The 84,174-nt window shown below is 63.7% G+C and carries 70 protein-coding genes and 1 pseudogene (1 of these 71 cut by a window edge); 25 read left to right on the forward strand and 46 right to left on the reverse strand.

What is annotated here, in order from left to right; genetic code table 11:
- Positions 1-6 carry the beginning of a DUF1552 domain-containing protein gene (locus EBBID32_RS03750; protein ID WP_006950911.1) on the reverse strand. The gene continues 1,335 nt to the left of window position 1, outside the view, so only the first 6 of its 1,341 coding nucleotides appear in the window; it begins with the start codon at positions 4-6; its stop codon lies off the left edge, out of view.
- 10 nt (positions 7-16) lie between these two features.
- A complete protein-coding gene (locus EBBID32_RS03755) occupies positions 17-2,449 on the reverse strand; it encodes a DUF1592 domain-containing protein (protein WP_006950912.1) in 2,433 nt (810 codons plus the stop codon).
- A gap of 297 nt (positions 2,450-2,746) precedes the next feature.
- On the opposite strand from EBBID32_RS03755, the gene EBBID32_RS03760 reads away from it, so the two are divergent.
- The gene (locus EBBID32_RS03760; protein WP_006950914.1) at positions 2,747-4,261 is read left to right on the forward strand and encodes an adenosine deaminase family protein; all 1,515 of its coding nucleotides are present in this window, start codon (positions 2,747-2,749) and stop codon (positions 4,259-4,261) included.
- Here EBBID32_RS03760 and EBBID32_RS03765 read toward each other — a convergent pair.
- The 4 genes from EBBID32_RS03765 to EBBID32_RS03780 form a co-directional block, all read right to left on the reverse strand.
- Positions 4,248-5,588 carry a uracil-xanthine permease family protein gene (locus EBBID32_RS03765; RefSeq protein ID WP_006950916.1) on the reverse strand — a complete coding sequence of 447 codons (1,341 nt, stop codon included), beginning with the start codon at positions 5,586-5,588 and terminating at the stop codon, positions 4,248-4,250. The two genes, EBBID32_RS03760 and EBBID32_RS03765, sit on opposite strands and share 14 nt — an antisense overlap.
- A complete protein-coding gene (locus EBBID32_RS03770; protein ID WP_006950919.1) occupies positions 5,588-6,949 on the reverse strand; it encodes an 8-oxoguanine deaminase in 1,362 nt (453 codons plus the stop codon). The genes EBBID32_RS03765 and EBBID32_RS03770 overlap by 1 nt, the downstream gene beginning before the upstream one ends.
- 1 nt (position 6,950) lies before the next feature.
- The gene (locus EBBID32_RS03775) at positions 6,951-8,051 is read right to left on the reverse strand and encodes a purine nucleoside permease (RefSeq protein WP_006950920.1); all 1,101 of its coding nucleotides are present in this window, start codon (positions 8,049-8,051) and stop codon (positions 6,951-6,953) included.
- 63 nt (positions 8,052-8,114) lie between these two features.
- The gene (locus EBBID32_RS03780) at positions 8,115-10,595 is read right to left on the reverse strand and encodes a TonB-dependent siderophore receptor (protein ID WP_006950921.1); all 2,481 of its coding nucleotides are present in this window, start codon (positions 10,593-10,595) and stop codon (positions 8,115-8,117) included.
- Positions 10,596-10,909: 314 nt separating this feature from the next.
- On the opposite strand from EBBID32_RS03780, the gene EBBID32_RS03785 reads away from it, so the two are divergent.
- The 3 genes from EBBID32_RS03785 (at position 10,910) to EBBID32_RS03795 (ending at position 13,033) form a co-directional block, all read left to right on the forward strand.
- On the forward strand, positions 10,910-11,845 hold the full coding sequence (locus EBBID32_RS03785) for a LysR family transcriptional regulator (protein WP_037488592.1): 936 nt from the start codon (positions 10,910-10,912) through the stop codon (positions 11,843-11,845).
- Positions 11,846-11,924: 79 nt separating this feature from the next.
- A complete protein-coding gene (locus EBBID32_RS03790) occupies positions 11,925-12,455 on the forward strand; it encodes a phosphoribosyltransferase (RefSeq protein ID WP_006950923.1) in 531 nt (176 codons plus the stop codon).
- Entirely contained in the window at positions 12,455-13,033 is a 579-nt protein-coding gene (locus EBBID32_RS03795) for a TIGR00730 family Rossman fold protein (protein ID WP_006950925.1), read from the forward strand. Before EBBID32_RS03790 ends, EBBID32_RS03795 begins: the two co-directional genes overlap by 1 nt.
- Here the strand turns inward: EBBID32_RS03795 and EBBID32_RS03800 are convergent.
- The 21 genes from EBBID32_RS03800 to EBBID32_RS03900 form a co-directional block, all read right to left on the reverse strand.
- Positions 13,030-13,725, reverse strand: coding sequence for an HAD family hydrolase (locus EBBID32_RS03800; RefSeq protein WP_006950927.1), 696 nt, complete (start codon positions 13,723-13,725; stop codon positions 13,030-13,032). The two genes, EBBID32_RS03795 and EBBID32_RS03800, sit on opposite strands and share 4 nt — an antisense overlap.
- Before the next feature lie 39 nt (positions 13,726-13,764).
- Positions 13,765-14,862, reverse strand: coding sequence for a nucleoside hydrolase (locus tag EBBID32_RS03805; protein ID WP_006950930.1), 1,098 nt, complete (start codon positions 14,860-14,862; stop codon positions 13,765-13,767).
- Entirely contained in the window at positions 14,859-15,863 is a 1,005-nt protein-coding gene (locus EBBID32_RS03810; protein ID WP_006950934.1) for an adenosine deaminase, read from the reverse strand. The genes EBBID32_RS03805 and EBBID32_RS03810 overlap by 4 nt, the downstream gene beginning before the upstream one ends.
- A complete protein-coding gene (guaD, locus tag EBBID32_RS03815) occupies positions 15,860-17,170 on the reverse strand; it encodes a guanine deaminase (protein ID WP_006950936.1) in 1,311 nt (436 codons plus the stop codon). Before guaD ends, EBBID32_RS03810 begins: the two co-directional genes overlap by 4 nt.
- Positions 17,167-18,087 carry a xanthine dehydrogenase accessory protein XdhC gene (gene xdhC / locus EBBID32_RS03820; protein WP_006950938.1) on the reverse strand — a complete coding sequence of 307 codons (921 nt, stop codon included), beginning with the start codon at positions 18,085-18,087 and terminating at the stop codon, positions 17,167-17,169. Before xdhC ends, guaD begins: the two co-directional genes overlap by 4 nt.
- Positions 18,084-20,393 carry a xanthine dehydrogenase molybdopterin binding subunit gene (xdhB, locus tag EBBID32_RS03825; RefSeq protein WP_006950940.1) on the reverse strand — a complete coding sequence of 770 codons (2,310 nt, stop codon included), beginning with the start codon at positions 20,391-20,393 and terminating at the stop codon, positions 18,084-18,086. The genes xdhC and xdhB overlap by 4 nt, the downstream gene beginning before the upstream one ends.
- Positions 20,386-21,813, reverse strand: coding sequence for a xanthine dehydrogenase small subunit (gene xdhA, locus EBBID32_RS03830; protein WP_006950942.1), 1,428 nt, complete (start codon positions 21,811-21,813; stop codon positions 20,386-20,388). The genes xdhB and xdhA overlap by 8 nt, the downstream gene beginning before the upstream one ends.
- Before the next feature lies 1 nt (position 21,814).
- Positions 21,815-22,147: a hydroxyisourate hydrolase gene (gene uraH / locus EBBID32_RS03835; RefSeq protein WP_006950944.1), complete on the reverse strand. Its 333-nt coding sequence runs from the start codon at positions 22,145-22,147 to the stop codon at positions 21,815-21,817.
- A complete protein-coding gene (locus EBBID32_RS03840) occupies positions 22,144-23,571 on the reverse strand; it encodes an FAD/NAD(P)-binding protein (protein ID WP_006950948.1) in 1,428 nt (475 codons plus the stop codon). Before EBBID32_RS03840 ends, uraH begins: the two co-directional genes overlap by 4 nt.
- Entirely contained in the window at positions 23,568-24,008 is a 441-nt protein-coding gene (gene uraD / locus EBBID32_RS03845; protein WP_006950950.1) for a 2-oxo-4-hydroxy-4-carboxy-5-ureidoimidazoline decarboxylase, read from the reverse strand. Before uraD ends, EBBID32_RS03840 begins: the two co-directional genes overlap by 4 nt.
- A complete protein-coding gene (hpxZ, locus tag EBBID32_RS03850; RefSeq protein WP_006950951.1) occupies positions 24,005-24,385 on the reverse strand; it encodes an oxalurate catabolism protein HpxZ in 381 nt (126 codons plus the stop codon). The genes uraD and hpxZ overlap by 4 nt, the downstream gene beginning before the upstream one ends.
- The gene (puuE, locus tag EBBID32_RS03855; RefSeq protein WP_006950953.1) at positions 24,382-25,251 is read right to left on the reverse strand and encodes an allantoinase PuuE; all 870 of its coding nucleotides are present in this window, start codon (positions 25,249-25,251) and stop codon (positions 24,382-24,384) included. The genes hpxZ and puuE overlap by 4 nt, the downstream gene beginning before the upstream one ends.
- Positions 25,252-25,414: 163 nt before the next feature.
- On the reverse strand, positions 25,415-26,650 hold the full coding sequence (locus EBBID32_RS03860) for a pyridoxal-phosphate-dependent aminotransferase family protein (protein WP_006950955.1): 1,236 nt from the start codon (positions 26,648-26,650) through the stop codon (positions 25,415-25,417).
- Positions 26,637-27,872 carry an allantoate amidohydrolase gene (locus EBBID32_RS03865; RefSeq protein ID WP_037488596.1) on the reverse strand — a complete coding sequence of 412 codons (1,236 nt, stop codon included), beginning with the start codon at positions 27,870-27,872 and terminating at the stop codon, positions 26,637-26,639. The genes EBBID32_RS03860 and EBBID32_RS03865 overlap by 14 nt, the downstream gene beginning before the upstream one ends.
- Positions 27,866-29,449 carry a gamma-glutamyltransferase family protein gene (locus EBBID32_RS03870; RefSeq protein ID WP_037488632.1) on the reverse strand — a complete coding sequence of 528 codons (1,584 nt, stop codon included), beginning with the start codon at positions 29,447-29,449 and terminating at the stop codon, positions 27,866-27,868. Before EBBID32_RS03870 ends, EBBID32_RS03865 begins: the two co-directional genes overlap by 7 nt.
- A gap of 4 nt (positions 29,450-29,453) precedes the next feature.
- Complete coding sequence (locus tag EBBID32_RS03875) at positions 29,454-30,371, reverse strand: 5'-methylthioadenosine/S-adenosylhomocysteine nucleosidase (RefSeq protein WP_006950964.1); 918 nt, start codon at positions 30,369-30,371, stop codon at positions 29,454-29,456.
- Positions 30,368-31,717 carry an NCS2 family permease gene (locus tag EBBID32_RS03880; protein WP_006950970.1) on the reverse strand — a complete coding sequence of 450 codons (1,350 nt, stop codon included), beginning with the start codon at positions 31,715-31,717 and terminating at the stop codon, positions 30,368-30,370. The genes EBBID32_RS03875 and EBBID32_RS03880 overlap by 4 nt, the downstream gene beginning before the upstream one ends.
- Positions 31,717-33,051, reverse strand: coding sequence for an AtzE family amidohydrolase (locus EBBID32_RS03885; protein ID WP_006950971.1), 1,335 nt, complete (start codon positions 33,049-33,051; stop codon positions 31,717-31,719). Before EBBID32_RS03885 ends, EBBID32_RS03880 begins: the two co-directional genes overlap by 1 nt.
- Positions 33,048-34,184: a bile acid:sodium symporter family protein gene (locus EBBID32_RS03890; RefSeq protein WP_006950972.1), complete on the reverse strand. Its 1,137-nt coding sequence runs from the start codon at positions 34,182-34,184 to the stop codon at positions 33,048-33,050. The genes EBBID32_RS03885 and EBBID32_RS03890 overlap by 4 nt, the downstream gene beginning before the upstream one ends.
- A gap of 190 nt (positions 34,185-34,374) precedes the next feature.
- Entirely contained in the window at positions 34,375-35,622 is a 1,248-nt protein-coding gene (locus tag EBBID32_RS03895; RefSeq protein WP_231382095.1) for an MFS transporter, read from the reverse strand.
- Between the two features lie 115 nt (positions 35,623-35,737).
- Entirely contained in the window at positions 35,738-36,793 is a 1,056-nt protein-coding gene (locus EBBID32_RS03900; RefSeq protein WP_006950974.1) for an AraC family transcriptional regulator, read from the reverse strand.
- A 153-nt stretch (positions 36,794-36,946) separates the two neighbouring features.
- Here EBBID32_RS03900 and EBBID32_RS03905 point away from each other — a divergent pair, with 153 nt between their 5' ends.
- From EBBID32_RS03905 to EBBID32_RS03925, 5 genes are read left to right on the forward strand one after another with little or no spacing between them, the layout of a single operon-like run.
- Positions 36,947-37,924 carry an enoyl-CoA hydratase/isomerase family protein gene (locus tag EBBID32_RS03905; protein ID WP_006950980.1) on the forward strand — a complete coding sequence of 326 codons (978 nt, stop codon included), beginning with the start codon at positions 36,947-36,949 and terminating at the stop codon, positions 37,922-37,924.
- Positions 37,925-37,943: 19 nt separating this feature from the next.
- Entirely contained in the window at positions 37,944-38,960 is a 1,017-nt protein-coding gene (locus tag EBBID32_RS03910; protein ID WP_006950983.1) for an AraC family transcriptional regulator, read from the forward strand.
- A 13-nt stretch (positions 38,961-38,973) separates the two neighbouring features.
- Positions 38,974-40,299: an aromatic ring-hydroxylating oxygenase subunit alpha gene (locus EBBID32_RS03915; RefSeq protein WP_006950985.1), complete on the forward strand. Its 1,326-nt coding sequence runs from the start codon at positions 38,974-38,976 to the stop codon at positions 40,297-40,299.
- 10 nt (positions 40,300-40,309) lie between these two features.
- Positions 40,310-41,503, forward strand: coding sequence for an FAS1-like dehydratase domain-containing protein (locus EBBID32_RS03920; RefSeq protein ID WP_006950987.1), 1,194 nt, complete (start codon positions 40,310-40,312; stop codon positions 41,501-41,503).
- A complete protein-coding gene (locus EBBID32_RS03925) occupies positions 41,500-43,146 on the forward strand; it encodes a class I adenylate-forming enzyme family protein (RefSeq protein ID WP_006950990.1) in 1,647 nt (548 codons plus the stop codon). The genes EBBID32_RS03920 and EBBID32_RS03925 overlap by 4 nt, the downstream gene beginning before the upstream one ends.
- On the opposite strand, the gene EBBID32_RS03930 is transcribed toward EBBID32_RS03925, so the two are convergent.
- On the reverse strand, positions 43,143-43,457 hold the full coding sequence (locus tag EBBID32_RS03930) for a Rieske (2Fe-2S) protein (RefSeq protein ID WP_006950992.1): 315 nt from the start codon (positions 43,455-43,457) through the stop codon (positions 43,143-43,145). The genes EBBID32_RS03925 and EBBID32_RS03930 overlap by 4 nt on opposite strands.
- Positions 43,458-43,609: 152 nt before the next feature.
- Here EBBID32_RS03930 and EBBID32_RS03935 point away from each other — a divergent pair, with 152 nt between their 5' ends.
- The 3 genes from EBBID32_RS03935 to EBBID32_RS03945 are packed head-to-tail and all read left to right on the forward strand — an operon-like array spanning position 43,610 to position 46,550.
- Entirely contained in the window at positions 43,610-44,074 is a 465-nt protein-coding gene (locus tag EBBID32_RS03935) for a VOC family protein (RefSeq protein ID WP_006950994.1), read from the forward strand.
- A complete protein-coding gene (locus EBBID32_RS03940) occupies positions 44,074-45,786 on the forward strand; it encodes an FAD-dependent oxidoreductase (protein ID WP_006950996.1) in 1,713 nt (570 codons plus the stop codon). The genes EBBID32_RS03935 and EBBID32_RS03940 overlap by 1 nt, the downstream gene beginning before the upstream one ends.
- Positions 45,783-46,550: an SDR family NAD(P)-dependent oxidoreductase gene (locus EBBID32_RS03945; protein ID WP_006950998.1), complete on the forward strand. Its 768-nt coding sequence runs from the start codon at positions 45,783-45,785 to the stop codon at positions 46,548-46,550. Before EBBID32_RS03940 ends, EBBID32_RS03945 begins: the two co-directional genes overlap by 4 nt.
- Here the strand turns inward: EBBID32_RS03945 and EBBID32_RS03950 are convergent.
- From EBBID32_RS03950 to EBBID32_RS03975, 6 genes are read right to left on the reverse strand one after another with little or no spacing between them, the layout of a single operon-like run.
- The gene (locus EBBID32_RS03950) at positions 46,544-47,743 is read right to left on the reverse strand and encodes a CaiB/BaiF CoA transferase family protein (protein ID WP_006951000.1); all 1,200 of its coding nucleotides are present in this window, start codon (positions 47,741-47,743) and stop codon (positions 46,544-46,546) included. The genes EBBID32_RS03945 and EBBID32_RS03950 overlap by 7 nt on opposite strands.
- Entirely contained in the window at positions 47,740-48,852 is a 1,113-nt protein-coding gene (locus tag EBBID32_RS03955; RefSeq protein WP_006951001.1) for a CaiB/BaiF CoA transferase family protein, read from the reverse strand. Before EBBID32_RS03955 ends, EBBID32_RS03950 begins: the two co-directional genes overlap by 4 nt.
- Positions 48,849-50,924 (reverse strand): hydantoinase/oxoprolinase family protein, encoded by a 2,076-nt coding sequence (locus tag EBBID32_RS03960; RefSeq protein ID WP_006951002.1) that lies wholly within the window; start codon positions 50,922-50,924, stop codon positions 48,849-48,851. The genes EBBID32_RS03955 and EBBID32_RS03960 overlap by 4 nt, the downstream gene beginning before the upstream one ends.
- Complete coding sequence (locus EBBID32_RS03965; RefSeq protein ID WP_006951003.1) at positions 50,921-52,726, reverse strand: hydantoinase B/oxoprolinase family protein; 1,806 nt, start codon at positions 52,724-52,726, stop codon at positions 50,921-50,923. Before EBBID32_RS03965 ends, EBBID32_RS03960 begins: the two co-directional genes overlap by 4 nt.
- Before the next feature lie 8 nt (positions 52,727-52,734).
- Positions 52,735-54,144: an aromatic ring-hydroxylating oxygenase subunit alpha gene (locus EBBID32_RS03970; RefSeq protein WP_006951004.1), complete on the reverse strand. Its 1,410-nt coding sequence runs from the start codon at positions 54,142-54,144 to the stop codon at positions 52,735-52,737.
- Positions 54,141-55,424: a metal-dependent hydrolase family protein gene (locus EBBID32_RS03975; RefSeq protein ID WP_006951005.1), complete on the reverse strand. Its 1,284-nt coding sequence runs from the start codon at positions 55,422-55,424 to the stop codon at positions 54,141-54,143. Before EBBID32_RS03975 ends, EBBID32_RS03970 begins: the two co-directional genes overlap by 4 nt.
- Before the next feature lie 186 nt (positions 55,425-55,610).
- On the opposite strand from EBBID32_RS03975, the gene EBBID32_RS03980 reads away from it, so the two are divergent.
- From EBBID32_RS03980 to EBBID32_RS03995, 4 genes are all read left to right on the forward strand, one after another.
- Entirely contained in the window at positions 55,611-55,931 is a 321-nt protein-coding gene (locus EBBID32_RS03980; protein ID WP_006951007.1) for a 2Fe-2S iron-sulfur cluster-binding protein, read from the forward strand.
- A 14-nt stretch (positions 55,932-55,945) separates the two neighbouring features.
- Positions 55,946-57,214, forward strand: a complete 1,269-nt coding sequence (locus tag EBBID32_RS03985) for a cytochrome P450 (RefSeq protein WP_037488639.1) — start codon at positions 55,946-55,948, stop codon at positions 57,212-57,214.
- Positions 57,215-57,218: 4 nt separating this feature from the next.
- Positions 57,219-58,058, forward strand: a complete 840-nt coding sequence (locus tag EBBID32_RS03990; protein WP_006951010.1) for an SDR family NAD(P)-dependent oxidoreductase — start codon at positions 57,219-57,221, stop codon at positions 58,056-58,058.
- Positions 58,059-58,304: 246 nt separating this feature from the next.
- Complete coding sequence (locus tag EBBID32_RS03995; RefSeq protein WP_006951015.1) at positions 58,305-60,551, forward strand: TonB-dependent receptor; 2,247 nt, start codon at positions 58,305-58,307, stop codon at positions 60,549-60,551.
- A 118-nt stretch (positions 60,552-60,669) separates the two neighbouring features.
- Here EBBID32_RS03995 and EBBID32_RS04000 read toward each other — a convergent pair whose 3' ends face one another.
- The 7 genes from EBBID32_RS04000 to EBBID32_RS04025 are packed head-to-tail and all read right to left on the reverse strand — an operon-like array spanning position 60,670 to position 67,412.
- A complete protein-coding gene (locus EBBID32_RS04000) occupies positions 60,670-62,166 on the reverse strand; it encodes a DUF2029 domain-containing protein (RefSeq protein ID WP_037488600.1) in 1,497 nt (498 codons plus the stop codon).
- A gap of 15 nt (positions 62,167-62,181) precedes the next feature.
- Complete coding sequence (locus EBBID32_RS04005; protein ID WP_006951018.1) at positions 62,182-63,354, reverse strand: TonB-dependent receptor domain-containing protein; 1,173 nt, start codon at positions 63,352-63,354, stop codon at positions 62,182-62,184.
- Positions 63,354-63,503 carry a hypothetical protein gene (locus EBBID32_RS23960; protein ID WP_006951019.1) on the reverse strand — a complete coding sequence of 50 codons (150 nt, stop codon included), beginning with the start codon at positions 63,501-63,503 and terminating at the stop codon, positions 63,354-63,356. The genes EBBID32_RS04005 and EBBID32_RS23960 overlap by 1 nt, the downstream gene beginning before the upstream one ends.
- On the reverse strand, positions 63,500-64,675 hold the full coding sequence (locus EBBID32_RS04010) for a glycosyltransferase (RefSeq protein ID WP_006951021.1): 1,176 nt from the start codon (positions 64,673-64,675) through the stop codon (positions 63,500-63,502). The genes EBBID32_RS23960 and EBBID32_RS04010 overlap by 4 nt, the downstream gene beginning before the upstream one ends.
- Positions 64,676-64,678: 3 nt before the next feature.
- Complete coding sequence (locus tag EBBID32_RS04015; RefSeq protein ID WP_006951023.1) at positions 64,679-65,224, reverse strand: DUF2141 domain-containing protein; 546 nt, start codon at positions 65,222-65,224, stop codon at positions 64,679-64,681.
- A complete protein-coding gene (locus EBBID32_RS04020; RefSeq protein WP_006951026.1) occupies positions 65,221-66,159 on the reverse strand; it encodes a hypothetical protein in 939 nt (312 codons plus the stop codon). Before EBBID32_RS04020 ends, EBBID32_RS04015 begins: the two co-directional genes overlap by 4 nt.
- The gene (locus EBBID32_RS04025; RefSeq protein ID WP_231382096.1) at positions 66,156-67,412 is read right to left on the reverse strand and encodes a glycosyltransferase; all 1,257 of its coding nucleotides are present in this window, start codon (positions 67,410-67,412) and stop codon (positions 66,156-66,158) included. The genes EBBID32_RS04020 and EBBID32_RS04025 overlap by 4 nt, the downstream gene beginning before the upstream one ends.
- Before the next feature lie 131 nt (positions 67,413-67,543).
- On the opposite strand from EBBID32_RS04025, the gene EBBID32_RS04030 reads away from it, so the two are divergent.
- The 8 genes from EBBID32_RS04030 (at position 67,544) to EBBID32_RS04065 (ending at position 79,465) form a co-directional block, all read left to right on the forward strand.
- The gene (locus tag EBBID32_RS04030) at positions 67,544-68,359 is read left to right on the forward strand and encodes a hypothetical protein (protein WP_006951030.1); all 816 of its coding nucleotides are present in this window, start codon (positions 67,544-67,546) and stop codon (positions 68,357-68,359) included.
- Positions 68,360-68,650: 291 nt separating this feature from the next.
- Positions 68,651-70,153, forward strand: coding sequence for an acetyl-CoA acetyltransferase (locus tag EBBID32_RS04035; RefSeq protein ID WP_006951032.1), 1,503 nt, complete (start codon positions 68,651-68,653; stop codon positions 70,151-70,153).
- Positions 70,154-70,206: 53 nt separating this feature from the next.
- The gene (locus EBBID32_RS23160) at positions 70,207-71,115 is read left to right on the forward strand and encodes a LysR family transcriptional regulator (RefSeq protein WP_006951034.1); all 909 of its coding nucleotides are present in this window, start codon (positions 70,207-70,209) and stop codon (positions 71,113-71,115) included.
- Positions 71,116-71,417: 302 nt separating this feature from the next.
- The gene (locus EBBID32_RS04045; protein WP_006951036.1) at positions 71,418-72,203 is read left to right on the forward strand and encodes an enoyl-CoA hydratase-related protein; all 786 of its coding nucleotides are present in this window, start codon (positions 71,418-71,420) and stop codon (positions 72,201-72,203) included.
- A complete protein-coding gene (locus EBBID32_RS04050; protein ID WP_006951039.1) occupies positions 72,200-74,293 on the forward strand; it encodes an acetate--CoA ligase family protein in 2,094 nt (697 codons plus the stop codon). The genes EBBID32_RS04045 and EBBID32_RS04050 overlap by 4 nt, the downstream gene beginning before the upstream one ends.
- A 59-nt stretch (positions 74,294-74,352) precedes the next feature.
- Positions 74,353-76,821: a TonB-dependent receptor gene (locus EBBID32_RS04055; protein WP_006951043.1), complete on the forward strand. Its 2,469-nt coding sequence runs from the start codon at positions 74,353-74,355 to the stop codon at positions 76,819-76,821.
- 105 nt (positions 76,822-76,926) lie between these two features.
- Entirely contained in the window at positions 76,927-78,027 is a 1,101-nt protein-coding gene (locus EBBID32_RS04060; protein ID WP_006951045.1) for an NAD(P)-dependent alcohol dehydrogenase, read from the forward strand.
- A 13-nt stretch (positions 78,028-78,040) separates the two neighbouring features.
- Positions 78,041-79,465, forward strand: coding sequence for an aldehyde dehydrogenase family protein (locus EBBID32_RS04065; protein ID WP_037488607.1), 1,425 nt, complete (start codon positions 78,041-78,043; stop codon positions 79,463-79,465).
- 33 nt (positions 79,466-79,498) lie between these two features.
- Here EBBID32_RS04065 and rutA read toward each other — a convergent pair whose 3' ends face one another.
- From rutA to EBBID32_RS04090, 5 genes and pseudogenes are all read right to left on the reverse strand, one after another.
- The gene (gene rutA / locus EBBID32_RS04070; RefSeq protein WP_006951047.1) at positions 79,499-80,578 is read right to left on the reverse strand and encodes a pyrimidine utilization protein A; all 1,080 of its coding nucleotides are present in this window, start codon (positions 80,576-80,578) and stop codon (positions 79,499-79,501) included.
- 5 nt (positions 80,579-80,583) lie between these two features.
- Positions 80,584-81,366 (reverse strand): pyrimidine utilization protein D, encoded by a 783-nt coding sequence (gene rutD / locus EBBID32_RS04075; RefSeq protein WP_006951049.1) that lies wholly within the window; start codon positions 81,364-81,366, stop codon positions 80,584-80,586.
- The gene (gene rutC / locus EBBID32_RS04080) at positions 81,359-81,742 is read right to left on the reverse strand and encodes a pyrimidine utilization protein C (RefSeq protein WP_006951051.1); all 384 of its coding nucleotides are present in this window, start codon (positions 81,740-81,742) and stop codon (positions 81,359-81,361) included. The genes rutD and rutC overlap by 8 nt, the downstream gene beginning before the upstream one ends.
- Positions 81,742-82,500, reverse strand: a complete 759-nt coding sequence (gene rutB / locus EBBID32_RS04085) for a pyrimidine utilization protein B (RefSeq protein WP_006951053.1) — start codon at positions 82,498-82,500, stop codon at positions 81,742-81,744. Before rutB ends, rutC begins: the two co-directional genes overlap by 1 nt.
- 62 nt (positions 82,501-82,562) lie before the next feature.
- Positions 82,563-82,703 (reverse strand): annotated as a pseudogene (locus EBBID32_RS04090) (LysR family transcriptional regulator); the annotation flags it as partial.
- A gap of 165 nt (positions 82,704-82,868) precedes the next feature.
- Here EBBID32_RS04090 and EBBID32_RS04095 point away from each other — a divergent pair.
- Complete coding sequence (locus EBBID32_RS04095) at positions 82,869-83,894, forward strand: IS110 family transposase (protein WP_006951057.1); 1,026 nt, start codon at positions 82,869-82,871, stop codon at positions 83,892-83,894.
- The last annotated feature ends 280 nt before the right edge of the window (positions 83,895-84,174 follow it).

An 84,174-nucleotide genomic window follows, 5' to 3' on the forward strand; every position in this document is an offset into this window, starting at 1 on the left:
GATCATCTTGCTCCCCTCATTGACCGGTTGTCCTTCGCAGGGTGAAGGGCGCGCTATGCACGATCCCCTTGATGACTGTCTGGATGCGATAGCCATCGGCGGCGGCGCTGCGGCCGATGGTGCGGATGGCGGGCATGTCGCGCGCATCCACCCCGCGGGCCAGCGCATAGGTCAGCAGCCTTTCGGTAAAGGCGCTGGCAAACTCGTCCTTCTGCGTCAGCAATATCCGCTTCAGCCCCGAGAGCCCGGCAAATTGGGTGCCATCGGGCATCCGCGCCGACACGTCGATGGGCTGGCCCGCATCCTTTTGCCGGAAAGCGCCGATCGCGTCGAAATTTTCGAGGCTAAAGCCCAGCGGGTCCATCTTCACATGGCAGGCGGCACAGGCCGGGCTTTTGCGATGCAGCTCCAACTGCTCGCGCGCGGTCAGCAGGCGGCCGTCATGCTTGTCCTGCAAGGCGGGCACATCGGGCGGTGGCGGGGGTGGCGAGGCGGCGAGCAGATTGTCGAGAATCCACTTGCCCCGCTTCACGACGGACGTGTGATTGCCATAGGAGGTGACGGTGAGGATGCTCGCCTGCCCCAGCAACCCGCCACGATTGGACGCCGGGTCCAGGCTGACCCGGCGCATGGCGGTGCCGGTGACGCCGCCAATGCCATAATGCTCGGCCAGCCGCTGGTTGAGGAAGGTATAGTCCGCCGCGATGAAATCCAGCAGGCTGCGGTTGGTGCGCAGAACATAGCTGAAGAACATTTCCGTCTCACGCGCCATGGCGCTGCGCAAACGGGTGTCGAATTTGGGAAAAACGGTGATGTCGGGGCGCTGCTGGTCCAGATTGCGCAGATAGAGCCACTGGCCCGCGAAATTGCTGGTCAGCGCCTGCGCGCGCGGATCGGCCAGCATCCGCGTGACTTGCGCGTCCATGACACCCGGCTTCTGTAGCTGTCCGGTTTCGGCCAGGTGCAGCAGGGTTTCATCGGGGATGCTGCTCCACAGGAAGAAGGACAGGCGCGAGGCAAGTTCAAGGTCGGTCAGGCGACGGACGCCGCCCGCCTTGCTACCCGGCGGATCCCGTTCGACGAGGAACAGGAAGTGCGGCGACACAAGAATCGCCTCCACCGCCGCCTCCACCCCATGTTCAAAGTCCGACTGGGCGCGCTCGGTCGCATAGACCCGCATCAGCGGGGTGAGGTCGCTGTCGGTCACCGGACGGCGATAAGCGCGGCGGGCAAGCGACGCGACGATCTGCCGGGCACAGCTTGTTTCGGCGGTGGTGCGCGCGGGCTTGCACAGGTAGATGCGATCGCGGCTGGGCGTTCTGCCGACGCCCTTGGGTGAAAATGGCCCGGCCACGTCGATCTGGAGGACGTCGCGGGGAAAATTCTGCTGCGAATAGCGCGGCGACATGCGGTAGGATGGGACGTCGATCGACTTTACGCGCACGCCATCGACCGAAACGTCCATGGGCAACATCACCGGCGGGGCGGTCGGCACCGGCACCTTGTCGAGATCGTTGCGCAGCGTCTGGACGCTTTCGTCGGGCGCGATCTGGCGGCGGAAGGACAGGCCGATGACATGCGCCCCGGCTTTCAGCGGCACGCGGACGCTGACCTTGTCCTCCTTCTGCCGGTCGGTTTCATTATTGGTGTTGGCGTTCAGCCAGCCGCTAATCTCGTAGGTCGCATCGTAACGGGCATAATAAGTGAACGCCCCGCCGCCGCGCGAACCGAGCGGCAGGTCGTCGCTGGCACGTTCATTATAGGCGGGGCGACCGGCGTTCATGACCGATCCATCCTTGGGCACTTCATAGGATGTGACGAATTCCCGCCGGGACGTGAGGCCGGTCGCCATGCGCCCGACCTTTCCCGCGACCGCGATATAACGGTCCATCAAAGTCGGCGAGACGCTGAGGACATCGGCGATATTGTCGAAGCCATAGCCCGAATTATCCTGCGGCAATTCGCGGCTGACATCGACCTTGAGCGCCAGCAGGTCGCGAACGGCATTGGCATATTCGACGCGGTTCAGGCGGCGGATGGTGGCGCGGCCGGGATCGGGATGCTGGGCGGCATAGGCATCCAGCCCGTTTTCCAGCCACTGGACGAAGGCGGCCCTGGCAGCAGGCGTCGGCTGCGGCTTGTTAAGCGGCGGCATTTCGCCCTGACGGGTGCGGCGCAGCACCTTTTCCCAGATGTCCATATTCGTGCCGTGCAGCAGATCGCCATTGCGCACATCGTCGAGCGAGAGATTGGCGATCTTGTCGCTATCGTTGTGGCAGCGTGCGCAATAGTCGCCCAGGATCGCTGGTGTAGCGTCGGGCGCAGTGTGGGCGGCAGCGGTGGGCAGTGGCGGCACCTCGTCAGGCCGCGCCAGAACCGACGCTGCCGCCGCCAGCGCACTGAGCGCCAGGATGCAACTGGGCAAAGTCGGATGCCAGTTCAGGCCCATTCATTACGATCCTATATCCCGCGAGCAGTCGTGCGCCGCCCCCTTCACCCTGCCATGACGTTCGGCGGCTCATCGTCCGCCGTGCGTCCATGCAAATCGGGTATGATCCTGGGCCTATGGCGGATTCCGCCTTGCGTCCATTGCCGTTAACGGGACGGCGGAATCGCAAAATTAGGCCACCCCGGTGAGCCGCCCCGTGCGCCAGAGCGCTCTGATTTTCGCAACGGGACGTCCACAATATCGTCATTGAACATTGCGGGCGTCGTCGCCAGAAGGACCGCGAAACGGGGGATCTATATGACGCGGGTGGCTGCACTGTTGGTGGCGCTGATGCTAAGCGCCGGGCCGGTCATGGCGCGGACGCCCGCCGCCCCTGTGTCCAACGAAGCGCGCACCGCCGCCTATCTGGACCGGATTGCGGGCAGCAGTCCGCGGCTGCGCATCTTCCTGCAAGCAATGCCCAAAGGCGGCGACCTGCACAATCATGCGGGCGGGGCCAATTTCGCGGAGGATTATCTGCGCTGGGCGGCGGCCGATGGCCTGTGCATAACGACCGATACGCATCATATTGTCGATCCGCCCTGCACCGCGCCGGGGCGCGTTTCAGCGGCTGGGCTGGAGAAGGCATATCCTCATTATTCGCGCGCGATCGACGCCTTTTCCACGCGCGGGTTCGAGGCGGGCGTGGGTGATCCGACGGTGTCGGGTTATGACCGTTTCTTTGCGACCTTCGATGCGTTCGGCCCGGCCTATAGCCGCCATGTCGGCGAAGCCATGGCGCTGACCCGGCAGCAGGCGGCGGCGGACCATCTGTCCTATGTTGAACTGGGCAGCGGCGCGCGCGCGGGCTGGATGCTGGGCATGAAGATGGCCGATGCCGACGCCAGCGATTTGGCCGCGTTATACGCGAAGATTGTGCCACTATTGCCGGACGCCGTTGCGAGCGCAAAGGTCGACTATGACGGCTATGATGCGCAGGGCGCGGCGATCGACGGGTGCGGGACGGCCAATCCGAAACCCGCCTGCGGCGTGGAAATGCGCTATCTCTACACCGCGATCCGCACCAGCCCGCCTGCGCAGGTGTTCGCGCAACTGGCGTTTGGCTTTGCACTGGTCGAGGCCGATCCGCGCTTTGTCGGCGTCAATATCGCTGCACCGGAGCATGACCCCGTCGCGGTGCGCGATTATGCGCTGCATATGCAGATGATCGCTTTCCTCAAGGCGCGGCATTCCGAGGTGCAACTGTCGCTTCATGCAGGCGAACTGACGCTGGGCCTGGTTCCATCGCGCGACCTGAACTTTCATATTCGCGATGCGGTGCAGGTTGCCGGCGCGGGGCGGATCGGCCATGGCATCGACATCGCCTATGAGAGCGATGCACCCGCGCTGCTGGCACGGATGGCGCGCGATCAGGTGGCGGTGGAGATCAACCTGACCAGCAATGCCGTCATATTGGGGGTGAAGGGCAGCGATCATCCGCTGTCGCTGTATCGGGAAGCGGGCGTGCCGGTGGTGTTGTCGACCGACGATGAGGGCGTGTCGCGCAGTGACATGACCAACGAATATCTCCGCGCCGTCACCGAACAGGGGCTGCGCTACGCGGACCTCAAGCAGATCGTGCGCAACGGGTTGCATTACAGTTTCCTGCAAGGCGAGAGTCTGTGGCAGGACAAGCCGGGCGGTGCGCGGGTTGCGGCGTGCATCGTAATGGACGCGCCGGGGTGTAGCGCCTGGCTGGCGGCAAGTCCCAAGGCGGCGGCGCAAGCCAGGCTGGAGCGCGACCTTCAGGCCTTTGAAGCTATGCCGCGCTGACCCGGTCGGGCACGGCAAGGTTCAGGATCACCGCCACCAGTGCAGCAGGCAGGACGCCTGATGTCAGGATGATGCGCAGCGTTCCGGGCAGGTGCGATACGGCGTCCGGCTCCAGTTCAAGCCCGATGCCGATCGACAGGGCCACGCCGAAGATCAGCATGTTGCGCTGGGTCCATGCGACGCCCGACAGGATCGACAGCGCGGCAGACGCGACCATGCCGAACATCACGATCACCCCGCCGCCCAGTACCTCGATCGGGATGGTGGTGATGAGCGCGCCGATCTTGGGCGCAAAGCCGCACAGGATGAGGAACAGCGCGCCGATCGTCACGATATGGCGGCTCATGATACCGGTGATCGCGATCAGCCCGACATTCTGGCTGAAGGAGGTGTTGGGCATCGCGCCGAACATGCCCGCCAGCGCGGTGCCAAGGCCGTCCGCACTGGTCGCGCCGATGAGTTCGCGATCGGTGGCCGGGCGTCCAGCGCCGCCTTCGCAGATGGCCGACACCGCGCCGATCGATTCGATCGCGGAGATAAACCCCATCAGGCAGAAGCCCAGGATCGCCGGGAAGGATACCGCAAAGCCGAAATGGAAGGGCTGCGGCACCATCACCCATCCTGCTGCCGCGACCGGGGCAAGCGACACCCGCCCCATCGCTGCCGCAACGCCGTAACCCGCTAGCAGCCCCAGCAGCACCGAGGCGGTCGACCATAGCCCGCGTCCGTAGAAGCTGAGGCCCAGCGTCACGACGACGACGATGCCCGCCAGCATCCAGCTCGTCCCCGCGCCATAGGCGGGCGTGCCCTGCGCCGCGACGCCACCGGCAGCATATTGCACCCCGACGCGCATCAGCGACAGGCCGATCATCAGCACGACCAGCCCCGTGACCATCGGCGGCAGGGCGAAGCGGATGCGGCCGATGCAGCTGCTGACGCAGGCGTGGAACAGGCCGCCGATAACGGCAGCGGTGGTCAGCTGTGCCATGGCTGCCACCCCCTGCCCCGCGACGATCGGGATCATCACCGGCAGGAAAGCAAAGCTGGTACCCTGCACGATTGGCAGGCGCGCGCCGACCGGACCGAGGCCGATCGTCTGCATCAGCGTGGCGATGCCAGCGAACAGCATCGCCATCTGGATCATGTAGATCATGGGCGCTGGGTCTGGCGATCCGAAGCCGAAACCGGCCGCGCCCGCGACGATGATCGCCGGGGTCAGATTGCTGACGAACATCGCCAGAACGTGCTGGACGCCCAGGGGAATCGCGACGGCCAGGCCGGGGAAATGATCGGGATCGCGGGCTTGCTCCGCCGTCATGGGAGACATCAGGCGAGACTCATCAGACGGGTGAGCGAGCGCTCGGCGGCTTGCAGGATGGTCGTGCGATCGGCCTGCACCAGTTGCCCGTCGCGCACCACTGCGCGGCCTTCGACGAACACATTGCGCGCGCCCGTGGGCGGACTGAGGATCAGGCCCGCAACCTTGTCCCACGCGCCCATGGAGGCGAAGTTCATACCGTCCCACAGGACGATATCCGCGCGCTTTCCCGCCTCGATCGAGCCGCAGTCGTGGCGGCCCAGCATCTCTGCCCCGCCGCGCGTGGCGATGTACAGCGCGTCACGCGGATCGAAGGCGGCTGGGCCGCCGATCGCGCGCTGGAGCAGCACTGCCTGCCGCGCTTCCAGCAGCAGGTTGCCGCTGTCGCTGGAGGCCGAGCCATCGACGCCAAGGCCGAGCGATACGCCCTGTTCAAACATCGATTTGAGCGGGGCGATGCCGGAGCCAAGGCGGCAATTGGAGCAGGGGCAGTGAGCGATGCCGGTGCCGGTCCGAGCGAACAGGGCGATTTCGCGGACATCGAGCTGGACACAATGGGCATGCCAGACGTCGGGGCCGACCCAGCCCAGACTTTCGGCATAATCGCCGGGACGGCAGCCGAAGCGCTCGAGCGAGAAGGCGACGTCGTCAGCATCCTCGGCCAGATGGGTGTGCAGCATCACCCCCTTGTCGCGCGCGAGCAATGCGGCGTCGCGCATCAGCCCCTGGCTGACCGAAAAGGGCGAACAGGGGGCCACGCCGACGCGGACCATGGCCCCCTCCCCCGCGTCATGGAAACGGTCGATCACGCGGATCGTGTCATTCAGAATCGCGCGCTCATCCTCGACCAGATTGTCGGGCGGCAGGCCACCGTCGCTTTCCCCCACGCTCATCGCGCCGCGCGTGGGATGGAAGCGGATGCCGATGCCCTGCGCGGCGGCGATCGTGTCATCGAGCGTCACGCCATTGGGGAAGAGGTAGAGATGATCGGAGGTCAGGGTGCAGCCCGACAGCGCCAGTTCGGCAAGGCCAAGCTGGGTCGCGGCGAACACGTCATCGGGCCGATATTGCGCCCAGATCGGATAGAGGCGTTTGAGCCAGTCGAACAGCGAGGCGTTGATTGCGCCGGGCAATGATCGGGTCAGCGACTGGTAGAGATGTTGATGGGTGTTGACGAGGCCGGGCGTGACGACACAGCCGCGCGCGTCAACCACCTCGTCGGCCTCGGCCAGCGAAGAGGCCAGCTCCGCCGTTGTCCCGACCGCCAATATGACCCCATCCCGGAAGGCGACTGCCCCGTCGGCAATTTCCCGCCGGGGATCATCCATGCAGACAAGGATGTCGGCGTTGCGGATGACGGTAAGCGCCATGCTATTGGGGCACGGTCTTTTCGTAGCGATCCCAATGGCTGACCAGTTCGTCCACGACCTTCGATCCGACCAGATAGAGGCTTTCAAGCGCCGCATTCATGCCGGCATAGCCTTCATTTTCGGTCAGCAGATAATGGGCAGCTGTGTCGCCGGGCGGCGGCATGGTGAAGTTGCTGCCCGCGCGCAGCACCATGAAGCGATCCTTGTCCACCCGGCCGATCTTGTCGAGATAGACGATCGATTGATAGGTGCCGGTTTCCTCCATCGCGGAGGTGACGAATTCGCCCTTCCCCTGCGTCCAATAATTGACCCAGTCATTGGCCCAGTCGGTCATCCGCGCGCCATGCCAGAAGGTCATCGCCGCCAGTTGATCACCCTTCAGCACGAAGGGCGGGCGTTGCGCCATCGGATGGTTGGTGAAGCGGGCGCGTTCCTTGCGGATCGAAGGATCGTCGGGCAGGACCATGTCCTTGGTCAGGTCATAGGCCCAGTCGCGCAAGGCGGGGTTGATCTCGAATATCTCGCCCTGCCCGACCGGCGGGCTGGGATCGTTGGGGCCTTTGCTGTGCAGGGGAAAATAGCCGCTGTTCCAGTCGGCCGGGATTTCCCGCGCATCTATTTCATGCGCCAGGTCGCCATCGACCAGATAGCGCGCCCAGGCGGCCGATCCGATCGAGGCATCCTGCGGGTCTATGCCCGCAATGCCCGCCACAAGCCAATAGGCATGGGACAGGTCGAACCGTTGGTCGAGACCCAGCGCCATGGTCGCAGTCGCCGACTTGATATTGCCCATGCCGGTGACCACGCCCAAAATCTGGCTGTCGGGATTATAATAGAGATCGTGGTGGGACTGAGGAAAAGGGATGCGGGTGTCGAGATGCCGCCGCTCCTTCCACAACTGAAATTCGCCGGGCTTGTCGCCGCTATCCTCGCCAATTTCAAACAGCGACACGATGACGACACGAACCGGCAGGGGATGGGAACAGGCTTTGCCGGGCAAACAATCCTCAACACCCGATGGCGTCGCGGCGCTGGCCGTGACCGGTGCCATGAAAAACAGGGTCGCACTCGCCAGTGTCGCGACATAAGACAGGAGGCGCATGGAACGTCCCTTATAACCGATCAAGAAAGGAAGGCACCGGTTGCCCGGCGCCTTCCACAGACATCAGAATTTATACGATACGGTCGCCTGGAAGCTGCGCGGCCGTTCGGGCAGGACGATGGTGCTGCCGAACAATTCGGTGAAGTTGGCGCGGAAATATTTTTCGTTGGTCGCATTCTTGACGACAAGGCGGAACAGCCAATTGTCCAGCTGATAGGATGCGCCCAGATCGACCAGCGCATAGCCCGGCAGCTTCACCGCCTGCGACTGGCCAGAGAATACCGAGTCCACCTTCACGACGCTGGCGCTGAGCGCAAGGCCGCTGTCGAAGGAATAGGTGCCGGTCAGCGAGTAGAGATTTTCAGGGATACCAGCACGGCGCGCATCATTCTTGCTGCCAATCGGCAGCAATGCGCCCGGCTGGCCGCCAAAGATGAGCGACGGGTCGGTCAGGCTGGCTTTCAGATCCTCATAGCCCAGGAAGCTGAATGCAGTACCGCTGTCGAGGAAGGTCAGGTTGACGACCTTCGTCTTGGTGTAGGCGCCTGTAATCAGGAAATGGCGATCAACCGACCAGCGGAATTCCGCCTCCAGCCCCTTGGTCTGCACCGACTGGTTGACCGTGGAGGACTGGATATTGTGATCGGTACGTTCCTGCTGGTACACCGACAGCGCGGCATAGAGCTGGCCGCCAAGCCAGCTGCCCTTGACGCCGCCCTCAACCATTTTGGAGGCGGTGATGAAGCCGTTGGCGGCCACCGTGCCAGCATCGATTTCCGAACCCTGGCCAGCAATCACCGTCGACTGGCGCGAGGCGGTTGCATAGGGGATCAGGCCAAAGGGCATTTTGTAGGAAGCGCTCGCCGTCCAGGACCAGCCGCCCTTGCTGCCCTTGGCAGAGGTGACGGCGGGCAGGTTGTTCATCTTTGTAGGGATGAAGCTGGAATCGACGCTGATATCATCATAGCGGGCACCCAATATGATGCCGAGGCCGAAGTTGAAGTCGAGGTCCGCCAGACCCGCAAAGCCATAATCGGTATAATGGCCCTTCAAATAGTTGGAATAATCGCAGTCGCATTCGGTGGAAAGCAGGCGATCAGACAGCGCGTCATAACCCTTGGTCAGATCGACGCGATGGAAATATTCAAAGTTGAAATCATCGCCGTGCAGGAACTTGGTGTAGCGAACCGAGGGCGACACCTGGAAGGAGAATTTGCCTGCACTGCTATCAAAGCTTTTCGAGATGACAATCTTGTCCTCGATCACCCAGCTTTTATGGAACTGGGAAAAGCCATAGCTATTTTCGTTGTCATTATCGATGCCGTCATAGAAAAACTGGTTCTTGATCTCCAGTCCGCTATCGGCGTTGAAGATCATGTCGAAATAGGCGGTCTTGGCCTTGTTCACCAGCAGATCATTCTTGCCGGTCAGCACCTTCCTGCGGCTGAGCTTGGTCGTGCCGACATTGGTCAGACCGAGCCAGGGATAGTTGGTCGCATAACAGGCGTCATTGTTGGACGCATTGGCAAAAACGCTGCCGCCGCCGCAGCCGAAGGAACCAAATGGGTTGAAATCGCCGATCGCGCTGAATTCCTGCTGCGACAACTGACCATCGCCATTGGCATCGACCGGCTGGGCCGATCCGGTGATATAGGTGCCGTTGTCGACCAACGCCTGCGTCAGGCGGTTCCATCCGCCATTTTGCTGGCCGGAATATTTCTGGTACATGCCGCCAAATTCGATGCGGAAATTGTCAGTGATCTGGCTGTCGAATGCGGCCTGCAGGATCGTCTGGTTGGTCGACATATTGTCATAATAGCTACCGCTATCCTCGACCTCGGCATAGAGGCTGTAGCCAAATTCGGCCGTGCCGATCTTTGCAGGGCCGCGCAGTTCGGCCTTGAGCACATTGCGGTTCCAGCTGCCGATCGTGTAGCTCAACTCACCCTCCGGCCCGGTCAGCAGCGAGCCATCCTTCACGCGCGCGGATTTCGGCACGAAGTTCATATAGCCGCCGGTCTTGGACGGGCCGTAGATTGGCGAGGCCGGGCCACGGACAATGTCGATCCGATCCGATGCGCCGATGGGTGTGGGATAGTTGCCAGGATTGTCGAGGCGACGGACACCGCGGAAATAGACTTCGCCGGGCGTGCCGCGAATGTCGAGCGCGCCGCCGACGCCAAAGAAGCTGTTGGTGAAGGTGCCCGGTGCCTGGGCGACGAGATCGTAGATGTCGGTGATGCCGAAGCGCTCAATCTGCTCGCTGCTGACGGTCGAGGCCGAACGGGGCGTTTCCACCAGCGTCTTGGCAAAGCCGAAGATCGATCCGACATCCTTGTCCGGCAGCGCGTTGAGCGCGCCGGTCACAATGATTTCATCGCCCGGCGCGGGTGCGTCGACAGGCGCCCCATCCTGTGCCCAGACCGGTGTGGTCAGCGCAGTGCACGCCAGCAAGCCAGCAGCCATCATGCCGAAATGGCGGCCGCGACGACCTTGATGCGGCGCGATGTCGTGCGTGTCCTGCAAGCGGTCAATGTTTGCCATGAATAAGATACCCCCCATTTGAAACAGGGCGGCACATATTGATCGCCCTGCTGTTAAAGCTCCCTGTTCCTCTCCATTTTTGCTGGCGGCTGGATTTCATTGAGAAATTCCAGCCATGTCTCCGCGACAGGCGTATGCCGGGGCCGGACGGACCTAAGGCGTTGGCCCTTCTGGCAACGGTGCGCTGCAACACGCACAGCCCTGATTCCCCCCTGTCGCCGACAGGCGATGTGGTGTGCATTGCAACTAGGGGCTTGACGTGGTGCGATCAAATGCAATGAATTCGACGCAGTGTTGCAAAAAATAGGGTGGGTATGCCGGCGCTTTCACGTTTCTTGCGTTATTTCATAGCGGTAGGCCGATTGGGGTCGATCCGGCGCGCGGCCGATGAGTTGAACGTGTCGGCTTCCGCGATCGATCGGCAGATTCTGAACGTAGAAGCCAATCTGGGGATGCCCCTGTTTGAGCGGTTGCCGACCGGCCTGCGCCTGACGGCAGCGGGTGAAATCATGATGGCCGCTGGCAGCAAATGGCAGAAGAATATGGCCGATGTCCGTGCGCAGATAGAGGATCTGCGCGGGTTGAAACGCGGGCATGTCGATATCGCTGTCATCGACGCGCTGGCGAAGGGCTATGTTCCCGCCGCGATCCAGGCGCTCCAGAGCAAATATCCCGGCATCACCATCGGCGTGCGGGTGCTGGAAAATGATGCCGCACGGCTGGCAACGGTGCGCGGCGAGGTGGATTTCGGCATATTCTTTGAGCCGCAGACGGTGCGCGACCTGGCGGTGCGGTCCTTCGTGGAGGTCGTGCTGGGCTTCGTCACGCCGACCGGCCATCCGCTGGGAGCCAAGAGGGAAGCGCGCTTTTCCAGTTGTGTTGGATCCAGGCTGATCGTGCCGGCCGAACCGTTGGCGGTCTATGAGCAGATTGCGGTGCTGGAGGGGACGACCGGGGTTGTGATCGACCGGGCGGTGTCATCGGACAATATCCAGATGATCACGTCGCTCGTCACCCAGGGCGTGGGCATCGGCGTGCTGACTTCGCTCGACGTGATTACCGAGGTGCGGCGCGGCCTCTTGTCCTTCACCAAGATTTCCGACCCGATATTGCGGCCAATGACGCTGGCGCTCTGCACCGCATCAGCGCGCACGCCATCCTATGCGGCGGGGATCGTGTTGCAGGAAATTGAAAATGGCTTCCCGCAACTGAGCTATCCGATATCGATCGACGGCCCCGCCGTGGCATAAGCGCCTTTCAGCCGATTGCCCAATGCGTGCAGACCCGATAACGGACAGTCTTTCCCGACCGTCAACGGACCTCCCTGTCATGAGCCATACTGCCGAGCCTGTGCTCCACTATATCTCCAACGATGCTTTTGTCGCCGACGTGCAAATGCTGGCGCGGCAGATTGAACAGGGCGACTGGACGCCCGATTTCGTTATAGGCATCGGGCGCGGCGGGCTGGTCCCGGCCGTCTATATCTCGCATCAGACCGAGCTGCCGATGCTCTCGATCGACCATAGTTCCAAAGTGCCGGGCTTTGCCGACGAGTTGCTGGCCAAGGTCGCGGCCAAGAGCGCGGCGGGCCTGCGGCTGCTGTTCATCGACGACATCAACGACAGTGGCGGGACGATCGATTATGTCCGGCGGTTGCTGGCGGACAATGGCTGTAATGGCGACAATCTGCGCTTTGCCGTCATCATCACCAACAGCCGGTCGCGCGTGACGGTGGACTATTGGGCGCAAATCATCGACCGGGACGAGGACAAGCGCTGGTTCGTTTTCCCCTGGGAAGCGGTGGGTGCCAAGGGCACCATCGTCGAAGAGGCGCTGTCCGTGCCTGAGCGGCTCGCCTGATGCGGATCTGCGTCTATCTCGGTTCATCGCCCGGCCATTCCCCTGTCTATCGTGAAGCCGCCGAACGGGTCGGCAGGCTGCTGGCGGAGCGTGGCATTGGTCTGGTCTATGGCGGCGGGACCGTAGGGCTGATGGGCGTGATCGCCGACACGGTCTGCGCGGCGGGCGGCGAAGTGATCGGCGTGATTCCCGAAGCGTTGCGCGCGCGCGAACATGACCATCCGGGCATCACGCAACTGCATGTCGTCAAGACCATGCATGAGCGCAAGGCGATGATGGCCAAATTTGCCGATGGCTTCCTGTGCCTGCCGGGCGGCATCGGCACGCTGGAGGAGATATTCGAGGCCTGGTGCTGGTCGCAGCTTGGCTATCATGAAAAGCCGTGCGGACTGCTCAACGTCAACGGATTTTACACGCCGATGTCGACCTTCATCGATTCGGTTGTGGCCGAAGGCTTCCTCCAGCCCCGGCACCGGGCGATGCTGCTAATCGACAACGACCCGGACATATTGCTGGACCGCATGGCGCAATATCTGCCGCCACAGACCGAGCATTGGCTGGGCGCGGACGATCTTTAGCCGATCCTATCGATGAGGTCCGGCAGCTCTGCAAGGCGGTCGATCTGGCGGAAGCGGGGATGGTCCGACGGGGGGTCGGCGATTTCATGGACCCAGGCGCCTTCCTGCGGGATATAGGCGGCCCATGCACCCGCCTCCAGCGCGGGGCGGATGTCCGATCGCATTGAGTCGCCCGCCATGATGGCTTCGTGGGCGGAAACGCCATATTGATCGAACACGCGGCGGAAAGTGTTTTCGGTCTTGTCGCTGACGATTTCGATACCGCTGAAAAGATCGCCCAGGCCGGAGGCCGCCAGTTTCGATTCCTGGTGCAGCAAATCGCCCTTGGTCACCAGAACGAGCCGTCCCCGGTGGGCGAGAGCATCGAGCGTCTCCGCGACATCGTCGAACAGGTCGACCGGATGCGCCAATAGCGCACGCCCGGCGGCCAATATCTCCTCGATCATCGTTTTGGAGATCTGGTCCCCGGCCAGTTCGGCTGCCGTCTCGATCATCGATAGGGTAAAGCCCTTGGCCCCATACCCATAAAGTTTGAGATTGCGCCCTTCACAGGCATTAAGCGTATCGCGCGCGATATGGGCGTCGGCAAAGGGCTGGAGCATGGCCACCAGCGCCTCTTCGGTCGCATTGAAATGGCGCATATTATGCCACAGCGTGTCGTCGGCATCTAGGCAGATGAGCTTGATCGTCATAGCGCTTATTCTAGCGCCGGGTCGGTCGGCTGGCGACAGTCATTTTGGTCTACTGTTGGCCATCAGACGGACCATCAGCGTCTCCAGCCGGGTAGCGTCGATCGTGCGGATAACGGTGGCGGGCTGCTCGCCAAGGCCGGGGCGATAGGGCGCGAACCAGGAGAGCATGTCCCCATAGCCGGGGCCGAACTGGCTGTTATAATCGACATAGAGCGTCTGCTGGTCGGTCACGAGGGTCGGGTCGAGCCAGACGCCCGCCGCAATCTCGTCCCACAACGGGAAGCCGGGTTCCAGCGCGGCGATGAAGCTGGCAAGGTCGGGGCTGGCGGATTTTGCCATGCGGTCGAGCAGAGCCTTACTGCGCTGGGTGCCGGTCGAGGGATCGACCGGGACGACGGTGATCGCCTTCCACGGGCTGCGCGCGACGATGCTGGCGGCTTCGGGGTCGAAACGGATGTTGAATTCGCGCCGGGGCGTGTTGACGAATTCGCGGGCGAAATCGGCGGCGGCGCGATTGTCGAGCGCTTGCCGGGGATTGAGCGAGCCGCCCATATAGACAAGCTCCTTCGCCAGGCTGGCAAAGGCAGGATCGAGCCGCTGGGCAAGCGCAAGATTGGTGAGCGGCCCGGCGGCGATGATCGTCACTTCGCCGGGATATTGGCGGACCATGCGGATCAGGAAATTGGCGGCGATCTCGTCGCGTGCCTTGGTCGTCGGGTTGCCTTCGGGCAAATCGACCGGATCGTTCGGGCCGAAATAGGGCGGCGTACTTTGCTGGGTCGGTTCGACCCACTGCTTCATCCACGCCCCCTTCCATGTCAGCTTGCCGTAGAGGGCTTCCCAGCGATCGGTCAGGCCTTCCGAGTTGAGCAGTGGATAGGTTGCACCCTGCACGACCGGCACGTCTGTGCGCCGGGCGATCTCCAGCCCGCGCAGGGCCATGGCGGTGGCGCGATTGGCCCAGGCGTTGCCCGTTACGGTGGTGATGCCCAGTACGTCGACGTCCGGCGCCTCCAGCAGCATGAGGTGCATGAGCGCAAAGCCCTCATCGTCGATGATGACCTTGCGCCGGGGCGTATCGGCATGGGCGAGGCCGATGGTCAGCAGCAGCGCGAGAAGAGTGGCAAGCAGCCTCATAGATGGGCGTCCAGTCGTTCGAGATGGGCGGCGATGGCGTCGGCTGGCAGGAAGGAGCCGATGAAGCTGTTGCGGGCGAGTTGGACGAGTTGCGCCCTGGTGAGGCCGCGCGCCGTCGCCGCTGCGCGATAATTGTCGGCGATATAGCCGCCGAAATAGGCGGGATCGTCGGAATTGATCGTGGCGCGCAAGCCAAGGTCCAGCATCCGGTCGATCGGATGGTCGGCCAGATCGGGAACCACGCACAATTTGAGGTTGGAGAGCGGGCAGACGGTGAGCGTCATCCCCTCCCGCACCAGCCGGTCGACCAGCGCATCATCCTCCAGCGCGCGGTTGCCATGGTCGATGCGATCGACATGGAGCAGGTCGAGCGCCTGATAGACATAGGCGGGTGGTCCTTCCTCGCCGGCATGGGCAGTCAGGCGGAGGCCTTTGGCGGCGGCGGCAGCGAAAACGCGGGCGAATTTTTCGGGCGGATGGCCGTTTTCGGAGGAATCGAGGCCGACGGCGGCGATGCGGTCGAGCCAGGGGTCTGCGGTGGCCAGTGTCGCGAACGCCGCCTCTTCGCTCAGATGGCGCAGGAAGGAGAGGATGAGCGCGCTGCTGATGCCATGGCGTGCTTGTGCATCGGCCATGGCCGAGAGCAGTCCTTCGACGACCGTGGCGAAGGGAATGCCACGATCGGTATGGGTCTGCGGATCGAACATGAGTTCGGCATGGACGACGCCGTCCGCCGCCGCCCGATCGAAGTAAGCGGCGGCGAGATCGTGGAAATCTCGGCTGGTCCGCAGCACGTCCGCCCCGGCATAATAAATGTCGAGAAAATCCTGCAAGTTACCAAAGGCGTAGGCGGCGCGAACATCCTCCACACTGGCATAGGGGATGGCGACGCCATTGCGTTCGGCAAGGGCGAACATCAGTTCCGGCTCCAGACTGCCTTCGATATGGAGATGGAGTTCGGCCTTGGGCAGCGCGCGGATGAAGCTGTCGAGATCGGTCATGATGCTGTGCCTTGTCGGTCCCAGGCGCATTGGCCCAAAATATAGGTCCGCGCGATGACGCGGTCGTCGCCGAGGATTTGCAGCGCGAAGAGACGGTCGGCAAGCGTTGCATGTTCCGTGCGCCGCGCCAGCAGCGGGGTCGCTGCACAGTCGAGCAGGACGAAATCAGCCTCCTGCCCCGGTTCCAGACCGCCGACCCTGTCGTCCATGTGGAGCAGCGCAGCGCCGCCCGCTGTCGCGAGATAGAGGGCGCGGAAGGGATCGAGCGGATCATGGCGCGACAGGGCCGCCTGATAGGCAAGCCCTGCGGTATGGAGCAGCGAGAAGGAGGTGCCTGCGCCGACATCGGTGCCAAGGCCGATGCGGACGCCATGGGCGTCGGCCTGCCCAAAATCGAAAAAGCCTGATCCCAGAAACAGGTTGGAACTGGGGCAGACGGCTATCCCCGCGCCGCTTTGGGCCAGGCGGGCACAGGCCCGGTCGGACAAATGGACGCCATGGGCGAACACCGACCGGTCGCCGACCAGACCGAAGCGGTCATAGACGTCGAGATAATCCTGCGCCGCGGGAAAGCGGTCAGCCACGGCGGCACATTCGCGCAGATTTTCGGCCAGATGGGTATGCAGCAGCACGTCGGGATGATCGGCCAGCAAGGCGCCTGCAACCTGCAACTGCGCGTCCGACGAGGTGAGGGCAAAGCGGGGTGTCACCGCATAGCCGAGCCGACCACGGCCACGCCAGCGGCGGATCAGGGCGTCGCTCTCGCTGCGCCCGCTATCGACCGTATCGGCCAGCCCCTCTGGCCCCATATCCATCAATATCTTGCCCGACAGGATGCGCATGTTCCGGTCCAGCGCCGCGTCGAACAGGGCATCGACCGAATGGGCATGGACGGTCGGGAACACCAGCGCGCTGGTCGTGCCGTTGCGGAGCAGTTCGTCCAGAAACAGGCTCGCCGTCCGATCCGCATGGGCGCGGTCGGCAAAGGCTTTTTCAGCCGGGAAGATATGGCGATCGAGCCAGTCGAGCAATTGTTCGCCGTGCGAGGCGATATGGTCCATCTGCGCATAATGGACATGGGCGTCGATGAAGCCAGGGACGATCAGGCCGGGGAGATGCTCGATCGCAAGACCGGGAAAGCGGCCTGCCAGTGTCATATAGTCGCCGCGCGCGACAACGATGCCATCCTCTACCACCAGCAACCCATCTGGTTCGTAGCGGATGGCATCGGGATGATGATGTGGATCGCGCGAGACCGACAGAAGTTCGCCGCGAAAGCCATGAATCGTCATGCCACCCTTCGTCATGCGACCCTCAGTTGCAGCAGTTGGGCCAGCACGGCGATGGCGATGACATCGGGTTCCTTGCCGGTGACGCCCGGCACCCCGATCGGCGAGGTCAGTCGGGCGCGCGTCTGCGCATCGATGCCGTCACGCGCCAACCGTGCATGAAAGCGCGCACCCTTGGTGGCGGAACCGATCAGGCCGATAAAGGCGCAAGGCGGGCGGCTAAGCGCGGCGTGAGTCAGGCGATAGTCCAGTCCATGATCGTGAGTCAGGATGAGAATGGCGGCCTCATCGGGCGCGTCGGCCACGCATTGCTCAATTGCGGCTTCGGGCACGACGGCAACGCCATCTATCGTTTCAAACACCGGGCGGGTGTCGAACCAGGACAGGCGCAAGGGCAGATTGGCAGCGTGGCGGGCGATCGCCTGCCCGACATGGCCGGCCCCGAACAGGTAAACAGGCCTTTGATACTGGCCGATGATTTCGGCGAGGCTGTCACCCGCGCGAGGACGATCGCCGCGCGCCGAAAGGCTGGACGGCAGGGCATGATCGTTGACATGCCGTTCCATCCGGTCGGGCAGGAAGGTCGAGACGAGGATGCGCTCGTCGGCGGCATCGGCCAGCCAGTCCATCGCGGCGGGATCGAGATGTTCAATGAGCAGCCGCACCCGCCCGCCGCAACATTGGCCCAGCAGCGGTCCCAACGGATAATCCTGCACCCGCCAATGGCCCGGCGGCAGCGCGAGGATGGCGCGGGCCTGTTCGACCGCGCGATATTCCAGCTGACCACCACCGATCGTGCCATGGAGCGTGTCCGCCGTGACGAGCATCCGCGTCCCCGCCCCGCGCGGCGCGGAGCCTTCGCTCGCGACGATGCTGATCATCGCGCCCGGCGTCCTGCCTGCAACGCTGCGCAGCCAGCCCAGCCACTCGCTCATCGCGCGCGATGCTCCGTCACCGCGCGCAATATGCGTTCGGGGGTGGCAGGGGCGTCGAGGCGCGGGAGTGCGCGGACGTCCGGCGCGACCGCGGCGACGGCGCGGGTCAGCGCGGAAAAGACTGAGATAGCGAGCATGAAGGGGGGTTCGCCGACCGCCTTGGACCGGTTGATGGTCGGTTCGACATTCTCGCCATCCCACAGGCTGATCGTCATATGGGCGGGCCGGTCCGACGCGGTCGGGATTTTGTAGGTGGCGGGCGAATGGGTCAGGAAGTGGCCCTGATCGTCGAACACCAGTTCCTCGGTGGTCAGCCACCCCTGCCCCTGGATGAAGCCGCCCTCAATCTGGCCGATGTCGATCTGCCGATTGAGCGAGCGGCCGACATCGTGGAGGATGTCGACGGCCAGCACCTTATGCTCGCCGGTCAGCGTGTCGATCGCGACTTCCGATACGGCTGCGCCATAGGCGAAATAATAGAAAGGGCGGCCCTGATGCGCTGCGCGATCATAGGCGATGCCGGGGGTTGCATAATAGCCGGTGGCCGCGAGCGAGATGCGGCCGATATGCGCCTTGCGGCAAAGCTGGGCGAAGGTCAGCCGTTCTGCCCCGGCGATGATGCCTTCGGAGGTGAAATGGACTTCCGTGTCGGCGCAGCCAAAAGTGCGGACAAGGAAGCCGGTCAGCCGGTCGCGGATCGTCATCGCCGCGTTGTAGGCGGCCATGCCGTTGAGGTCCGCGCCCGACGAGGCGGCAGTGGCGGACGTATTGGGCACCTTGTCGGTGCGGGTGGCGGTGATCCGCACTTGGTCGATCGGCACGGCGAACACATCGGCGACGACCTGCGCCACCTTGATATACAGCCCCTGCCCCATTTCCGTGCCGCCATGGTTGATCTGGATCGACCCGTCGGCATAGACCAGTACCAGCGCCCCGGCCTGGTTCAAATGGGTGGTGGTGAAGCTGATCCCGAATTTGACCGGGGTGAGGGCGATGCCCTTCTTGATGATCGGGCTGGTCGCGTTAAAGGCGTCGATCGCGGCGATGCGGGCGTCATAGCGGGCGTCGGCGCGCAGCCGGGCGATGAGTTGGGGCGCGATATTGTCCGCGATCGTCATGCCATAGGGCGCGACATCGCGACCGGGGCCGTAGAGATTGAGGCAACGGACCGCCAGCGGATCATGGCCCAGATGCGCGGCAATGTCGTCCATCACCCGCTCGATCGCCAGCATCCCCTGCGGGCCGCCAAAACCGCGAAAGGCGGTGTCGGACACGGTGTTGGTTTTCAGCCGCTCGGACAGGATTTCGACGTCGGGTAGCCAGTAGCAATTGTCGGCATGGAACATCGCCCGGTCGTTGATCGCCGGGGACAGATCGACCGTGGCACCGCAGCGGGAGGCAAGGCGCAGCTGGAGAGCCAGCACATGGCCTGAAGCATCGAAGCCGACATCATAGGAGACGCGGAAGGCATGGCGCTTGCCGGTCATCACCATGTCATCGTCGCGGTCGCAGCGGAATTTCGCGGGACGTCCGGTCTTGTCCGCCACCAGCGCGGCGGCGGCGGCGAACAGGGCCGCCTGCGTTTCCTTGCCGCCAAAGGCGCCGCCCATGCGCCGCACCTCCACCGTCACGTCGGCGGAATTGCGATGGAGCATATGGGCGATCAGATGCTGGACTTCGCTGGGATGCTGGGTGGAACTGAGCACATGGATCTGGCCATCTTCGCCCGGCGTTGCGACCGCGACTTGCCCCTCCAGATAGAAATGATCCTGCCCGCCCATGTCGAAACCGCCGGTCAGGCGGTGGGGCGCGATAGCCAGCGCGGCACCGGCGTCACCGCGCGCCATGCGCTGGGTCGGTTCGATCACTGAATTGGCCGCCTGTGCTGCCTCGATCGTCAGGCAGGCAGGGAGCGTTTCATAATCGATCTTGCCGAGCCGCGCGGCCTTGCGTGCAGCGCGCTGGCTCGTGGCGGCGACCAGGAAGATGGCTTGTCCGACGCAGATGACTTCGCCATCGGCCAACAGCCGGTCATCGCCGGCGACGGGACTGACATCGTTCGCGCCGGGGATGTCGGCGGCGGTAAAGACGTGGACCACGCCTTCGGCCGCACGGACGGCCGACAAGTCCATGGCGCGGATGCGGGCATGGGCATGGGCGCTCTGGCCGAAAGCCAGATGGAGCATGTCGGCCGGTTCCGGCCCGTCATCGGCATAGCGGGCCGCGCCCGTGACATGGAGGCGCGCGCTGTCATGCGGGTGCGAGGGCTTGGGCAGCACACGCCATGCGGGATCGCGATCAGCCATGGACGGCGTCCAGACTGAGTACCGACACGGCCTGCCCCTGCTCCCGGTGCCACAGGCGCAACAGCAGGTTGGCGGCGGCGTCGAGGCGGTAGGCGGCGGAGCCGCGCACGTCGCTGAGCGGGGCATAATCAGTGCGGAGGGCTGCGGCAGCCTGTTCCATCGTCGCCAGCGTGAAAGGCCGGCCAACCAGCGCGGCTTCGCATAGCGGCGCGCGGCGCGGTGTAGCCGCCATGCCGCCAAAGGCGATGCGCGCGGCGGTGACGGTCCCTTCATCCACGGTCAGGTGAAAGGCACCGCAAACCGCCGAAATATCGCTGTCGAAGCGGCGTGACAATTTGGCGATGTGAATGATGGCATCCGGGCCGGGGCGGGGAATCCACAGGCTTTCGACAAATTCCCAGGGGCGGCGATCCTGCTTGCCATAGTCGAGGAAATAGTCCTCCAAAGGCATCGTCCGTCGCCCGTCGCGGCTGCGCAATGTCAGTTCTGCGCCCAGCGCGATGAAGGCAGGTGGTCCGTCGCCGATCGGCGAGCCGTTGGCGATATTGCCGCCGACCGTTCCGGCATTGCGGACCTGCAAGCCGCTGATGCGGCGGGTCAGTTCGCCAAGGTCTGGGTGGAGGCGCGTAAAGGCGGCATGGGCATCGGCATAGCGCACGCCCGCGCCCAGCCGGACGCCAGCGGGGCTTTCCTCGATCGTCTGTAACTCAGCAATGTCGCCCAGAAAAATCAGCGTGTCGATGCTGCGTAGCCCCTTGGTAACCCACAGGCCAACATCGGTGGCACCCGCGACCATGCGTGCGTCGGGATGGTTGGCGAGCAGGTCGGCCAGTGCGGCACCACTGCGCGGCGCGAACCAGCGGCGCTCGCCATGCTGGCCGGACGCGGCGGGCCTGTCGCGCAGAGCCTTGAGCGCCGCGACGGTCGCTATGTCGTCGCGTTCCAGCGGGCCGGTGGCATCGGCAGCGGCGAGGATCGGACCATAGCCGGTGCAGCGGCACAGATTGCCCGCCAGCACATCGGCGACCGGCAGGTCATGACCGCTGGCCCCGACACAACGGCCATAGAGCGACATGACGAACCCCGGCGTGCAGAAGCCGCATTGCGAACTGCCATTGGTAGCCATGCAGGCCTGAAGCGGGGTGAGCGCGCCGTCGGGGGCCAGGCTTTCCACGGTCAGCAGCGCGCGGCCGTGCAGCATCGGCAGGAACAGGATGCAGGCATTGACCGCGCGCCAGGCGATGGCATCCCCCACCAGATCGCCCAGCAGCACGGTGCAGGCACCGCAATCACCCTCGGCGCAGCCTTCCTTCGTGCCGGTGCGGCGCATGGCGTAGCGCAGATGATCGAGCAGGGTGGCGGTGGGATCAATGTCGGCGATCTCGACCAGATCGCCGTCCAGCAGGAAGCGCACGCTCACCTCAGCTCCCCCGATAGGTCGAATAGCCATAGGGCGAGACGAGCAAGGGGACGTGATAATGGGCTTCGTCCGCGATGCCGAAATCGAGGACGATAATGTCGAGGAAGGGCGGATCGGGCAGGTCGACGCCCCGCCCGGCGAAATAGGGTGCAACCGCAAATTCCAGCCGGTAGCGGCCCTGCGCGAGCGCAGGCAGGCCGGGGCAGCGGCCATCCGCGTCGGTAGCAGCAGCGAAGAGCATCGCCCCGTCGCCGTCGAGCAGGCGGAGCGCGACCCCGGCGGCGGGGCAGCCATGGCTGGTGTCGAGGACATGGGTGGACAGGCTGGCCATCATGCCGCCTCCTCTTTCGGTTTTGGCCATTGCCCGACAAATTCCGCCTCGTCATAGGCGAGCAGATCGGCGACCAGCGCGGTGCGATCATCGAGGAAAAGCTGGTCGGTGACACCGCGCAGCAGCCGCGGCAGCGCGGTTTGCAGGCCCGACAAAGCGGAGGCGGAGAGGCCCAGGCTGATGAGCGCGGAATAGTTGAAGGCGAACAGGCCGTGCAGCGCATCGCCCTGCCCTTCCTCGCGCGGGGTCAGCTCAAAGCCGTCACCGAGATAGGGATGCGCGTCGATCAGCGCGTTCGAGCTACCCGGCGGTGGCGTGTAGCGATCGGCCCAGCGGGCGATGCTTGATGCCAGGGCGGCAAGTTCCGGGCGCAGGCCGGGGTCGCTCAGCAGGCCGGTGGACAGGACCACAAAGTCGAACATGAAATTGCCCACGGGCGTCGTCACATGGACGCCGCCGTCGCGTTGTTCCACCGCCGTCCAGGGCGCGCCCAGATGCAGCGCGAAGCCGGGCCAGCTCGCCGCGCGATCGAACGTATCGTTGGTGGGCGGCTGGTTGTGACCGAGGAAGCTGGCCATCACCGCATATTTGTCCGCATCTGACAACGCAGGATAGCGGCCGGTGAAGCCGACCTGCTCCATGAAGCGGATCGGGTTGATGCGCGACAGTAGTGGGCGGCGAATGAAAACATGCGCCTCGCCCACACCAAGGCCGAGCGCGGCATTGGCATTGTCGAAGGCCGACGCGCCCCCGCCCAATATGCCGATGCGCTTTCCCCTGAGCCCGGCGAAGTCAATCGGTTCGCTGGTATGGGCATAAAGGCTGCGTGGCAAAGCCTCGCGGATCATGGCGGGGGTATGCCATTCGCCGCCGCCCTGTATGCCGGTGGCCAGCACCACCTTGCGCGCCAGCAGCGGCGGCTGGCCGTCGAGATGCAGGCGGTGGAGGCCATCGCCCAGCGGCTCGATGAGGGTGAGTTTCGTGTCGTTGCGCACCGGCAGGTTTAAAACACGGCGATACCAGCGCAGATAGGCCATCCAGTCGCCGCGCGCGATCTTGTCGACCGCCTCCCAGCCCGCTGCGCCATGCTGCGCTTCCCACCAGGCGCGATAGCTGAGCGCTGGAATGCCGAAATCGATGGGGTTGAGGTTCTTGGGCGTGCGCAGGGTGATCATCCGCGCATAAGTGTCCCACGGCCCTTCCAGCCCGGCGGGGTTCTCATCGATGACAAGAATGTTGGAAACCCGTTCGCGCAGCAGGCCGAAGGCGGCGGCCAGACCGCTCTGCCCGCCGCCGACGATGACGACATCATGGACATGACCCTGTGAATGGGCGCGCGGCCGGGTCCAGTCGGTGCCGCCATGGCCGATCAGGACGAGTTGGCGGGCGAGATCGGATTCCAGCGCGGGCAGGCCGATGACGCTCATGCCATGTCCCCCAACCGCAACCGGACAATCTCGCCGATCTGGGCGAGTGCGGTTGCGATCTCTTCGTCGCGACCATGCCCCAGGCGCTGTTCCATGGCGGCCAATATACCCGCCTTGTCGGTCAATCGCACGCAGATGATGAAGGGAAAGTCGAAGCGTTCCCGGTAAGCGGCGTTGAGGGCGTGGAAGCGGTCATATTCCTGTTGGGTCAGGCGGTCCAGACCGGCCGAGGCCTGCTCCGCCGCCGACGCATCGGTCAGCGTCCTGTCGATCGCCGCCTTGCCCGCCAGTTCGGGGTGGGCGCGGATCAGCGCCAATTGCTCGTCCGGAGTGGCGTCATGGAGGACGGCCATCAGATCGGCATGACGGTCACCCGATGCGGGCCGTGCGTCGGCGCGCGCCTCGACCCAGGGACTATGTTCAAACAGCGCAGTCAATGCGTGTTGCCCTCCAGGCTGACATGGGCGGAGACGACCTTCCAGCCATCGGCGAACTTGACCCAGCTCTGGGTCTGGCGGCCGCGCCGGTCGCTATTTTCGCGGAAAAATTCAGCGTCGGCGGTGGCAAAGCTGTCGCCATACACCGTGATGGAGACCTTCCCCAGCTTGCGTTGGGGGGAGCCGCCGCGACCTTTACGAAATGCGCGGATTTCCTCGATGCCGTACAATACTTCGCCCACGCCATAGCGGTTGGTGGTCGGCGCATCGTGGAACAGCGCGTCCATAGCAGGCACATCGTCGGCCATCAGCGCGCGCTCATATTCCATGAAGGCGGCGGTCATTTCGGCGAGCAGGATCGGATCATCTATGGTCATGCGGGGTGGACCTCCATCCAGTGGCGGGCAATGTCGATGCGGCGGGCGACCCAGGCGTCGCCGCTGGCCATGACATGGTCGAGGAAGCGGGCAAGGGCCGCGGCGCGGCCGGGACGCCCGGCGATGCGGCCATGCAGGCCGACCGACATCATCCGGCCACCTTCCGCGCGGAGTTGGTCGAACGTGTCGCGCAGGTAGCGGAAGAACTGCTCGCCTTCGGTAAAACCGTTGAGCGCGACGATCTTCATGTCGTTGGCGTCGAGCGTGTAGGGGACGATCAGCTGCCCTTCTGCATAATAAGGCAGGTCATCCGCATAGCTGTCGGCATCATAAACGAAGCCACCTTCTTCGCGCACCAGTCGCGCCGTGTTGGGGGAAGTGCGGCCCTGATACCAGCCGAGCGGACGCGCGCCGGTCAGGCGGGTATGGAGGGCGATGGCCTCCGCGATATGGGCGCGCTCCATTTCTTCGGGCACATATTGATAGTCGATCCATTTGAGGCCGTGGCTGGCAATTTCCCAATCAGCCGCGAGCATGGCTTCCACGGCGGCGGGGTTCATCGCCATGGCATTGGCGACGCCGAATATGGTGACGGGCAGGCCGCGCTCGGTGAACAGGCGGTGGAGGCGCCAGAAACCGGCGCGACTGCCATATTCGTAGAGGCTTTCCATCGCCATGGCGCGCGCGGGATGGCTGGCGGCACCGACCATTTCGGACAGGAACGCTTCGGACCCGGCATCACCGTTCAGAACGCTATTTTCCGCGCCTTCCTCATAATTGACGACGAACTGGACAGCGATGCGCGCACCACGGGGCCAGCGCGGGTCGGGTGGTGTCTGGCCATAGCCGATAAGGTCGCGGCTCATGAATGCCTCTCCGGGGCAAATCCTCCCCTGCAAGGAGCGGGGGACCGCCAGCGAAGCTGGTGGTGGAGGGGTGTCACGCTCTCGATAGCTCGACCCCCCTCCGTCTGGCCTACGGCCAGCCACCTCCCCTGCGAGGGGAGGATGGTGTGATTGCGCGCAACGCTCATCCCCATGCTTCCAGCGCCGCCGGGACCGCTGCGCCTGCGGGCAGGAGGAAGCCTTCGCGCAACAGGCAGGCCTCCAAGGCTGCCAATGTCAGCAACACTTTATGCTTCATCGCATTATAGCCCATCGCGCCGATGCGCCAGATGCGGCCTTGCAGGGGACCGAAGGCGGTGCCGATCTCAATCTCGAAATGGTCGCGCATGGCGGCGCGGACCCGGTCATTATCGACGCCTTGCGGGATGAACACGCCGGTCACATTGGTCATGCGATGGGCATCATCGCCAAAGAGGGTGAGGCCCATGGCGCGCAGCCCGGCGCTCATCGCCCGGCCGGCGGCGGCGTGGCGGGCATAGCGCGCCTCCAGCCCCTCCCCCAGCATCACCCGCGCACATTCCCGCGCGGCGTAGAGCATGGAGGTCGCTTCGGTGTGGTGGTTCAGGCGCTTGTCCGACCAATAGTCCATGATCATGGCGAGGTCGAAATAGTTGGAAGCAATGCGCGGCCCCGCGCCGTCGATACTGTCGGCGCTGCGGATGCCTGCTTCGGTATGGCGGCGGGCGAAAATATGGTCGGCGGCGCGATCCGAAATGGTGATCGGCGCTGAGCCGGACGGACCACCGAGGCATTTTTGCAAGCCGCCAGTGACGACATCGACACCCCAGCGGTCGGCGGCGATTGCCATGCCGCCGATGGTCGCGGTCGCATCGACATAGCATAAAGCGCCAGCCGCGCGGCACAGGTCGCCAAGGCCGTCGAGCGGCTGGGCCATGGTGGTCGATGTATCGCCATGGACGCAGGCGACGATTTTGGGACCGGTACGTTCGATGGCGGCGGCGATCGCCTCCATCGGCACGATTTCGCCCCAGGGCGCATCGACGGTTTCGATGACCGCGCCGATGCGGGTGAGGATTTCGCCGAGCAACAGACCGAAACGCCCGAAATTGATCACCAGCACCGTGTCGCCCGGCGCGACCAGCGAGACCAGGGCCGCCTCTATCCCCGCGCGCGCGGTGCCGTCGATCAGCATCGTCCAGGGGTTTTGCGTGCCAAAGATCGGGCGATAGAGCGCCATGACCTGGTTCATATAGCCGGTCATTTCAGGATCGAACTGGCCCAGCAGATCGGCGGACATGGCGCGCAGCACGCGGGGATGGGCGTTGACCGGTCCCGGTCCCATCAACAGACGCTGCGGCGGGTCGATTTCGCCAAAGAGCAGGGGATCAAGCGGGGTCAAATGTCGCTCCCAATCGGTCGATAAAGCCAAGCATGACCTGTAATGCCACATCGGCATCGGCAGGGTCGACATGTTCGGCGGGATTATGGCTGATGCCATGCTTGCAGCGGATGAAGAGCATGGCAGTGGGACAGAGCGCGGCCATCACCATGGCGTCATGCCCGGCGCCCGACACGAGGCGGCGGATGGGATAACCCGCATCGGCGGTGGCGGCGTCCATCAGGTCCATCAGCGCTGGGTCGCACGGGCTGGCGGGAAGATCGTGGACGCGCTGGATTGCGTAATTCAGATCGCGGTGATTGGCGATTGAGGCCAGCGCATCGAGGATCGCCTCCGCCGCTCGGTCGCGGCGCGCTTCTTCGCCGGATCGTATGTCGATGGTGAAGCGGACTTCGCCTGCGATAACATTGGGCGCGCCGGGCAGCGCCTCGATCCGTCCCACGGTGGCGACCAGATCGGAGGCGTCGGCGCGGGCGATCTTTTCGATTGCGAGGATCATCTCGGCCGCGCCCGCCACAGCGTCGCGGCGCAGCGGCATGGAACTCGTGCCAGCATGACCGGCCATGCCCTTGATGACGGCCTGATAGCGCAATTGGGCGGCGATGCCGGTGACGGTGCCGACGGCCAGCCCGTCTGCCTCCAGCACCGGTCCCTGTTCGATATGGGCTTCGAGATAGGCAAGGGTCGTGCCGGGCCCGCGGGCGGCGGAGAGATAGTCGGACAGGCTGACACCGGCCTGCGAGAGCGACACGCCGTCAGCGTCGGCAATGTCGAGCGCCTCGGGGGCCAGCGTCCCCGCGACCGCGCGGCTGGTGAGCATGGCGGCGGGGAAGCGCGATCCTTCCTCGTCCCCGAAGGCGATGACTTCGATCGGGAATGGCAGGCGCTTGCCGCTCTGGTGCAGCGCCGCCACGGCCTCCAAGCCCAGCATGATGCCGAGCGGCCCGTCATAGCGCCCGCCGTCGCGCACGCTGTCGAGATGGCTGCCGATCAACAGGGCCGGTGCGCCGGGTTGGGTGCCGTCATAGCGGCCGATCAGGTTGGCGGCGGCATCGCGGTACACGGCCATGCCCGCCTGCGCCATCCATCCAGCCAGTGCGTCCTGCGCGGCGGTATAAGACGGGTTCAGATAGCCGCGATAAAGGCCGCCTTCCATGTCGCTATAGGGCGCGACGCCCAGTGCGTCGCAGCGCGCGACCGCTCTTGCGCCGCCACTCACCATGTTGCCACCTGCCCGTCGCTGCGCGGATCGGTCGCGCCGTCGAGGCGGCCATCGGCGTGGCGAACGATCGCGCCGGCATGGCCCATCATCGCCGTCAGCGGTCCGACCCGCTCGACATCATGGCCTGCCGCTGCAAGGTCGGCGTAGAGCGCATCGTCGAAGCCGTCCTCCAGCTTCAATGTCGTGCTGTCCTCCCCCCATGTCCGCCCCAGCAGCCAGCGCGGGGCGCTGATCGCCTGCTGGAGATCGACACCGAAACGGACATAGCGGGTGAAGAGCGCGGCCTGGGTCTGCGGCTGGCCCTCCCCGCCCATCGTGCCATAGGCCATGAGCCGCCCGTCATCGAAGCGGGCAAGCGCGGGATTGAGCGTGTGGAAGGGCTTGCGGCCGGGCCGAAGCGCGTTCCAGCCGTCTGCCGCCAGCCGAAAGCTGCTGCCCCGGTTCTGCCAGGTGATGCCGGTCTGCGGCAGCACCAGCCCCGCTCCGAACTCGAAATAGGTGGACTGGATCGCGCTGACCACCCGCCCCTCCCGGTCGGCGGCGGCAAACCAGCAAGTGTCGCCCTGCGCCGACGGGCGGGGCCAGGGCAAGGCGCGGGCCGGGTCGATTGAGGCGGCGATGGCGTCCAGCGCCGCCGGATCATCGAGCAGCCCCTGATAGTCGAAATCGTGAAAGGCGGGATCGCCAACATGGGTGTCGCGCAGCAGGAAGGCCTGCTTGGTGGCTTCGACAAGACCATGGATATGGTCGAAGCCGTCTGCCCGATCAGCGCGCAGCCGATCGAACAAGGCGAGGATCATCAGCGAGGCGAAGCCCTGCGTCGGTGGGGCGCTGTTATACAGGTCGATGCCGGTGATGCGGGTCGTCAGCGGCGTGGGCCGGGTGGCCTGATGCGCGGCGAGATCGTCGCGGCTGACCGGGCTACCCAGCGCGGCAAGGTCCGCCGCCACCAGATCAGCCAGTGCGCCGGTGTAGAAATCGGCGGGGCCATGGGTGGCGATCGTCCGCAGCGTCGCGGCAAGCGCAGGCTGGCGCAGCAGATCGCCTTCGCGTAGCGGGCGGCCCTCCGGCTCGAAGATCGCGGCATAGGCGCCGGGCTGGACCCGCAACTCGCCGCCCTTGGCGGCCGCGATGGCCGCGCCGCCGCTGGTGACGGCCACGCCGTTTTCGGCATGGTGGATAGCGTCGCGCAGCAGCCGGGACAAAGGCAGATTGCCCCCGCCGCTTTCGAGCATCGCCGCCCAGCCCGACACTGTGCCTGCCACCGTATTGGCCGCCAACGGTCCCCGTGTCGGCACAGCGCCCAGCCCGGCATAGAGTGCAAGATCGGCTTTAGCCGCCGCGCCGCCGCAGCCATGGATGCTATGGATCGCACCATCCGGCTGCGCGACCAGCCAGAAACTGTCACCGCCGATCCCGGTCATATGGGGATAGACGACGGCCAGCGTAGCCGCGACCGCGACGGCGGCTTCGACCGCATTGCCGCCGTCCTTCAGCACGTCGCAACCCGCCTGCGCCGCCAGCCAATGGGGCGCGGTCACCATGCCGTTCGTGCCGCTGATGGTGGAAAGCGCCATCATCCTAATCCGGCAGCGCCGCGACGAAGGCGCGGACGACGTCGGCACTGTTGACCGAGGCCAGCGCCATGAAGGTGTTCATCTGGTTCGCACCCGCGTCACCCCCGGCCAGGTCGGACAGGCTGCGGAACACGATGGCCGGGACTTGATTGGCATAGGCAACCTGCACCACCGCCGCGCTTTCCATGTCCAGCACGCGCGCTTTCCATGCCTTGGCCAGATAATCGCGAAATTCCGCATTGTCGGCATAGACCCCGGCGCTGACGCCGGTGCCGCCGACGACGAATTTGGGGTCATGGGCGAGGCAGTTGGCGGCGGTCGCCTGTCCATCGACGCAGCGGCGCAGCGTCACGCCGACGGCAACCTTGCGCGCGAGCGCCAGCAGCGCGGGATCGACTGCCTGCCGGTAATGACGGCGGGGCGTTTCCGTGGCGTTGCCAAGCCGCACCCCGCGCGGGAACATCATGCCGAACGGCGATGGCGCTTCGGCATCGACGGGTTCGGGGACGACCCAGCCCTGCGGCGTCTGGCGCGCGAACGACACTTCCAGATATTGCGCCCAATCCTCCGGCACGACAACGTCGCCGATCGACAAAGCGGGATCGACGCCGCCCGCAATGCCGGAAAAGACGATTCGCTTCACGATGAAGCGATCCAGAACCAATTGGGTATTCATCGCGGCGTTGACCATGCTGACGCCGCTCTGCATCAACAGCACTGGCTTTCCCGCCATCGTGCCGGTCAGCATCGTCAGGCCGTTGACCTGATGCGTCCTGGGCCGGGCGATGGAATGGGCGAGCGCATCCCATTCGGGCGCGAAGGCGGTCATGACCACGGTGCGCGGGGTGCGGTCGAGCGGCTTCGCCTGCGCCGAAACTGGCAGCAGCAAGGCGCACAGGGCAAGGCAGAGGGACCGGATCATGCCGCGCTCATCCAGACGAAGCGAACGACGAACAAAGCGGCGAGCAGAAAGAGGAACCAGTCGGCCCTGATCGCGGTGCCACACAGCAGCTTCAATATGGCGTGCGCCGTGATGCCGAAGGCCAGGCCATTGGCGATCGAGAAGGTCAGCGGGATCATCGCCACGGTCAGGAAGGCGGGGATCGCCGAGAGCGGGTCTTCCCACTCTATTTCCGTGAGCGGCAACAGCATCAGCCCGCCCACGATGATGAGCGCAGGCGCGGTCGCGGCCAGCGGGACGATCTGCGCATAGGGGGCGACGAACATGGTGGCGAGGAACAGGATGCCGGTCACAACCGCCGTCAGCCCGGTGCGCCCGCCTGCCTGCACGCCTGCTGCGCTTTCGACATAGGAGGTGACCGTGCTGGTGCCCGCGACCGATCCGACGATGGTGGCAGCGGCGTCGGTGATGAGGATGCGGTTGAGACCGGGGATGCGCCCCGCCTTGTCCATCAGCCCCGCCCGCTTGGTGACGGCAACCAGCGTGCCGATATTGTCGAACAGGTCGACGAACAGAAAGACGAAGAGAATTTCGAGCAAGCCGAGGCCATGGCTGCCGGTCAGGCCGAATACGCCCGACAGGTCCAGTTTGAAGGCGGTGCCGGTCAAGGCGTCGAGGCTGTAGGGTTCGGGGCTGATGACGACCTGGCCGAACAGCCAGCCGACCAAAGTCGTCGCGACGATGCCGATCAGCATCGCGCCGCGTATGTTCCAGACGCTCAGCACGCCGATGACGAGCATTCCAAACAGGGCGAGCGCTGCGCCGGGTGCCTTCAAATCGCCCAGCCCCACGAAGGTGGCGGGGTTGGCGACGACGATGCCTGCATTTTTGAGGCCGATGAAGCCGATGAACAGGCCGATCCCGCCCGCTACCGCGGCGAACAGATGCATCGGGATGGCCGCGACGATCATCTGGCGCACGCCGGTCAGCGTCAGGATCAGGAAGGCTATGCCGGAGATGAACACGCATCCCAGCGCGATCGGCCAGGGAATGCCCATTTGCTGGACGACGGTGAAGCTGAAATAGGCGTTGAGACCCATGCCCGGCGCCAGCGCGAGCGGCGTGTTGGCGACCAGCCCCATCATGATCGACCCAAAGGCAGCGGCAAAACAGGTCGCTGCTGCCACCGCCGCGATCGGCATCCCCGCCTGCCCCAGGATCGCGGGATTGACCAGCACGATATAGGCCATGGTCAGAAAGGTGGTGAAGCCCGCCAATATCTCGGTCCGCGCTGTCGTGCCCCGTGCCGACAGGCTGAAATAGCGTTCGAGCCGCCCCGCTCCCGGCTGCATCGCCACGTCCGTCATTATGCGTCCCCCCGATAGTCTGCGTGCGGCAAAGTTACGCCGGTCATCCCCGTCTTTTCCAGTTTCGCGGCAAAGCGGAACAAGGTCGCTTCGCCGCCCGGCCTGCCTATCAGTTGCAGCCCCAGCGGCAAGCGGCCCGGACGGTGCAACGGCACGGACAGGGACGGCAGGCCGGTAAAGCTGATCGGCTGGCTGTGGATGCCCAGGTCCGCGCGCGCGGGCGACAGCGCGCCGTCGATCAGGATGCGCGGGTCCGCGATCAGCGGCGCGACGCAGGGCGTTGCGGGCGCGAGCAGCACGTCTTGGGTTTCTATGATGGCGAGGATGCGTTGCCTATATTCGGCACGGAATGTCTGCGCCGCTTCGTAGAGCGCGTCGGGCAGCAATGCGCCTGCGATCAGACGGTCGCGCGTGGCGGGATCAAACGTCATAGCATCGCGACCGAGCGCCTCACGATGCAGGCTACCCCCTTCCGCTGCGGTAATCAGGAAAGCGGCGGAGCGCGCGCGGGCGATGTCGGGCAGCTCGATCAGTGGTGCGTCAGGCGCGATGGCATCCATCGCTGCGATCTGGTCGGGATCGACATTGTCGCGAAAACGCCCGCCGAGCCGCGCGACGCGGATCGGATCGCTGGCCGCGGCGTCGGCTCCACCCAATATCTGCCAGAGACACTGCATGTCCGCGACTGACAGGGTGAAAGGACCAATATCGTCGAAGCTGTCGGCAAAGGGGAAAACCCCGCCCATCGGCAGCGCGCCATGGGTGGGTTTCAGCCCGTAGATCCCGGTCAGGCTGGCAGGGACACGGATCGATCCGTTAGTGTCCGATCCAAGCGAGAAGGGCAGAAGGCCCGCCGCGACCGCCGCCGCCGATCCGCCCGATGAGCCACCGGCCAGCCGGTCAGGATCATGGGGATTGCGCGTCGTGCCGTGCCGGGCGTTGATGGTGGCGAAGCCATAGGCGAATTCGTCCATGTTGAGCGTCGCGACCAGCACCGCGCCCGCGGCGTGCAGGCGGCTGATGGCGTCCGCGTCGGCTTGGGCGGGTGGTGCATCGGCATAGAGGCTCGACCCAGCGGTCGTCGGCAGGCCGCATATGTCGAACAGATCCTTGACGCCATAGGGAACGCCCGCCAGCGGTCCGGGGTCCTTGCCCGCAGCGATGGCGGCATCGACTGCGGCGGCCTCTGTCCGGGCGCGGTCGGCCAGGATGCGGGTTATCGCCACCAGTGGCCCGGCCTGCGTCGTCAATCGCGCGAGGCAATCCTCCAGTACGGCCATGGCGCTGGTATGCCCCGACCGGACGGCGGCGGCGATATCTACGGCCTGCTTCATGGGCGGTCGGTCGCAAACAGGGTGTCGGCATGGCGGTCCAGCAGCGCCAGATTGGCGGTGACGCCCGCCATGCAGGGCTCGGTTATGGTCAGGCCCAGCCGCTGCGCTGCGCTTTCAACCTCTGCTACGGTGCGTGGCAGCGGCGGGCGCCGGAGCGTTGCGCCTTGTCGCGCGAAACGGCCTGCCAGCGCGGCGCACAGGAACAGCTGGATCTGGTGAAAGATCATCAGCGGCAGGATGATGACGCCGACCTGCGCCGCCGGGAACAGCGCGCCCGCCATCGGCACACCCGACACCAAACTCTTCTTCGACCCGCAGAACAGCAGAACGATCATATCGGCGCGCGGCAGGCCGACGAGGCGCGCGAGGCCCAGATTGGCACCCATCACGATGATCAGCATCAGCAGGCTGAGCAGCAGCAGGAACAACAGGTCGGCAATGCCCACCTGCGTCCAGATGCCGCCCACAACGGCGGCGCTGAACGCGGTATAGACGACCAGCAGGATCGACCCGCGATCGACCGGCATCAACACCCGCTTGTTGCGGTCGATGAACGCGCCGATCCATGGCCGCAGCAGATGCCCCGCCACAAAGGGGACGAGCAGTTGCAGCGCGATCGCCTGAACCGAGTGCCAGGAAAAGCCGCTGCCACCCCCATCCACCACCATGAACAGGCCGACCAGAAGCGGCGTCAGGACGATACCGACGATGTTGGAGAGGGAGGCGCTGCATACCGCCGCGGCGACATTGCCACCCGCAATGGCGGTAAAGGCGATCGAGGACTGAACCGTCGATGGCAGCAGGCTGAGGTAGAGAAGGCCCGTCAGCAGCAAGCCATCGCCATGGCCGCGCAGCAGGGCGAACAGGCCAAGGCCGACGGCGGGAAAGAGGATATAGGTCGAGGCCAATACATAGAGATGCAGCCGCCAATTGCTCGCGCCCGCAAGCACCGCTTCGCGCGACAATTTCGCCCCGTGCAGGAAAAAAAGCAACGCAATCGCGATGTCCGTCGCGGCCTCGACCCATGGCATAGCTGCGCCGCGCACCGGGACGAACGACGCGGCTGCCACCGTCGCGATCAGGCAAAGCAGAAACGGGTCGGGCAGGAAGGAAGGCTTTGTTACGCGCACCATGGCCCCCTTTAGGCCGATCCTGCCCTACCGATCCAATAGAATGACTTGCACGGATCGTTGCAAAAAAGCGCTTACCTGCACTCTGGCCAAGGACAGGTCATCGCCGGGCCAGTCATGGTCCGTCCGACAGGCCTGACCGTCCGGGCCGATCCGGCGCGATCTGGATAGCGAATGAGAGAGCCGCGCCCAATCAGGCGATTGGTGGCGTCGCCGCGGCGTCAGTTCCTAGCGCCAGCAAGAGCAACGCCGAGAGGCTGCACATGGGAATGACTGCCCACAGGAAAATCTGGTAACTTTGCGTCATGTCGTAAACGATGTTGGCGGCCATCGGTGCCATGCCGTTGGCGAAAAGCAGAAAGCCGTTGATCGCACCGAAAAGCGTGCCGAAGCTACGCAGGTCGAAATGACGCGCGGCCAGATAGGCGCAAGCGTCCAGTTCGGTGCCCACCGACAGGCCCAGGATGAGGAAGGCCGCCATGGCTGCGCCCGGCGAACCGGGCATGGCAAGCAGAAGGGCGACCGACAGGATCGGCGTCGATACGCTGATCGCCGAGACCATATGCGGGTTCAACCGATCGAGGAGATAGCCGCCACCCAGCCGACCAACCAGCGATCCCATGCCGATAAGACCGGCAATGGCGGGTGCCTGTGTCGCCTTAAAATCCTGCGCCACCAGGATCGGCACGGCATTGGCCGTCAGGGCGCAGACAGCCAGTGCATAGAGCGTAACGCCAGTCGCCAGTTTGATGAAAGCAGGCGATGCGAATCCCTGCCTGAGGCTTGCGTTCCATGATGCGAGCCGTACCGATCCGGCGGCAACGCCTGCGCCCCTGCGCGCATCATCCGTGGCGCTGCGCAGGAACAGCCATGCGAGCGGGAATATGACCGATGCGTAGATCAGCCCGACGCCAACATAGGCACCGCGCCATCCGTTCTGGACGACCAGGAAGCCGACCAGCGGCGGTGTGATCGCGGCGCACAGGCTGGCTCCGCACAAGGTGATGGCCAGCGCGATGCTCCGCCTTTCAACGAACAGGCTGGTGACCGCTGCCGTCCAGATGGTGGGAATGACCAGCATGTTGCACAGGCCCAGAATGACCCACAGCAAGGCCCAGGAGGCGATATCGGATGTCGCGAACGACAATGCGCCAAGCGCGGCACAATAGAGCAGGATGCCCGCAAGACCGATCCGCCGTGGCCCCAATTGATCGACCGCGCGGCCGACCAGCGGGGCGGCAAACAGCCCGATGATGGCGATGATCAGCGGCCCGCTGGAAATCTGCGACCGGGTCCAGCCAAATTCCCGTTCCAGCGGCGCGATCATGACGCCCAGTGAATAGCTATGGGTTGCCGATAGCAGGATGCCTGCAAGACAGGGGATCAGGACGGTCCCATGGCGGCGCAGTTCGCCAGCGCCGCGTGGTGATGTGGTGATCATGCCGATATCCCGGACGGAAAAAGTGAAGCCCAACAGCCAGATGGCCATGGTTCGGGATAAACGGCGATCGGGCAATGATCGGTGCGGCACAGCCGCTTGACGACGGCACGCAATTTCAGCGACGATAGCGGCGGAAGGCGCGCGGGGTCAGGCCGGTCCAGCGTTTGAAGGCGCGGCCGAAGCTGGTCTGTTCGGCATAGCCCAGCCGGTCGGCGACCTCGTCGATCGGCATGGGTGTCTGGCTGAGATAGATGCGGGCCAGCTGCTCGCGCTGATCCTCCACCAGGTCACAGAAGCGCAGGCCATGTGCGGCGAGGCGGCTTTGCAGGGTTCGGACCGAAAGGCCGAGCTGTTCAGCGCACCGGTCCACCGAACAATTGCCCGCAGGCAGCGCGCCACGGACATAGCTGCGGGTGCGTTCGGCCATATCCGCGCGGTTGAGGATACGCAGGCGGGCGAGATAGCCCCCCAGCAGGCGATAGACGAGGCGGTTGGCGGTGGTGATCGGCAGGTCCAGCATGGCGGCAGAAAAGCCGATGCTGTTGCGTTCGGCACGCAGGCTGATCGGCGCGCCGATCAGGCTTTCGATCTGGAGCAGATCATGGGGGCTGGCGTCGATCGACAACTGTATCCCGGCTGGCTGGAAGCGCCCCGCGCTGACCGCCCGGAGCAAGGTGAGGATGAGCATCATCGCCTGATAATTGGCCTGGACGTTGAAGCCCACATCGGCCCTGACCATCCAGCGCAGTTCGGCCATGCCCCCCTGTTCCACCAGTTCAAGCTGGGCTTCGGGCGAGTGGGCGACGGGCAGATAGTTGATAAGGCAATTGACGACCGAGCGCAGGTCCGGCGCGGCGCGGCAGACAGCGGTGACGCTGCCGAAAACATCCGCGTCCTGGGTTGCGGCAAGATGCAGGCCAAAGATCGGATCGTCAAACTGGAGGCTGCAATATTCAAACATGGCCGCGACCTGCTGGCACGAGACATGGCCGTCGGGATCAGCCAGCACACGCGGATCAAGGCCGTGGAGCTGGAGGATACGGCGGGGCGCGCCGCCCCGGCTGCGGATGAAGTCGGAAAAGCCGCGCAGATTGGCAGCGCGCATCGAGCCAGCGGCGGGGACCGCTTCGAGCGGGCCGGCCAGGCCGAAGAAATAATCCTGATCGTCCATCTGCCGATCCTTCCAAGCTGGACAGTGAAGCCGACATAGGTGCGTCGTTGCAATCGGATTCATATTATATCGAAAAAGCTGCGTCTAATGCCAATACAGCCAATCTGTGCTGTGGCAGTTTCCTGTCCAAGAACAAAGGAGATGGAGAGGGACATGGCCAAGGCGACAGCAGCCGAGCTGAAGCGCGAGGCGGCGCAGTTTGTCCATTATGAAAAGGACCGCGCCCGCCGCATCGCAACCGTCACCTTCGACCGGCCGGGCAAGGCGAACACCACCACGATCGGGATGCGCCTGCTGTTCGGCGAAATCGTGCACAAGGCGAATATCGACGACGACGTCAAGGTGCTGGTGATCCGTGGCGAGGGCCAGGATCTTGGCTCTGGCGGCGACATCAACGAACATGGCGACCTGTATCTGAACCCCGGCGAGGATGATAATTTCCTGCCCGATCTGGAGATTGACGACCCGGACGTGCGCTATCCGCCGCCCGGTTCCTATCGTTTCCTCCACGGCCTGACCGACCATTATGCCAAGGGCTATGCCGGCAACCGGCCGTTGCAGGAATTCAAGAAGATCAGCATCGTGGAGGCCAAGGGCTATTGTTATGGCTGGCATTTCTACCAGTGCGCCGACGCCGACCTGATCGTGTCGTCGGACGATGCGCTGTTTGGTCATCCGTCCTTTCGCTATGCCGGATGGGGTCCGCGTATGTGGCAATGGCTGGAAATGGTGGGTATCCGCCGCTTTTCCGAGATGCTGTTCACCGGACGGCCCTTCACCGCCGCCGAAATGATGGACTGCAATTTCGTCAACAGCGTCGTGCCGCGCGACCGGCTGGAGGCGGAAACCGACAAATATGCCGATGCATGCAGCCGCACCCGGCCGATGGACGTGGTGGTGGCGCAAAAGACCTTCATCGAAGCCTATAAGCAGTATCGCGGCGAATATATGGGCAGCCTGATGACCGGCTGGCTGGAAGGCATGTTGCCGCTGATGAAGAATGATCATGCGGGCGACATTGATCTGGGCACTGGCGGTTTCGACCAGGGCATCGCCCACACCGTCAAGAATAACGACCTCCATTATCCCCCGGAATGGCGGCTGAGCCGCGCCGGGCGTGCGCAACGTTAAAAAAGAGAGGCGCCTGGCCATGATCGAGACCCTCTTTACGATAGACCGCGGCAATTATCGCGATTGCCAGCACCTGTTCCGTGGCGAGCGGGAGCAGGAATATTATCGCGGCGATTACTGGATGGACGACGGGTCCGTCATCGATGTCAGCGCCAGACGCAAGCCAGCCGGGCCAAGCGCCGTCATCCTGCTGCGATCGGCCACGCGGCTGTTCTTTCGCCGCACGCGCCAGCATATTCGCGAGGATGGCACCGACCTATCGGTGCTGTGGTTCGTGAAGCGCGGACGGTTGCTGCTGAGCAACCAGATGGGCAGCCGCAGCGCACAATGCGGCGACATGCTGATCACCCGGTCGACATCCCCCTTCCTGATCGAGTGCCAGCCCGACGCCCATGGCCTGCACGAAGTGCTGCATGTCACCGTGCCGACCCATGTGCTGCGCGGCCTTGTCGATTGCGATGCCAGTGCCGGGCTGCTGCTGTCCACCCAGCGGCCGGAACTGGCGATCGCTGACACTATCCTGTCCGGCCTGTTTCAGCGCGAGGGTGACCTGGCCGAAGAGACGACCCGCACGCTGGTCGAGGCGGCGCTGGCGATCATCGGCCAGGGGCTGCGCGGCGATGCAAGCCTGACGCCGCCGCGGCAGTCGGTCGCGGAAAAGCGCTTTGCCGACGTCCAGCGTTTCGTCGAGGTGCATCTGTCCGACCCCGGCCTGTCGGCGGCGATGACCGCGCGCGGGTGCGGCATTTCGCCGCGCTACCTGACGACATTGCTGCAACAGAATGGCACCAGCTTTTCGCAGCTGATCTGGGACCAGCGGCTGGAGCAGGCCCGCAAGTGGATGGCGCGGGCGGACGCGAACAGCATCTCCATCAGCGAAATCGCCTATGGCGTGGGGTTCAAAAGTCCAGCGCATTTCAGCCGCATGTTCAAGCGCACCTACAAGCGCAACCCAAGCGACTATCGGCTGGACGCCTGCGCCGCGCAGGTGATGGCCGCCGTCCCCTGCACGGTTCCATCCGGCGTCCTGCACTGAGGGAGAGCAAGACATGACCGTGCAAGGCGCCATCGTCCAACCGCCCGTCATCATCGGCAATGAAGCCTATGTGTCGCAATCCTATGCTGACGCGGAAGCGCAGAAATTATGGCCCAAAGTCTGGCAGGTGGCGTGTCGGGAAGAGGAGATTCCGCAAGTCGGCGATTTCGTCACCTATGACATCATGGACGATTCGATCATCGTCGTGCGTGCCGGACCAGACCGGATTGCCGCCTATTTCAACGTCTGTCGCCACCGTGGTCGGCAATTGACCGAAGGATGCGGCCACGCCCGCAAGCTGGTGTGCAAATTCCATGCGTGGAGCTGGGATCTGGACGGCAACAATATCGGCGTGGTCCGCAAGGATGGCTGGGGCGACAGCCTGAAGGACGATGAGCTGCGGCTGCGCGATGTGCGCGTCGATAGCTGGGGCGGGTGGGTGTTCGTGTGCATGGACCCCGACGCGCCATCGCTGGCGGACTATCTGGCACCGGCAGCGGCGATGCTCGATCCGTTCGAGCTGGACAAGATGCGCTATCGCTGGCGGCAATGGCTGCATTTCCCGTGCAACTGGAAGGTCGCGATCGAAGCGTTCAACGAGGGCTATCATGTCGCGGGAACCCATCCGCAACTGACCAAATATTCGCCCAAGCCGACCTGGAGCGACGGACGGGGCATTCACGGCGTGTTCGGATCGCAAGCGCGCGAAGGCACGGGTGGTGCGACGGCGGGCGCGGCGGGGGCGCCCGACATGCGGCGCGGGCTGGCGGACTCGCTCAATCAGTTGTGGGAGGAAGTGAACGGTACGACGACGCAAACGATGGTGCGCGTCGCCAATCTGCTGGTGGAGGAACTGCCCGAAGGCACGCCGCCGCAGGCGGTGCAGATGCACCTGATGAAGCGGACGGTGGAGGAGGATGCCAGGCGCGGGGTACACTGGCCCCGGATCGATCCGGCGCATTTCGCCGCCGCGGGCAATGTGTGGCATATTTTCCCCAACACCGTCATCATCCACGGGCCGACCTTTGCCCTCTGCTATCGCGCGCGGCCCGACGGGCGCGACCCCAATAGCTGTATCTTCGAGGTCTATACGCTGGAGCGTTTCCCCGAAGGACAAGAGCCAAAGCCGGAAAATCTGCACAAGCCCGACATAGACGAGGCGAGCTGGCGCAAGGTGTTGTGCCAGGATTTTTCCAACATGGGCGCGGTACAACGCGGCCTTCGGTCGCGCGGGTTCGACGGGTTGCGCCCCAGCCCGGTCGAGGAACGCGCCATCATCAATTTTCATCGCGTGCTGGCCGATTATCTGGGCACCGGCGCGCCGCAACCGATCGATTGAAGGAGCCATGATGGCCGATATGGAATTGAGCAACGCCAGCGCGATGCTGGACACGAGCGATGTGGACCAGTGGGTCGGCAAGCCCGTCATCTTCGCCGAGATGTGGGACCCGTGCAACGCGACCGACATTCGCCGCTGGGTCCAGGCGATGGACTATCCCAACCCGATCCACTGGGACGAGAATTTTGCGCGCGCGTCGCGCTTTGGCGGCATCGTCGCGCCGCAGAGCTTCACCGTGGCGATGGACTATGGCCATGGCTGCCACCCCGCCTGTGTCGGCAAGGTGCCCGGCACGCACCTGATCTTTGCAGGCGAGGAATGGTGGTTTTACGGCACCCCCGTCCGCCCCGGCGACAGATTGACCCAAAGCCGCCGTTTCGATGGCTATTCGATCACCGAAACCGGCTTTGCCGGGCCGACCATGTTTGCCCGTGGCGACACCGTCCATCGCAACCAGCATGGCGCGCTGGTCGCCAAGGAGCAGGCGACCGCGATCCGTTATCTGGTCGAGGAAGCGAACAAGCGCGGCGTCTATGGCAAGGAAAAGCGCAGCCCCAAGCGCTGGACCAAGGAGGATGTCGCCGAAATCCACCGGTTGCGGCACGAATGGATATTGTCCAACCGCGAGGGAAAATCCCCCGCCTATGGCGACGTGAAGGTCGGCGACCGGCTGCCGCGCCGGGTGATCGGGCCACATTCGGTCATATCCTTTGCCAATGAATGTCGCGCGCACCGCCAGAATATCTGGGGAACATGGCGCTGGAACGTGCCCGAAGGCGTGCATGATCCGGCGCGCGAGGATGCGGGGTTCGGCGCGGACATGAGTTACGACCATGATGCGCGCAAGATCGACCCGCGCATGGGCGACGGCCTCTATCATGGGCCATCATCAGGTCATATCAATGCCGAGAAAGCCGAGAATGTCGGCATGGGCGGCGCCTATGGCTATGGCGCGTCGATGAATGCCTGGCATCTGGACACGGTCGCCTATTGGGCGGGGCTTGAAGGCTATGTCTGGCACAGCAAGACGCAGTTCCGGTCCCCCGCCTTTGAAGGCGATGTCACCTATGTCGATGGCGAGGTGGTGGAAAAGATCGACCGTTCGCCCTTCGGGATGCCGGTGGTCAAGATACGCACGGTGATGACGACGCAGGATGGCGACGAAATCCTGAAAGGCACCGCCCAGGTGGAGTTGCCCTATTGAGCACGGCGCTTTCCTGCGTGCGCGGGCGGCCGCTGGACGAGGAACCAGGGCAAGGCGCGCACACGATTCCAGCCTATCTGGAGGAGGTGCGCGCACGCTATGGGTCGCGCGATGCCGTCATCATGCGAACGCAGTATCAGCGGGTCTGCTGGAGCTATGACGAGCTTCATGCCCGGTCGGCCGCGGTCGCCAAGGCGCTGATCGCGGCGGGCATGGGCAAGGATGCACGCATCGGCGTGCTGATGGCCAATCGGCCGGAATATCTAGCCTGCGTCTTTGGCATCGCCATGGCGGGCGGCGTGACCGTCGCGCTCAGCACCTTTTCCACGCCCGACGAACTGGCGCACCTGATCCGCGCATCGGCGGTCGAGACGCTGTTTTTCGATACGCGCGTTTTGAAAAAGGACTTTGCGGCGATGCTGGCGCCGATCGACGACCTGCCTTTCCTCAACCATCTGATCCAGCTCGACAGCGTGACCGATGCGGCCCCGGCCGCGGGCAATTTTGAAAGCTGGGACGATTTTCTGGCAGCTGGCGCGCATGTCGCCGACAGCATCGTTACCGCGCGCGCAGCGAGCGTGACGCCCTGCGATATGGGCGGCATCTTCTTTTCGTCTGGGACGACCAGCCTGCCCAAGGGCATCATCCACAGCCAGCGCGCCTTCTGCATCCAGTGGTGGCGGTGGCCGCGCGTGTTTGCGATGCGGGAACGGGTGACGAGCTGGACCGGCAACGGCCTGTTCTGGTCGGGCAATATCAGCCTGGTGATCGGCTCGGCGCTGTCCACCGGCGGTGCGGCGGTTTTGCAACCCGTGTTCGACGCGGGCGCGGCGCTGGATGTCATCGAGCAGGAGCGGGTCACATTCCTGACCGGGCGGCCGCATCAATGGGCGCGGGTGCAGGCGGCGGAAAACTGGGCCAGCGCGGATCTTTCCAGCCTGAAATATGTGACTAAGGGCGAGTTGATCGGCGAGCATCCCACGGTACGGACCGACTGGACGACACCGATGGCGTTCGGCACGACCGAGACGATGACGATCTGCACCGCGTTCGACGCGGAAACGTCGGAGACCGACTATGCAGGCAGCACCGGCGCGCCCTTGCCGGGCAACATGCTGAAAATCGTCGATCCGGTGACGCGGGCGATCGTTCCGGTGGGCCAGCATGGTGAAATGTGCATCAAGGGACCGACCCTGATGTCGGGCTATCTGGGCAAGGCTGCGGAGGAGTGTTTCGACGAGAATGGCTATTACCGCACCGGCGACGGCGGGCGGGTGGACGAGGCGGGCCGCTTCTTCTGGGAAGGGCGGCTGACCGATATGATCAAGACCGGCGGGGCCAATGTCGCGCCGGAGGAAGTCGACGCGGCGATCGCCGCCTATCCCGGCGTCAAGCGGAGCCAGACCGTCGGCGTGCCCGACGATCTGCTGGGCGAGATGGTGGTGGCGTGCATCGTGCCGTTAGATGGCGTGGCGATTATGGAGGATGCGCTGATCGCGCATCTGAAAGGACAGATGGCGAGTTTCAAGGTGCCGCGGCGGGTGCTGTTGCTGGACGAAGCGGAGTTTGCGCTGACCGGGAACGAGAAGGCCAAGGCAGCGGATATTCGTGCCGTGGCGGTCGCGAAACTCGCCAGCGCTTAGGGCGCGATTTCGATCGCGTCGCCATTGACGCGCAATTGATAGGTGCGGATCGGCGCCTTGGCGGGCGGGTTCATGGCGCGGCCGGTTTCCAGGTCGAAGCGCGCGCCATGGACCGGACAGGCGATCCACCCCGCGCGGATGCGGCCGCAGGCAAGCGGCTCATCAGCGTGCGAACAGCGGTTGGCGACGGCGAACAGGCGACCGTTGCTGTGGCAGATCAGGACGCTTTGCCCTTCAAATTCCACGACTTTGACTGACCCGGCCGGCACGTCGGCGACCTGGGCGACTGGGGTGAAAGTAAGGATGCTCATCCCCTTCTATCACCACAGCGTCGGATCGATCGCAATCAGGTGCGGTGCAGTAAGCGCGCGGGTGCAAGCGGCCCTGCCGCGCCGGTCATTCCGGTTCCCTGCTTCCGCCCCGATAACCGGCGGCGGAGAGTTACCGCAGGAGAGCCGGGGCCGTGAGCCAGGATTATTATCAGCACGCCTATGTGACGACCGACTGGCGGCGCGCCATGGCGGAAATCGGCGCGATTCAGGGCATCGGCCATTTTATGGAAATGCCCGACGCGCAGTTCGACACCGGGCCGGATCGCAAGGCGGTGGCGCATTTCGCGCTGGCCAACAAAAATGGCGTGCAGTTCGAGATCATCCAGCCCCTGTCGGGTGACATCCGCGTCTATCAATGGGGGCTGCCGGACGAAGGCTATGGCACCCGCTTTCACCATCTGGGGCGGCATTTTTCCGATCGGACGATATTCGATGCGGAAGTTGCGGCGGCCAAAGCACGCTGGGCGATGCCTGTTGCAAGCGACACGATGGGTGGCACCTACGCCTATTTCGACGGACGCGCGGATTTGGGCCATTATCTGGAATATTTCTGCTTTCCCGTCGGGTCGCATCTCGACGCGGTGCCGAGCTTCTGATGGAGACGTTCGACCTGATCGTCGTGGGTTCCGGCGCGGCGGGCGCGATGGCGGCGTTGCGCGGCGCGGAGCTGGGCCTGTCGGTGCTGATCGTGGAAAAGGCCCACAAGTTCGGCGGCACGTCGGCGACGTCCGGCGGTGTCATGTGGATACCCGATCATGGCCTGAACGGCGATGTGGGGGACAGCGCGGAGGAAGCTTTGCGCTACCTGCGCACGGTTATCCAGGTGCCGGTCGATGCGGCGCGGCTGGCCGCCTATGTCGCGCAGGCACCGGCAATGCTGCGATTCCTGAAGGATAGCGGCCTGCCGGTCATGGCTGCGGCCTGGCCCGACTATTTCCCCGAAACGCCGGGCGCGCGGGCCGACCGGTCGGTCATCTGCCCGACCTTTGACGGACGAGAGCTGGGCGACGAACGCTATCCGCTGATGCGCGAGCAATTCAGCCGGTTCAAGCTGTTCCACCGTTATGCGATGGATCTGACCGAAACCTTTGCGCTGATGATGCAGCATCGCGGCTGGCGCTTTACCGCCGCCAAGGTGATCGCGCGCTACTGGCTGGATATCGGCGCGCGGCGGGTGTCGGCGCGGGACCGGCGCTTTACCCAGGGCGCGGGGTTGATAGGTGCGCTCTACAAGCTGGTGTTCGCGCGTGGGGTGACGTTGCGGCTGGAGACCGCGCTGGAATCGCTGATCGTGGATGAGGCAGGCGTGGCGACGGGCGTGACCGTGCGTCGTTTCGGCCAAAGCCACACTATCGCGGCGCGCCATGGCGTGGTGCTGGCGGCAGGGGGTTTCGAGTGGAATCAGGCGCTGCGCGACCGTTTCTATCCGGTGCCCGGCCTGACCCGGCATAGTTCGACCCCGGAGGATGCCAATCGCGGCGAGGCGCTGATCGCGGCGGAGGCGGTCGGCGCGTCGGTCGCCCATGTCGATCAGGGCTGGTGGATACCGACCATGACCCTACCCGCACCCAAAGCGTCCAATTTCCACGAAATCCACCAGGCGGCGTTCGACGTCGGGCGACCCTGGAGCGTGTGCGTCAACCGCAACGGCGTGCGCTTCGTCAATGAGGCAACAGGCTATGACCGGTTCGGGCAGGCGATGGTCGAGGACCATCTGCGCAGCGGGGCGAACATGCCCTGCTGGCTGATATTCGACGCGAAATTCCGCGCCAAGTTCAGCGCGGGCGGACTGATGCCGGCAGTGCACACGCCCGACGCGCGCATCCCCGAACATTGGTGGGACCATTATATGTTCCGCGCCGGGTCCATTGCCGAACTGGCGGACAAGATCGGCGTGCCGGGACCGGCGCTGGCACAAACGGTTCAGGCGATGAACGGCTATGCCGTTACCGGGGTCGATCCCGAATTTGGGCGCGGCGGCAATATCTATGATCGCTTCTTCGGCGATCCGACCGTCACGCCCAATCCCAATCTGGGGCCGATCGACACCGCGCCTTATTATGCCGTGCCGATCAACAATGGCGATCTGGGCACCAAGGGGGGATTGCGCTGCGACGCGCAGGCGCGGGTGCTGGATGGCGCGGGACAGCCGATCGCGCATCTCTATGCGGCGGGCAACTGCGCAGCCAGCCCCTTTGGCGATTGCTATCCGGGCGCAGGCGGGACGATCGGTCCGGCGCTCACTTTCGGCTTCGTTGCGGCCAATGACATTGCCGCACGGGCGCATGAACGGGGAATGGCAGAATGACGAAATCTCAGGTCGCCATCGTGACCGGCGCAGCAGGGGGCATTGGCGAGGCGATCGTGCGATGCCTGGTCGAACAGGGCGTGGCCGTGATCGGCACCGGGCGATCCATGGCGAAGCTGGAGGCATTGGCGGCGGCATTGCCCGGTGACGCACGTTTCAGCGCAGTCGCGGCCGACATGGGGGACGACACGGCACCGCGCACCATCGTCAATCATGCCATCGCGACTTTCGGCCGGGTCGATTATCTGGTCAACAATGCCGGTGCTGGAGTATGGGCCGCCGTCCACGAAACCAGCGACGCGGTGCTGGACGAAGTGATCGACCTGTCGCTGCGCGCGCCGTTCCGCCTGTGTCGCGAAGTGGTGCCGCATATGGGCAAGGGGTCCGCGATCGTCACGATCGGGTCGACCTTCGGCATCATGGGCGGCATGGATGGCGGCATTTATTGCGCGGTCAAGGCCGGGCTGACCGGCCTCACGCAGACGATGGCCGCACAATATGGCGAGCGCGGCATCCGTTCCAACATCGTCGCGCCGACGGTGGTGCGCACTCCGATGACCGATGCGGCGTGGGACTATCCCGCATTCCAGCGGATCAATCAGGGACTGACGCCGTTCTACCGCGATTGCCTGCCCGATGATGTCGCGAACGTCGTGGCGTTCCTATGTTCCGACAAGGCCGAATTCATCAATGGCCAGGTGATCGCGGTGGACGGCGGATGGTCGACGACGCGGATGATCAACAGCCGGTTCCTGCCTCAATAGGCGATTTTGCGAGCCATCAGATCGGCGAGTTCTCGCTCGCCGAGGCCCAACAGGTCGCCATAGACATAGATATTATGTTCGCCCAGCAGCGGAGCGCCCTTTTCGATGGGCGCTTCGTCGGGCGACATGCGCCAGCCGGGACCGATGACCGGACGCGTTTCACCGCGGGCATCGGTGACCAGGCGATAGGCACCGAGCGACCAGAGCGCCTCACTGCCGATCAGGTCGAGCGATGACTGGCTTTTACAGGCTGGCACGCCTGCCAACAAAAGCGTTTCGGCCAGTATTTCGGCGTCGTGCGTGATGCTGATGGCGGCGATGGCGGCATCGAGTGCGGTTCTGTGGGCAAGCCGACTGGCATGATCGGCAAAACGAGCATCCTGCCCCAGTAAAGGCGCGCCAAGCGTTGCGACCAGCGCCGTCCATTCCACTTCATCCGCCACGGTAATGCTGATCCATTGGCCATCGGTGCAGGGATAGCAGCCATGCGGGGCCATTTCGGCATGAGCATTGCCCTGCGCACGCGGCAGATCGCCAGTCAGGCCATGGGCGAACAGGCTGTCACCGATCATGGTGGAGAGCGTTTCAACCGCGGACAGGTCGATAAATTGCCCCTCCCCTGTCGTTTCGCGATGATGGAGCGCCGCGACGATGGCCAGCGCGGCCGACGCGCCGACAGTGGAATCGCCATAACGGATATTCATGCCCGCCGGGGTTTCGCCTTCATGGCCGACGAGCGCATTGAGGCCGCCCAGCGCGGCGAAACAGGGGGCATAGCCGGTCTGGTAGCCAAGCGGGCCGTCGCTGCCATACATTTTGATCGATAGCTGGATGATGTCCGGGCGAATGGCGCGAACCGCTTCGTAGGACAGGCCGGATCGTTCCATGGCGCCGGGGCGCAGATTGTCGATCAGGACGTCGGATAAGGCGATCATGCGGTGGAGATAGGCCATGCCCTCGGCCGACTTCATGTCCACCTGGACGCTCAGCACCTCCTGGTTGATGCTGCGGAAATAGGGGGCGCTGTCGATATCGACGCCACCATAGGCGCGCATTTCGTCCAGATTGGCGCGGCTTTCGACCTTGATGACTTCGGCGCCCAGAAAGGCGAGCAGCTTGCCTGCATAGGGTCCGGCCCAGACCTTGGTGATTTCCAGCACGCGGATGCCCGCCAGCGGTCCGGCGCGGTTCATGCGGCCTCCGCCTGATGGGCACCGGCCATGGGTGCATGGCTATGGATGCGAGCCGGCGGGGCGCTCATGCGGTAGGGGACGGTCGGATAGGCGATGCCATCGAGCGACTGGAAATAGCCGCGATGGGTATATTGTCGATGATGGGCGATGTCGGCGGCGGTGTTGACCTGCACCAGCGGGACGCCCGCCCGCTGCGCGGCATCCGACACGGCATCCTTGGCCTGATGGGCGATCCATGCGCGGAAATGGGTGCGGAAATCCGCGACGCGATCGGGGGTGCAATGAAATTCCAGCCAGTCGTCTGGGAAGGCGATGGCCCAGTCGGGATCGCCCATCAACGCGCACAGGCCGCGCCAGTGAGTGCGCGTTGTCATCAGCAGATAGACATGGCCATCGGCACAGGCGAACGCAGCACCGGGGCCGCCCATATCGTAGCGGGTGCGTTCGGGGCCGGGGTCCGCATCCCCCGCGAGCATCCGGCCCAGCACGGCGTCGGCGCGCGAAAGCTGGACGGCAACTTCGCTGATGTCGATCGCCTGGCCCTTGCCGGTCCGGCGTCTGGCAAGCAGCGAGGCCGCAACGCAGAGCGCCGCTTCGATGCCGGCTTCATAATCACTCATGAAACGCCCCGCGCCTTGCAGGGGTGGTTTGTCCGCCGGGGTTTCGCTGGGGGTGTGCCAGCCCCAGCCGCCTGCATTCATGACGTTGATCGGGCGGGCGATCTGCCAGTGCGATGGCGCAGCCTGGCCGAAAGGGGTGATGGCGCAGTGGACGAGATCGGGAAGGCCGCCCAGCGACAGGCGATGGGCGGCAGCCCATTCGGGCCGGTGATCGTCGATCAGCGCGTCGGCGCGGGTCAGCAGGCGATCGAGCAGGGCACGGTCGCCGGAGCAGTCAAGGTCGAGCAGCACCGACTTCTTGTTGCTGTTGAGATAGCGGAACAGGGTGCTTTCCCCGTCATGGAACGGCCCCATGGCGCGGGTCGGCGCGCCGCCTGGCCGTTCGACCTTGATCACCTCCGCCCCGAAAACGGCAAGCAGGCGCGCGGCATATTCGCCGCAAACCCGCTCGGCCGTTTCGACGATCACCAGCCCGGCCAGCGCCGTCACGGCAGGCGCACCAGCGCATAGTCGCCCGCGTCGTCCACCTGCGCCTGCCAGCCGGGATAGACGACGATGGTGGTGAATATTTCCTCTATGATGGCAGGGCCAGCGACGCGCGCGCCGGGGACGAGCGATGGTCCCTTGAAGATGGCGACATCGGCAAAGCCCGTGCCCAGATTGGCACGACGATGCCCCGCGGGCGCGGGTTCGATCATGGGGGCCGAAAAGCCGCCGCTGGCCGGGGGCATCGGCGTTGCGACATGGGCGGCCAGACGGACACCGGTAATCTCCGGCAATTCACCGTCGCGAATATGGCCATATTCGGCCATGTGCCGGGCGTTGAAGGCGGTGATCGCGCGGGCGGAAATATCTTCGTCCACGAAAGACAGGTCGTCCAGACCACAGCTTTCATGCATGTCGAAAGTCAGCGCCCAGTTCTGGCCGCCGTAGCGCATGTTGAGCCGCCATGTCGCCTGGATCGCCGCCGCGTCAAAGCCCGCCCCGGTGAAATGCGCTTTGGCATTGTCGGCCAATTCTCCCCACAACAGACGCAACCGGTCAAGGTCCAGCGCGTCGACCGGGGCAGTGCAGGAGCGTTCCTCGTCAATGCTGGGATGGGCAACCAGCGTGCCGAGCGCCGAGAAGGTCGGCGACGCCTTTGGCACCAGCACATGGGCGATGCTCAGATCCTGCGCCTGGATGGCGGCGAAAGCGGGGCCGTTGCCGCCATAGGCCAGCATCACCATGTCGGCCGGATCGATCCCCTTGGCCGCCGTCGTGCGCCGCACCGCCTGCGTCATATTGGCATTGACCAGCCGCCAGCAATCGAACGCCGCCTGTTCCGCGCCATAGCCCATCTGCGCGCCGATCGCAGCGAAGGCTTCGCTGACGCCTTCATCACGCAGGCGGAAGCTGCCGCCGGCAAAGCCTTCGCCGGTCGAGAGGATGCCGAGCATCAGCAGCGCGTCGGTGATGGTGGGTTGAAGGCCGCCGCCCCCGTAGCAGATCGGGCCGGGGACGGACCCTGCCGATGCCGGGCCGACCTTCAATTCGCCCTTGTCGACATGGCAGATCGAGCCGCCGCCCGCGCCAAGTGTTTCGACCTGCACCATGGGGACGCCGACCAGATAGCGGTGGTGCATGTTCCACCCCGCTTGCGCCGGGGCTGCGCCGTCAATCACCACCGACATATCATAGCTGGTGCCGCCCATGTCGACGCACAACAGGTTGCTGTGTCCCTTGGCCGCGCCGACATGGGCCGATGCCATGACGCCGCCCGCAGGACCCGATGCCAGCACCCGGATCGGCGCCGCGGCGATATAGTCGCGGGTCATGACCCCGCCGGACGCCTGCATGACCATGAGCTGGCGCGGATAACCCGATTGCGCGAGCCGTTCGACCAGCCGTTCGAGATAGGCGTTCACGCGCGGCGCGACATAGGCGTTGACGACCGTGGTGCTGATCCGGTCATATTCGGGTGCGCGCGACAATATCCTGTGGCCCAGCGACACCGGCACGCCGGGCATCTCCTCCGCCACGATCTGCGCCACGCGGCGTTCATGATCGCCATTCGCATGGGCGAAGATCAGGCCGATGGCGATGGATTCCACCCCCTGCTTGCGGAATTTGTCGCACGCATCACGCACGGCCTGTTCGTCCAGTTCCCGGTGGATGCTGCCATCGGCCAGGATGCGTTCGGGGACGGTCAGGCGGCGACGGCGCGGGACGATGGGCTGGGGCGGTTCCAGCCGCACGTCCCAGATGCTTTCCTTGAACCCCCGACGATATTCCATTTCGTCGCGGAACCCGTCGGTTGTCAGCAGGCCGGTGACCGCACCGTTCATTTCGATCAGCGTATTGTCGGCCACGGTCGTGCCATGGACGATGGCGTTGCACTGGGCGAGGAAATCACCGAGCGAAAGCCCCTGCCCCGCTGCCAATGTCGCAAGGCCGCCCATGACGCCTTCCGAGCGATCGTGCGGCGTGCTGAGATTTTTATGGAGAATGACCTCGCCACCCTTGAGCAGTGCAAAGTCGGTGAAGGTGCCGCCAATATCTATGCCTATACGATAGGTCATGCCGCCATCCGCTCCCCGCGCAGAGCCGCCGTGGCCGCATGGTCCACCGCCAGGCTATAGTCGGCCAGACTGCCCGTCAGCACGACGCCATAGCGGTCCCGCGCCGCGTCGATGCTCACCAGTTCGTCCAGCACATCCTCACACACCGCCTGCGGATCACGCAGCAGCGCAGGCGCGAAGCCAGCGCCGCCGCCATGCTGATAGGCGATCACCGCCCCGGCGGGGAGTTGCGCGCGGGCCGTCAGTTCGACGCGATATTCATCGGGCGTCCCGACCTGGAAATGGTTGAGATAGGGCGAGCCATCCTCACCACCCTCCAGCCCGCTGATCGGATGATCATGGCTGACCATCCAGGCCATGGCGATCGCGGGTTCGAGGATCTGCTTGACGTTGCGGCTGCCCGGCATGCCGCGCCAGCGACCCGCGCCACCGCTGTCGGTGACAAGTTCGCGGCTGATGTTGATGACCGGGAAACGGCTTTCGGCATCTTCGGCCTGCGACAGCAGCAGGTTGCCGAGCGCGACCGGGCAACTGCCCCAGCCGTCGATCCCCTGCACCGCCGACACGTCCATCGACCGGCAATCGACGCCCTGATCCATCCACATCTGGCCGCGCGCGTCGAAGCCGATGACCGCGTTGGGCATGCCGATCTTGTAGACCTGCGGCGCGGAGCGATCCGGCGCAACGTTCGACAGGGCGACGCACACGGCTTCGGTAATTTCGCACGCCGGGTGGAAGGAGCCGAGCGCCGCTGGCTTGTTGGGCGGGGGATGGGCAATGCAGCCTTCGGGCAGGATGATCTCCACCGCGTTGAACAGACCTTCATTCTTGACGATGTCCGGGTCGATGGTGGAGGCGATCTGGGTCATGATATAGCCGCGCGAATTGGCAAAGGTGTTCCAAACCCCGACCAGATCCGGCCGGTCGTCGGTGCCGGTGAGGTCGACGGTCAACTGGTCGCCCGCGATGGTGCAGGCGACATGGACGCGCACATCCTTCGTACCCACCGTGTCATGATCGATATGGACGGTGGCTTCATAGCTGCCATCGCGCCAGTCGGACACGAGCTGGCGCATCTGGCGCTCCGATGTCTCGATCGTCTGGTTGACGGCGGCGCGGACGACATCGCTGCCCCATTTGTCGAGGATGGCACGGATCGAAGCGCTGGCCTTTTCCACCGCGCCGATCATCGCGGCCAGATCGCCCGCGAAGCTGGGGAAGCGGTTGTTGCGTTCGAGCAGATAGATGGCGTCCCGCCGCTTTTCGCCGCGATGGACGAGCTTGAGGCAGGGGATGGCCAGCCCTTCGGTAAAAATATCGGTCGCATCGAGGGTGAAGCCGCCGGGGTCCTTGCCGCCCGTATCCCCCTGATGCGCCTGAAGCGCCTGGATCAGGACCAGGTCGCCCGCCGCGTCATAGACAGGCGCATAGACATTATAGTCGGGCAGATGGCCGCCGCCATGATCGGGATCATTGCCGACAAACACGTCGCCCGGTCCCCAATCGAAATGGTCCTGCTGCATCAGGCCGTAGCGCACCGTCAGTTGCGACACGAAGGTCAGATGCGGCGTGCCGATCGATCCCATGGCCAGGCGGCCATGGGCATCGACGATGGCGGCGTTGCGCTCATTCGACTGGTTGATGATGGGGGAAGAGGCGGCACGGCCCAGATGGGTCGTCGCTTCGTAGCAGACGGTTTCCAGTGCGCCGCGAATGATGTTGGCGGTAACCGGGTCGATGCTGGCAGTGGTGGGCAAGGGTGCGCGACGGGCGGCCAGGCTGGCGTTGAGTTCAAAGGACATGGGCATCCTCAGCGCGTGGGGCGATGGGGCGGCATCGCGACATAGCGGTCAACCGCCTGCTCGAAATGGCGGATGCGGATTTCCTGATAATTGCCCAGCGTCAGGCCGCGCTTGGCCGACGCTTCCAGCCCCTCCTGCTGGAGGAAGAGATTGTCGGTATCCTGATCCAATATCCTGCCGAAACCGGCATCCATGCCGGGTGCGTCGCAGAAGCTCTGATCGTCGGTCAGGATGATCGGTTCTGCGGGTTCGGGCCGCTGCCCTTCCGTTGGCACCGGGCGCATGAAGAACACCTCGTAGATGCAGCGGCGATGGTCCTTCGGGTCCGGGCGGAAGCGATAGACCATCGGCAACGATACGCCGGGGAAAAGATAGGTGTTGGGGAAGATCGTGTAGGAGAAGCAGTCGAGCATCTCGCTATCCGACGTCTCCGACAAATCGCTGCCGGTCGCCTGGCCGAACATGCCCCGAAACAGGTCCGCCATCGCCTGCCGCGCGGTGCCATCGCCCACGGTAGGCCGGTCCTCGCACAGGACCGACGCATCGCCGACAGTGAACTGGTCAAGAATATCCTGTTCGGAAAAGCGCCCGTCCAGATGGGGTGACGCGACGCCCAGGCAGGAAATGAAGCGATTCACGTGATCGCCATAAACGTCATATTGGGTGTTGGCGTCGGCGTTGGACGGGGCGACCTGCGGATGGGTCTCGATGACGTGATAGGCCTCCATGAATGCCTCGACCGTCAGTTTCCAGTTGGCCGGAAAGCTTTTCTGGACATGGAGGTGGATATAGCGATCCTCCAGCTTCCAGGCGCGGATATGGGCGAGCGCGTCGGGGCCGAGATATTCCTCAAGGCTGGGCGCAGCGGGGTCCATGTTGATCCATACAAAGCCGCCCAGTGTCTGGACGCGGGCCTGGGGCAGGCTGTTGCTGGCGGGATCGACATGGCGGAAATCCCAGGGGCAGACGATGCCTTTGCTGCTGCCATCGATATTCCAGCTCCAGCCGTGGAAGCTGCATTTGAACTCGCTGGCAAAGCCCGCCGAGCCGGACGCGCGCAGCTTGGTGCCGCGATGCAGGCAGGCATTGACATAGGCGCGGATTTCGTCGGGCGCGACACGGGTGATGATCAGGCTGTAACGGCCGATATCATAGACCTGATAGTCGCCGACCTCCGGTATATGTTCTTCCCGGCAGGCAAATTGCCAGGTGCGCGTCCACAGGCTTTCCATTTCGCGGCGAGCATAGTCAGGGTCGATATAGCGGTCGTTCGACACATCCTCGCTGCCCAGGAAAGCATAGGATTCCGACCGGACCCAGCCGGGTGCGGCGACCTTGTCGCGGGCGATGATATCCTGCGTGCTGATCGCCGGGCAGCGGGCATCACCCGGTTCCATCGGGCCGGTTTCCATGTTCATGCAACTCTCCGTTGGTCAGAGGCGGCAGGCGCGCAGAGGCCGGACGCGATGTTGTGGATCGCCCCGTCCTTCATCACCATCGCCAGCCGGTTTTTGTCTTGAAGGATCGTGACATCGGCCAGCGGATCACCGTCCACCAGCAGCATGTCGGCAAGCGCGCCGGGCGTCAGCGTGCCAAGGTCGCCCTCGTCCCGCATCGCCTGCCCGCCATTGCGCGTGGCGCAGGCGAGCGCGCCCGCCGCGTCATAGCCATAATAGTCCATCAGCAGCTTGATATCGCGGGCGTTGGTGCCCTGCCGGTTCCAGGCGAGACCATAGTCGCCGCCGATCAGGTGACGGATGCCGCGTTTGCGCAATGCCGTGTGCGTCGTGACCGATTGCTCAATGAGGGCGGGGATGCCCATGGCTTCGGCCACGGCGCGCGGAATCCACGGCTCGCCATAATGGATCATGCTGTGGAACAGGCCGATCGAAGGCGCGATGACGATGCGGTCGCGCGCTTCCTCCAGCATGTCGAGCATCTCTTCGTCCGCATATTCGACGTGGAACAGGCCATCGACACCGGCGCGGATGCAGTGTTTGGTCCCTTCGATCGAGCGGCTGTGGGCGTTCACCTTGCGGCCGAAGGCATGGGCGGTATCGACCGCCATCTTCACCTCCTCGAACGACATCGGCGTGACGTGGGCGGGGCTGCCGGGATAGAAGGGATCGCCCGACACATCGAGCTTGATATTGTCGCACCCCTCGCGGATCGCGAGGCGCACGGCCTTGCGCATCTCTTCGGGTCCATCGACGATACAGCTGATGCCGATGCGCGGATTGTGCAGCTTGCTTTCGTCGCCCATGCCGCCGGTCACGGTGATCTCGGTCGATCCGGCGCGGATGCGCGGGCCGGGAATATGGCCCGCATCGACGGCGTCGCGCACGGCAACATCCAGCTTCAGCTTCGCCGCCGACGCGCCATAGCAACTGGTAAAGCCCTGATCGAGCAACACCTCGGCCATGCGCGCGGTGATGAGCGTATGGGCTTCGGGCGACGGGCTGATCAGATCCTCGGTCGAGGCCGCGTCGCCGAAGGATATGTGCGCATGGCCCTCGGTCAGGCCCGGCATCAAGGTCTTGCCAGTACCGTCGACAATCTGGTCCGCCTGCGGCAACGGTCCCGTCGCGCTGGCCGTCACCGACCGGATGCGGTTCCCTTCCACCAACAAGGCACCCGCAAAAGGCGCGGCCCCGGTGGCGTCCCAGATGGTGGCGTTGGTGATGAGCGTCGTTGGCAAGATGGGATCCTCTCCTGCCGATGAGACTATGCCCTTGCCGCCTGCTCCCCAATGACTGCACGCGCACTTGGCGTTTCCTCTCGGCGCGGCATCGCCTGCCGCGCCAGTCAAGCCGGTGCGCGGCACCATGCCTTTCCGTGCGTCCCGCCTTCGGCCATTCTGCCGGTCAAAAGGAGAATAGTGTCGATGGTGCAGGTCACCTTTGTGGATGTGAACGGCGTGGAGCGACGGGTCGATGGCGGGTCCGAGGACCAGTCGCTGATGGAACTGGCCAAGGCGAACGGGATTGATGGCATTGCCGCCGATTGCGGCGGCGCCTGTTCCTGCGCGACCTGTCTGGTCCATATCGACCCGGACTGGACCGAACGGACGGGGCAGCCCGACGATATCGAATTTGCCATGCTGGACATGGTCGCGGATGTGGCGACCGTCAGCAGCCGTCTGGCGTGCCAGATACGCCTGTCGGGCGCGCTCGACGGACTTCGCGTCGTGGTGGCGCAACAATGAGCGAGGAACAGGCGATGACCAAATTGGCGGAGCGCGACCTGCTCGCAACCGGATCGATGACAGATCCGCTGATTTCGGCGCGGCCGCGTGACTTTTACGCCGCGATGCGCCGGGACGACCCGGTGCATTGGGACGAGAAGCTGGGCATGTATCTGGTGTCGCGGTACGAGGATATCGCGACGATCCAGCAGGACCCGATCACCTTTTCGGTGAACAAGGGCTATCACACGCAACAGGCCAAGGGGTTCCAGCAGGAATTTCAGGAGATATTGGAGCGTGAGGGCGGCGGTTACTTTCCCGACGCGATCATGTCCGACCCGCCCTATCACACACGTATCCGCAAGCTGATGGAGAAAGCCTTTACCGCGCATCGCGTAAAGGCGCTGGAACCGCGGATCGAAAAGGTGGTGGTCGACCTGGTCGACAGCGTCGCAGCGCGGGGCGAGGCGGACGCGATCCATGATTTCGCGGTGCCGCTGACGGTGCGGATCATCTGCGAGCAGCTGGGCCTGGACTGGGACATGAAGGACCGCATCCAGCGCTGGTCGATCGCGGTGACGGCGCAGATCGGGCGGATGCAGGATCGCGAACAGATGCTGGGTCACGCGCGGGAGATTTGCGACCTGCAACATTATCTGATCGCCAAGATGCAGGAGCGGCAGGCCGATCCGCGCGAGGACATGATTTCCGACCTGGTCCATGCCCGCGATGCCGATGGCGAGGGGTTGAGCTTTGCCGAGGCGGTGTCGCTGGTCCGCGCGCTGCTGATCGCCGGGAACGAGACGACCACGACGGCGCTGGGCAATCTGTTCTTCATTCTCGCCACCCGGCCGGAGATCGCCACCCTGTTGCAGGAGTCGGCGGATGACGACCGGCTGATGAACCGTTTCGTCGAGGAATTGTTGCGGATCGAGCCGCCGGTGCGCGGCCTGTCGCGCATGACCACGCGCGAGGTCGAGCTGGGCGGACGGACGCTGCCTGCGGGCGCGCATCTGCTGCTGATGTATGCGTCGGCCAATGATCAGGAGGATGTGTTCCCCCATCCGCGCGATTTTGACCTCAACCGTCCCAATATCGGGCGGCACCTGTCCTTTGGCGGCGGGGTGCATCGTTGCGTCGGGCTGGCGCTGGCGCGGATGGAGATCAAGGTGGCGGCGCGCGAGATCGTCAAGCGCATCGGCAACATCGAGCTGGCCATTGCGGAGGCGGACATCCGCTATCTGCCCACGGTAGCGACTCAATCGATCGAGCGACTGCCGATCCGTTTCACGCGGCGGGGCTGAGCAGATGGCAGGAGAGCTGGCGGGCAAGGTCGCCATTGTCACCGGCGGCGTGGGCGGGATCGGCCGGGCCACGGTGGAACTGTTCGTGGCCGAAGGCGCGAAGGTCGTGATCGCCGACGTCGACCAGCAGGCGGGAGACGCGCTGGCGGCGGCACTGGGACCGGCCACCAGCTTCCAGGCAACGGACGTGTCGCAGCGCGAACAGGTCCAGGCGTTGATTGACCGTGCGGTCACGGACTTTGGCGGGCTGCACGTCATGTTCAACAATGCGGGCATCAGTTGCGCGCCCTTCCCCCATTTCATCGACGACGCGCTCGACGATTTCCATCGGGTGTTGGGGGTCAACCTGCTTGGGCCGATGTTGGGGACGCAGATTGCCGCGCGCCATATGAAGGATCATGGCGGCGGCGTTATTTTGAACAATGCGTCGATTGCAGGGATGCTCGCCGGGCAGGCGATGATGACCTATCGGGCGTCCAAGGCGGGGCTGATCCAGTTTTCCAAGTCCGCCGCTATCGACCTGGCCCAATATGACATCCGGGTAAACTGCCTGGTGCCGGGGCATATTCGCACCAGCCTGTCCTCCTTCCGGGCGGAAGATGCCGAGGCGAGCGTGGCGGCGAAGGTCGATGCCGGGATCGACGCGGTCTATCTGTCCAACCAGCCACTCAAGCGCCGCGGCCTGCCCAGCGACGTGGCCCAGGCGGCGCTCTTTCTGGCGAGCGACCGCGCGTTGCAGATTACCGGAATCACCTTGCCGGTGGAAGGCGGCGTTGTCGCAGGCGATCCGGTCAATCATCTGGAACAGATACTGGCCGCGCGGGCGATCACCCTCCCCGACTAAGGCCAGAGCGCGCCGCCCGTTTCTCCGCAAAGATCATGCTGTCCGGCCCATCCCGGCAGGTGCGCTGGTGCGACATTTGACCGGGATGGAATGGCCTTGATGGAGCGGGAATGGCCGCTTGATCCGGCAGGCACTAGTGGGACTTCGCGGTCGATCACCTCCGGCGGCTTGATAGGGTGATGCCGGTCCAGACCGAGAAACCGATGCCCAACATCGGCACCCTGGGCAGCTACAGGGAGAGATGCCATGACAGTTTCACCACCCTTTCGCGCGCCAAGCGAACATCGCATGACCAGTGCAGGCCTGGCGATCGCCACTGCCCTGCTGGCCATGCCCGCGCAGGCGCAGGATATGTCGGCTCCGCAAAGCGGCGGGCTGGAAGAGATTGTCGTAACGGCGCAGCGACGGGAAGAGAATCTTCAGAATGTGCCGATTGCGGTGACCGCAATCACGGCGGATGCGCTGGCAAGCGGCGGGATCGGCGGCACGACCAGCCTGCCGCAGGCCGTGCCAAGCGTCCAGCTGACCCGATCCGGCCCGTCCGGCATATTTTTCGTGCGCGGCGTGGGCAACACCAGCGGCGGTACGGGTGAGGAAGGGGCCAATGCGATCTATGTCGATGGCGTCTATCTCCCCGATCTTGGCCAGACCGTCTTTCGCTTCAACAATATCGAGCGGATCGAGGTACTCAAGGGACCACAGGGCACCCTGTTCGGCCGGAATGCGTCCGGTGGCCTGATCAATGTCATCACGCGCGAACCGGGCCGCGATGTCGTGGTGAAAGGGCAGGTCGGGATTGCCAATTATGAAAGCTATAGCGGGCAGCTATATGCGGCCAGTCCGCTGACCGATACGCTGAGCACCGATATTGCGCTGACCGGAACGCGGCAGGTGGATGGCTGGGGTCGCAATCTGGAGACCGGACGCAAGGTCGGCTTTGGCTGGCACTGGGGTGCGCGCTCAAAGGCGGTCTGGCGGCCCAACGACCGGACGAAGATCATGCTGTCGGGCGAATATGGCAAATCCGACGATGATTTCGCCTCCATCTTTAGGGTTGCGGAAGGATCGGTCGGCACGGGCGGCACGCAATTTCCCGGCGACTATAATACGAACACATCCGCCTATCAGCGGGTGCGCCAGCGCATCTATGGCTTTAACCTGACCGCCGAGTTCGATCTGGACTGGGCGACGCTGACCAGCATTACCGGATTTCGCGGCAACAAGACCCGCAGCGGGCTGGACCCCGATGGCGCGCAACTGCCGTTGGCGCGCTATGCGATCCATTCCGAAACGGATTCCTTCCAGGAGGAAATTCGCCTCTCGTCCAACGATACCGAACCGCTAAGCTGGCAGACGGGTCTGTTCTTTCTGCGCAACAAGGCCGCGCTGGTAAACCAGCAGCAGCGTGGCACGGCCTTTGGCGGCGTGGATGCAGGATCGGACCTGACGGCATCGATGCGAACCCATTCCTATGCCGCCTTTGCCGAAGCAACCTATGCTGTGACCCCGTCCACCCATGTCACGGCGGGATTGCGCTATACCCGCGATGACCGCACCCTGCGTGGCCAGCAGACGCCCGTCGGCCTGGTGCCCGGAACCCCGATGTTCATCGGCCAGTCGCTCGCGCCGCGCACGGATTCGCTGACCTATGGCAAATTCACCTACCGGCTGGCGATCCGCCAGGATCTCAGCGGCGACATCAATGTCTATGCATCCTATAATCGCGGCTTCAAGTCGGGCCTCTGGGCGTTGCAGTCGCCAGCCAATCCCCCGGTCGATCCGCAATTTAACGACGCCTATGAAGTTGGCCTGAAGACCGAATTGCTCGACCGACGGCTGCGCCTGAACCTGTCGGCCTATCATTATGATATCAGCGACTATCAGGTCCGCGCCGCGGTGACGCTGGGCGCGCAGCCGACATTGCTGAATGCCGCGTCGGTGGATGTGGACGGCATAGAGGCGGAGTTTGAGGCCGCGCCGGTCGACGGGCTGCGCCTGTTCGGCTCAGCCACGCTGATGCGTTCCAAATTCGCGGATTTTCCGTTTGCGCCCTTCACCTATCCGCGTCCTGCCGTCTGCACGCCGACGGGGCGGGCAGCAGGTCAGACCACAGGCACAGCGACGGGTGGCAACCTGACTTGTCTGAGCAGCGCAAAGGGTAATGACACGCCGCTGGCACCGCGCTTTGCCGCCAATATCGGCGCATCCTATACCGCCGACCTTGGCAATGGCCGCGAACTGCAGCTTTCGACGCTCTACAGCTATAATGATGGCTATTATTTCGAGGTCGACAATCGGCTGCGACAGGAGGCCTTCGGGATCGTCAACGGATCGATTGAATTTCGGCCGTCATCAAGCTGGGGTGTCGAATTGTGGGTCAGGAACCTGGCCGATGCGCGATATCATGTCCAGAAGCTGGGCAGCGCGCTGGGCGATCTGGCTGTACCGGCGGCGCCACGCGCCTATGGGCTGAACGTAAAATTTGACTATTAGGGCGTCGCGAAAACTGGAGCGCGCAATGTGCACTAGATAGAATATCGTGCGCTCCAGCGCTGTTTTGGCAGATGACTGATCTTCGTGATCCTTTGCAGGCTGCTTGTAATATAGGCCATCATTCCTGCCGGAGATACAGCGCGCCCTCCCCCGACGGAAGCGACAGGATGCGATAGTCATGCGCGACCGCCCAGGCGACCAGGAGTGAATCGAGACCGTGTGGATTGGCTGGTGCAGGCGCGCTTTCCTGCCCCGTTACGATCACTGCGGGGAGATGGCGGGTCAGGCCGTCCGCGACGCTTGCGCCGTTCAGCACATGGAAGGCGGCCTGTTGCGCCGGGGTGAGCAAATCATGCGTGCGATAGAGGAAGGGACCGGCGGCAAAACGCGGATCGAGCGAAATCCCGCTGTCGACGACCCGCTCCGGGGCCAGGCTGACGATCGGGCCTTTGATTCCGGCAGCACGCACGCTTCGCCCGATCGCATGGGCATCATAGGTCGCCGACAGGATGGGACTGTGGACGCGCGCGATGTTCGGGGCGATGCGGATGGCGGTTTCGGCCATGCCTGCCGCCATGCACAGCATCAGGGCCGCAATGGCGGCGGCGCGCGACCAGCGGAGATCGTCCAGCAACAGGCCGAAGCGGAGAAACAGGGCGGGCAGCAGCGGCACCAGATATTGCACATAAATGGGCCGGGGCAGCCACGCCGCGATCAGTCCGGCGAGGATCACATAGTCGAGCAGGCCTGTCGTCATGGAGGATTTTCCTGATCGACGCAGGAGGGACACCCCAATCACGACAAGCGCAAGAAGCGCCGACCCCTGCCCCAGAAAACGCAGCAGCCGCAATGCGCTGAGCGGGGTTTCCACCATATAGGCGCGCTCGTTCAGCATCTGCCATTCCAGTGGTGCCTTCAGGCTATAGTCGATAATGCCGAACCATGCCGCATCCGGCGCGATCGCCCACAGGATCAGGGTCGGCAATCCACCCGCGACCCCGCCCACAGCCAGTGCCAGGAGGACGCCCATTGGGCCGATACGCCGCATATTCAGCAGCGCGAACAGGCCTATGGCAGCGGCGGGAAGGCCATAGCTGATCTTCGCTGACGCGGCGGCTCCCAGCAAAAGCCCGGCGAGCATGAAGAATTGCGGGCGGCGAGCCGTGCCGAGCGCGTCGATGAGCAGCGCGAGACCGGCCATGTGCAGGAGCAGGGGCAAGGCGTCGTTCCGCGCAACCGTGGCGGCGAACAGACAGGCATGGCTGGTGACGAGCGCCATGGCGGCGATCCCGGCGCTGCGCGCAGACCCGCCCGCGCTGCAAACGGCCCGATATAACAGCGCCGCCGCACCCGCCGCACACAGGGCGTTGACGGCGCGCAGGGTGAGGAACAGCCAGCCCTCGCACAGCCAGGCCAGCGGGGCGAAAAGCAGGGGTTGCAACGGTGTCTGGAGATAGGCGAAATCGCGATAGGGCAGGCCCAATCGCATCAATGCCACAGCGGCGACATATTGCCCTTCATCATGGTCGATCGGCCGGAGGGCCGCAATACCCAGCAGCACGGCCAGCAACAGCAGGAAAATATACAGCGGGGGTATGCGGACAGCCTTGGTCATCACAGGGCAGGATGCCTACCAGCCCATGTCGGCGCTGAACATGACCGCGCGGGTCTGGTCGACGGCATGGAGGCTGCCCATCGCGGTCGGGCCGGACAGGCCGATGCTGACAAGGCGGCTGGGATTGATGAAGCGCGCGGCAAAGCGCAATCGCTGGCGACCCTGTTGCACGGGCGTATATTCGATGCTGCCTTCGGCGCGCAGGGGCGATTGTTGGGTGCCCAGTGCGGCCAGGGCCGCACGACCGGTGCGCGATCCTTGCGCGGCGACACGCCACGCCCGGCTGGTCCAGGCGGCGGCAAGGACCATTTCCCGTTCCTGCACGGATCGCCCGGTCATGGTTTCCACCGCCGCCTGCTGATAGCGGACGGACCAGTCGATACGCGGCGTCAGCTGATGCCGGGCCATCATCCTGACGCCAAGCAGGCGGGCAGACCCGATATTGGCGGGTAGGTAGGCGCGATCGGCAAAGGACAGACCATTGCGGATGTCGGCACGATAGAGGCTGGTCGTCACCATCATGTCCCCGCCCGACCATTGACCGCCGATCGAGGCGACCCGGCTTTTTTCAGGGCGGAGGGAGCGGCGCAAAGCATCGAAATCGGGGCGCGAAAGGCCGAGCGGGCCGGTAAAGCCGGTATCGCCATAGGCGCGCATGGACTCGTTATAGTCCATCGACAGCGTGATTGCAGATGTGGGTCGGTAGTGGACGACGGCGTGGGGCAGGAACCAGTCCCGCGCGCGCAGCCGATCATCACCACTGCCGATCGTCACATTGGCATTGCGGTTGCTGACTTTCAGCCCGGCAAAGCCCAGCGTCATCGCGACCTGATCGGAAAGAGCGAAATGATCCTCGACCGACAACATCCGCGTGCGGCTGCGCGGGCGGTGATCGTAGCCTGATGCGCCCATAGCGGGTAAAATATCAGCCTGCGCCCCGATGAGCCGGCGGCTCTGGCGCTGGAGGCGCAGGGCCACGATATGGTCTGGCTCATCACCGGGCAGCGCGGGGATCGCGCCGATCCAGCCATAATCGGGGCTGGTCCTGCGCGCCTCCAGCAGGGGCGATCGCCGGATCGCAGGCTTCAACGTGAAGCTGATGCTTTGGTCGACGAATATGTCCTGCGCCGATGCGGTGCCGCTCTGGAGCGCCAGCGCAACCAGGCCGAGCAGATACAGGCTGCGCATCAGCGATACTCGCCTTTCGGCGCAGGGCTGGCATCGGCCAGCGCCAGTTGCGGGCGCTGGCGGTCATAGGCGATGACATAGCCGAAATGATCGGAATATGATGAAAGTTCGATGGCGGCAGCGTCACTGATCCGACCAGTAACTGTCACGCAGCCAGCGGAAGGCTCCGTCTGGTCCCTTCATAGAGGGTGAACAAATCGGCGAAATGCGCGTCCATCGTGCGCGTGTCGGTAGCCACGGCGCGGGCATGGGCAAGATGCCCGGCTGGCCCCTGCATCAGGAAAAGGCGAATGGCAGCCGCCAGGCTGGATGCGTCCGCCGCGCGGTAATGATGGCCAGCGCCGGGCACCAGATGATCCGCCGCCGCCCCGCCATCTGGCAGGAACATCGGAATGCCGCTGGCCCGCGCCTCTGCCGCGATCATGCAGAAGGTTTCGGATTCGCTGCCATGGACGAGCGCGTCGGCGCTGGCGAGCAGGCTGGCGAAGGCATGGCGGTCGCTGACCGGTGCCATCAGCCGGACATGCGGATTGTCGGCCGCGGCGCGTTGCACGCTGGCGCGCGCGCGACCATCGCCCGCAATGATGAGGCCGACCGGCCGGTCAAAGCCACAGGCGGTCACGGCTTCGATGATCATCGGCCACCGTTTTTCCGGCGCGTGGCGGCCCGCACCAAGCAACAAGAGCGCGTCCTCATCCAGGTCACACCATTGCAGCAGTCGTCGCCGCAGATCGGGGTCGCGGTGCCGGGGCGAGAATATGCCGGGCTGCACCCCCATGCGGTTGGTGACGACATGCCGCAAACCGCCATTTGCAAGCCGCGTCGCCAGTTCGTCGCTGGCGCAAACGATATGATCGAAGCGTGCGTCCAGACGCCGCAAATGCCGCCAGAACCAGTCGAACCCACGGTCGATCTGCTCACGGCTGGCAAGGCTGCGAAACCAGCGATAGGCATAATTGCCCAGCGGGTCGGCGTGCATGATCAGGCTGCGTGGCACATCGCCGCGCCAGTTGGCGACCATCGATGCACTGCCCCACGGGGTCGATGCTTCGACCAGATCGGGACGCAGCGCGTCCAACCGGGCGTGCAGAGCCGCTTCGTCGTGAAAATAATGATAGCGCCCGTCGAGCGGGAAGCGGCGACCCGGCACATATTCGATACGCCCATGATCGCCGAAATATTCGACATGCGCCTGCGCCGCCGGCGCGAGAATGATGACTTCATGCCGGCGCGCCGGCCCCGCCAGCATCTTGTGCCGGACATAGGTTTTCACGCCGCCGCCCTGCGGCGCGTAAAAGGCACATATATCGACGATCCGCATAGTCTAAAGCGCCTTGACCGGGCCGAAGGACAACAGCCCCCGGCGATAATTCATGATGATCCGCTCGCGCGTCGGGCCCGTGCCGACGACCAGCGTGGCCGACGCAGCCTTGGGTTTGCCCATGCCCAGTTTGGGATTGCCGCCAAAGCCGACGCCATCGACCGACAGCCCGAATTTCCGGTTGCCATCGCGATCATGCAGCACGCTGACCGCATAACGGCCCGGACCCGGCACACGGACGCATATTTGCGCGGTATAGCCGTTCTGCGTGGAGCCTTGTCCGACTGGTACTTCGACCCGGCGGAAAATCTTGCCCTGAGAAATCAGGATATTGTCGTCCTGAAGAAAGTCCTGATCGTTGGCGGGATAGACCTCCGCCTTCAGGCGGCCTTCGCGATCCTTCAACCCCACTATGTCGAGCAGCAAGGAGGGGCCATTTTCGCCTGGGCGACAGCGCGCTTCCGCCTTACCCAGATCAGGGGTTGATGGTATGGTCGGCGTCGCTGCGGCGGCGATGACGCTGATCGCCCAAAGCGCCAGGACTTTCATGCCTGCCTCCGCTGTTTCACAAGCCCGCTCAGCCCCAGGATCAGTCCGACCAGCAGATGCGCGGCGAGCAGCAGGCTGGCGATTACCGCCAAAACCTGCGCAATTTCCAGTTCACGCCCGACGAGGAATACGGCCACGCCTGCGAACAGCACATCCTTGTTCGGCACCATCGGCAGACGGGACAGGACCAGCCGTAGCGTCGAAAGCATGAACCACCAACTCAACGCGACATCGGGCAGCAGCAGGTGCCACAATGTCGCATAGAGCAGCACATTGGCGATGATCCGCGCCAGATGCACCGCCGCCACCATTCGTCGTTCCGGCCAGGGCAGGCTGAACACTTTGCGACTGAACAGGATGGGGCCAAAGGACGTCACCACAAGGATGGTGAGCGATATCCCCAGCGCCCGCCCGTCCATGGCCAGTCGCAGCGATGACAACAGGGGCAGCGTGAAGAGCAGCATTGCCAGCGTGACGACATTGCCCATCACACCCGACAGGATCGCTGAATCCTTCACCGCGCCAAAGGGGGATCCCGCCATCGTCACATGACGCCGCGCCCAGGCGTAGAAATAGACGTCGCCGACATAGCCGAGCAGCAGTTCGTTGCTGATCCGCTTGCGGAACAGGGCCGACAGGCCGCCGGTCGGGATTGACCATAATCGGTTGAAGATGACCCAGTCGCATAGCGGCGTCAGACTGTATGTCACGGCGAACACCAGCCAGAAGAGCGGCGTTCGCGGCAGCATCGCGATGAGTTTGTGAAAATCGAACGAGCCGATCTGAACGAACACGACCGCCAATATCGCAAAGGAGATGACCGGCCCGAACCATGCCGTCCAGTTGCGGCCGGACCGCACGAGCGGGGTCGGGTCCAGCATCGCGCCTGCGCCCGGCGCATGGATCAGCGGGGAAAGGGCATCGGCATGGCTCATGATAGCGGCGCCTCCAGAGGGGATTGCGAACGGGGCCTGGCAAGGGTGGCGCGTTGCTGGTGCGCGGGCGTTGCCAGCATGTGATGGAAGAGCGCGCGATAGGCGGGGACGGCGCGTTCGATCGTGAACGCCGCTGACTTTTCGCGGGCGCGCGGGCGGTCCTGCCTATCCCGGTGCGCGGTGCGGATGGCATTGGCGAACGCGGCTTCATCGCCGCCATCGATCAGCGTGCCGAGCGCGCCATCGTCCAGCAGGGGGGCGATGCTCGCGCAGCAGCGGGTGGCGATGATCGGAAGGCCGCAGGCCAGCGCCTCGACTACCACGCCCGGCTGCCCTTCATAACGGGACGAGAGCAGCAGCACATCATGGTGCGGCAACTGGCCACGGATATTGGCGTTAAACCCGGCAAAACGCACCTTCGCCGCGATACCGAGGCGTTCGGCAAGGCGTTCCAGCCGGAATCGCGCACGGCCTTGTCCGAAGATGGTCAGCCTGTCGTCCGGGCCGCTGCCCGCTGCAAAGGCGCGCAGCATCAGCGGATAATTTTTCTGCCGTTCCAGCCGACCGACAGCCACGAAACGCCTGCCCTGTTGCGGGGGCAATGATGAAGGCGATGGGACAACAGCATCAAGATCCGCCAGCGCCAGCACCGGGTTGGGCACGACATGCACATGCGCGCGATCAACGCCCATCCGCGCCACCACTTCGCGCGCCATGGGATCGGACAAGGCGGCAAAATGGTCGATCGCCTTGCCCTGTATCCGCAACCAAAGGCGATAGAAGGGCCGCATGATCCCCGGCATGTCGGATCGCATCAGGTCGTTGCTGACCTTGGCAAGAAGGAGAGGGCAGCGCCGTCCAAGCCTCAATTTCAGCAGCACAGCCACGATCGCATAGACATTGCCCGCGCAAAACAGAATGTCGGGTGGGCGCGCATCAATGGCGCGCAATGTCGCGATCAAAAGGCGCAGGCTTGCCAGACGGCGACCGATCAGCGGCCAGGGAGGCAGATATTGGTTGGCAGCGCCGGGCAGCAGGTCATGCTGCATCGGCCCTGCCGGATTGCCGAGCATCAGGCGCACGTCCATCCCGGCCCGCCGCCAGCCCGTGATCAGCCGCAGCGCAATGCGTTCGACTCCGCCCGGTCCGGGGCCATGAAGAAAGACCAGGACATGCGGCGGCGAAACGGCTTCACAATCGCTATCGACGATAGCTTCATCGTTCGGCGATAGCGGCTGACGGAAGCACTGCATGACCCGCCCATGTCGGACATTCATAACAGGCTGATGCACTATTCGTGACGGAACGATGAAGTCTGGACGAATATGCTGTCATTGTTGCGCCGATCATGAACCCGTCACAAATATCGGGATATAGGTCGGTCATGCTTGCTCCTCTCCTCCTGCCAGTGTCGCTTGCCGTTCAGGGCATTGCCGCGCCGCCGGTCCCTGCGAACAGCGCACCGGTTACTTTACGCATAGCGGCCGAGGAGGCACGGCAGGGCGTCGCCTCCGATGGCGTCCACATCTATGCCATCGACAATGACCGGATCGGCAAATACCGGATCAGCGACGGCGTCCGTATCGCGCAGTGGAAGGGTGACCGGAAACTGTTTGCGCATATGAACAGCTGCACGGTGGTCGGCCGCGAACTGATATGCGCCGCCTCCAACTATCCCGCCGTGCCGCAGATCAGCGCCGTTGAAATCTTCGATACGAAAAGCCTGCACCATATCCGCAGTATCAGTCTGGGCATGGGGCCGGGATCGCTGACCGCGCTTGATCGGCATGATGGGACATGGTGGGCCATGTTCGCCAGTTATGACGGAAAAGGCAGGGGAGCCGACCGCGACCATCGCTACACGACGCTGGTGCAGCTTGACGATAATTTCCGGCAATTGCGCGGTTGGCTGTTCCCAGCCGAGGTACTGGCGCGCTTTGCGCCTTTCAGCTGTTCGGGTATGAGCTGGAGCGCCGACGGGCAACTATATGTCACGGGACATGACAGGCCGGAGCTATATGTCATGCGCCTGCCAAGCGCCGGATCGACGCTGGAGCTGCTGGCCACCATCCCCATCGCGACAGAGGGCCAGGCGATCGACTGGGATCCCAAAACCCCTCATCGCCTCTGGTCGATCATGCGCGGTCAGTCGATCATCGCGGCCAGCGAAATCCGCTGGGATGGCGGCAAGCAGGAATAGGCGCCACCGGGTAGCGTCGTGATGTGATGATGTGCGCTGTCAATGCCACCGAACATCGCCTGGATATTGCGCGCGCACTGCGCCACCTTTGCGGGCGCTGATCTGGCTATATTTTGCCCCTTATCTCCCACGCCTGAAAGTATCCACACATCGTCTTTCCTCTCCAAAACACTAGGAGCCGGGCACCTCTCCATGCCGTAATTTGAGTTTCATCCATATTGTTCGGACCAGAGCAGGCTACGTCCCGGTGGTCCGCGCTTGATCGGCGGTGGAGTTAGCAAGGAGAGATGGGTGGAACAGGATGATGCGCGCCGGATCCCGGTCCTGATCGCGGTTGGCGAGATTTGCGATCGGCCGGAAATCGACATCGACGGGCTGGATTCGATCGCATTGATGCTGGCGGCGATGCGGGAAGCCGAAGCGGAACTGGGCGCGCGCGTTCTGGACCGGCTGGAATGGCTGGGCGTCGAGGACCAGATATCCTTTCCCAATCCCGCGCCGCAGGACGATCTTGCCGCCCTGCTGCCGCGCCCGCCCCTTCGCGCCGTCAAGACGTTCGAGGCAAGCGGCGACGGCCCGCTGCAACTGATCAACGATGCCGCCAACCTGATTGGCCGGGGCGAAATCCAGCTGGCGGCCGTGGTTGGAGCGGAGGCGCTGCGGACAGCCGCCAAGCGGGCGCAAGCCGATATGGCGGCCGGAAGGACGCCGCCCAAAAGCTCTGGCACGGAGGTCGCGGCGGCACTTGCCGGGCCGCTGGCGCGCAAATATGGCCTGCTGACGCCGATTGACGTCTATCCGCTCTATGAGAATGCCACACGCGCCGCCTGGGGGCAAAGCCTGGCGGAGGGGCAGCACGAAACGGCGCAGATATGGTCGGCCTTTTCAACCGTCGCCGCCGCCAATCCCTATGCCTGGATGCGCCGGGCGGTGTCGCCTGACGATATTGCGGAGGTCAATGCGAACAACCGCATGGTGAGTTTCCCCTATACCAAGCTGATGGTCGCTAATGCATCGGTCAATATGGGTGCGGCGGTGATTGTCGCCAGCCTCGCCATGGCGCAAGACCTTGGCGTTCCTGAAGATCGGCTCATCTATGTCGGGGCGGGCGCTGCCGCGCATGAGGATGAGGATTTCCTGAAGCGCGACAGCTTTGCCCGTTCAGCGAGTCTGGAGGCCACCGTGACGGCTGCGCTGGAACGCAACGCGCTGACGCCGGGCGATATCGATCATGTCGAGCTTTACTCCTGCTTTCCCTGCGTCCCGAAAATGGCGCGGAGGGTGTTGAACTGGCCACTCGACCGGCCCGCAAGCGTCTATGGCGGCCTCACCTTCGGGGGCGGTCCCATCGGCAACTGCATGATGCACGCCGCCGCGCAAATGGTGCGAAAGCTGCGGCGCGAGGGCGAGCATGGCCTGATCGTCGCCAATGGCGGCTATGCAACGCATAGCCATTCGCTGCTATTCACGCGACGCCCGGTGCGAGCCGGCACTTTCCCGCAGGACTATAATGTCCAGGCGGAGGCCGACCGGCGGCGGGGCGACGCGCCAGAACTGCTGGAGGATTATGAGGGTGAAGGCGTCATCGAAACCTTCACCATACCATTCGATCGCAACGGCGTGCCGCGCCATGCCACGCTGGTCGCCCGCGCACCCGATGGCGCGAGATTCCTGGCGCATGTCCCGCAGGACGATGGTGCGATGTTGGCTTTCCTGATGGCGGAGGAAGGGCAGCCGGTCGGGTCATCCGGCCAGGCGGTGAGAGTGCAGGACAGGATCGTCTGGAGACGCTAAATTCTCCGTCATAAAATGCGCTGACGGCGCGCAGTCAAAAGGGGAGAGAGTCGATGAACGATCTCGACATCCGGCTGGTTCGGTGTTTCGTTGCGGTTGCCAATGAACGCTCCTTCACGCGCGCGGCCGAACGGCTGCGGATTGCACAGCCATGGCTCTCGGTCCAGATCCGGCGGCTGGAAGAGCATCTTGGTTTTCAGTTGTTCGACCGCAACCGCACCCGCGCCGTCATCGTTTCGCCAGAGGCTGAGTCCTTCCTGCCGGTCGCCCAGGACTATCTGGTGGCGGCAGAGCGCGCGGCCGCAAGTGCCCGGCGCATCCGCGATCAGGCGGCGGTCTATCTCAATCTCGGCGCGCCCGACTTTTCGGCGGACATGCCGACGCGAACTGCGATTATCGACGGCTTTCTGGCCCGACATCCCCGCTATGAGATCGAGATCCATAATGCCTGGACGGTGGAGTTGCTCAAGCGTCTGGGCGAGGGCGAAATCGACATGGCCTTCACGGTTGGTCCGCATGTCGATCCGCATAGTGAGGCGCTCGTGCTCGGTCGCTATCGGCTGGGGCTGCTCGTTCCGATGGAGCGCGTCAGAACGGCGCGGCAGCCCCTGACCCTGTCCGCATTTGCGGGGGAGAAGGTTGCGATCTTTCGTCGCAACGTCAATCCGGCCTTCCATGATTCCGTGGCACCGATCCTGGAAACCGCAGGCATATCCCTGACCTATCTGCCAGAATCGAGCCTGACGGCCATGCTGCAATTCGGCCAGCGGACGGGCATAGCCGTGCTGATCGGCGAATGGCAGCGCGATGTCCCGCACATGCCTGACAATTTCTCCGTCCTTGCGCTCGACGAGCCTTCGCTGTCGTTCAACCTCAACCTTGTCCGCCGCACAGGCGACCGGCGGCCCGCCGTGACCGCGTTGTGGAATTTCGCTGCCCAGTCACTGCGCGTTGCGGCTTGATAGCGATTTCTTATCAAGAAGCTTTCTATCCATATTAGACAGGAACGGCTCGGCTGCCCTAGCGTCGCATAATGAGAAGAGCCGATCCGCATGGCGGACAGCAACGGCCAAATAGAATTGGGAGAGCATATATGAAAGCAACGCTGCACTGATTTGCCGCCACGCTGCGGCCTGCCCCGACCCCGACATATAATCCGCCAGCTTTGCTGGAAGCGCCTTCTCGCCCCGTCGCGGTGAGAGGGGATGCATCGGCGCGTCTGGCCCAGTCCTGACCCTTCGGCCTGATCCTTCGGAGTGCCCTTATGTCTCATGAAGCCGACGTCGTCCTGCTGGAACGCGTCGATGACCATATTGCCGTCGTGACGCTGAACCGTCCCGAAAAGCGCCACGCGGTCAATGGTGCGGTCGCGCGGCGGCTGGACGCCATCGTCAAGGAAACCGAAGCGGACCCTTCGGTCCGGGTGGTGGTGCTGACATCGAGCGGCGGGCCGACTTTTTGCGCGGGCGCCGATCTTGCCGAAGTCGCCGCCGGATGCGCGGCGGATCTGAATACGCCCGATGGCGGCTTTGGCGGGTTCGTCGAATCAAAACGCGACAAGCCGTGGATCGTTGCGGTGCGCGGCAGCGCGCTGGGCGGTGGTCTGGAATTTTCGCTGGCCTGCGACCTGCGCATTGTCGGCGAGAATACGGTGCTTGGCCTGCCGGAAGTGAAGCGCGGGCTGATTGCCGGCGCGGGCGGCATTTATCGTCTGCCGCGCCAGATACCCCGCGCCATCGCACTGGAGATGATCGCTGTGGGCGAACCGGTGGATGCGGCGCGAGCCTACGCGCTCGGTCTGGTCAATGCGGTCGTGCCGGACGGCGACGTACTCAAGACGGCATTGGACTATGCCCGCAAGATTGCCGCCAACGCCCCGCTGTCGGTGCGCGAAAGCCTGAAAATCGCGCGGGCCACGCAGGAGGTGACCGAGGCAGAGTCGATCCTGGCCATGCAGGCGGCGGTCGACCTGCTGATGCGGTCGGAGGATTTCAGGGAAGGGCCGCGCGCTTTCGTCGAGAAGCGCGCGCCGCAATGGAGCGGTCGGTGAATCATAATCTCCATATATTCTTCCAGCCGCGATCGGTGGTGCTGGTCGGGGCGACCGACAAATCGGCCTGGTCACAGCTGATCCACGGCAATTTCGGTGCGATGGGCTATGACGGCCAGGTTTGGCTGGTCAACAAGCGCGGCACCCCTGCGCATGGGCGCGCCGCGGTGACATCCTGCCGCGATCTGCCTGCCGTGCCGGATATCGCCTATATTTTTGTCCCGACCGACGCAGTGCGCGAAGCCCTTGAAGATGTCGCTGAAGCCGGCATCCGCCATGCGCTGATCCTCTCGTCGGGTTATGCCGAGGCAGGGCCGGACGGGACCCAAAAGCAGGACGGGCTGATTGCCTATGCCCGCGACAAGGGCGTGACGTTGCTGGGTCCCAACAGCCTGGGCTTCATCAACTATGTGCATGATATTCCGGTTTCGCCCTTTCCCGTGGGCAAAGAGTATCTGAGGGGGCATCTCGCCATTGTCTCGCAGAGCGGGGCGACCACCAATGTCATCGCGAATTTCGCGCAGCAGCAGGGCATTGGCCTCAGCTATGCGATTGCGACCGGTAATGAGGCCGATCTCGATACCGCACGGGTGATCGACTATCTGGCGCAGGACGAGGCCACACGGGTCATTGCCGTGTTCGCCGAGACGATCAAGGATCCTGCCGCGTTCCGCACTGCCGCGCGCAAGGCGGCGGCAGCGGGCAAGCCTCTCATCATCCTCAAGGTCGGACGCACGGAACTCGCCAGCCAGCTTGCACAGGCGCATACCGGGTCGGTCACGGGCGATGATCGCATCTTCGACGCCGTTTGTGCGCAGGACAATATCATCCGCGTCACCTCGATCGAGGAACTGGTGGTGACAGCGGGGGTGCTGGCACACACGGGACCAATCGAGGGCGGCGTCGCGATCATCTCCATCTCTGGCGGTGCGTGCGAAGTCATTGCCGACACGGCCGATCTGGCGGGCCTTGCACTGCCGCCCTTTGCGGAAGCGACGCGCGCAACATTGCAGGCGGTGATCGCGGACTATGGCGCGATCTTCAATCCGCTTGACGTGACGGGCGCTGCGGTGCGGGATCCCTCGCTTTTTGAACGCATATTGACCATTCTCGCCGCCGATCCGGCGATCGGGCTGACGGCTTGCGTCTATGACCTGCCACGCGACGGCGGGGATTTTGTCGATCGGACGGCTCTGACCTGCATCGGCGCCGGGCTGGCAGCGTCGAAAACGCCCGGCATCATGATCAATCAGGCCATCAGGCCAGTGAGCGCCTTTTCGCGCAACCTGATGGCGGAGCTGGGCATACCAGCTGTTACCGGGGGGCTGGACCTTGCGGTCCGGGCGCTTGCTGCCGCGCAACGCTGGTCGGAACGGCGCGTCAGGAAAGGCAAAGCCGATACCGGCCTTTCCAGGCAAGCGGCAATCACATCCGCAAGACCGGCATCCGAATATGAAACTCTCATCTATCTTCAAGGTCAGGGCGCGCCGGTCATACAGGTTGAACGCGCCCCAACAGCGGACGAGGCGGTCGAGGCATGGCGGGCCATTGGGGGGCCGGTCGTGCTCAAGATCGCTTCGTCCGCCATCCAGCACAAAAGCGATATTGGCGGCGTCAGACTGAATCTGGATAGCGAGGTGGCCATTCGGGACGCCTTTGCCGCGATCATGACCGCTGCGCGGGCCGCCTATCCGGATGCGCCGATCGATGGATGTCTGGTGGCGCCGATGCGGCCGGTCGGCATCGAACTGTTCGTGGGAATCGCGCAGTCCCCCTGGGGGCCGGTGATCGTCGCGGGCCTTGGCGGCGTGTGGATCGAACTGCTCGCCGACACCAGCCTGCGCCTGTTGCCAATCGACGAAACAGAAGCTCGCGCGATGCTCGACGAGTTGCGCGCCCGGCGCATCCTCGACGGCTATCGCGGCGCGCCGGCGGCGGATCTGGGCGCGGTGGCGGAAGCGATGTGCAAGATCGGCAATGCCGCGCTGGCGCTTGGCCCTGACCTTGTCACGCTGGAGATCAATCCGCTGCTGGCGCGGGGCGACGAGGTCGAGGCGCTGGATGCGCTTGCAGTGTGGCGAGACGGGTAATCCACCCTGCATCATTTTGCGCTGACTGCGCGATAACAACATCAAGGAGGGGAAAAAAGATGAACAATATAATCTCAAATCTCAAATTCGCGGGCAGTGCATTGGCGCTGGCGGGTGTGCTGGCCAGCCCGGTAGCAGCGAACGACGTCGATGGCATTGCAGCCGATCAATCCCAGGGAGGCCTTCAGGACATCGTCGTGACGGCGCGCAAGCGCTCCGAAAGCGTGCAGGACGTACCCGTCGCCGTGACGGCCCTTTCGGCCGAGCAGATTGCCCAGAAGGATCTCACCAGCCTGGAGAAGGTCGCCGCATCGACGCCGAATTTCTCGGTCGGGCGAGCCTCCAACGGTTCGGGCGCGACCCTGACCCTGCGCGGCATCGGATCATCGGCAACCTCGATCGGCATCGAACAGTCGGTCGCCGTGGTGGTCGATGGCGTCTATTACGGACAAGGTCGCGTGATCAATGAAGGCTTTTTCGATCTTGCAAGGCTGGAGATATTGAAAGGCCCGCAGGCTCTGTTTTTCGGCAAGAACGCGACCGCCGGCGTAGTTTCGATCACGACGGCCGATCCTACACCGGACTGGGAATTTACCGCCCGCACGGCTTATGAGTTGCGCTCTGAACAAGCCCAGGTCGAAGCAATTGCATCGGGTCCACTGTCCGACACGCTGGGCATTCGCGTGGCGGTGCGCGGATCGAAAATGTGGGGTGGCTATTTCAGGAATGTCGCTGACCCGGTGACGCTCAATACACTGGACATTGCCACCGGCACGCTGACGCCCCATACCGCCCTGCCCGCGCCCCGCGACCAGCCGGGCGAAAAGGAACTGCTTGGCCGCCTCACCCTGAAATGGACGCCCGATGAGCGGCTGACCGCGACGCTCAAGCTTTCCGGCACCCGAAGCGAGACGAACAATTCGTCCTGGAACTATGTCCCCTATAATTGCGCCACCGGTTCCAGCTCGCTGAACCCGGCCGTCCCCTGCAAGGCGGGTTTCGTCACGCACCAGAATGCAATTCCTGCTGATATCGCCAAGGATCTGCCCTTCGCAAAGGACGACGGATCGCTCTATAATCGATACCGCTCGTTCGCGGTGACGGGCGCGATCAACTATGAACTTGACGACGTCACTATAACGTCCGTCACAAACTATCAGGAAAACAAGAATAGCTGGTCCTGCGCCTGCGATTTCCAGTCAAGCAATCGCGGCACCTGGGCAACCGAGAATGCGACGTGGCGCGCTGTCTCGTCCGAACTTCGCGCACTCACGAGCTATGATGGGTCGGTCAACCTGATGGTCGGCGGACTATATCAAAAGACCAAGCGGGTATTCGACCAATGGGTCCTGACGGCGGGGACGACCGGTTTTGCGGTCGAAAACTCGTTGGCAGCGCCGGAAAACCGCTACGTCACCTTCCAGAAGAATAGCGAGACCAAAGGCGAAACGCTGGCCGGTTTCGGGCAGGTGATGTGGAAGCTGGTGGATACGCTGGAGGCAACCGGCGGCGTCCGATATACCCACGAGACCAAGGACAGCTATTTCGTCCAACCCTATGTGAATGCCGCCTTTGCGGGCGTGTTCGTTCCGAACATCTTTGCCAGAGCGGACCAGAGCTTCAACAACTGGTCGCCCGAAGCAACGCTGACCTGGAAACCGCAACAAGGCCTCATGGTCTATGCCGCCTACAAGACGGCATATAAATCGGGCGGCTTTTCCAACAGCGGCATCTACAGCGCCTTCTCGCCCAATCCGATCGAGGATTTCACTTTCAAGCCGGAAAAGGCCAAGGGAATCGAAATCGGCGTAAAGACGACGCTTCTCGACAACCAGCTTCGTTTCAACCTGGGCCTCTACAGTTTCAAATTCACCGATCTTCAGGTCGATTTCTTCAATTCGCAAATCTTCGCCTTCCAGACCTATAATGCAGGCGCGGCACGATCGAAGGGCATCGAGGTCGAGTTTGAATATGCGCCGCGCGCGATCGACGGCCTTTCGATCCAGGGCTCGGTCAATTACAACAGGGCGACGTACAAGAACTTCATCGCACCCTGCTTTTCAGGCCAGAAAAGTAGCGAGGGATGTAATTTGCCAACAGCTGGCAATAATCCTCTGGGGGGTGCCCCGTTCCAGGATCTGAGCGGCAAGCCGACGGCGAACGCCCCGCAATGGACGGCCTCGCTTGGGACGCGATATGAAACCCCTATCGGATCGAACCTGAAGTTCGGGCTTTCAGCCGATGCGCGCTATAGCGACAGCTATATCGTATCGGGTTTCGGCAATCCCTATTCGCGGATCGCCTCCTATGTTCAGGTCGATGCCGGGGTTCGTATCGGCAGCGAAGATGATCGTTGGGAAGTCGCCCTGATCGGCAAAAATCTGACAAACCGCTTCTATGTATCGGGTATGGCGGACGGCCCCAGCACCGGCAGCGGCACCGGCACGGCGGGCGGCGTCCATGCAGACGTAATCGGCTTTGCGGCGCTGCCGCGTACGGTGCAAATTCAGTTCACCGGCAAGTTCTGAATTATTGCAGGGGGCAGGCCAGCCACACGTGGCCTGCCCCTCCCTACCGCGCAGGACGGTAGGATAGCCACACGGTGAATAGTCCAGGGATATGAGGAAAAGCGCGTGGAAATAGCAGCAGCGGTTGTCCGTAACGCCGGGGGGCGGTTCACACTGGAAACGGTTCAGATCGATCAGCCCAGGGATGATGAAATCCTGGTCCGCATTGTCGGCGTGGGCCTGTGTCACACCGACCTTGTCGCACGCGACCAGTCGGTTCCTTATCCGCTGCCGGCGGTGCTTGGCCATGAAGGGTCGGGTGTCGTGGAGCGCACAGGACCGCTGGTCACCAAGGTCGCGCCCGGTGATCATGTCGTCCTGACCTTTGCGTCCTGCGGTCAGTGCGCGCCTTGCCGGGACGGCCGCCCCGCTTATTGCCAGGAGTTCGCCGCGCGCAATTTCGCAGGTATTCGTGCTGCCGGCGGCTCTACACTACGCGGCCATGACGGTGGTAACCTTTGCGGCTGCTTTTTCGGCCAATCCTCCTTTGCCGACTATGCCATGGCCAGCGAACGCAATGTCGTGAAGATTGCACAGGACGTTCCGCTCGACATCATGGGACCGCTCGGTTGCAGTATCCAGACCGGCGCGGGAGCGGTACTGAATGCGCTTCGGCCTGTGCCGGGTAGCAGCATCGCCGTGTTCGGCGCAGGTTCCGTCGGCATGGCTGCGATACTTGCTGCCCGCGTGGCTGGCTGCGCCCATATCATCGCTGTCGATCTGAATCAGACCCGTCTCGACTTGGCGCTGGACCTTGGCGCGACCCACGCCATTTGCGCAGCCGACACAGACCCGGTTGCCGCAATCCGCGCCCTGACCAATGATGAGGGCGTCGCCTACGCGATCGAATGTACCGGTGTTCCAAAGGTCGTTCGCCAGGCTGTGGAGTGTGTACGGGTTACCGGCACATGCGGTCTGGTCGGCACCGCGCCGATGGGCGCTGAAACGTCGCTGGACATCAACAGTCTCGTGCTCGGCCGGACGCTCAGAGGCATAGTGGAGGGCGACAGTCTGCCCGATCTTTTCATTCCACAGCTCATTGCCTTGTGGCGCCAGGGGCACTTTCCATTCGACCGCTTGATCACTTTCTACAGGCTGGATGACATCAACAAGGCGGTTGAAGACGTTGGGCAGGGTCATGTGTTGAAGCCGGTTCTTTTGCCATAACGGGGTAATGAATATGGATTTTGCCAGCGACTTCACGATGACGATTAATGGCCGGGCAGCATGGGCGACCGAAACGCTTGCCGTGGTCAATCCGGCTACCGAAGCGGTGATCGCCCATGTCCCCGATATTGCGAGTGTGCAACTGGATGAAGCCGTCACCGCCGCCCGTCAGGCCTTTGGCGACTGGAAAGATGTGGGTATTGCCAAAAGACAGGCGCTGCTGCGCGCGCTGGGTGACCGGCTGGCGGACCATGCCGACGAATTTGCATTGCTGCTGACCCGTGAACAGGGAAAGCCGCTTGCTGATGCGGCGATGGAAATCGGCACCGGCATCTATTGGCTTCAGGAGATGGCCGGACAGGCGCTGGAGCCGGACATTCTTTCGGATGCACCTGAACGGCGGGTCGAACTGCGGCATGTCCCGATCGGCGTTGTCGCAGCCATTGCGCCGTGGAATTTCCCGGTGGGGCTGGCCATATGGAAAATCGCGCCCTCCCTGCTCGCTGGCAATGTGATGCTGCTCAAGCCTTCACCCTTCACCCCGCTGACCAGCCTGAAACTCGGCGAGTTGGCGCGGGAGATTTTGCCGCCCGGCGTCCTGAATGTCGTCAGCGGCAGTGATAGGCTGGGGCCATGGATTACTGAGCATCCGGGCATCGACAAGATCGCCTTCACCGGTTCGACCGCCACGGGCAAGGCCGTCATGCGCAGCGCAGCGGGCAATCTGAAGCGAGTCACGCTGGAACTCGGCGGTAATGATCCGGCCATCGTCCTGCCCGATGCAGATGTGGAGGCGGTGATTCCCCGGCTGTTTTGGGCGGCGTTCGCCAATGCCGGGCAAATCTGCATCGCGTCCAAGCGCATCTATGTCCATGAAAGCCTCTATGATCGTTTCGCGACAGCCATGGTCGACTACGCCAAGTCGGTGAAGATCGGCGACGGCACGGAACAGGGTGTCCAGATCGGCCCGATCCAGAACCGCCCGCAATTTGACCGTGTCCGCGCCTTGCTCGCCGACGCGCGATCAGCGGGGACACGCTTCCTGCTGGGCGGCGACGTGCCGGAAGGACAGGGATATTTCATCCCCATCGCCATCGCCGACAATCCCGACGAGAAAAGCCGGGTGGTGGCAGAGGAAGCCTTTGGGCCGGTGCTGCCGCTGCTGAAGTTCAGCAATGTGGATGAGGTGGTCGCGCGGGCGAATGACAGCCCCTATGGACTGGCGGCGTCGGTCTGGGGCACGAACCTTGATGCCGCGCAGGCGGTGGCGGACCGGATCGAAGCGGGGACAGTCTGGATCAATACGGTTCAGGACCTTGGGCCAGGCCAGCCCTTTGGCGGGCACAAGCAGTCGGGACTGGGGGTGGAAAATGGCCGGGAAGGGTTGCTGGAATATTGCAATCCGCAAGTCATCGTCCGCTGCGCCGCACCTACCTGACGGCATTCGCGGGCACCGGGGGCTGAGGATGGCTTATTCGTCTCGATCGCCTATCGGGCTGCGGCTCTTCATCAGCGGCTGGATGCGGGTGCCAAATGCCTCCACGCCCTCCAGGAAATCGTCGAAGGTCAGTAATACCCCGCCGGTGTTCGGCACCTGAGCCATCTCGTCCAACATGCGCGCCACATTTTCGTAGCTGCCGACCAGCGTGCCCATGTTGATGTTCACGGCCCCTTCCGGCGCGGCGAGCTGGCGCACATTGGTGTCGGTGTTGACGGTATCCTTGGCCCCCTGATCGGCCAGCCATGCGATGGCTTCCAGATCGACACCGTCATTATAGCTGCGCCATTTGGCCATGGCTTCCTCGTCCGTTTCGGCGGCGATCACCATCACCAGCACGAATACTGACACGTCGCGGTGCGTCTGGGCCGTGAACCTGGCAAGGCGGTCATTGTTGAAAGCGAAGGCGGTCGGCGTGTTGACACCCTTGCCGAGGCAGAAGGCATAGTCCGCCCACTTCGCCGAGAAAGCCAGACCCGCGTCGGACGAACCCGCGCAGATGATCTTCATGTCTGCTTGCGGTTGGGGACGGACGAAGCAGTCCTCCATCTGATAATATGTGCCCTTGAAGTCGGAGCGCCCCGTCTCCCACAGTTCGCGCAATATGCGGGCATATTCATCAAGCACGTCGTAGCGGTTGCGGAAATGCTCGTCGCCCGGCCAAAGGCCCATCTGCGTATATTCGGGCGGTTGCCAGCCCGTGATCAGATTGAGTCCGAAACGGCCATGGCTGATACTGTCGATGGTGTTGCACATGCGCGCCGCGAAGGCGGGCGGGATGATCAGCGTGGGACAGGTGGCGAAGATCTTGATCTTTTCCGTCACCGCCGCAAGCCCCGCCATCAGCGTGAAGCTTTCTAGGCCATATTCCCAGAACTGCGTCTTGCCGCCAAAGCCGCGCAGCTTGATCATCGAAAGCAGGAAATCCAGACCGTACTTCTCGGCGCGCCGGGCGATCTCCTTGTTGAGATAGAAGCTTGGCAGATATTGCGGGGCGTTCTCGCTGATCAGCCAGCCATTATTGTTGATGGGAACGAAAACGCCGACCTGCATGGACTTTACCTCCTGAGATATTCGATAACGAGGCGATTGAAAGCGTCCGGGTCCGTCACGTTGCAGGCGTGGCCGCCCCAGTCGAAGGTGGCGATTTTGGCGTGGCCGACGGGTGCGGCGAGATCGAGCGCGGTGGCGAAGGGCACGAGGAAGTCGTCGCGGGTGGCAATGACGAGCAAGTTATCAAGCGCCGCCAGCCCTGCCGGATCGGGCGCATAGGCCTGCACGGCAGCGATGCGCCTGGCGGTGGTCTCGACGCCGGGGAAAGCCGCCAGATGGTGGGCGAGGTCAGCCGTCAGTTCGCCATCACGGGTCGCAATCCAGTCGGGTGGATAGAGGAACAGCGGCTGCGCTTCGAGAAAGGCACGCTCGCCCGCGCCATGCAGCAGCGCGAGGCGTGCGGTGAAACAGCGCCTTGTGTGCGGCGATAGCGATCGCCAGCCGTTGATGACCACCAGCCGGTCGACCCGTCCCGTGCGGATGGCGGTTTCGATGCCAATCGCGCCGCCCAGCGCATGGCCGATGACATGCGCACGCTCGATGCCCAGAGCATCCCATAGCAAGGTTACGTCGCTCGCCATGTCCTCGACCGTTATGGCTTCGGGAAGCGCGCGATTGCTGCGACCAGTGCCGCGATGGTCGTAGGCGATGACCCGGAAATGCTCAGCGAGCGCTGGGATGTTCGGCGCCCAGTAGCCCGCCGAGCCACCAAGGCCGCTGGACAGGATCAGCGGCGGCGCGTCCGCGCTCCCGTACGTTTCATAGTAAAGACCTGCGGCCTCAGCCAAGATGAGCGACCGAGGCGATCTCGACGAGACAGTCTGGCTTTACCAGTTCGCATTTGATGCAATAGCGCGCAGGCTTGTCGCCCGGAAAATATTCGGCATAGACCATATTGAAAGCCGCATAGTCATTAAGGTCCTTGAGGAAGATATGGTTCATGGCGATGTCCGCCATGGTGCCGCCTGCTGCCTCAACCGTGATCTTGATGACCTCCAGCACATGGCGCGTCTGCGCGGCGGCATCGCCCACATGCAGCACAGTGCCGCCCTCGCCCAGCGCCAGCACACCTGACACATAGATCGTGTTGCCCGCCCTGGCCCCGGCCGAATAGGGTGCGATGGGCGTTGGGAATTGCGGCGGATTGATCGGCTCAAAAGGCATTAATGATCCTTTGGTGGAAGCTGCCCGACAGCGGTACGGAAATCGGCGACATTGCTGACCCAGCCGAAGAATTTTTCGACATTATAGAGGCTGGCCTCACATATGAAGTCCGGTCCCAGATGATGCACCGCATCCTCCAGCAGCACGCCGAAATATTCGAGATGGAACCCGTCGCGCAGGGTGGATTCGACACAGACATTGGTGGCGATGCCGGTGAAGATCAGCGTGCGGATGCCGCGCGCGCGCAGCACGGAATCGAGCTGCGAGTTGAAGAAGGCCGAATAGCGCGGCTTATGGACGCGCAGGTCGTCCTGTTGCACATTCAAGCTGTCGACAAGATCATAGTCCCAGCCGCCCCGCGCCAGGAACTTCCCGGCAAGCTCCGGCCGCGCCCGCATGGTCTTGAGCGCATTGGATTTGTGCCAGTTGGGCGAGAGCGGGGTGCCTGCCTCCACATAGCCCGAATCCCAGCCATTCTGCAGGAACACCACCGGCATGCCCACTGCGCGCGCCGCATCGACGACTTGGGCGATCTTTGGAATGACGCTGGCCGCCGGGCCGACATCGAAACCAGCTTCGTCCACATAACCGCCCTTGCTGGCATAGGCGTTCTGCATGTCGACAATGATGACCGCCGTGGTTGCCGCATCAAGCCGGATCGCTTCAGGTCGCGCCGACAGCACCACCGAGGGGCCGGAACGTAAAGGGGCGGGATCGATGATGGCTTGGCTCACCGATGCAGGATTGAGCAGGCGCATCCGATCGTCAAGCGGGGTTCACCCTGTTCGTCCGACAGAGGCATGATTTGATCAGATGCCGGTCACGCACCGCGATAGCGCAGCGCATCGACCATGATCGCGAAGGCCGGCAGGGCGTGCCTGCGGCTCGGATAATAGAGATGATATCCGGGAAACGGCTCGCACCAATCCTCGAGCACCCGGATCAACCGCCCTTCGCGGATATGCTTAAGGGCGTAATCTTCCGGCATATCTTGCGATTACATAGAGTAATCGCGGGGTTGGGAACACCGGCGCGATCAGCGTTGCGTTGGAAGGGTGGTTGCCCCCCGATAGGATGAAAAACGGGCTCACGATTGACACCGGTCCCAGCATCACGGGAGACAACCATGGGACAGTTTATCGGCATCGACGTGTCTTTAAAAGAGAGTTTTATCTCGGTGCGCCAAGGTGGCCAGCGGATTTGGCGCGGCCCATGCCCATCTGATCCCAAGCTGATAGCGGAGATCATCCGCAAACGTGCGCCGAACGCGGAACGTGTCGTGTTTGAAACCGGACCGCTGTCAGTCTGGTTCTACCACGCGCTGAAGCAGGAAGGCTTGCCCGCGATCTGCATTGATGCGCGCCATGCCAAGGCGGCGCTCGATATGGCGCGGAACAAGACCGATGCGAATGATGCAGACGGCCTGGCGCATCTTGCCGAGGTCGGCTTTTACCGCGCAGTGCGCGTGAAGAGCTTCGATAGCATGCAGACCCGCACGCTGGTTGCAACGCGCAATCAGCTGGTCAAGATGACGACCCAGCTGTCAAACCAGATTCGCGGTCTGATGAAGACGTTTGGCTTGGTCGTTCCCAAAGGCGCCGGGCGCGTGTTCGAGGGTCATGTACGCAGTTTGCTGGCGAGCAACGCCGGGCTTGAGCAGATCATCCTGCCGGTGCTCGAGGCTTGGCGAAGCATCCGCGCCCGTACTGCCGAATTGAGCAAGCAGCTTATTGCCTCCGCGCGCGTGAGCGAGCAATGCCAGCTGCTTTCGTCGATTCCAGGCGTCGGTGTGGTGACCGCCTCTTCCTTCGTTGCGGCAATCGAGGACCCTGAAAACTTCCGGAAGTCGCGTTCGGTCGGTGCCTGGGTCGGATTGACGACCAGGCGCTACCAGTCAGGCGAAGTTGATTACGACGGTCATATATCCCGGCGCGGCGACAACCATCTGCGCGGACTGCTGTACGAAGCGGCGACCGTAATCCTCACGCGCACCACGGCGGATAGCGCGCTGCGTATCTGGGGGCTGAAGCTCAAAGAGAAGATCGGCTTCAAACGAGCCGCCGTCGCGGTCGCGCGCAAACTCGCCATGATCATGCATACCATGCTTCGAACGGGTGAGCTGTTCGACCGTTCGATCCCTGCCGAGGCCTGACATGAACAACATGACAGCAAGGACCGCTATGCGCTGAACTCAACTTCCCTATCGTTTGCGTCCATGCCGTGGACGCGTCGATCCGTCCCTGTCGGGACGCGGACAGGATCATTCCGCTTTGTGGGCTGCGCTTGCCACTATTCTGGTAGCAAAGTGCGTTAATTACATTGGAAGATCCGTCCCACGAAGACCTATCCTGCGGCGGGTATATCTCGACCGCGTAAACGACCCTGTACCCGACAAACGGTATTACCGGCGCGACTGAAGCGTCCCGGGTTTT

This window comes from Sphingobium indicum BiD32 (genome assembly GCF_000382885.1).
GTDB lineage: Bacteria > Pseudomonadota > Alphaproteobacteria > Sphingomonadales > Sphingomonadaceae > Sphingobium > Sphingobium japonicum_C.

Bases quoted from the DNA above. Each gene is read 5' to 3' on its own strand.
- EBBID32_RS03960 (WP_006951002.1), bottom strand. From the start codon at position 50,924: ATGACCTATCGTATAGGCATAGATATTGGCGGCACCTTCACCGACTTT.
- EBBID32_RS04015 (WP_006951023.1), bottom strand. From the start codon at position 65,224: ATGAAAGTCCTGGCGCTTTGGGCGATCAGCGTCATCGCCGCCGCAGCG.
- EBBID32_RS03940 (WP_006950996.1), top strand. From the start codon at position 44,074: ATGGAGACGTTCGACCTGATCGTCGTGGGTTCCGGCGCGGCGGGCGCG.
- EBBID32_RS03755 (WP_006950912.1), bottom strand. From the start codon at position 2,449: ATGGGCCTGAACTGGCATCCGACTTTGCCCAGTTGCATCCTGGCGCTC.
- EBBID32_RS03795 (WP_006950925.1), top strand. From the start codon at position 12,455: ATGCGGATCTGCGTCTATCTCGGTTCATCGCCCGGCCATTCCCCTGTC.
- EBBID32_RS23160 (WP_006951034.1), top strand. From the start codon at position 70,207: ATGAACGATCTCGACATCCGGCTGGTTCGGTGTTTCGTTGCGGTTGCC.
- EBBID32_RS03920 (WP_006950987.1), top strand. From the start codon at position 40,310: ATGGCCGATATGGAATTGAGCAACGCCAGCGCGATGCTGGACACGAGC.
- EBBID32_RS03870 (WP_037488632.1), bottom strand. From the start codon at position 29,449: ATGGCGCTTTCCACCATCAGCGGCACGAACGGCATGGTGACCGCGCCC.
- uraH (WP_006950944.1), bottom strand. From the start codon at position 22,147: ATGATGGCCAGCCTGTCCACCCATGTCCTCGACACCAGCCATGGCTGC.
- EBBID32_RS03865 (WP_037488596.1), bottom strand. From the start codon at position 27,872: ATGGTGAGTGGCGGCGCAAGAGCGGTCGCGCGCTGCGACGCACTGGGC.
- EBBID32_RS03965 (WP_006951003.1), bottom strand. From the start codon at position 52,726: ATGTCCTTTGAACTCAACGCCAGCCTGGCCGCCCGTCGCGCACCCTTG.
- EBBID32_RS03765 (WP_006950916.1), bottom strand. From the start codon at position 5,588: ATGTCTCCCATGACGGCGGAGCAAGCCCGCGATCCCGATCATTTCCCC.
- EBBID32_RS03895 (WP_231382095.1), bottom strand. From the start codon at position 35,622: ATGATCACCACATCACCACGCGGCGCTGGCGAACTGCGCCGCCATGGG.
- EBBID32_RS04005 (WP_006951018.1), bottom strand. From the start codon at position 63,354: ATGCGCAGCCTGTATCTGCTCGGCCTGGTTGCGCTGGCGCTCCAGAGC.
- EBBID32_RS03970 (WP_006951004.1), bottom strand. From the start codon at position 54,144: ATGAACATGGAAACCGGCCCGATGGAACCGGGTGATGCCCGCTGCCCG.
- EBBID32_RS04025 (WP_231382096.1), bottom strand. From the start codon at position 67,412: ATGCAGTGCTTCCGTCAGCCGCTATCGCCGAACGATGAAGCTATCGTC.
- EBBID32_RS03990 (WP_006951010.1), top strand. From the start codon at position 57,219: ATGGCAGGAGAGCTGGCGGGCAAGGTCGCCATTGTCACCGGCGGCGTG.
- EBBID32_RS03875 (WP_006950964.1), bottom strand. From the start codon at position 30,371: ATGATCCGGTCCCTCTGCCTTGCCCTGTGCGCCTTGCTGCTGCCAGTT.
- hpxZ (WP_006950951.1), bottom strand. From the start codon at position 24,385: ATGACCATAGATGATCCGATCCTGCTCGCCGAAATGACCGCCGCCTTC.
- EBBID32_RS04055 (WP_006951043.1), top strand. From the start codon at position 74,353: ATGAACAATATAATCTCAAATCTCAAATTCGCGGGCAGTGCATTGGCG.
- guaD (WP_006950936.1), bottom strand. From the start codon at position 17,170: ATGACGAAGGGTGGCATGACGATTCATGGCTTTCGCGGCGAACTTCTG.
- EBBID32_RS04095 (WP_006951057.1), top strand. From the start codon at position 82,869: ATGGGACAGTTTATCGGCATCGACGTGTCTTTAAAAGAGAGTTTTATC.
- EBBID32_RS03880 (WP_006950970.1), bottom strand. From the start codon at position 31,717: ATGACGGACGTGGCGATGCAGCCGGGAGCGGGGCGGCTCGAACGCTAT.
- puuE (WP_006950953.1), bottom strand. From the start codon at position 25,251: ATGAGCCGCGACCTTATCGGCTATGGCCAGACACCACCCGACCCGCGC.
- EBBID32_RS03800 (WP_006950927.1), bottom strand. From the start codon at position 13,725: ATGACGATCAAGCTCATCTGCCTAGATGCCGACGACACGCTGTGGCAT.
- EBBID32_RS03840 (WP_006950948.1), bottom strand. From the start codon at position 23,571: ATGAGCGTCATCGGCCTGCCCGCGCTGGAATCCGATCTCGCCCGCCAA.
- EBBID32_RS03775 (WP_006950920.1), bottom strand. From the start codon at position 8,051: ATGCGCCTCCTGTCTTATGTCGCGACACTGGCGAGTGCGACCCTGTTT.
- EBBID32_RS04030 (WP_006951030.1), top strand. From the start codon at position 67,544: ATGCTTGCTCCTCTCCTCCTGCCAGTGTCGCTTGCCGTTCAGGGCATT.
- xdhC (WP_006950938.1), bottom strand. From the start codon at position 18,087: ATGAGCGAGTGGCTGGGCTGGCTGCGCAGCGTTGCAGGCAGGACGCCG.
- EBBID32_RS03995 (WP_006951015.1), top strand. From the start codon at position 58,305: ATGACAGTTTCACCACCCTTTCGCGCGCCAAGCGAACATCGCATGACC.
- EBBID32_RS03760 (WP_006950914.1), top strand. From the start codon at position 2,747: ATGACGCGGGTGGCTGCACTGTTGGTGGCGCTGATGCTAAGCGCCGGG.
- rutC (WP_006951051.1), bottom strand. From the start codon at position 81,742: ATGCCTTTTGAGCCGATCAATCCGCCGCAATTCCCAACGCCCATCGCA.
- EBBID32_RS04065 (WP_037488607.1), top strand. From the start codon at position 78,041: ATGGATTTTGCCAGCGACTTCACGATGACGATTAATGGCCGGGCAGCA.
- rutB (WP_006951053.1), bottom strand. From the start codon at position 82,500: ATGCGCCTGCTCAATCCTGCATCGGTGAGCCAAGCCATCATCGATCCC.
- EBBID32_RS04045 (WP_006951036.1), top strand. From the start codon at position 71,418: ATGTCTCATGAAGCCGACGTCGTCCTGCTGGAACGCGTCGATGACCAT.
- EBBID32_RS03790 (WP_006950923.1), top strand. From the start codon at position 11,925: ATGAGCCATACTGCCGAGCCTGTGCTCCACTATATCTCCAACGATGCT.
- EBBID32_RS03985 (WP_037488639.1), top strand. From the start codon at position 55,946: ATGACCAAATTGGCGGAGCGCGACCTGCTCGCAACCGGATCGATGACA.
- EBBID32_RS03885 (WP_006950971.1), bottom strand. From the start codon at position 33,051: ATGAAGCAGGCCGTAGATATCGCCGCCGCCGTCCGGTCGGGGCATACC.
- EBBID32_RS03950 (WP_006951000.1), bottom strand. From the start codon at position 47,743: ATGAACCGCGCCGGACCGCTGGCGGGCATCCGCGTGCTGGAAATCACC.
- EBBID32_RS03805 (WP_006950930.1), bottom strand. From the start codon at position 14,862: ATGAGGCTGCTTGCCACTCTTCTCGCGCTGCTGCTGACCATCGGCCTC.
- EBBID32_RS04000 (WP_037488600.1), bottom strand. From the start codon at position 62,166: ATGACCAAGGCTGTCCGCATACCCCCGCTGTATATTTTCCTGCTGTTG.
- EBBID32_RS03770 (WP_006950919.1), bottom strand. From the start codon at position 6,949: ATGGCGCTTACCGTCATCCGCAACGCCGACATCCTTGTCTGCATGGAT.
- EBBID32_RS03780 (WP_006950921.1), bottom strand. From the start codon at position 10,595: ATGGCAAACATTGACCGCTTGCAGGACACGCACGACATCGCGCCGCAT.
- EBBID32_RS03905 (WP_006950980.1), top strand. From the start codon at position 36,947: ATGGCCAAGGCGACAGCAGCCGAGCTGAAGCGCGAGGCGGCGCAGTTT.
- EBBID32_RS03980 (WP_006951007.1), top strand. From the start codon at position 55,611: ATGGTGCAGGTCACCTTTGTGGATGTGAACGGCGTGGAGCGACGGGTC.
- EBBID32_RS03890 (WP_006950972.1), bottom strand. From the start codon at position 34,184: ATGGTGCGCGTAACAAAGCCTTCCTTCCTGCCCGACCCGTTTCTGCTT.
- EBBID32_RS04020 (WP_006951026.1), bottom strand. From the start codon at position 66,159: ATGAGCCATGCCGATGCCCTTTCCCCGCTGATCCATGCGCCGGGCGCA.
- rutA (WP_006951047.1), bottom strand. From the start codon at position 80,578: ATGCAGGTCGGCGTTTTCGTTCCCATCAACAATAATGGCTGGCTGATC.
- EBBID32_RS03900 (WP_006950974.1), bottom strand. From the start codon at position 36,793: ATGGACGATCAGGATTATTTCTTCGGCCTGGCCGGCCCGCTCGAAGCG.
- EBBID32_RS03945 (WP_006950998.1), top strand. From the start codon at position 45,783: ATGACGAAATCTCAGGTCGCCATCGTGACCGGCGCAGCAGGGGGCATT.
- EBBID32_RS04010 (WP_006951021.1), bottom strand. From the start codon at position 64,675: ATGCGGATCGTCGATATATGTGCCTTTTACGCGCCGCAGGGCGGCGGC.
- xdhB (WP_006950940.1), bottom strand. From the start codon at position 20,393: ATGGCTGATCGCGATCCCGCATGGCGTGTGCTGCCCAAGCCCTCGCAC.
- EBBID32_RS03785 (WP_037488592.1), top strand. From the start codon at position 10,910: ATGCCGGCGCTTTCACGTTTCTTGCGTTATTTCATAGCGGTAGGCCGA.
- EBBID32_RS03810 (WP_006950934.1), bottom strand. From the start codon at position 15,863: ATGACCGATCTCGACAGCTTCATCCGCGCGCTGCCCAAGGCCGAACTC.
- EBBID32_RS03910 (WP_006950983.1), top strand. From the start codon at position 37,944: ATGATCGAGACCCTCTTTACGATAGACCGCGGCAATTATCGCGATTGC.
- EBBID32_RS03915 (WP_006950985.1), top strand. From the start codon at position 38,974: ATGACCGTGCAAGGCGCCATCGTCCAACCGCCCGTCATCATCGGCAAT.
- EBBID32_RS03930 (WP_006950992.1), bottom strand. From the start codon at position 43,457: ATGAGCATCCTTACTTTCACCCCAGTCGCCCAGGTCGCCGACGTGCCG.